Annotated in this window: 75 protein-coding genes and 7 pseudogenes; 39 read left to right on the top strand and 43 right to left on the bottom strand. The window is 67.9% G+C overall.

Features of this window, described 5'->3' with window-relative positions:
* The 3 genes from MPTA5024_RS24015 to MPTA5024_RS24005 all read left to right on the top strand — a co-directional run.
* On the top strand, positions 1-1,977 hold a 1,977-nt coding region (locus MPTA5024_RS24015; RefSeq protein ID WP_051458586.1), incomplete at its 5' end, for a bacterial transcriptional activator domain-containing protein.
* 128 nt (positions 1,978-2,105) lie between these two features.
* Positions 2,106-2,762, top strand: coding sequence for a hypothetical protein (locus MPTA5024_RS24010; RefSeq protein ID WP_036328188.1), 657 nt, complete (start codon positions 2,106-2,108; stop codon positions 2,760-2,762).
* A complete protein-coding gene (locus MPTA5024_RS24005) occupies positions 2,759-3,790 on the top strand; it encodes a hypothetical protein (RefSeq protein ID WP_232326617.1) in 1,032 nt (343 codons plus the stop codon). Before MPTA5024_RS24010 ends, MPTA5024_RS24005 begins: the two co-directional genes overlap by 4 nt.
* A gap of 6 nt (positions 3,791-3,796) precedes the next feature.
* Here MPTA5024_RS24005 and MPTA5024_RS24000 read toward each other — a convergent pair whose 3' ends face one another.
* From MPTA5024_RS24000 to MPTA5024_RS23980, 5 genes are all read right to left on the bottom strand, one after another.
* Positions 3,797-4,276, bottom strand: coding sequence for a methylated-DNA--[protein]-cysteine S-methyltransferase (locus tag MPTA5024_RS24000; RefSeq protein WP_232326616.1), 480 nt, complete (start codon positions 4,274-4,276; stop codon positions 3,797-3,799).
* Positions 4,277-4,350: 74 nt separating this feature from the next.
* Positions 4,351-5,961, bottom strand: coding sequence for a DNA-3-methyladenine glycosylase 2 family protein (locus MPTA5024_RS23995; protein ID WP_036328185.1), 1,611 nt, complete (start codon positions 5,959-5,961; stop codon positions 4,351-4,353).
* 57 nt (positions 5,962-6,018) lie between these two features.
* Complete coding sequence (locus MPTA5024_RS23990; protein ID WP_036328183.1) at positions 6,019-6,957, bottom strand: NYN domain-containing protein; 939 nt, start codon at positions 6,955-6,957, stop codon at positions 6,019-6,021.
* Between the two features lie 142 nt (positions 6,958-7,099).
* Positions 7,100-7,318: an acyl-CoA carboxylase subunit epsilon gene (locus MPTA5024_RS23985; RefSeq protein ID WP_036328182.1), complete on the bottom strand. Its 219-nt coding sequence runs from the start codon at positions 7,316-7,318 to the stop codon at positions 7,100-7,102.
* A complete protein-coding gene (locus tag MPTA5024_RS23980; RefSeq protein ID WP_036328180.1) occupies positions 7,315-8,904 on the bottom strand; it encodes an acyl-CoA carboxylase subunit beta in 1,590 nt (529 codons plus the stop codon). The genes MPTA5024_RS23985 and MPTA5024_RS23980 overlap by 4 nt, the downstream gene beginning before the upstream one ends.
* 237 nt (positions 8,905-9,141) lie before the next feature.
* Here MPTA5024_RS23980 and MPTA5024_RS23975 point away from each other — a divergent pair, with 237 nt between their 5' ends.
* The 3 genes from MPTA5024_RS23975 (at position 9,142) to MPTA5024_RS23965 (ending at position 14,204) form a co-directional block, all read left to right on the top strand.
* A complete protein-coding gene (locus MPTA5024_RS23975) occupies positions 9,142-9,906 on the top strand; it encodes an ABC transporter ATP-binding protein (protein ID WP_084369952.1) in 765 nt (254 codons plus the stop codon).
* A gap of 22 nt (positions 9,907-9,928) precedes the next feature.
* Positions 9,929-11,488 (top strand): hypothetical protein, encoded by a 1,560-nt coding sequence (locus MPTA5024_RS23970; RefSeq protein ID WP_036328176.1) that lies wholly within the window; start codon positions 9,929-9,931, stop codon positions 11,486-11,488.
* Positions 11,489-11,567: 79 nt separating this feature from the next.
* Positions 11,568-14,204 (top strand): phosphoenolpyruvate carboxylase, encoded by a 2,637-nt coding sequence (locus MPTA5024_RS23965; protein ID WP_036328175.1) that lies wholly within the window; start codon positions 11,568-11,570, stop codon positions 14,202-14,204.
* An 87-nt stretch (positions 14,205-14,291) separates the two neighbouring features.
* Here the strand turns inward: MPTA5024_RS23965 and fdhD are convergent, their stop codons facing one another.
* The gene (gene fdhD, locus MPTA5024_RS23960; protein ID WP_051458584.1) at positions 14,292-15,176 is read right to left on the bottom strand and encodes a formate dehydrogenase accessory sulfurtransferase FdhD; all 885 of its coding nucleotides are present in this window, start codon (positions 15,174-15,176) and stop codon (positions 14,292-14,294) included.
* Between the two features lie 208 nt (positions 15,177-15,384).
* Between fdhD and MPTA5024_RS23955 the strand changes: the two genes are divergently transcribed.
* The 8 genes from MPTA5024_RS23955 to MPTA5024_RS23920 all read left to right on the top strand — a co-directional run bounded on the left by MPTA5024_RS23955 (position 15,385) and on the right by MPTA5024_RS23920 (position 21,983).
* The gene (locus MPTA5024_RS23955) at positions 15,385-16,203 is read left to right on the top strand and encodes a biotin--[acetyl-CoA-carboxylase] ligase (protein WP_036328171.1); all 819 of its coding nucleotides are present in this window, start codon (positions 15,385-15,387) and stop codon (positions 16,201-16,203) included.
* Positions 16,204-16,281: 78 nt separating this feature from the next.
* Positions 16,282-16,794, top strand: coding sequence for a PH domain-containing protein (locus MPTA5024_RS23950; RefSeq protein ID WP_036328169.1), 513 nt, complete (start codon positions 16,282-16,284; stop codon positions 16,792-16,794).
* Between the two features lie 39 nt (positions 16,795-16,833).
* The gene (locus MPTA5024_RS23945) at positions 16,834-17,856 is read left to right on the top strand and encodes an adenylate/guanylate cyclase domain-containing protein (protein WP_232326614.1); all 1,023 of its coding nucleotides are present in this window, start codon (positions 16,834-16,836) and stop codon (positions 17,854-17,856) included.
* A gap of 30 nt (positions 17,857-17,886) precedes the next feature.
* Entirely contained in the window at positions 17,887-18,972 is a 1,086-nt protein-coding gene (locus MPTA5024_RS23940; protein ID WP_036329290.1) for an S-(hydroxymethyl)mycothiol dehydrogenase, read from the top strand.
* A gap of 92 nt (positions 18,973-19,064) precedes the next feature.
* On the top strand, positions 19,065-19,244 hold the full coding sequence (locus tag MPTA5024_RS23935; RefSeq protein ID WP_036328167.1) for a (2Fe-2S)-binding protein: 180 nt from the start codon (positions 19,065-19,067) through the stop codon (positions 19,242-19,244).
* 13 nt (positions 19,245-19,257) lie between these two features.
* Positions 19,258-19,740, top strand: a complete 483-nt coding sequence (bfr, locus tag MPTA5024_RS23930) for a bacterioferritin (RefSeq protein WP_036328165.1) — start codon at positions 19,258-19,260, stop codon at positions 19,738-19,740.
* A gap of 266 nt (positions 19,741-20,006) precedes the next feature.
* Positions 20,007-20,675: a response regulator transcription factor gene (locus tag MPTA5024_RS23925; protein WP_030451323.1), complete on the top strand. Its 669-nt coding sequence runs from the start codon at positions 20,007-20,009 to the stop codon at positions 20,673-20,675.
* A gap of 36 nt (positions 20,676-20,711) precedes the next feature.
* Positions 20,712-21,983: an ATP-binding protein gene (locus MPTA5024_RS23920; RefSeq protein ID WP_036328161.1), complete on the top strand. Its 1,272-nt coding sequence runs from the start codon at positions 20,712-20,714 to the stop codon at positions 21,981-21,983.
* Between the two features lie 95 nt (positions 21,984-22,078).
* Here MPTA5024_RS23920 and MPTA5024_RS41250 read toward each other — a convergent pair whose 3' ends face one another.
* The 3 genes from MPTA5024_RS41250 to MPTA5024_RS23905 all read right to left on the bottom strand — a co-directional run bounded on the left by MPTA5024_RS41250 (position 22,079) and on the right by MPTA5024_RS23905 (position 23,930).
* Positions 22,079-22,717, bottom strand: a complete 639-nt coding sequence (locus MPTA5024_RS41250; protein WP_036328159.1) for a hypothetical protein — start codon at positions 22,715-22,717, stop codon at positions 22,079-22,081.
* A complete protein-coding gene (locus tag MPTA5024_RS23910; protein ID WP_198167348.1) occupies positions 22,714-23,226 on the bottom strand; it encodes a SigE family RNA polymerase sigma factor in 513 nt (170 codons plus the stop codon). The genes MPTA5024_RS41250 and MPTA5024_RS23910 overlap by 4 nt, the downstream gene beginning before the upstream one ends.
* 215 nt (positions 23,227-23,441) lie before the next feature.
* Positions 23,442-23,930 carry a GtrA family protein gene (locus tag MPTA5024_RS23905; protein ID WP_051458582.1) on the bottom strand — a complete coding sequence of 163 codons (489 nt, stop codon included), beginning with the start codon at positions 23,928-23,930 and terminating at the stop codon, positions 23,442-23,444.
* 228 nt (positions 23,931-24,158) lie between these two features.
* On the opposite strand from MPTA5024_RS23905, the gene MPTA5024_RS23900 reads away from it, so the two are divergent.
* From MPTA5024_RS23900 to purE, 3 genes are all read left to right on the top strand, one after another.
* Complete coding sequence (locus MPTA5024_RS23900) at positions 24,159-25,118, top strand: hypothetical protein (protein ID WP_157099683.1); 960 nt, start codon at positions 24,159-24,161, stop codon at positions 25,116-25,118.
* Positions 25,119-25,191: 73 nt separating this feature from the next.
* Positions 25,192-26,358 (top strand): 5-(carboxyamino)imidazole ribonucleotide synthase, encoded by a 1,167-nt coding sequence (locus tag MPTA5024_RS23895; protein ID WP_084369949.1) that lies wholly within the window; start codon positions 25,192-25,194, stop codon positions 26,356-26,358.
* Positions 26,351-26,881, top strand: a complete 531-nt coding sequence (purE, locus tag MPTA5024_RS23890) for a 5-(carboxyamino)imidazole ribonucleotide mutase (protein ID WP_036328157.1) — start codon at positions 26,351-26,353, stop codon at positions 26,879-26,881. The genes MPTA5024_RS23895 and purE overlap by 8 nt, the downstream gene beginning before the upstream one ends.
* Here the strand turns inward: purE and MPTA5024_RS23885 are convergent.
* A complete protein-coding gene (locus MPTA5024_RS23885) occupies positions 26,856-28,280 on the bottom strand; it encodes an MDR family MFS transporter (protein ID WP_036328155.1) in 1,425 nt (474 codons plus the stop codon). The genes purE and MPTA5024_RS23885 overlap by 26 nt on opposite strands.
* 95 nt (positions 28,281-28,375) lie before the next feature.
* Here MPTA5024_RS23885 and MPTA5024_RS23880 point away from each other — a divergent pair, with 95 nt between their 5' ends.
* Positions 28,376-28,975, top strand: coding sequence for a TetR/AcrR family transcriptional regulator (locus tag MPTA5024_RS23880; RefSeq protein ID WP_036328153.1), 600 nt, complete (start codon positions 28,376-28,378; stop codon positions 28,973-28,975).
* Between the two features lie 62 nt (positions 28,976-29,037).
* Here MPTA5024_RS23880 and MPTA5024_RS23875 read toward each other — a convergent pair whose 3' ends face one another.
* Complete coding sequence (locus tag MPTA5024_RS23875) at positions 29,038-30,351, bottom strand: UDP-glucose dehydrogenase family protein (protein WP_036328151.1); 1,314 nt, start codon at positions 30,349-30,351, stop codon at positions 29,038-29,040.
* Between the two features lie 233 nt (positions 30,352-30,584).
* Between MPTA5024_RS23875 and MPTA5024_RS23870 the strand changes: the two genes are divergently transcribed.
* Entirely contained in the window at positions 30,585-31,748 is a 1,164-nt protein-coding gene (locus tag MPTA5024_RS23870; protein WP_036328148.1) for an acyl-CoA dehydrogenase family protein, read from the top strand.
* Positions 31,749-31,994: 246 nt separating this feature from the next.
* Here MPTA5024_RS23870 and MPTA5024_RS23865 read toward each other — a convergent pair whose 3' ends face one another.
* From MPTA5024_RS23865 to MPTA5024_RS23835, 8 genes are all read right to left on the bottom strand, one after another.
* Positions 31,995-33,254, bottom strand: a complete 1,260-nt coding sequence (locus tag MPTA5024_RS23865; protein ID WP_036328145.1) for a tyrosine-type recombinase/integrase — start codon at positions 33,252-33,254, stop codon at positions 31,995-31,997.
* A gap of 3 nt (positions 33,255-33,257) precedes the next feature.
* Positions 33,258-33,434 (bottom strand): helix-turn-helix transcriptional regulator, encoded by a 177-nt coding sequence (locus MPTA5024_RS23860; protein WP_036328142.1) that lies wholly within the window; start codon positions 33,432-33,434, stop codon positions 33,258-33,260.
* Complete coding sequence (locus MPTA5024_RS23855) at positions 33,431-34,801, bottom strand: replication initiator (protein ID WP_036328139.1); 1,371 nt, start codon at positions 34,799-34,801, stop codon at positions 33,431-33,433. The genes MPTA5024_RS23860 and MPTA5024_RS23855 overlap by 4 nt, the downstream gene beginning before the upstream one ends.
* Before the next feature lie 97 nt (positions 34,802-34,898).
* The gene (locus MPTA5024_RS41245) at positions 34,899-35,039 is read right to left on the bottom strand and encodes a hypothetical protein (protein ID WP_157099682.1); all 141 of its coding nucleotides are present in this window, start codon (positions 35,037-35,039) and stop codon (positions 34,899-34,901) included.
* Positions 35,040-35,059: 20 nt separating this feature from the next.
* A complete protein-coding gene (locus MPTA5024_RS23850; protein WP_051458580.1) occupies positions 35,060-35,422 on the bottom strand; it encodes a hypothetical protein in 363 nt (120 codons plus the stop codon).
* A gap of 17 nt (positions 35,423-35,439) precedes the next feature.
* Positions 35,440-36,126 (bottom strand): DUF2637 domain-containing protein, encoded by a 687-nt coding sequence (locus MPTA5024_RS23845; protein WP_036328137.1) that lies wholly within the window; start codon positions 36,124-36,126, stop codon positions 35,440-35,442.
* A gap of 18 nt (positions 36,127-36,144) precedes the next feature.
* A complete protein-coding gene (locus MPTA5024_RS23840; RefSeq protein WP_036328135.1) occupies positions 36,145-37,485 on the bottom strand; it encodes an FtsK/SpoIIIE domain-containing protein in 1,341 nt (446 codons plus the stop codon).
* Complete coding sequence (locus MPTA5024_RS23835; RefSeq protein WP_036328132.1) at positions 37,478-37,819, bottom strand: SCO3933 family regulatory protein; 342 nt, start codon at positions 37,817-37,819, stop codon at positions 37,478-37,480. The genes MPTA5024_RS23840 and MPTA5024_RS23835 overlap by 8 nt, the downstream gene beginning before the upstream one ends.
* A gap of 110 nt (positions 37,820-37,929) precedes the next feature.
* Here MPTA5024_RS23835 and MPTA5024_RS23830 point away from each other — a divergent pair, with 110 nt between their 5' ends.
* Positions 37,930-38,286, top strand: coding sequence for a GntR family transcriptional regulator (locus MPTA5024_RS23830; protein WP_036328129.1), 357 nt, complete (start codon positions 37,930-37,932; stop codon positions 38,284-38,286).
* A 177-nt stretch (positions 38,287-38,463) separates the two neighbouring features.
* Here the strand turns inward: MPTA5024_RS23830 and MPTA5024_RS39960 are convergent, their stop codons facing one another.
* The gene (locus tag MPTA5024_RS39960; protein WP_084369946.1) at positions 38,464-38,682 is read right to left on the bottom strand and encodes a hypothetical protein; all 219 of its coding nucleotides are present in this window, start codon (positions 38,680-38,682) and stop codon (positions 38,464-38,466) included.
* Between the two features lie 150 nt (positions 38,683-38,832).
* Between MPTA5024_RS39960 and MPTA5024_RS23825 the strand changes: the two genes are divergently transcribed.
* The 3 genes from MPTA5024_RS23825 (at position 38,833) to MPTA5024_RS23815 (ending at position 40,477) form a co-directional block, all read left to right on the top strand.
* Positions 38,833-39,573, top strand: a complete 741-nt coding sequence (locus MPTA5024_RS23825) for an XRE family transcriptional regulator (protein WP_036328126.1) — start codon at positions 38,833-38,835, stop codon at positions 39,571-39,573.
* 2 nt (positions 39,574-39,575) lie between these two features.
* Positions 39,576-40,052, top strand: a complete 477-nt coding sequence (locus MPTA5024_RS23820; protein WP_036328124.1) for an NUDIX domain-containing protein — start codon at positions 39,576-39,578, stop codon at positions 40,050-40,052.
* Positions 40,053-40,201: 149 nt separating this feature from the next.
* Positions 40,202-40,477, top strand: coding sequence for a hypothetical protein (locus MPTA5024_RS23815; RefSeq protein ID WP_198167347.1), 276 nt, complete (start codon positions 40,202-40,204; stop codon positions 40,475-40,477).
* Positions 40,478-40,682: 205 nt separating this feature from the next.
* On the opposite strand, the gene MPTA5024_RS23810 is transcribed toward MPTA5024_RS23815, so the two are convergent.
* From MPTA5024_RS23810 to MPTA5024_RS23800, 3 genes are read right to left on the bottom strand one after another with little or no spacing between them, the layout of a single operon-like run.
* Entirely contained in the window at positions 40,683-41,237 is a 555-nt protein-coding gene (locus tag MPTA5024_RS23810; RefSeq protein WP_036328120.1) for an HD domain-containing protein, read from the bottom strand.
* A 57-nt stretch (positions 41,238-41,294) separates the two neighbouring features.
* Positions 41,295-41,786, bottom strand: a complete 492-nt coding sequence (locus MPTA5024_RS23805) for a GntR family transcriptional regulator (protein ID WP_232326613.1) — start codon at positions 41,784-41,786, stop codon at positions 41,295-41,297.
* Positions 41,770-42,123, bottom strand: coding sequence for a hypothetical protein (locus tag MPTA5024_RS23800; RefSeq protein WP_036328117.1), 354 nt, complete (start codon positions 42,121-42,123; stop codon positions 41,770-41,772). Before MPTA5024_RS23800 ends, MPTA5024_RS23805 begins: the two co-directional genes overlap by 17 nt.
* A 160-nt stretch (positions 42,124-42,283) precedes the next feature.
* On the opposite strand from MPTA5024_RS23800, the gene MPTA5024_RS23795 reads away from it, so the two are divergent.
* The 3 genes and pseudogenes from MPTA5024_RS23795 to MPTA5024_RS41240 all read left to right on the top strand — a co-directional run bounded on the left by MPTA5024_RS23795 (position 42,284) and on the right by MPTA5024_RS41240 (position 43,869).
* On the top strand, positions 42,284-43,009 hold the full coding sequence (locus MPTA5024_RS23795; protein ID WP_036328115.1) for an XRE family transcriptional regulator: 726 nt from the start codon (positions 42,284-42,286) through the stop codon (positions 43,007-43,009).
* A 153-nt stretch (positions 43,010-43,162) separates the two neighbouring features.
* Positions 43,163-43,423, top strand: a pseudogene (locus tag MPTA5024_RS23790) (transposase family protein); the annotation flags it as partial.
* 185 nt (positions 43,424-43,608) lie between these two features.
* Complete coding sequence (locus tag MPTA5024_RS41240; protein WP_157099680.1) at positions 43,609-43,869, top strand: hypothetical protein; 261 nt, start codon at positions 43,609-43,611, stop codon at positions 43,867-43,869.
* Positions 43,870-44,068: 199 nt separating this feature from the next.
* Here the strand turns inward: MPTA5024_RS41240 and MPTA5024_RS39955 are convergent, their stop codons facing one another.
* On the bottom strand, positions 44,069-44,758 hold the full coding sequence (locus MPTA5024_RS39955) for a DUF2290 domain-containing protein (protein ID WP_198167346.1): 690 nt from the start codon (positions 44,756-44,758) through the stop codon (positions 44,069-44,071).
* Entirely contained in the window at positions 44,742-46,904 is a 2,163-nt protein-coding gene (locus MPTA5024_RS39950; RefSeq protein ID WP_198167345.1) for a DEAD/DEAH box helicase, read from the bottom strand. Before MPTA5024_RS39950 ends, MPTA5024_RS39955 begins: the two co-directional genes overlap by 17 nt.
* Positions 46,905-47,374: 470 nt before the next feature.
* On the opposite strand from MPTA5024_RS39950, the gene MPTA5024_RS43735 reads away from it, so the two are divergent.
* Together MPTA5024_RS43735 and MPTA5024_RS43730 are read left to right on the top strand one after the other, a co-directional pair.
* Complete coding sequence (locus MPTA5024_RS43735; protein ID WP_232326641.1) at positions 47,375-47,782, top strand: HAD family hydrolase; 408 nt, start codon at positions 47,375-47,377, stop codon at positions 47,780-47,782.
* The gene (locus MPTA5024_RS43730) at positions 47,709-48,023 is read left to right on the top strand and encodes an HAD family hydrolase (RefSeq protein ID WP_232326640.1); all 315 of its coding nucleotides are present in this window, start codon (positions 47,709-47,711) and stop codon (positions 48,021-48,023) included. Before MPTA5024_RS43735 ends, MPTA5024_RS43730 begins: the two co-directional genes overlap by 74 nt.
* Before the next feature lie 295 nt (positions 48,024-48,318).
* Here MPTA5024_RS43730 and MPTA5024_RS23780 read toward each other — a convergent pair whose 3' ends face one another.
* The 5 genes and pseudogenes from MPTA5024_RS23780 to MPTA5024_RS23760 all read right to left on the bottom strand — a co-directional run bounded on the left by MPTA5024_RS23780 (position 48,319) and on the right by MPTA5024_RS23760 (position 56,284).
* Entirely contained in the window at positions 48,319-51,447 is a 3,129-nt protein-coding gene (locus MPTA5024_RS23780) for a type I restriction endonuclease subunit R (protein ID WP_198167344.1), read from the bottom strand.
* The gene (locus tag MPTA5024_RS23775) at positions 51,444-52,733 is read right to left on the bottom strand and encodes a restriction endonuclease subunit S (RefSeq protein WP_198167343.1); all 1,290 of its coding nucleotides are present in this window, start codon (positions 52,731-52,733) and stop codon (positions 51,444-51,446) included. The genes MPTA5024_RS23780 and MPTA5024_RS23775 overlap by 4 nt, the downstream gene beginning before the upstream one ends.
* Positions 52,730-54,475 (bottom strand): HsdM family class I SAM-dependent methyltransferase, encoded by a 1,746-nt coding sequence (locus MPTA5024_RS23770; RefSeq protein WP_036328113.1) that lies wholly within the window; start codon positions 54,473-54,475, stop codon positions 52,730-52,732. The genes MPTA5024_RS23775 and MPTA5024_RS23770 overlap by 4 nt, the downstream gene beginning before the upstream one ends.
* Positions 54,476-54,872: 397 nt before the next feature.
* Positions 54,873-55,094: pseudogene (locus tag MPTA5024_RS44685) on the bottom strand (IS982 family transposase); the annotation flags it as partial.
* Positions 55,095-55,501: 407 nt separating this feature from the next.
* A complete protein-coding gene (locus MPTA5024_RS23760) occupies positions 55,502-56,284 on the bottom strand; it encodes an IS5/IS1182 family transposase (RefSeq protein WP_036328108.1) in 783 nt (260 codons plus the stop codon).
* Between the two features lie 320 nt (positions 56,285-56,604).
* On the opposite strand from MPTA5024_RS23760, the gene MPTA5024_RS41235 reads away from it, so the two are divergent.
* Positions 56,605-57,012: a hypothetical protein gene (locus MPTA5024_RS41235; RefSeq protein ID WP_157099679.1), complete on the top strand. Its 408-nt coding sequence runs from the start codon at positions 56,605-56,607 to the stop codon at positions 57,010-57,012.
* A gap of 728 nt (positions 57,013-57,740) precedes the next feature.
* Here the strand turns inward: MPTA5024_RS41235 and MPTA5024_RS23755 are convergent.
* Positions 57,741-59,009 carry an IS110 family transposase gene (locus tag MPTA5024_RS23755; RefSeq protein ID WP_036328106.1) on the bottom strand — a complete coding sequence of 423 codons (1,269 nt, stop codon included), beginning with the start codon at positions 59,007-59,009 and terminating at the stop codon, positions 57,741-57,743.
* 397 nt (positions 59,010-59,406) lie between these two features.
* Between MPTA5024_RS23755 and MPTA5024_RS41230 the strand changes: the two genes are divergently transcribed.
* Positions 59,407-59,757 (top strand): hypothetical protein, encoded by a 351-nt coding sequence (locus tag MPTA5024_RS41230; RefSeq protein WP_157099678.1) that lies wholly within the window; start codon positions 59,407-59,409, stop codon positions 59,755-59,757.
* 1,220 nt (positions 59,758-60,977) lie between these two features.
* Here the strand turns inward: MPTA5024_RS41230 and MPTA5024_RS23745 are convergent.
* From MPTA5024_RS23745 to MPTA5024_RS41225, 5 genes and pseudogenes are all read right to left on the bottom strand, one after another.
* Complete coding sequence (locus MPTA5024_RS23745; RefSeq protein ID WP_157099677.1) at positions 60,978-61,241, bottom strand: hypothetical protein; 264 nt, start codon at positions 61,239-61,241, stop codon at positions 60,978-60,980.
* 410 nt (positions 61,242-61,651) lie between these two features.
* Positions 61,652-61,745, bottom strand: a pseudogene (locus MPTA5024_RS42535) (IS5/IS1182 family transposase); the annotation flags it as partial.
* Positions 61,746-61,790: 45 nt separating this feature from the next.
* Positions 61,791-62,768 carry a hypothetical protein gene (locus tag MPTA5024_RS23740; RefSeq protein ID WP_036328101.1) on the bottom strand — a complete coding sequence of 326 codons (978 nt, stop codon included), beginning with the start codon at positions 62,766-62,768 and terminating at the stop codon, positions 61,791-61,793.
* A gap of 11 nt (positions 62,769-62,779) precedes the next feature.
* Positions 62,780-65,650 (bottom strand): protein kinase domain-containing protein, encoded by a 2,871-nt coding sequence (locus MPTA5024_RS23735; RefSeq protein ID WP_157099676.1) that lies wholly within the window; start codon positions 65,648-65,650, stop codon positions 62,780-62,782.
* Positions 65,651-65,805: 155 nt separating this feature from the next.
* Complete coding sequence (locus MPTA5024_RS41225) at positions 65,806-66,174, bottom strand: hypothetical protein (protein ID WP_157099675.1); 369 nt, start codon at positions 66,172-66,174, stop codon at positions 65,806-65,808.
* A gap of 530 nt (positions 66,175-66,704) precedes the next feature.
* Here MPTA5024_RS41225 and MPTA5024_RS23730 point away from each other — a divergent pair.
* From MPTA5024_RS23730 to MPTA5024_RS23720, 3 genes and pseudogenes are all read left to right on the top strand, one after another.
* Positions 66,705-68,103 (top strand): annotated as a pseudogene (locus tag MPTA5024_RS23730) (IS30 family transposase).
* A 446-nt stretch (positions 68,104-68,549) separates the two neighbouring features.
* Positions 68,550-69,275, top strand: coding sequence for a hypothetical protein (locus MPTA5024_RS23725; RefSeq protein ID WP_051458576.1), 726 nt, complete (start codon positions 68,550-68,552; stop codon positions 69,273-69,275).
* A 299-nt stretch (positions 69,276-69,574) separates the two neighbouring features.
* Positions 69,575-72,475, top strand: a complete 2,901-nt coding sequence (locus tag MPTA5024_RS23720) for an alpha/beta hydrolase (protein ID WP_055725782.1) — start codon at positions 69,575-69,577, stop codon at positions 72,473-72,475.
* Between the two features lie 201 nt (positions 72,476-72,676).
* Here MPTA5024_RS23720 and MPTA5024_RS23715 read toward each other — a convergent pair whose 3' ends face one another.
* Positions 72,677-73,429 carry a type 1 glutamine amidotransferase gene (locus MPTA5024_RS23715; RefSeq protein WP_084369940.1) on the bottom strand — a complete coding sequence of 251 codons (753 nt, stop codon included), beginning with the start codon at positions 73,427-73,429 and terminating at the stop codon, positions 72,677-72,679.
* Positions 73,430-73,821: 392 nt separating this feature from the next.
* On the opposite strand from MPTA5024_RS23715, the gene MPTA5024_RS23710 reads away from it, so the two are divergent.
* The 3 genes and pseudogenes from MPTA5024_RS23710 (at position 73,822) to MPTA5024_RS39935 (ending at position 76,559) form a co-directional block, all read left to right on the top strand.
* Entirely contained in the window at positions 73,822-75,024 is a 1,203-nt protein-coding gene (locus tag MPTA5024_RS23710; protein WP_036329265.1) for an amidohydrolase, read from the top strand.
* A gap of 134 nt (positions 75,025-75,158) precedes the next feature.
* Positions 75,159-75,635 (top strand): RidA family protein, encoded by a 477-nt coding sequence (locus MPTA5024_RS39940; protein ID WP_084369939.1) that lies wholly within the window; start codon positions 75,159-75,161, stop codon positions 75,633-75,635.
* 143 nt (positions 75,636-75,778) lie between these two features.
* Positions 75,779-76,559: pseudogene (locus tag MPTA5024_RS39935) on the top strand (transposase family protein).
* On the opposite strand, the gene MPTA5024_RS23705 reads toward MPTA5024_RS39935, so the two are convergent.
* The 3 genes from MPTA5024_RS23705 to MPTA5024_RS41220 all read right to left on the bottom strand — a co-directional run bounded on the left by MPTA5024_RS23705 (position 76,551) and on the right by MPTA5024_RS41220 (position 81,416).
* On the bottom strand, positions 76,551-80,612 hold the full coding sequence (locus MPTA5024_RS23705; RefSeq protein ID WP_036328096.1) for an AAA family ATPase: 4,062 nt from the start codon (positions 80,610-80,612) through the stop codon (positions 76,551-76,553). The pseudogene MPTA5024_RS39935 and the gene MPTA5024_RS23705 overlap by 9 nt on opposite strands.
* The gene (locus MPTA5024_RS23700) at positions 80,609-80,947 is read right to left on the bottom strand and encodes a CU044_2847 family protein (protein WP_198167342.1); all 339 of its coding nucleotides are present in this window, start codon (positions 80,945-80,947) and stop codon (positions 80,609-80,611) included. Before MPTA5024_RS23700 ends, MPTA5024_RS23705 begins: the two co-directional genes overlap by 4 nt.
* A gap of 292 nt (positions 80,948-81,239) precedes the next feature.
* Positions 81,240-81,416 carry a hypothetical protein gene (locus MPTA5024_RS41220; RefSeq protein WP_157099674.1) on the bottom strand — a complete coding sequence of 59 codons (177 nt, stop codon included), beginning with the start codon at positions 81,414-81,416 and terminating at the stop codon, positions 81,240-81,242.
* A gap of 99 nt (positions 81,417-81,515) precedes the next feature.
* Between MPTA5024_RS41220 and MPTA5024_RS23695 the strand changes: the two genes are divergently transcribed.
* The gene (locus MPTA5024_RS23695; protein WP_036328091.1) at positions 81,516-82,298 is read left to right on the top strand and encodes an IS5/IS1182 family transposase; all 783 of its coding nucleotides are present in this window, start codon (positions 81,516-81,518) and stop codon (positions 82,296-82,298) included.
* Between the two features lie 74 nt (positions 82,299-82,372).
* Here MPTA5024_RS23695 and MPTA5024_RS23690 read toward each other — a convergent pair whose 3' ends face one another.
* The 3 genes and pseudogenes from MPTA5024_RS23690 to MPTA5024_RS43725 all read right to left on the bottom strand — a co-directional run.
* The gene (locus MPTA5024_RS23690; RefSeq protein ID WP_036328089.1) at positions 82,373-83,218 is read right to left on the bottom strand and encodes a PhzF family phenazine biosynthesis protein; all 846 of its coding nucleotides are present in this window, start codon (positions 83,216-83,218) and stop codon (positions 82,373-82,375) included.
* 51 nt (positions 83,219-83,269) lie between these two features.
* Positions 83,270-84,073: a 2OG-Fe(II)-dependent halogenase WelO5 family protein gene (locus tag MPTA5024_RS23685; RefSeq protein WP_036328087.1), complete on the bottom strand. Its 804-nt coding sequence runs from the start codon at positions 84,071-84,073 to the stop codon at positions 83,270-83,272.
* Positions 84,074-84,269: 196 nt separating this feature from the next.
* Positions 84,270-84,478 (bottom strand): annotated as a pseudogene (locus tag MPTA5024_RS43725) (ISKra4 family transposase); the annotation flags it as partial.
* Between the two features lie 52 nt (positions 84,479-84,530).
* Here MPTA5024_RS43725 and MPTA5024_RS23680 point away from each other — a divergent pair.
* Together MPTA5024_RS23680 and MPTA5024_RS23675 are read left to right on the top strand one after the other, a co-directional pair.
* Positions 84,531-84,950, top strand: a pseudogene (locus MPTA5024_RS23680) (IS5 family transposase); the annotation flags it as partial.
* Between the two features lie 119 nt (positions 84,951-85,069).
* Positions 85,070-86,704, top strand: a 1,635-nt coding sequence (locus MPTA5024_RS23675; RefSeq protein WP_198167341.1) for a membrane dipeptidase, incomplete at its 3' end; no start/stop codon positions are given.

Raw genomic sequence — 86,704 nt, 5'->3', positions numbered from 1 at the left:
GCCCACGATCCCGGAGCGCGACCGGCCGAGGGCCCGGCGGCGCACCCGGGCGGACGGACGCCGGGGCGGGAGGTCCAGCGCGCGGACCCCGGCCGGAGCCCCCGGCCGGGGCAGGAGGACGCGGCCGCGGTCGACCTCCTCGACTACCTGGGGGCCGCCACGCTCGCCGCCGCCGGTCTGCTCGCCCTGCTCGGGCGCAGGCGCAGGGAGCAGCTGTGGCGGCGGGCGTTCGGACGGCGGATCGTCCGGCCGCGCGGGGACGCCGCCGACGCCGAGGTGGCCATCCGCCTCGGCGCCGACGCCCCCGGCAGCCGCATGCTCGACCTCGGGCTGCGCCTGCTCGGCCGCCTGGTCGCCGAGCGCGGCGGGCGGCCGCCCACGCTGTACGCCGTGCACCTGTCCAGCCGCGGCCTCGACCTGTGGATCCACCCGGCCGACCAGGACGCCCCCGAGCCGTGGGAGGCGCACGACGGCGGCCAGGTGTGGCGGCTGCCCGCCCACGAGGGCCGCCGGATCGACGAGCACGAGCTGGCCGGGGCCCCCGCGCCGTACCCCGGCCTGGTCTCGTTGGGGACGGGCGAGGGCGGGCGCGTCCTGGTGGACCTGGAGGCCGCGCGGGGCGTGGTCGCGATGACGGGCGCGGACACGGTGGCCGCCCTGTCGGCACTCGCCGTCGAGCTGGCCACCAACCGGTGGTCCGACCACATGCGGATCACGCTGGTCGGGTTCGGGGAGGAGCTCGCGCTGCTCGCGCCCGAGCGGATCAGGACGGCGGGCAGCCTGGCCGAGGCGCTGCCGGAGTTCGAGGAACGCGCCCGACACGACGGCGACGTGCTGACCGGACGGGTGCGCGGACGGGTCGCCGACCCCGCGTACACCCCCCACTACCTGCTGTCGGCGATCCGCCCGGACGAGGAGGAGGCCCGCAGGCTCGCCCTGCTGGGCAAGGGCGGGCGTACGGCCGCCGGATTCGTGGTCGCCGGAGACCTGCCGCACGCCACCTGGAGGTGGCACATCGGTGAGGACGGCCGGGCCCGGGTGGACGCCCTCGGCTTCGACGTCCGGGCCAACCTGCTGCCGAGGCGGCACTACGACGCCGTGGTGCGCCTGTTCCGCACGGCCGGGGAGACCGGGGGCGAGCCGCTGACCCCGCCGGTGGAACGCCTGTCGGACGAACCCCCGTCGATCGAGGTGCGGATCCTCGGGCCGATCGAGATCAGCCCGGTGAACCCGCTGGAGGAGGGCCGGGCCGCGCTCGCGCACGAGCTGGTGGTCTACCTGGCCACTCATCCGGCCGGGGTGCATCCGGCCGTCCTCGCCGGGGTGCTGTGGCCGCGCGGCGTCCAGGCCGCGGTCCGCGACGCCACCGTGGCCCGGGTGGCCGAATGGCTCGGCACCGACTCCGAGGGCCGCCCCCACCTGTTCCTCGACGGCTCGGGCCGGCTGCGACTCGGCCCCGAGATCCGTACGGACTGGCGGCTCTTCCAGGAGCTCGTACGGCGGGCGGGCGAGCAGGCCGACGCCCGGCGGCCCGGCGAGGTGGAGGGGCGGCTCCTGGAGCAGGCGCTCGGGCTGGTCCGGGGGCCGCTGCTCAACGGCAGGCCGGCCAACCGGTACGCCTGGCTGGCGGCCGACCCTCTGGAGTACGACGTCACGGCCTGGGTGGCGGACGCGGCGCAGGCCCTGTGCGAGATCCGGCTCGCGCACGGGGACGCCGACGCGGCCGTCGCGGCGGCGCGGGCGGGCCTGCTGCTCGCGGCCGACGACGAGGGCCTGTGGCGCGACCTGCTCCGGGCGGCGCACGCGACCGGCGACCCCGCCCGGCTGCGCGCGGTCGTGGACGGTCTGCGCCGGCGGGCCGCCTCCCATCCCTACGGCGGCGGCATGGCGCCGGAGACCGAGGCGCTCATCGACGAGCTGATCCCCGACTGGCGCCGGACCGCCGCGCAGGACCTCAGAACGTCCCGACTCGCCTGATCGGAGCTTGCATGCGTGGGATGAGCGCCTCCGAGCCATGCCGATCCGTGCATAACGGTGGATCGCGGTTCGCGACGCTCGCTAGCGTCGTCGCGGCGGGGGATCGCGTCCTCCGGAGGGCATGGTCAATGCGCTCGACAGCCGTCGCCGCCGCGCTCGCGGCCTGCGCGGTCCCGATGGCCGCCTGCTCGGCGCCCGCGCCCGAGCGCGGCTTCACCCCGGCCGGGGTGATCGCGGACGACCCGTCCTCGTCCGGCGACGCGGCCGGGGCAGGACAGACGCCCGCGGTCGAGACGATCGCCGCCGGCCCGGGGCTCCAGGTGCGGATCGAGTGGCCCGCGGCGCTGGAGGCCGACCAGGCCGGCATGGTCAGGGCGTTCGGCGACAGCTACGCCGGCCAGTGGAAGGCGGTCGGCAGCCTCGGGAAGGACCGGTCGTACCTCGACGGCGTCGAGGACCCGGCCAGCCGCGACGCCTACACCTGGGTCGACGGGTTCCTGAGGAGCCGCCGGTCGGCCCGCGGCGTGGCCGAGCTCTACGCCCTGCGCGTCGCCTCGGTCAGCGGACGCGGCGCCGAGATCGACGGCTGCGTGGACGAGTCGGGCATCCGGGTCGTCGACCGTTCGGGGGACGAGATCGCCGAACAGCCGTCCTGGACCAGGGCCCCCGCCTCCGTCTACTTCCAGGCCGCCGCCGTCCGCAAGGGCGACGACGGCGCCTGGCGGGTCAAGCTGTTCCAGCACGCCGACTATCCCGACGAGCGCGCGAAGGAGTGCGTCCGATGAGCACGGAGCCCACCCGGCGCGGTGAGCGCGAGATCCAGGCACGGCGTCCGGGGTCCCGCCACCGGCCGCGCGCCGCCCTGCTGGCGCCCCTGCTGGCGGGCGGCCTGCTGACGGTGGCCGCGGCCCCCGGGCCCGGCGGCCCGCACGGCGAGAGCTTCCAGACCGGCCGGACGGTCGGCGTCCGCCTGCAGAACTCCGGCATCACGCTGTCCGGCAGCGGGCTCGGGGCCAGGAGCGACGGCTACCGGATCAAGCGGCCGTGCTGGTACGAGCCGGGCCAGTCGGCCGAGGACATGCTGAAGACCCAGGAGGACATGCGCGCCTGGTGGTTCCACACCCACCCGGGCGGCACCGAGGAGCAGTACCAGAAGTTCATCAAGCAGTACCAGGACAAGGTCGGCCAGGACGGCCGCTGGTGGACCCCCGCCTACAACGCCGCCGACCCGAACGGCATGTCCTGCTGGACCGGCCTGCAGGGGGCCCTGTGGGTGCCGGCGGGGACCACGCCTCCGGGCGGCATCACGATCCAGGAGCTCATGCAGATCGCCCGGGCGGCCCTCACCGTCCCCAAGCCCACGATCAAGCTGAGCCCGGACGCCAAGAGCTACGTCAACCTGCCCACCTGGGTCTGGCTGGACGGCAACGGGCCGACCACCCGGTCCGTGACCGCCACCCTGCCCGGGGTCATGACGGCCACGGTGACGGCCAGGCTCGACGGCATCAAGATCGACGCTGGGACCTCCTCCGACCGTGCCGAGGTCCGGCAGGAGTGCGGCGCCACCGGCCACCCGTACGTCAAGGGTGGCACGTTCACCTGCGGCGTCCGCTATCTGCGGGCCTCGATCGACCAGCCCCGCAAGGTCTACACGCTCACGGTGACGACCGTGTGGCCCGTCACCGGGCAGGGCGCGAACGCGGGCGGCGGCCCGGTCGCGCCGTTCATCTACGCCCCGGTGTACGAGCCGGTGCAGGTGACCGCCACCCGCGACGTGCCGGTCGGGGAGGTCCAGAGCGTGGTCCGCCCCTGACGGCCCTCAGGCCCGGGACTCGTGGGCCAGCAGCCACTCCTTCACCGGGGTGCCGTAGTAGTAGCCGCCGTATCCGCCGGTCGACGGCAGCACCCGGTGGCACGGCACGAACGGCGCGACGAGGTTCTGCGCACAGGCCGAGCCGGCCGCCCGCGCCGCCGTCCGCGGCAGCCCGGCCTTCTCCGCCAGCTGCGCGTACGACACGGTGGTCCCGGCCGGGACGCTCCGCAGGGCCTCGTAGAGCCGCTGCCGCGTCGGCGTGCCGGCCTGCTCGGCCGGGACGCGGTCGAGGGCGTCGATCCCGCCGTCGAGGTACTCGTTGACGGCCTCGGCGGCGTCCCCCACGTCGCCCGCGCGCAGCGGGAGGTCCCGCAGCGGCCGCGGGAGCCGTACGGCCATCTCCTGGGGGTCGGCGGTGAAGCCGGCGGCCACGAGGACGCCGTCCCGGACGAGCAGGGCGAGCGGGCCCACGGGGGTGGGCAGCACCTGAGTAACGATCATGATGGGCGCGGCGGGTCGCCGCTTCCTCCTTCTGGGAAAGCCGGGAATGGTGACGGGTGTCAGGCGGCGCTCGCGCTCCACAGATGGAGGGCGGCGTACGCGCGCCAGGGGCGCCAGCGCTCGGCCTCTGCGGCCGCGATGCCGAGCCGCGCCATGGTCTTCCTGAGGACGAGGTCGCCGTCGGGCCAGGCGTCGGGGTCGCCCAGCGACCGCAGGGCGATGTAGTTCGCGGTCCACGGCCCGATCCCCGGCAGGCGCAGCAGCCGGGCGGTCGTCTCGGCCGGGTCGTCGGCGCCGTCGAGGTCGATCTCGCCGCCCGCCACCGCCTCGGCCAGCGCGGTGAGCGTGGCGACGCGGCGGGTGGTGAGGCCGAGGCCGCCGAGGTCGGCGCCCACGAGCCGGTCGGGCCCGGGGAAGAGCACGCCCACCACGGGCGCGGCGTCGCCGTCCGGCTCCGCCGCCCCTTCGGCGGCCGGCGTCCCCGCCCGGGCGGCGAGACGGCCGAGGATCGTCCGCGCCCCGGCGACCGAGATCTGCTGGCCGACGACAGCACGTACGGCCATCTCGAAGCCGTCGAACGCCCCCGGGACCCGCAGCCCCGGACGGGCCGCCACCAGCGGTGCGAGCGCGGTCGAGCCGAGGATCGAGGCCACGGCCTCGGGGTCGGCGTCCAGGTCGAGCAGGCGGCGGCACCGCGCCACGATCCGGGCGAGCTGCCGCGTGTCGGCGGTGCGCACGGTGAGCCGGATGTGGTCCCCGGCCGGCTGGAGCGTGATCGAGCCCCCGGGCACCGCCCGCGTGTACCTCGCCACCCCCCCGGAGCCGGCCGCGCCCCCGGAGCCGGTCGCGTCCGTGCCGGTCGCGTCCGTGCCGGTCGCGTCCGTGCCGGCCCACGTGACGTGCTCTACGCCGGGGATCGCGCGGGCGGCGAGGAACCGCAGCACCGACTGGGCGTCGTACGGCCGCCGGAAGGCGAGCCGCAGCCCCAGCCCGGTCGCCGCCGCGGCGGAAGAGGCGGTCGGCGCCCCGTCAGTCCCAGTGGCGGTCCCGGCTCCTTCGATCCCCGGGGTCCTCCCGGCCCGGGAGGCGGCGGCCAGCGGCCCGACCGCCTTGCGCAGCTCGCCGGGGGCGAAGCCGTACGACTCCTTCATGGCGGCGTTGAACTGCCGCACGCTGCCGAACCCCGCCGCGAACGCCACGTCCGTGATCGGCAGGGCCGTCTCGGTGAGCAGCTGCTTGGCGAGCAGGAGCCGTCTCGTCCGGGCGACGGCCAGCGGCCCGGTGCCGAGCTCCGCGGCGAACAGCCGGTGCAGATGCCGTTCGGTCACGTGCAGGCGGTGGGCGAGGCCGGCCACGCCGTGCTCGTCGGCCACGCCGTCGTCGATGAGCCGCAGGGCCCGTCCGACGAGGTCGGCGCGCACGTCCCACCCCGGGTCGCCGGGGCTCAGCTCCGGACGGCAGCGCCGGCACGGCCGGAACCCGGCGGCCTCCGCCGCGGCGGCGTGCCGGTAGAAGCGGACGTTCTTGCGGGCCGGCGTGCGGGCCGGGCAGATCGGGCGGCAGTAGATGCCGGTAGAGGTGACGGCCGTGTAGAAACGCCCGTCGAAGCGGGCGTCGCGTGCGGACACCGCGAGGTAGCACGCGTCGAAGTCAAGCTGTCGTGTCGTCACATCCACGACGTTATGCGCTGGCCGCCTGCGTGGGCTGGCGGAAATCGGACCCCGGCGTCACTTGCTGGAGATGCCGACCCCGAGGTCGAACTCGCGGTAGACGCGGGCCCAGAAGCCGTCGCGCAGCCACACGCGCGCCTCCGGGTACGGCCGGAGCGAGTGGCCGAGCTCCTTCTCGGCCTCGATCAGCAGCTCGGTGTCGATCACGGTCGGCAGCAGGGGGCCGGGAAGCAGATCGCGTATGTTGTCCCGGCCGCGGGTCAGGATCCACTTCTGGGCCACGTGCTCACCCACCTCCTCCACCCGGGGACGGCCCGGGCCGAGCTTGGTGATCTGTCCCACCGGCGCCTTCGGCGGCATCGGCTTGACCGTGCGGGCGGCGAACACCTGCGCGGGCGACGGCGCGGGCGGCACGGGCACCGGGACGGGCGCGCGGGTGAAGAACGGGCGGAGGAAGTCGGCGCTCAGGATCTCCACCGTGTCGGACTCCCACACCAGCCGCTCCGCCTGGTTCGTCCCGAACGGCGGCTCGACCCCCCACAGATGGACCCGCACGCCGTACGCCTGGGCGGCCTCCACCGCGGGCACCATGTCCTCGTCGCCGGCGATCAGCACGGTGTCGCTCACGGCGTGGTGGCGGGCCAGGGCCTCGAGGTCGCTGCGGATCTGGGCGTCGACGCCCTTCTGCTGGCCCCGGGCGTTCAGGTTGCCCAGCCGGACCTTGACCCACGGAAGCTGGGCGATCACCCGCTGGTCCACGGTGGGAACGCGGTCACGGGCGGCGTCATACCAGTAGATGCGCAGCAGTTCGCCGGGAATGCGTTCGAGGGCGTGTTTCTGGAGCGACTGGATCAGCTCGTCGGCCGAGACGCGGTACTCCTTGCGCTCCTTGGCGCCTAAAAGCACTTCGCCGGCCGCCGCGTACAGGTAACCAACGTCCACGAGGACGGCATACTTGGCGGAAATGCCGTGTGCGCTGAAGTCCGGGATGGCCATGGTGTCCTCCAGGACTCGTCACTAGTTGATCGGCTGACTATATTCCCCCACTTTCTAGATAGTCCCAACTCTTGGGCCGGTTGACACCCTGTTCGGCTGATGTAATCGCACCGTGGCCGCCGGCGGGCCGTTCCGCCCCTGGTCAGCGGCCCAGGAAGGCGGTCCGCCAGGCGCCCGGCCCGTGGGCGAGCGGGCGCCGCATTTCGCGCGCCGGATCCCGCCACCGCCCCGCGGCGGCCGTGGGCGCCGGTTGCGGACGGCCCGCCGCCGCCCGGGCGGCGATCGCGGCGACGAGGGCGGCGGTCTCCTCCGGCGTCGCGTCGCCCCGGACGATCGTCAGGTACGGCTCGCGCTCGCTCACAGGGGGATGTTCCCATGCTTCTTCGGCGGAAGCGCGGCCCGCTTGTTCCGGAGCGCGCGCAGCGCGCGGACGACCTGGACCCGGGTGTCGGACGGCCGGATGACGGCGTCCACGTAGCCCCGCTCGGCCGCCAGATAGGGGTTGGCCAGCGTGTCCTCGTACTCGGTGACGAACCGGGCCCGCGCCGCGTCGGGGTCGTCGGCCGCCGCGAGCTCCCTGCGGTAGAGGATGTTGACGGCGCCCTGCGCCCCCATGACCGCGATCTGGGCCGTCGGCCAGGCCAGGTTGACGTCCGCGCCGAGGTGCTTGGACCCCATGACGTCGTAGGCGCCGCCGTACGCCTTGCGGGTGATCACGGTGACCAGCGGAACCGTGGCCTCGGCGTACGCGTAGAGCAGCTTGGCGCCCCTGCGGATGATGCCGTTCCACTCCTGGTCGGTGCCGGGCAGGAAGCCGGGAACGTCGACGAACGTCAGCACCGGGATGTTGAACGCGTCGCAGGTCCGGACGAACCGGGCGGCCTTCTCCGACGCCGCGATGTCGAGCGTCCCGGCGAAGCTCATCGGCTGGTTGGCCACCACGCCGACCGAGCGCCCCTCGACCCGGCCGAAGCCGACGACGATGTTCGGCGCGAAGCCCGCGTGGACCTCCAGGAACTCGCCGTCGTCGAGCACGTGCCGCACGACCGTCTGCATGTCGTACGGCTGGTTGGCCGAGTCGGGGATCAGCGCGTCCAGCTCGCGGTCCTCGTCGGTCGTCTCCAGGACGGCCTCGACGTCGTAGGCCGGCGCCTCGTCCATGTTGTTCGACGGCAGGTACGACAGCAGGGCGCGGGCGAACTCCAGGCAGTCCTCCTCGTCGGCGGCCTCGTAGTGGGCGACGCCCGACCGGGAGTTGTGCGTGTGCGCGCCGCCGAGCTCCTCGAACGTCACCTCCTCGCCCGTGACCGTCTTGATGACGTCGGGCCCGGTGATGAACATGTGCGACTTCTCCTGCACCATCAGGACGAAGTCGGTGAGCGCGGGGGAGTAGACGGCGCCGCCGGCGCACGGGCCCATGATCAGCGAGATCTGCGGGATCACGCCCGAGGAGTGCACGTTGCGCTTGAAGATCTCGGCGTACAGGCCGAGGGAGACCACGCCCTCCTGGATACGGGCGCCGCCCGAGTCGTTGATCCCGACGACGGGGCAGCCGACCTTCAGCGCGTGGTCCATGACCTTGACGATCTTCTCGCCGAAGACCTCGCCGAGCGAGCCGCCGAAGACCGTGAAATCCTGCGCGAACACCGCCACCGGGCGGCCGTCCACCGTGCCGTGGCCGGTCACGACGCCGTCGCCGTACGGGCGCTCCTTCTCCATCCCGAAGCTCGTGGAGCGGTGCCGGGCGAACTCGTCGAACTCGACGAACGACCCCTCGTCCAGGAACGCCCGCAACCGCTCACGGGCCGTCATCTTGCCCTTGGCGTGCTGCTTCTCCACCGCGCGCTGGGATCCCGCGTGCGCGGCCTCGCCGAGCCGGCGCTCCAGGTCGGCGATCTTCCCGGCGGTCGTGTGGATGTCGATCTCGTGGGCCCGTTCGGCACTCATCGGTCGCTCACCGTTCCCCGCTCGCTCCGCGCCCGGAACGCGGCCGACCCGCCTGTCGCGGCCCGCTCCGGCCGCGCCCGCTCCGCTCCGAACTCATGTCGCACAGGGTAGCCATCCGCCCGCCGCCTCCCGCCGGGGGGTGGCCCGCCGCGCCAGGGAAACTCGGCGGCGGCGCCGATCGTTTCGCGGATGTGCGGCGACGGCCGCGGTGGACGGCGTTCTGGCAGAGTGAGGCACATGGCGGATGCGGTACGCACGCAAGGACTGTTCAAGCGGTTCGGCGGGCAGGTCGCGGTCGGCGGCGTCGACCTCGTCGTCCCCAAGGGCAGCTTCGCCGGCCTGGTCGGCCCGAACGGGGCGGGCAAGACCACGACGCTCAGCATGATCACCGGGCTGCTCCGTCCCGACGGCGGGCTCGTCGAGATCGACGGCCACAACGTCTGGGCCGACCCCGTCAGCGTCAAGGCGGACATCGGCGTCCTGCCGGAGGGCCTGCGGCTGTTCGAGCGCCTCTCCGGCCGCGAGCTCCTCCTCTACAACGGGCAGCTGCGCGGCATCCCGCTCGACGAGGTTCGCCGGCGGGCCGACGAGCTGCTGCGGATCATGGATCTCGCCGACTCCCAGGACAAGCTGGTGGTCGACTACTCGACCGGCATGCGGAAGAAGGCCGGCCTCGCGGCGGCGCTGCTGCACAACCCCCGGGTGCTGTTCCTCGACGAGCCGTTCGAGGGGGTGGACCCGGTCTCGGCCAACACGCTCGTCGAGGTCCTGCGCCGGTACACCGCGTCGGGCTCGACCGTCGTCTTCTCCAGCCACGTGATGGACCTGGTCGAGCGCCTGTGCGACTGGGTCTCCGTGATGAACCGCGGGCAGATCGTGGCCCAGGGGCCCATCGACTCCGTACGGCGGGGCAGGACGCTGAACGAGGCGTTCCTCGACCTCGTCGGCGTGCGCGGCACCGGTGAGGAGGGGCTGTCATGGCTCGGCTCGTCCACGTCCTGACCGCGCCCGCCGGGGGACGCCGATGGTGACGCTGTTCGTCCGGCTGAAGCTGCGCCTGGTCCGGGGCGGCCTGCGCGGCGACACGATCAGGCAGATCGGCTTCGGCGTGTCGGTGGTCATGGCCGTCGTGGCCGCCGTCTCCGGCTTCCTGCTGCTCTCCTTGATCCGGCTCGCGCCCGACGACGTCGCCCTGAACCTCGGGATCGCGGCCTTCACGCTTCTCACGGTGGGCTGGATCGTCGTGCCGCTGCTGGCCTTCGGCCTCGACGAGACCCTCGACCCGGCCAGGCTCGCGCTGTTCCCGCTGACCACCCGCCGGCTCGCGACCGGGCTGTTCGCCGCGTCGGCCGCCGGTCCGTGGCCGCTCGCGTCCCTGGCGGCCCTGGCCGGCGGCGTGGCCGGGCTCGCGCGGGGGCCGGGAGGGGTGCTGCTCGGCGTCGTGGCCGTGGCGCTGGAGTTCGCCCTGTGCCTGGTCGCCTCCCGGGCTATCACCACCGCGCTGTCGGGGGCGCTGCGCAGCCGCCGCGGGCGCGACCTGCTCGCGGTGGCGGCCGTCGCCGTGCTGCTGCTGTTCCAGCTGCCCAACCTGCTGCTCAACCGCGGCCTGCCGGGGGACCCCGCCCGGATGCTGGAGGCCGCGGCCGTCGTGCTCCGCTGGACGCCGCCCGGCCTGGCCGCCCACGCGATCGCGGACGGCGGGCTCATCGGGGTGGCCGAGCTGATCGCGCTCGGCATGGTCGTGGTCGTCGTGGCCTGGCTGTGGATCGTCGCGCTGCAGCGGGCGCTGGTGCGTCCCGACTCCTCCACGGCCGCCGGTGCCGGCTCGGTGCGCCGGTCGTGGTCCGGGCGCTTCCTGCCCCGGGGCATGCTCGGCGCCGTCGTGGCCAAGGAGCTCAAGTACGCCCGCAGGGAGCCCCGGGGCCGGATCACCTGGTTCACCGCGATCGTGGTCACCGGGGTCGTCATGTTCTCCACCCGGGGGCCTGACGGGGGCGAGGGCGCCGCGTTCGCCGTGTGGCCGGCCGGCCTGGCCGCCCTGATGGTGGGCCTGCAGGCCGCCAACTCCTTCGGCATCGACGGCCGGTCGCTGTGGATGAACGCCGTCGTCTTCTCCGGCGCCCGCGACCTGCGCACCGACCTCGCCGGCCGGCACCTGGCCATCGCGATCATCGCCGTGCCGCTGCTGACCGTCGTGGCCCTGGTCGCCGGGCTGGTCGCCGGAAGCGCGGTGTGGGCGCTCGCGGCGGCGCCGACGGCCTGGGGCGTGCTCGGCGTGTCCCTGGGGGTCGGCGCCGTGTCCAGCGTGATCCTGCCGTACACCTATCCGGAGCGGCTGAACGCCTTCAGCGGCGCCGCTCCCGGCCAGGGCGGCCAGGCGTTCCTCGCGTCGTTCGGGACCATGTTCGGAACCGGCCTGCTCGCCCTGCCCCTCGTCGTGCCGGTCCTGCTCGGCGCGTACTGGCTCGCCGTCCTGGCCGTGCCGTACGGCCTGCTCGTCGCCTGGGCGGGCCGCCGCCTGGCCTCCTCGATCGGCTTCAACCGCCTGCCCGACCTCCTCGCCGCCGTCTCCCGACCCACCTGAGGCGTCGCGGTGAACTGGTCTAGTCCAATTGGTGAGACCGGTCTCGGGGCACCGAAGGGGATTCGCTAGCCTTCGAACCATGGCCGCCATCGCTCCAGCCGAACGACACAACGCCGTCGCGGAGATGCCGGACGAGCTCCGGGCCGACGTGCGACTCCTGGGAGGACTCCTGGGTCAGGTGATCGCCGAGCACGGCGGTCCCGACCTCCTGGCCGACGTGGAACGGCTGCGCAAAGCCGTGATCGCGGCCCGGCGCCACGAGACGACGGCGGACGAGGTCGCGGCCATGGTGGCCGAGTGGCCCGTCGACCGGGCCGTCCACATCGCGCGCGCGTTCACCTGCTACTTCCACCTCGCCAACCTGGCCGAGGAGCACTACCGCATCCGCATCCTGCGCCAGCGGGACACCGACGACGTGCCGCTGCGTGAGTCGCTGGCGGAGGCCGTCCAGCGGCTCAGGGGCGACGACCGGCTGCGGGAGCTGGTCGAGGGGCTGGAGTTCCGCCCGGTGCTGACGGCCCACCCCACGGAGGCCAGGCGGCGGGCGGTCGTCACCGCCATCCAGCGGATCAGCGCCCAGCTCGACGCGTACAACACGCCCGGACGGGGCGCGGCCGAGCGCGAGGAGGCGCACCGCCGGATGCTCGAGGAGATCGACATCCTGTGGCGGGCGGCGCAGCTGCGGTCGACCAAGCTCGACCCGCTCGACGAGGTCCGCACCGCGATGGCGGCCTTCGACGAGACGCTGTTCCGCACGGTGCCGCTGATCTACCGGTCGTTCGACGCGGCGCTCGCGCCGGGCACCGGCACCCGCGAGCCCCTGGCCAAGGCGTACATCCGGTACGGCAGCTGGATCGGCGGCGACCGCGACGGCAACCCGAACGTCACCGCGAAGGTGACCCGGGAGGCCATGCAGATCCAGGCCGAGCACGTGCTGATCGCGCTGGAGAACGCCACCACCCGGATCGGCCGGTCGCTCACGCTCTCCGCGTCGTTCACGCCGCCGTCGGCGGAGCTGCGGGCCGCGCTCGCGCAGGCGGAGGACGACCACCCCGACCTGGTGTCGGAGATGGCCACCCGGTCGCCGCAGGAGCCGCACCGGCAGTGGCTGCTGTTCGTGGCCGCCCGCGTCGCCGCGACCCGCCGCCGCGACCTCGACCTGGCCTACCGCTCGCCGTCGGAGCTCCTGGCGGACCTGCGGCTCGCGCAGGACTCCCTGCGGGGCGCCGGGGCCGAGCGCCAGGCCTACGGCGAGCTGCAGCACCTGATCTGGCAGGTCGAGACGTTCGGATTCCACCTGGCGGAGCTGGAGGTGCGCCAGCACTCGGCGGTGCACGCGACCGCCCTCAAGGAGATCGCCGAGGGCCGGCCGTCGGAGCGCACCGAGGAGGTCCTGGCCACGATCCGGGTGATCGGCTGGATCCAGGAGCGGTTCGGCGTGACGGCCTGCAAGCGCTACGTCGTCTCGTTCACCCGTTCCGCCGACGACATCGCGGCCGTCTACGCGCTCGCGCGGCACGCCCTGGGCGACCGGGCGCCGGTGCTCGACGTGGTGCCGCTGTTCGAGTCGGGCGAGGACCTGGACAACTCCACGGCCGTCCTCGACGGCATGCTCGCCCAGGAGCCGGTGCGCCGCCGCCTGGCCGACAACGGGCGGCGGCTTGAGGTCATGCTCGGATACTCCGACTCGGCCAAGGAGCTGGGCCCGGCCGCCGCGACGCTGCGGCTGTACGACGCGCAGGCGGCCCTGACGGCCTGGGCCGCGGCCAACGACGTGACGCTGACGATGTTCCACGGCCGGGGCGGCGCGCTCGGCCGGGGCGGCGGCCCCGCCAACCGGGCCGTGCTGGCCCAGGCGCCCGGGTCGGTGGCGGGCCGCTTCAAGGTGACCGAGCAGGGCGAGGTGATCTTCGCACGCTACGGCCACTCCGCCATCGCCAAGCGGCACATCGAGCAGGTCACCAACGCCGTCCTGCTGGCCTCGACGTCCGCGGTCGAGTCGAGCGCGGCCGATACGGCCGCCCGGTTCCGCGGGCTGGCCGACCAGGTGGCGAGCGCGTCCGAGCGGGCCTACCGGGCGCTCACCGAGGCGCCGGGCTTCCCCGAGTGGTTCGCGCTGGTGAGCCCGCTGGGGGAGATCGGCTCGCTGCGTCTCGGCTCCCGGCCCGCCCGCCGCGGCCTCGGCGCGCCGCGCTCCCTCGACGACCTGCGCGCCATCCCGTGGGTGTTCGCCTGGGCGCAGACCCGGGCCAACCTCCCCGGCTGGTACGGCCTGGGCAGCGGCCTGGCCGCCGCGGTCGAAGAGAGCGGCCTCGACGCGCTCCGGTCGGCGTACCGGGAGTGGCCGCTGTTCGCCTCGATGCTCGACAACGCGGAGATGTCGCTGGCCAAGACCGACCGGGCCATCGCCTCCCGCTACCTGGCCCTCGGCGGCCGGGGCGACTTCTCCGGCCAGGTCCTGGACGAGTACGACCTCACCCGCCGCCTGGTGCTGGAGGTGACCGGCCACGGCCGGCTGCTGGAGAACCGCCGGGTGCTGTCGCGCGCCGTCCAGCTCCGCGACCCGTACGTGGACGCCCTCAGCCATCTCCAGCTCCGCGCGCTGTCGGCGCTGCGGGCCGACGCCGACCTCACGGAGGAGGAGCGGGAGCGCCTGTCCACGCTCCTGCTGCTGAGCGTGAACGGCGTGGCCGCCGGCCTGCAGAACACCGGCTGACCCTGCGACCCGCCGGCGCGTCCCGTCGCGCCGGCGGCACCACCGGGCCCCGGCCGGCGCATCTCGGCGCCGGCCTGGACGTGGCGGTCAGCCGTTCCCGGTGCGGACGCGCTCGGCGCCGGCGTAGATGTTGAAACGCTCCTCCCGCAGGAACCCCACGAGCGTCATGCCGAACTCGCGCGCCAGGTCCACGGCGAGCGACGACGGCGCCGAGACGGCGCAGACGATCTGCACCCCGGCCGCCATGGCCTTCTGCATGATCTCGTAGCTGGCCCGGCCGCTGACGAGCAGGACGTGCCGGTCCAGTGGCAGCCGGTCGCCGAGCAGCGCCCAGCCGACGAGCTTGTCGACCGCGTTGTGGCGGCCCACGTCCTCCCGGACGCCCACGGGGGCTCCGCCGGCCGTGAACAGCCCGGCCGCGTGCAGTCCGCCGGTCCTGCCGAACACGCCCTGCGCTTTGCGGAGCAGGTCCGGCAGGCCGTACAGGACCTCGGCGCCGACCTCGACCGGCGGGCGGGCGGCGGGCGGCGCGCAGCGGTCGTGCAGGGCGTCGAGGCTCGCCGCGCCGCAGACCCCGCAGGCGCTCGACGTGAGGAAGTGCCGTTCGAGCGCGCGGATGTCGGGCAGGGCGGGCAGGCGGAGCCGTACGGTGACGGTGTTGTACCGCTCCTCGGGCTTCAGGTCCTCGTCCGTGCAGTAGCCGATCGCGGCGATGTCGCCCGGCCGCACGATTCCCTCGCCGTGCAGGAAGCCGGCGGCCAGCTCGAAGTCGGCCCCCGGCGTGCGCATGGTGATCGCGACGGTACGGCTCTCGCCTCCGGCCGTCAGCCGGATCTCCAGGGGCTCCTCGGTGGCGAGGTCGTCGCGCCGGTCGCGGACGGACCCGCCGGTCACCTGGGTGACCCGGATCCGGGTCACCGGTCCCGGGCGGCGCGCCGCCCCCGTGGCCCCCGGTTCCGCAGCCGTGTCCATGCGCGCCCTCCCGTACGGTCGATCCCCGGCCCGCCATGCGGCCGCGGCGGCCTCAGGGGAGCTCTGCCCCGCCATCGGCCGCCTTCACCGTCTCATGAATCGGCGGCGCCGCCTCCCGGGGGTTGTCCCCGGCAGGCCCGCGGGCGCGCCGGCTCGGGCACACGGGGTTGATCAACGGCTGCCGGGCCGGGACCGATAGCCTGGGCATATGCCCGACTCTCCGTACGCCGACCTCGACCGGCCGCCGCTGTCCGAGACGGCGCTCACCAGAGCGCTGGTCCGGCCTGGAGGCCTGTGGTCGTCGGTCTCCGTGGCCGAGCGGACCGGGTCGACCAACGCCGACCTGGCGAAGGCCGCGAGGGAGGGGGCCCGCGAGGGCGCCGTGCTGGTCGCGGAGGCGCAGTTCGCCGGGCGCGGCAGGCTCGGGCGGACCTGGTCGGCCCCGCCGCGGTCGGGGCTGACGTTCTCGATGCTGCTGCGGCCCGAGGTGCCGCCCGCCCGCCTGGGGTGGCTGTCGCTGCTGATCGGGCTGGCCGCCGCCTCCGCCGTCCGCCGGCTCGCCGAGGTGGACGCGCTGCTGAAGTGGCCGAACGACCTGCTGGTGGGCGAGCGCAAGCTCGCCGGCATCCTGGCCGAGCGGGTCGACGGGGCGATCATCGTGGGGATGGGCCTCAACGTCTCGCTGCGGCCCGAGGAGCTCCCGGTGGACCGGGCGACCTCCCTGGCCATCGAGGGCGCGGCCTGCACCGACCGCGACCCGCTGCTGCGGGCCGTCCTGCGGGAGGTCGAGTCCCACTACCGGGAGTGGACCGCGGCCGACGGCGATCCCGACGCGAGCGGCCTCCGCCCCGCGTACCTGGCCTGGTCGGCCACCGTGGGCCAGGAGGTGCGGGTCGAGCTGCCGGGCGAGCGCGTGCTGAGCGGCCTGGCCACGGGCGTCGACCGGTCCGGCCACCTGCTGGTCCGAGCCGGGGGCGAGGAGCACGCGCTCAGCGCCGGCGACGTGGTGCACGTCCGCCGCCCCTGAGCGCCCCGCGGGCCCGCGACCCCGGGTGTTCGGACGCGGAGCATGCAAACGCAGGGCGAACGTGTCACGATTTGCGCCATGGGTCTCCCGGATCACTACCTGACCGAGGGCGAGCGGGTCGTTCTATCGTTCCATCCGCACTGGAAGCGGCTCATCCTGCCGTTCCTCGCCCTCATCGTCGTCGTGGCCGCCGCCGGCGCCGCGCTCTTCCTCATCCCCGGCGACTACGAGTACGCGGGCTACGCCCGCATCGCGGTCGCGGTCGTCGCGCTGGTCGCGCTGACGCTCTGGACCTTCATCCCCTACCTGCGCTGGACGACCACGTCGTACACGCTGACCTCGCACCGGTTCGCGATCAGCACCGGGATATTGAACAAGTCGGACGACGACATCCCGCTCGCCAAGGTCAACAGCGTGAGCTCCGACCAGCGGTTCGTGGAGCGGCTGCTCGGCTGCGGCACGCTCCGGGTGGAGTCGGCGTCCGAGAAGGGCGAGATCGACTACCGGGACATCCCCAAGATCCAGCTCGTCCGGCAGGAGCTCTTCCGCCTGGTGGAGGACGCCTCGGACGGGAACATCGACGGGAGATGAGCACGCGGCGCGCCTCGCGCCGGCCGGGGGAGGGGGGACGTGGACACCAACGGGCGCCCCGGCGCCGACGAGATGCGGCAGCTCTTCCTTGGGCCGCCGCCGGTCTACACGCGCCGTCAGGTGGCCGAGGCGGCCGGCATCCCGCAGGACCTGGCGGCGCGGATCTGGCGCGCCCTCGGCTTCGCCACGCTCGCCGACGACGCGGTGGCGTTCACCGAGGCCGACCTGGAGGCCCTCCACCGCATCCGCGACCAGATCGAGGCGGGGCGGCTCGACGAGGCGACCGTGATCCGCATGGCCCGGGCCCTCGGCCGTACGACGGCCAGGCTGGCCCAGTGGCAGGCCGAGATCATGATCGGGGCGCTGCTCGATCCCCAGGGGCGGCCGAGCGACGAGGACCTGCGCCGGGTCATCGACACCGTGGGCCGCCTGCTGCCCGACTTCGAGCACTCGCTCGTCCACGTCTGGCGGTCGCAGCTCGCCGCCGCGGCCAGCCGGCTGATCTCGCTCACCGAGATCGGCGAGGAGGTCCTGCCGACCCGGCTCACGCTCGCCGTGGGCTTCGCCGACCTGGTGGCGTTCACCCGGGTGTCCCGGGAGCTCGACGAGCTGGCCCTGGCCGACCTCGTCGAGGGGTTCGAGTCCCGGGCGTCCGACGTGATCGCATCCCACGACGGACGCCTGGTCAAGACCCTCGGCGACGAGGTGCTGTTCACCTCGGGAGACCCCAGCACCGCCGCCCGCATCGCGTTCGACCTCGTCGACGAGCTCAAGCCCGACGAGGAGGGCCCCGACGTGCGGATCGGCCTCGCGTACGGGCCGGTCCTGCCGGCTATGGGGGACGTGTTCGGCACGACCGTCAATCTGGCGGCCCGGCTCACCGCCATCGCCCGCCCGGGCACGATCGTCGCCGACAGCGGCCTGGCCGAGGCCGTGGCCGACGCCCCCGGCGTCGAGTTGCTGAAGCTGCGCCGCCGCCCCGCCCGCGGGCTCGGAGTCGTACAGCCGTACGTTCTCCGCAGGGCGGACCAGACCACTCGCAAGATCCAGAGAAAAGGCTGACCCAGCCGAGCGAAAGATGAGGTGCAGGACATGCCGTACGAAGTCCAGGGCGTGGTGGCACGAGGCAAGGGCGAGGCGGTGACGCTGGAGACCGTCCACGTGCCGGATCCGGGCCCGGGCGAGGCCGTCGTCGACGTCAAGGCCTGCGGGGTCTGCCACACCGACCTCCACTACCGCGAGGGCGGCATCAACGACGACTTCCCGTTCCTGCTCGGCCACGAGGCCGCCGGGATCGTGTCGGCCGTCGGCGAGGGCGTGACCGACGTGGCGCCGGGCGACTACGTGATCCTCAACTGGCGGGCCGTGTGCGGGGCGTGCCGGGCCTGCCTGCGCGGGCGGCCGTGGTACTGCTTCAACACCCACAACGCGACCCAGAAGATGACGCTGGCCGACGGGACCGTCCTGAGCCCGGCGCTCGGCATCGGCGCCTTCGCCGAGAAGACCCTGGTCGCCGCCGGGCAGTGCACGAAGGTGAACCCGGCCGCCAAGCCCGAGGTCGCCGGCCTGCTGGGCTGCGGCGTGATGGCCGGGCTCGGCGCCGCGATCAACACCGGCGGCGTCACCCGCGGCGACTCCGTGGCCGTCATCGGGTGCGGCGGCGTGGGCAACGCCGCGGTCCTGGGGTCCCGGCTGGCCGGGGCGGGGACGATCATCGCGGTGGACGTGGACGACCGCAAGCTCGACTGGGCCCGCGAGTTCGGCGCGACCCACACGGTGAACTCCCGGGAGACCGACCCCGTGGAGGCGATCCGCGAGCTGACCGGCGGCAACGGCGCGGACGTCGTGATCGAGGCCGTCGGCCGCCCGGAGACGTACACGCAGGCGTTCTACGCCCGTGATCTCGCCGGGACCGTCGTGCTCGTCGGCGTGCCCACCCCCGAGATGCGGCTCGAACTGCCCCTGCTCGACGTCTTCGGCCGCGGCGGTGCGCTCAAGTCCTCCTGGTACGGCGACTGCCTGCCGAGCCGCGACTTCCCCATGCTGATCGACCTCTACCTGCAGGGCCGGCTCGACCTCGAGGGCTTCGTCTCCGAGACCATCGCGCTCGACCAGGTCGAGGAGGCCTTCGGCCGGATGCACCGCGGGGAGGTGCTGCGCTCGGTCGTCCTTCTCTAATACAGGTTGTGAGGGGCCTCACGTAGGCAAGGCTTACCGAAGTGAGTTATCTTAGGCATGCCTTACCTTCCTACTGAGAGGCCCCTCCTGCCATGTACGTCTGCATCTGCCGCGCCGTCACCGAGAGCGAGGTGCACGACTGCATCGCGAACGGGGCCAAGAGCGCACGTCAGGTGCGTGACGCGACCGGCGCGGGAGGGGACTGCGCGTCCTGTGTCCGGAAGATCTGTGCGATGCTGAAACGGTCAGAGGACCTCGTCACCAGCGCATAGATCGAGGGGTGCGATGCAGGGGGACAAGGAGATCGTCGCGCTGCTCAACGAGCAGCTCACCTCCGAGCTCACCGCCATCAACCAGTACTTCCTGCACGCCAAGCTGCAGCAGCACTGGGGCTACACGAAGCTCGCCGCCTACACGAGGGCCGAGTCCATGGACGAGATGCGGCACGCCGAGGATCTCACCGACCGCATCATCTTCCTCGAGGGCCTGCCCAACTACCAGAAGCTGAACACGCTGCACATCGGGCAGACGGTCAGGGAGCAGATCCAGGCCGACCTGGACCTAGAACTCGGCGTGGTCCGGCGCCTGCGGCCCGGCATCGCGCTCATGCGTGAGCGGGGCGACATCACCTCCGCGACGCTGTTCGAGCGGATCCTCGCCGACGAGGAGCACCACATCGACTACCTGGAGACGGAGCTCGGCCTCATCGAGAGCCTGGGAGAGCAGCTCTACCTCCAGCGGTACGCCGAGCCTCCTTCGGCATCCTGATCCCGGCCCGCCGGCCGCGCGCCCGCCCGCCGGGAGGGGTCCCCTGCGTGCCAGTGAACCCCGGCGGTTGGTCGATTAAAGCGATATTTCAATGGCTTGTCCATAGCCGTACCGGATAACGGGAGAATGCCCGGAACGCCCGGCCCCTTGCGTGATGACTATCCGGGATTTATCAGTGTTTGCCCAGGTCAATTGATGGGTCAACGACAAGTCAAAGTGCGCGCTGTACCGAGGAAACGATCGCTTAAGGTCCTACGATCGCATCCATGACCTGCGTACTTCTCGCCGAGGATGACACCTCGATTTCCGAGCCACTGGCGCGCGCCTTGCGCCGGGAGGGCTATCAGGTCGAGGTGAGCCCGGATGGCCCGCAGGCCCTCGAAAGGGCCCTGTCGGGGGGCGTCGACCTGATAGTTCTCGACCTCGGCCTTCCAGAGATGGATGGGCTGGAGGTTGCTCGCCGCATCAGAGCTGAGGGACACGGGACCCCGGTCCTGATCCTCACCGCACGTGTCGACGAAGTCGACACCGTCGTCGGCCTCGACGCGGGCGCCGACGACTACGTGACCAAGCCGTTCCGCCTTGCCGAGCTGCTCGCCCGCGTGCGGGCGCTGCTGCGGCGCGGAACCTCCGAGACCCCGGTGGTGCAGGGCGTCCGCATCGACGCCGACTCCCGCCGGGCCTGGATGGGAGACAAGGAGCTGCACCTCACCACCAAGGAGTTCGACCTGCTGCGCGTGCTCGTGCGGGACGCCGGCAAGGTCGTCACCCGCGAGCAGATCATGCGCGAGGTGTGGGACACCAACTGGTGGGGCTCGACCAAGACACTCGACATGCACATCTCGTGGCTGCGCCGCAAGCTGGGGGACGACGCGGCCAAGCCGCGATACATCACGACGGTCCGAGGGGTCGGCTTCCGTTTCGAGCGCGAGTAGGCCGCCGTGGGGCGGTCGTCGGGGAGGAGCTAGCACGTGCGCCGGCGCCTGCTGTCCTCCATGCTGCTCGTCGCGGTCATACCGGTCCTGCTGTTAGGCGTGCCCCTGGGCGTGGTCGTCGTCCGGCTCATCAACGACGAGGCCGCCCAGGAGCTCAGAGCCGAGGCGAACCGCCTGCTGATCGGAGTGGAGTACTCGCTCGGCCAGCAGCAGGGGATCAACGCGGACCAGCTCGCGAAGAACTACCCGGACCGGTACCTCCAGGTCTTCGTCCGGGGGGCCCAGCCGTTCGAGGTCGGCACGCCGCCACCGGGGGGACGGGAGCTGACCGAGGAGGCGCGGTCCGAGAACGGGTACGTCCTCGTGAGCCGCGACGCGGCCCAGATACAACAGGACATCCGCGCGCGGCTGGTGTTCACCGCCGTGCTCGGGATCGTCGCGCTCGGCGCCGCCGTCGGGCTCGCCACCATAACGTCACAGCGCCTCAGCCGGCCGCTCCGGGAACTGACCAAGATCGCGGAGCGGCTCGGCTCGGGTGACGCGCGCCCCAGCAGGCACCGCTCCGGCATCCCGGAGCTGGACCTCGTGGCCGACGTCCTGGACCGCAGCGCCCTGCGCATCAGCGATCTGCTGGCGCGGGAACGGGAGTTCGCCACGGACGCGTCCCACCAGCTGAGGACGCCGCTCACCGGGCTCACCATGCGCCTGGAGGAGATCGTCGCCGCCGCCGACGAGCCCGGCATCGTCCGCGAGGAGGGCGAGGCCGCAATCGTGCAGGTCGAACGGCTCACGGCGGTGATCGACGAGCTCCTCGCGGCGGCCCGCAGGCAGCGGCACGCCCAGGCGGCGCCGATCGACGTCGACGACGTCGTGGAGCAGCAGATCACCGAGTGGGAGCCCGCGTTCCGGCGGGCCCAGCGCTCGCTCATCCTCGCCGGTGACCGCGGGCTGAGCGCGCTCGGCACGACCGGCGGGCTCAGCCAGGTGCTGTCCACCCTCCTGGAGAACTCGCTGAAGCACGGCGACGGGGCGCTGACGATCAACACGTCCAGCACCGAACGGTCGATCGTGATCGAGGTGGCCGACCAGGGCCCCGGAATCCCCGACGCGCTCGGCCAGAAGGTCTTCGAACGCAGCGTCAGCGGCGGAGGCGGAACGGGTCTCGGGCTCACGCTCGCGCGGGCCCTCGTCGCGGCCGACGGAGGCCGGCTGGAGCTGGTCAAGCGCAGTCCCGCGACGTTCGCCATCTTCCTGCGCCACGTCACCGACAGCGAGCGCGACCGCCGGGTGGTGAGCGGCCCGGCCTAGTGGGCTCGGCGCACCCAGGTGGCCGTGAGCCCGCCGGCACCGGGTTCACGGGCTCAGGCCGTCGTGTGGTCGGCCGTCCTGGCTTGCGGCCGTTGCTAGTCGGCGGCTTTGGGCTTTCCGGTGCAGTTCAGCGGGGACCCCTTCTTCTCCAGGCCGAACGCCGCAGCGGGCCCGTCCTCGATCCCGCCGACCCGGAGGGTGCCGATCCCGATCACCAGTTCCGTTCCGGCCGGCATCGCCTCCGGGTCGATGGTGATCGCGAGGCCGCCGTCTCCGGGCAGTTTGTGCACCACATCGGAGACCTGCAGCTTGTCGTCGGGGGATGAGCACACGTGCCCGGACGTCAGTACCACGGGGACTCCGGCGTCGGCCAGGGTCTTGCTCAGCCCCGCTGGGTCCTTCAGCTCGCGGATCGTCACCTCCACCATGCCGTCCGGCGAGGTGTTGACCGACCATGCGGCCAGGTTGACGTGGACCGCCCGGGCGCCGGACGATCCGCTGGGAGCGCCGGGGTGGTCGCCGGACGTCACAGGCGTACCGCCGGACAAGGACAGCGCCAGGCCGATCGCCAGCGCCAGGCCGCCCGTGCCCACCCCCGCGATGCCGCGGAGCCGGCGTCCGCGGGCCCGAGCCATGATCGCTTCGGGCCGCTGGTCCATGCGCACGTGGGTGAGGGCGTCCTTGGTGCTGGTGAGGGAGCTTCGCAGTGTCGCCAGCATGTCGTCGTCGTTCACGAGGTGACCTCCTGGTCCCTGAAGGAATGTGTTTGCGCGCGGAGTGTGGCGAGCGCCCGGTGCAGGTGCGCGCCGACGGTTCCCGAGGAGATGCCGAGCAGCTTCGCCGTGGCATCGGTGTCCAGGTCGAAGAAGACCCTTAGCGTGATCACTTCGCGCTGCCTGAGCGGTAGCAGCCGGAGCGCCGCAACCAGCGCGTCGTCGAGACCCACGTCCGCCGAACGCGCCAGGTGGCTGTCCTCTGTCAACGCTGTCGGATCGTCCACTGTCAGCTCGCGCCGGCGACGCCTCCACCAGGACACGTGGGCGTTCAGCGCGGTCCGCACCACCCAGGCGCGTGGCACAGGGTGCTCGCGCACCTTGCGCCAGGACGTCCAGGCCCGGGTGAACGCCTCCGCCACCAGGTCCTCGGCGAGTTGCCTGTCGCCGACGTTGACCAGCACGATCCGCAGGCAGTCATCCTTGAAGGCGGTGTAGAACGTGCTGAATTCTCGTCCTCTTTGCTCCACACTCCAATTACGCATGAAGCCTCGGATCCCTTTACCTGGGCGGCCACGGCGTCTCGGAAGCACTACACTCAACTTGCGTGCCGAGAACCGGCAGCCCTGCCACCGCGGGCTTCAAGGCGCGGACCAGGCCCGGTGAACATGCGTGATCAGTGCACTGGCGAGCGGTCAGCGCACCGGAAGCGGCCCGGACAGGCGGGTGAGCGCGGTGGGCGCGGTCAGCGCGTCGAGAGCGGGCCGGGTGCGGCCTTCACGTCGTCGATCGGGGGCAGCTCCGGAGCCGCCAGGAACACCCACTTCTTGTACGACCAGAAGCGGAACAGCGTGCCGAGCACGAGGCCGATGCCCTGCGCGATGTTGTAGCTGAGCGGGTCGTGCAGCTTGAGCGAGTAGGAGACGAAGCCGATCACGAGCAGTGAGATCAGCAGCCCGACGCCGTTGAGCAGGAAGAACAGCACGTACTCCCGGGCGAGGCCGGTCTGCTCGCGATGCCGGAAGGTCCAGAACCGGTTGCCCAGGTACGCCAGGGTGGCGGCGACGACCGTGGCCAGCACCTTGGAGGTGAGCGGCCCGAGGCCCACGCCGAAACGCAGCAGGTTGGTGCCGCCGAAGTCGACCACGAAGGCGAGAGCGCCCACGACGCCGAACTTCAGCAGCTCGTGGACGAGCACGGCGAACCGCTCGTAGGCGCGGCGAAGAATCTGCACGTCCCGCAGGTCCTTCCTGGTCGGCGGCGAGGTCTTCCCAGGCTACCGGTAGAGAGGGCGGATGGTGGTGTTACGACCGCCCCCGTGTGATTCTGCCCAGTCCGACAAAGAACATTTCAAGAAATATCCCACTATGAGAGATAACGCGGGGCGACACGGGCTACGCTCTCCGCCGACCGGATCATCCCCATCCGGTGTCTGCGTTGTCCCCGAGAGGTGGCCACCACCGTGCTGCGCAGAATCACCGCCCTCGGGCTCGGCCTCGTCCTTCTGGCGGGATGCGGAAACGAGAGCGCGAGCGAGACGCCGGGCGGCGCCGGCGATTCGCCCTCCACCGCGGCGGCCGCGATCACCCAGGCCGACGCGGAAGCGGCCTTCGACGGCCTGGGCGAGCTCGGCGACGCCTGGAAGCACAAGGACTGCGCGAAGATCGCCTACCTCACCACCTGGGCCGAGGCCGCCCTGGGGGAGTCCCTGTGTGACGCGGCCAGGAACGGCCGGCCGGCCCCTGGGTTCACGGCCTACACCGACCCGGAGTTCTACCTGCCCGACTCGGAGGGCGGCTCCGGCGACGCGCCGTGGTTCGCCGTGCTGGCGCACAAGCCCAAGCCCGCCTACTTCGTGTTCGTCCGCTCGGAGGGCCGGTGGCGGCTGGGCGCCGGGCCGATCCCGGTCGTCGGCGACGCGCCCGCGATCGAGGGCGAGGTGCGGGCGGCCGAGGCCGACGCGGGGATCGCCCTCAGGGCCCGGCTCGTGCCGACCCGCCACGTGGCCTTCCTCACCGACGCGGCCGGGGTGAGCGGGGTCCGGTTCGCCTCCGGCGACCCCATGCGCGACCTGCTGCGCGACCTGGTCCGCGCGCCCTCATCCGCCTCCCCCGACCGGGTCGAGACCGACGTACGGCTGGAGGGGCCGTCCCGGGCCATCGCGCTGCCGGACGGCGCGGCGCTCGTGTTCCACGCCCTGCGGGTCGTCTACACGCAGCGGCCCGGGTCCGGGCGCTCCTCGCTTGTCCATCCCCGCTGGAGCGCCGCCGACCTGCGGGCGTTCACCGGCAGGAGCGCGCCGGGCGCCGTGACGGGCAGCGACCTGGTGGTGCTGGCCACGAGGGTCGCCAAGGACAACGAGCTGACCACGGTCGGCCTGCGCCGGACCCTCGCCGGGATCACCTCCGGCGCCTCCGGCTGAAACCCCGGCTCGGAGCCGCTGGGACGGGCGCCGCGGCGGGCGCACCTGCCGGGAATCGGTAGGCTGACCTGTCGTGAACAGGCCGAATGTACCCCCTGTCCCGGTCGTGACCGCACCGGTCGTCGGCATGGTCGGCGCGGGCCAGCTCGCCCGGATGACCCAGCAGGCCGCGATCGCTCTGGGCGTGGACCTGCGCGTGCTGGCCAACACCCGGGACGAGAGCGCCGCCCGGGTCGTCGTCGACACCCGGCTCGGCGACTACCGCGACCTCGCCGACCTGATGGAGTTCGCCAAGGGCTGCGACGCCATCACGTTCGACCACGAGCACGTGCCGACCGAGCACATCAGGGCGCTGCTCGCGGAGGGCCACGCCGTCCACCCGGGCGCCGACGCGCTCGTCCACGCGCAGGACAAGGCCGTCATGCGCGAGCGGCTCACCGCGATCGGCGCCCCGTGCCCCGCCTGGGCGCGGGTGCCGGCCCTCGCCGACGTCGAGGCGTTCGCCGCGGAGAACGGCTGGCCGGTCGTGCTCAAGGCGGTCCGCGGCGGGTACGACGGCCGGGGCGTCTGGGTCTGCTCCACCCCGGAGGAGGCGCGGGAGGCGCTGGACAGCGGGGTGCCGCTGCTGGCCGAGGCCTTCGTGCCGTTCGAGCGGGAGATCGCCGTGCTGGTGGCCCGCTCGCCGCACGGGCAGGGCGTGAGCTACCCGGTCGTGGAGACCGTCCAGAAGGACGGCATCTGCGTGGAGGTCATCGCGCCGGCGCCGGGCCTGTCCGAGGAGGCCGCGGCCGAGGCCCAGCACGTGGCCCTCACGATCGCCCGCGACCTCGGGGTCACCGGCCTGCTCGCGGTCGAGATGTTCGCCACCGCGTCCGGCCTGGTCGTCAACGAGCTGGCCATGCGGCCGCACAACAGCGGCCACTGGACGATCGAGGGCGCCCGCACGTCCCAGTTCGAGCAGCACCTGCGGGCCGTGCTCAATCTGCCGCTGGGCTCGCCGTCGCTCACCGCGCCCGTCGTGGTCATGGCCAACCTGCTGGGCGGCCCCGACCCCGACGTGTACTCCCGGTACGAGCACGTGATGGCCAACGACCCCGGCATCAAGATCCACTTTTACGGCAAGGACGTGCGGCCGGGACGCAAGATCGGGCACGTGACCGCGCTCGGCACCGACCTCGACGAGGTCAGGGCCCGCGCCCACCACGCCGTGACCTGCCTGAGAGGACCTGTCGATGCCTGACGTCGGGATCGTCATGGGAAGCGACTCGGACTGGCCGGTCATGCGCCAGGCCGCCGAGGCGCTCGCCGAGTTCGGCGTGCCGTTCGAGGCCGACGTGGTCTCGGCCCACCGCATGCCCGCCGAGATGATCGAGTACGGCTCCCGCGCCGCCTCGCGGGGACTCAAGGCGATCATCGCGGGTGCAGGGGGCGCCGCCCACCTGCCCGGGATGCTGGCCTCGGTGACCCCGCTGCCCGTGATCGGCGTGCCGGTGCCGCTGAAGTACCTGGACGGGATGGACTCGCTGCTGTCCATCGTCCAGATGCCGGCCGGGGTGCCGGTGGCGACCGTGGCAGTGGGCGGAGCCCGCAACGCCGGTCTGCTCGCGGTACGGATCCTGGCGGCGGCCGACGAGGGCCTGCGGCGGCGGATGGAGGAGTTCCAGGCCGCGCTCAAGGAGCAGGCGTACGCCAAGGGGGAGCGGCTGCGCGCCGAGGCCGCCGGCATGCCCGGCGCGGTCACCGAGTCGCCGCGCGGCGGGTGAGGCGGGACGGCAGCCACGCCGACACCACCAGCGCGAGCGCGGTGAAGCCGACGGACCACCAGAACGTGTCGCCGAACGCGGCGGCCGCGCCCGCCGGCCCGCCGCCGCGGTGACCGGCTAGTTCGCGTTCGAGTACGACCGCGAGCACGGCGGTTCCGAACGAGCCGCCGATCTGCTGCAACGTCCGGGTGATCACACTCGCGTGCGGGACCTGCTCGTGGGCGAGCCCCTCGTACGCGCTGGTCATGATGGGGATGGTCACGGCGCCGAGGCCGGCGCCGCGGACGACCAGGGCGGCCACCAGCCACCAGGTCCCGGTGGCCGCGCCGGCCAGGGCGAACGGCACCGTCCCGAGCGCCGTCACCGCGAGGCCGGCGACGGCGACCGGCCGGGCACCCAGGCGGTCGGTGAGCAGGCCCGCCGGACTGCGGGTCAGCAGCAGGCCGACGCCCTGCGGGGCGAGCAGGAGGCCCGCCGTGAGCGCGTCCTGGCCCCGGACCTGCTGGAAGTAGAGCGGGACCAGCAGCATGGCGCCGTACAGCACGAAACCGGACAGGAACATCAGCGCGCTCGCGGCCCCGAACGACGGGACGCGAAGCAGCCGCACGTCGACGAGGGGCATGCCGTCCATCGTGATCGCGCGGACGGCGAAGGCCGCCACGAGCGCCCCGCCCGCCACGAGCGGCACGAGCACCTCGGCGTGTCCGAACCCGCCGGCGGCGCCGACCCGGGAGAGCCCGAAGACGACCGCGGCGATGCCGGGGGACAGCAGGGCCAGCCCCACCCCGTCGAGCGACGCCTCGCGGTCGCGGTCGCCGGACGGCATGAACCGCCAGGCCAGGACGAGCCCCGCCACGCAGAACGGCACGTTGACCCAGAAGATCCAGCGCCAGTCGAGGTGCTCCACGATCAGGCCGCCGGCGACGGGGCCGAGGATCGGGCCCAGCAGGGCGGGCAGCGCGACCACCGCCGTCGCCCGGCCGAGGGAGCGCCCGCCCGCCGCCCGGAACAGCAGCGTCTGCATGACGGGCAGCATGAGGCCGCCGCCCGCTCCCTGCACGACCCGGAACGCGATGAGCGCGGGCGCGCCGGGGGCGAGGCTCGCGCCGACCGAACCGGCCAGGAAGAGCGCCAGCGCGTGCATCCACACCCGTTTGCCGCCGAACCGCCCCGTCAGCCAGCTCGTCAACGGCACGGCCATGCCGAGCGCGAGCAGGTAGCCCGTGGTGACCCACTGGACGGTCGAGACGGGCACGCCCAGTTGCCGTCCCAGGGTGTCCAGTGCGATGTTGACGATCGTCGTGTCGAAGACCACGGCGAGCACGCCGGTCAGCATGACGAGCGCGAGCCGGACGAACGCCGGGTCGAGGCGCTCCCGATCGGCGGATGGTTGGGTCACGATGCACTCCGGGGGAGATTGGATACGCTTATGTATCTAATCCGCCGAAAGGTGTGCCGTCAATAAGATACGTATCTGTATCTTCGAGGAGGATCGTGCCAGGGAACACCGGAAGCCGGCGGCGCGGGGCCGAGCTGGAGGAGGCGCTGCTGGACGCCGCCTGGGACGAGCTGGTCAGCGTGGGCTATGGCGGCTTCACGATCGAGGGCGTGGCCGAGCGCGCGAAGACCAGCCGCCCCGTGGTCTACCGCCGGTGGCCCAACCGGGCCGAGCTGGCGGCGGCCGCCATCGCGCACCACGCCGCACGGGACCCGGTCGTGGTGCCGGACACCGGGTCGCTGCGCGACGATCTCGTCGCCCTGCTGCGGGTGGCGTCGTCGCGGCGCGGCGAGATGGCCGCGGTGGTGAGCGTGCAGATGGGCCAGTACTTCGCGGAGACCGACTCGAGCATGGCCGAGCTGCGCGAGCGGTTCCTGGCCGAGCGCGGAAGACCGCACTGGCTGGAGAAGATCCTCCGGCGGGCCGCCGAGCGCGGGGAGATCGACCTCGCCCGCCTCACGCCACGGCTGGCGGACCTGCCGATGGACCTGCTCAGGCACGAGCTGCTGATGACCCTGCGGCCGGTCCCCGACGACGTCATCATCGAGATCGTGGACGACGTCTTCATGCCCCTCGTCCGCCTCAGGGCCGGCTGACCCCGGCTTCGAGGAGGCCCGCTCTCAGAGTTCGAGGGCGGGGGCAGGAGCGGGAGGCCCGGTCAGGGGCGGCCGAGGGCGCGGTAGTGCCAGCCGGCGTCGCGCCAGGCCTCGGCGTCGAGCGCGTTGCGCCCGTCGACGATGTTCCGCACGGCGACGACGTCCCCCAGCTCCTCGGGGTCGAGCCGGACGAACTCCTGCCACTCGGTGAGGAGGAGCACGACGTGGGCCTCGCGGGCGGCCTCGAGGGCGCTGCCGGCGTACCCGAGGTGCGGGTACGCGGCCCGGGCGTTGCCCAGCGCCGCCGGGTCGTAGATCGCGACATCTCCGCCCTGCTCGGCGATCGTGACCGCGACCTCCAGCGCCGGGGAGTCGCGGATGTCGTCGGAGTTCGGCTTGAAGGCGGCGCCGAGAACGGCCACCCGGCGGCCGGTGAACTCGCCCCCGAGCAGCTCGCGGGCCACGTCCACCATGCGGCCGCGGCGCCGCATGTTGATGGCGTCGACCTCGCGCAGGAACGTGAGCGCCTGGTGGGCGCCCAGCTCGTCGGCCCGGGCCATGAACGCCCGGATGTCCTTGGGCAGGCAGCCGCCGCCGAAGCCGAGGCCGGGGTTGAGGTACTTGCCGCCGATCCGCTCGTCGAACGACAGCGCCTGCGACAGCTGCTTGACGTCGGCGTGCGCCGCCTCGGCGAGCTCGGCCATCGCGTTGATGAAGGAGATCTTGGTGGCGAGGAACGCGTTCGCCGCCGACTTGACCAGCTCGGCCGTCGGGAAGTCGGTCACCACGATCGGGACCTCGCCCAGCGGGGCGTACACGTCCCGGAGCACCTTCTCGGCTCGCTCCGAGGCGACGCCGAGCACGATGCGGTCCGGGTGGAGCGTGTCCTGCACGGCGTACCCCTCGCGCAGGAACTCGGGGTTCCAGGCCAGCTCCACCTGCATGCCGGCGGGCGAGAGCCGTACGAGCTTCTCGGCGAGGCGCTCGGCCGTGCCGACGGGGACCGTGGACTTGCCGACCACGAGGCACTCGCGGTCGAGGTGCGGGGCGAGCGACTCGACCACGGCGTCCAGGTAGGAGACGTCCGCGGCGTAACCGTCCTTGACCTGCGGCGTGCCCACACAGATGAAGTGGACGTCGCCGAAGCGGGCCGCCTCCTCGTAGGAGGTGGTGAAGCGGAGCCGTCCCGACTCCAGGTTGCGCCGGAGCATGTCCTCCAGGCCGGGCTCGTGGATCGGCAGGTCGCCGGCCTGAAGCCGGTCGATCTTGGCCTGGTCCACGTCGAGACCGAGCACCTCGAAGCCCAGCTCGGCCATGCACGCCGCGTGCGTAGCACCCAGGTAACCGGTCCCAAGCACGGTGAGGCGGTACGGCACGGCATGCTCCCCTCTTACCGACTCTTTGTGATCTGGCATGGTACCGGGCCAGTCAACTGCCCTGTGAACCACCAGGGCAAACCGGCCACGGCCCAACGGTACGGCCGCCGTTCCGGCTGGTCGAGGTCGCCCTGCCACTTCTGCGGAAGTCACATCGCCTGTCAGGGAGCGAATGGGGCGGAGGCTACCCTACTGACTGGTAACCAACTCATGGGACGTCCTAGTATCGCGCTATGAGCTTCCCTCTCTACGCGCCCACAGAGGAGCACGAGCTGCTCCGCGAGACGGTCCGGGCGCTCGCCGACGAAAAGATCGCCCCCCGTGCCGCCGCGGCCGACGAGAACGAGGAGTTCCCGTGGGAGGTCTACAAGGACCTCGTCGCGGCCGATCTGCACGCCGTGCACGTCCCGGAGGAGTACGGCGGCGCCGGGGCCGACGCGCTCGCCACCGTCATCGTGATCGAGGAGGTCGCGCGGGCCTGCGCCTCGTCCTCGCTCATCCCCGCCGTGAACAAGCTGGGCACGGTGCCGCTGCTGCTGTCGGCGTCGGAGGAGCTCAAGCAGCGCTACCTGGCCCCCGTCGCCCGCGGCGAGGCGATGTTCTCCTACGCGCTGAGCGAGCCCGAGGCCGGCTCCGACGCCGCCTCGATGAAGACGCGGGCCGTCCGGGACGGCGACCACTACGTGCTCAACGGCACCAAGATGTGGATCACCAACGCCGGCGTGTCGGAGTACTACACGGTCATGGCCGTGACCGACCCGGCGGCCGGGGCCCGAGGCATCTCGGCGTTCGTCGTGGAGAAGGACGACGAGGGCGTCACCTTCGGCGCCAAGGAGAAGAAGCTCGGCATCAAGGGCTCGCCGACCCGCCAGGTCATCCTGGAGAACGTCCGCGTCCCCGCCTCCCGCGTGATCGGCGAGCCGGGCACCGGCTTCAAGACCGCGCTGGCCACCCTCGACCACACGCGCATCACGATCGCCGCCCAGGCGCTCGGCATCGCCCAGGGCGCCCTCGACTACGCGATCGGGTACGTCAAGGAGCGCAAGCAGTTCGGCAAGCCGATCGCCGAGTTCCAGGGCCTCCAGTTCATGATCGCCGACATGGCCATGAAGCTCGAGGCCGCCCGCCAGCTCACCTACGCCGCCGCCGCGAAGTCGGAGCTGGCGATGCACGGCACCCGCGTGAAGGACCTCACGTTCTTCTCCAGCGCCGCCAAGTGCGCCGCCTCCGACGCCGCCATGGAGATCACCACCGACGCCGTCCAGCTCCTCGGCGGGTACGGCTACACACGTGACTACCCGGTCGAGCGCATGATGCGCGACGCCAAGATCACCCAGATCTACGAGGGCACCAACCAGATCCAGCGCGTCGTCATGGCCCGCCAACTGCTGAAGTAGCCCCTGACGTGCAGAAACCCCACTTCCTCCATGCGGGGAGTGGGGTTCGTCATGTCCGATTCGGAGCCTCTAAGAGATCTTGTTCCGTGGCTGTTCCGTGAGAGTTGCAGGCCGTGTTTCGCGTTGATCGTCAACGTCCGCCAGCGGGACGCGCCCGCGCTAACCCAGCGTGACGATCGCCCGATCACGAAAAGCGAAGAGCCACCGGGCGGTCATCCTCGCCGGTGGCTCGTTTGCTTTCGAGTGCTACCCCGTGGCGCCCTGATCGTCGGAGACGGCGCGAGGGCGGAACAGGCGGTCATCGATGGCTTTGCGGGCGCGGTCATGGGAGCCCGGCATCATGTGGGCGTACACCCGGAGCGTGAAGCCGGGGTCGGCGTGGCCGAGGTACTCGGCGAGTTCCTTCACGGAGACACCGCCCGCGAGCATGACGCTGGCGTAGTAGTGGCGGAGCTGGTGGAGCCCTTCTCTGCGGGAGGTCGTGAAGCGCTTCCGCGCTCGGGCGTCCTTCTCGGCATCCGGGATGACGCCGGCCGCGACGAGGGCGGGTTTCCAGACGAGTTCGCTGTAGCCGCGCGCTCTGATGAACTTGTCGTCCGTCCAGCGGAAGAGCAGGTTGTGCGTACGGAGGGGGCCGTTGAGCTTCTCCCAGGGCAGCGAGCAGGCGAGCGCGGGATACGCCTTGACGTGCCGTTTGATGGCCTCAGCGGCCCACTGGGGGAGCGGAACCACGCGCTCACGGTCGTTCTTAGGGAGGGCGAAGGCGTGGTCTCTGCCGAGCTTCTTGATCTGCCGCCTGATGCGGACGATTCCCTCGTCGAAGCCGATGTCTTCCAGGGCCAGGCCGAACAGCTCTCCCTGACGCAGACCGCAGGAGGCGGCGATGATCGGGATGAGGCGGAAGAGGTCCGGGTGGGCGTGGATCACCGCATGGACCCGCTCGTCCGACCAGGCGATCAGCTCTTCGCCGGAGCGCTTGGGCACCTGGACGATCGGGGATCGGGCCGGGTTCTTCCGGATCGCCTCGTCGGCGACGGCCAGCTCAAGGACGCCTTGCAGGACGAGGAACGACGTCTCGATCGTGGACGGGCCATAGCGCTCGTTCAGGTCGCTGATCCATCCCTGGATATGCGAGGGGAGGATGCTCTTCACCTGCCGCCGTGCGAAGGCCGGGCCGACGTGCAGGCGGTAGATGTACTCGTATCGGATCTTCGTAGACGGGTCGACGATGCGGGAGCCCAGCCAGCGAGCCGCGACGTCGCCGAAGAGCACTTTGCCGGCGTTGGGGTCGATGTACTCCCCGCGGCTGACGTCGGTGCCCATCGATGCGGCCTTCTTCTCCGCATCGGCCTTCCGGTCGAAGGCGGCGGACACCTCGTTTCCGTCCGGGTCGAGCCACACGGCGAGCCAGCGCTTGCCGCCGCCGTACCGGGAGGTCTTGACCTTCTCCGTCCTGCCGTCCGGGCGGCGGACTGTCTTGGTCCACAGGTCCTTGACGTACGCCACCGGCTACTCCTGTTCCCGGACCCAGGACATGACGTCCTCGGGGACGTAGCGCAGGTGACGGCCGATCTTCCGGCTTGGGGGGCCGGTGCGGTGGTGTCGCCACTGATAGAGCGTGGCGACCGGGACGCCCAGGAACTCCGAGACTTCTTCCGCTGTCCAGAGCCGTTCGAGCGTGATCACAGGCCACCATCCAGGCGTGGATGGGCAGTAAGCGCGGCGACGAGGGCGTCACCGGGGGAGTAGCCCTTTCCGGCGTACTCCCACTCGCTGATCACGAGGACGGTGTCCTCGTCGAGGATGGGCAGGCGCCAGGTGGTGGTCTGCTCGTCGCGGGCGCGGTTTTGTCGTTCGGCGCGGATCTCGCCGAGGGTGGTGGAGTAGCGGCGGGAGCGGGTGGAGAAGTGGCCGCGGAAGCCGAGCATGTGCGCCCACCGACTCAGCCGGAGCTCGTCCAGCCGGTCGAGGGCGCTCAGGCGGAGGCATTCGGCGATGAGGCGCCGGGCGTGGTCGCGGACGGGCAGGGCGTCCAGGTCTTCGGTGGGGACGATGCGCCGGTCGAGGGTGCCGACGCATTCGGCCGCCTTGGTGGCGTACTTGGCCACGTACCCGGCGACGGCCTGGTCGGTCAGTTCGCCGTCCATCCTGATCGGGCGCACGTCGATCTGTTGACCCCAGCGCAGGACCTGGGTGGGCTCCCCGTCGAGGGTGGGAGGTGTGGCGGTGACGACCGAGGCGGCGTGCCGTACGGCGTGCCCGAGCAGGTCGAGCGTCGCCCAGGCAAGAGGCGGGGAGACCGGCCCGGCGGGACCGTCGAGGCGGATCACGGCGTGGAGGTGGACGACGCCGCGCCGCTGGTATTCGGCGACTTTGGCGAAGGAGACGACGAGCTGCTCGCGCATGTCGCGCAGGGTCAGGCCGCCGAGCTTGGCCAGGTGGCGGCGCAGGGCGTCGGTGAAGCGCTTCCACAGCAGCGGCGCGAGGGCGTTGAACAGTACTGAGCCGGTGTAGTCGTAGCAGTCGGGGCACAGCGGTTCGCCGAGGTGGTCATCGTCGGCCCCGTGGCGGGTGGTGCAGGACAGGGCGCGTCCGTGCGGGCATGGTTGGGCGTCGCGGCGGGGGTGGCAGGGCAGGACGCTCCCGTTGTTCTGCCTGCGGGTGTGGACCGTCCCGAAGGACGGCGCGGTGAGGGTGAGGAACAGGCACGGGTGCGCGGTTACCGACTCGGGGACGCCTTTGCCGCCGACGAGGCCGGCGCGGATGAGGTGGTAGGTGTCGGCGCGGTAGGTCTCCGCGCAGGCCGGGCACCGGGAGGCGCGGCGGGTCTTGCACGGGACGCGAAGAACGCCGTCGGGTTCGAGGCGGGTGCTGTAGCGGTGGAGCAGGGTGCCGGTCGCGGTGTCCCAGTGTTCGACCTTGCCGCGCAGGTGGATCGGCTGTCGGCAGCCGCCGGTTCGGCGGATCTGGGAGGCGAAGCGGGAGCAGTTGGTGTCGTTCAGTCGGGTGATGGCGCCGCGGATGGCGTGCGCGTTGGTAGTGGATGCGGGCAAGATGGTGTCCTCCTTTCACTCGATGGGGTGGAGGGATGGCCCCCGACCTGGCGTGTGTCTTGGCGGATGTACGGCCAGGCCGGGGGCGCGGACGGTTTCAGCAGAAGCCGAGCCCATCACAGTGGCGGCAGGTGTCGCCGTAGGAGTCGAGACCGCCCCCGCCGCAGTGGCAGCACTGCCACCGCCGGGGCGTGATGGGTTCAGACTCGGTGGGCAGTGCCTGCTCGGTGTCGGGCATGAGGTACCTCCTTTCGTCGGTCAGGCGGCCTGAGCCGAGGCGTCGACGGGGGTGGGGTCGGGCTGGACGGAGCCCTCGTAGCTCATGTGCGCCTCGTACTGGGCGCGGCGGGCGGCGAGGATGGCCACCGCCCGGTACTCGACGGGGCCGAAGCGGACCGAGGCCGTGTAGTGGCCGTTGCCCCGCTCGTTCGGGTCGATCGATGGGCCGAGCAGGGCTGCGATGCGGTCGACCTCGGCGCACATCTCGGCATCCGTGGCGCGGTGCGGGAAGTGCAGGACGTCGAGCGAGCGTGGGACGGGCACGGCCGGGTTGGCGGCCAGGAAGTCGGCCAGGGCGCGCAGCCCGGCCGTGAACGCGGAGCGGTGGTCGTCGGTGGTCATTTGGTGATCTCCTTTCGTCAGGCGGTTTCGGATGCGGCGCGGAGGGTGCGGAGCAGGTCGGAGGCGAGCTGGTTGGACACGCCCAGGCGGGCGCGCAGCAGGTCGCGGGTGATCGGCCGGCCGTGCTTGGCCTGGTGTTCGTCGGCGACGCGGCGGGCGTAGTCGACCAGGGCCGGAGACGGTCCCGCCGATCCCGCCGGGTCGTCCTGTCCGTCCTCGGGTGCGGGGACGAGCGCCGGGGCCGGGAACGGAACCGTGTTGACCGGGGACGGGACCGGCTCGGCGGTCAGGACGGCCGGGACGGGCGCGGGGGACGGCTGGGGGCCGGTGGCGCGGCGTTCGAGCATGGAGACGGCGATGAGGAATGCCCCGGCGGGTGTGGCGGCGGTGAGCCGGCCCCACATGGTGGGTTCGGCTTGGTGGAGGTTGGCGGCCAGGGACAGGACGATCCCGCCGGCCAGGACGAACGTCGGCCAGGACGCCAGGCCCGTCCGGGGACGACCAGTCTTCTTGTCGCGTTGGCGTTCGCGGGCGGCCATGACGCAGGTGAGGTCGACGCAGACGGCGATCGCCCAGGACATCCAGCCGGTCTGTCCGTGGTCGGTGGCGGTGTCGCGGATGTGGGTGAACGATCCGGCACCCGCGATGGCGGCCAGGACGAGCACCGGCCCGGTGTCGAGCAGCCAGCAGGCGAGGCGTCGCATCGTTACCCCCTTTCTCGGTCAGGCGGACAGCAGGTCGGATAGGGCAGTCCCATCCCGGTCGGGGCAGACGATGTCGGCCCAGTCCGGGGTCAGATGGGACCAGGTGTGGGCGGCGTGTTCGGCGGCCTGTTCGGCGACGTAGAAGGAGCGGGCGCGATACCACTGGCCGTCTTGGGAGGCGACGATCGCGACGCCAGGTGTCTCGGCGGGGATCGCACGGGCGGAGACGAGGGCGGCGGGGTCGAGGTCCCCGAGCGTCATGGTCGCGGTTTCGGGGTCGTTGACCCGGTGGCAGATCCGCCCCGAGCACTGGGCGCGCAGAGCGGTGACGCCGGGGCCGAGGTCGGAGCCGATCCGCTGGCCGGAGCAGAACAGGTAGATACCGAACGCCCTCCCGAGCTGGGCCACCCGCAGCAGCGCGGTGGAGGTGTGGGCGATCTCGTCTTTCTCGGACTTGTCGGCCATCAGGTACAGCTCGGCCAGCTCGTCGACCAGCACCACGATGGGGACCGGGCGCACGCCGGGCGGGAGTTGCCAGATGTTGCGGGCGCCGGCCGCCCGGCACAGGCCCATCCGGTCGACCATCAGCGCCACGAGGTCATCCAGCAGGCTCACACTCTCGGCCCGTGTGGTGGCCAGGGCCGACAGCCGGGGCGCGTACGGGGTGAACTCGACGCCGCCTTTGAGGTCGATGCCGACCAGGGCGACCGGTTGCGGGGCCAGCCCGACCAGCAGGGCGTTGGCGAGATTGGACTTGCCCGACTGGGTGGCGCCCGCGTTGATCCAGTGCGGCACGGTCCGGAAGTCGATCGACCATAGGCCGCCGGTTTCCAGTCGCCCGACGTGGACGCTGAGCAGGTCGCCAGAAGCGGGGAGGTGGTCGAGGCGGACGAGCGGGTCTCTTACGGTGGCGGCCAGGATTACCCGGCCCGGCCGGGGCGAGGAGACTCGGACCGCGTGGACGCCCCAGGAGTGCGCGAGCCGTTCGGCCGCCTGGGAGAAGTCGGCGGGGATCTGCCCTTCCAAGGTGTGAACGGTGACGCGCCACCCGTGACGGGTCGGGCGGGGAAGCCACATGAACGGCTTGGTGTCGACCGCGACCCGCTGGAATCGCCGCCGTACCTTGACGATCCCGGTGGAGGCGATCAGGCGGGGGACGGTGGTGAACCAGAAGCGCTGCCGCTTTTTGGTCAGCCCGCAGCCGAGGGCGACCGTGCGCCAGGTCGCCCGCACGGTGATGGCCATCAGCGGGAAGCCGATGAGCAGCCAGTACGACCGATAGTGGAAGCGCCGCCAGGCCCACAGGCCGGCCGCCGCCGCGGCCAGGCCCACGAGCATCGGCACCAGGGCGTCACGCATGGGCGGCCGCCCCCACCGGGACGATCGAGGTGGCCCGGTAGCTGATGCCCCAGCGGGCCTCGCCGCCCCGGGACATCTCCCAGACGTACCCGACCAGGCCGATCGGGGTGACGTCCTGCCCGGCGGCGATTTGAGGTTCGCCGGAGGTGCCGACCTTGACGAGTTCGATTCGGCCGAACTCGTCTTCCACGGACAGGACGATCTCGTAGACGGTGTTGCCGTTCTTGTCGGTCTTGATCTCGCCGGTGTCCTGGTTCAGGACGCGCGGGCGGGGCGCGCGTACGCAGACGAACTGGAGCTTGGTGACGTCGACCGGGATCGGGATGGTGCGCATGTGTGGACCTCCTTAGACTCGAGCGATGCCAACATAGTTAACTAGGTTGGCTTGGCTGTCAATGTTCTCTCGGTTGGCTTGGTCGTGTTGCTGTGCTGAGATAAGGGGCGATGGTCAAGAAGACGGGACGGCCCGGTTACCTCCAGATCGCCGACGATCTGCGCGAGCAGATCCGCGGCGGATCCCTGCCGCCCGGCGCCCCGTTGCCATCGACCGCCCAACTCGCGACCCAGTACGACGCCTCGCTCAGCGTCGTGAAACTCGCGGTCGGGATCTTGCGGAACGAAGGCCTGGTCATCGGCCAGCAAGGCAAGGGCGTCTTCGTCCGCGAGGACGCCTCCGAAGTCGAACCGAGGCCGGCAGGGGACGTGGCGAGCGAGGTCATCGAACTACGCACCGCCGTACGAGACTTGGCCGAACGCCTGGCACGGGTCGAAGCGACGCTGTCTCAGCGATCCGAGACGTAGGGCCGCCGTTCCGCACGTGTAACCCGGTGACTCGCCGCGCCAGCCGCGCCGAGGGGTCGCCGCAGGCGGCGCCGCGGAACATCGCCTTGTCCTCTCGCTTGATACCGACCAGGACGGCCACGTAGCCGACGGCCACGGCCGCGCTGAGCGCCAGGGCGATGATCAGAGGCAGTGCGCTCATGACCAGATCACCCCGCTCGCGGCAGCGGTGAGCGGGCCTCGCGTTGGACGCCGGGTCAGAGCGCGACGCTTGGCGGCACGGCGCCGGGCCTTGTCGCGCCGGGCCCAGCGGTCCCGGGCCAGGCACTTGCTACAGCGGGTCTGCCCGTCCTTCAGCAGTGCCCCGCAGTCGCAGTCCGGGGCCTCCTCCGGGGGTGTGATCGTGGTGTGTGTCATGGTCCCTTCTCCTTTCGCCGCAGGTCGTGGTGCCTTGTGACACCGAGATTGCGGGAGAAGGGCAGGACGAGATCACTACACGACGGGACATGTTCAAGACGTCCCGTCTACGATTGCCACGTCCCTGGACGTCCCGACGCGGCAGGTGAAATGGCCAACGAGCGACTACGCGCGGCCCTGTTAGAACGGGGAGTGACCATCGCCGACCTGGCGGAGGCCATCGAGGTCGACCCCAAGACGGTCGAGCGGTGGATCACCAAAGGCCGCGCACCGTACCGAAAGCACAGGTACGCCGTCGCCACCCACCTCGGCATGGACGAGACGTACCTGTGGCCCGAGGCGCTGACCCGCGAACAGGTCGCCTCAGCGTCCGAGAGTGAGATCGTAACCGTCTACCCGCACCGCTGGGCCGTCCCCCGGGACGCCTGGGGACGTCTGTTCGCCCAAGCCCAGGACGAGATCGGCATCCTCGTCTACAGCGGCCTGTTCCTCGCCGACGACGCGGGCATCGTGCGCATGCTCGGCGACAAGGCCGCCGCCGGAGTCCGGGTACGGATCCTGCTCGGCGATCCCAACAGCCCCGAGGTCGCCCAGCGCGGCACCGACGAAGGCATCGACGACGGCATGGCCGCCAAAATCCGCAACGTCCTCGTCCTGTACAAGCCCATCCGCGCCTTCGCCGAGGTGGAGATCCGCTTTCACCGAACCGTGCTATACAACTCCATCTACCGCGGCGACGACCAGCTCCTCGTCAACACCCACGTCTACGGCACACCTGCCGGCAACGCCCCCGTCCTGCACCTGCGCAAGGTCGTCGGCGGCGACATGGTTACGACGTATGTCGACAGCTTCGAACGGGTGTGGGAGCAGGCCACGCCGGTAGAGTCCTGATCATGGCCCGCCGGATCGACTTCTACGAGGACCCCGACGCTCCCGCGCCCAACAGCCTCGTCCCGTCCGTCAACGTCTTCGTCACCAACGACGCCGGGGACATTCTCATGATCCGCCGCAGCGACAACGACAACTGGGCCGTCCCCGGCGGCGCGATCGACCTCGGCGAATCCCTCCCCCAGGCCGCGATACGCGAGACCCTCGAAGAGACCGGCATCACGTGTGAGATCACCGGCCTGATCGGCACCTACACCGACCCTCGCCACGTGATCCTCTACACCAGCAACGGCGAGGTCCGGCAGGAGTTCTCCATCGTCCTCACCGCGCGCGCAATCAGCGGCCAGCCGACGCCGAGCAGCGAATCCACCGAGGTCCGCTGGGTGCCACGTGCCGAGGTGGAGATGCTGCCGATGGACCGGTCAATGGCGTTGCGTATCGGCCACTACCTCGCCGGAAACGGGCAGCCGTACATCGGCTGAAGAACCTTTTTTGATGCTCCGGAGCCATGAAAAGCTCACTGGTGGCGCTCATGATCGCGGCTTTATGCGACCCTGATGTCCATGCTGTCTTGGGAGGATTCCATGGTTCGCAGCATCAAGCTCCTGCCCTTCACCTTCAGTTCCGCACTGTGACCAAGGAGAAGGGGCGACACGACCCCGACGACTTCGCGGGGACCAGCCTCGGCGGCGCGGCCTTAATTTTGACCGTCATGGCCCTGAGGCACCCCTGGCAGACGCTCAAGGAACTGCTCACGATGGTCCGTCGGCTGGGCCGCCGGGCGCTCAGGCTCGCCATGGCCCCCGTCGCACTGGTGGCCGTCACCCTGTGGTCGCGCCGAAGAGATCGCCGCCCCACCTTCGAGGACTACCTGCATGGCCTCGATGAGGAAAGAGATCACCCGTGACCGAGATCGCCGAGACGGCGGCCACCCACGGCGGATGACCCGCAGCCACTGGTTCGCAGCATCGTCACTGATCGCTCAGGCCCGGATCCCTCAGGCATGTCTCCTATCCGAAGCGATCAGGCCTGCCAGCCCGGGAGCCGACGCTCCTTCCCCCATCAAGACAGGGCGAACGTTGGCTGCGACGGCACTAACTTCGTTGGCCGGTTCACGTCTGTTGCACTCGCAAGGCGATCTCGACCGCCTGCACCGCGGCCAAAATGCGCGGCGTTGATGCGGTTATCGAGCGGCTCACCAAGTGGTCGGGACCGTATCGGGAATGGATCTCGGCCAGTCGCTCGTGTACGTCGAGGTGCCGGCCGTCTGGGCCGGTGGTCATGTCGCAGTAGGTCAGCGCGTCGGCCAACTCGTGCCGCTCGGGTGGGAACTCGGCGGTCAGCACGTCGTACAGGTCGCGTTCGGTGGCCTCGTTGACCGCGCAGGAGTGGTGGGCGACCAGTCGGCACAACGTCGCGTCGGCGCCCGCCACATCGCGGAGGTAGCGGGCGCCGTCGAGCGGGTGAAACCCGGTGCCGACCAGCTCGGGGGAGTAGCCGATGTCATGCAGGTAGGCGGCGGCCGTCAGCGTGTCCGTCTCGTCGCCGAGGATGGGGGCCAGGGAGGCGGCGCGTGAGGCGACCCCTTGGGTGTGCGCCCACCTCCGAGGAAGCGGCGCCTCCAACAGACGTCGTGCCAGGTCGCGCGCCCACTCAACGTGTCCCACGACACCGACGATAGGGGCACCAGGTACCGGCGCCCCTACTCCCCGCGCGCAGACGTCCTAGGACGTCTCGGGTGTGGTGCGGACGAACCGCCCCTTCCCCTGGATCGATACGACCAGCCCTTCACGTTCCAACTGGGCGAAGGCCAAGCGGACGGTGTTTCGCGACGCCGCGTACAGCCAGCGCAGCTCTGCCTCACTCGGCAGGGCGTCGCCAGGGCCGAACTCCTGGCGTTCGATCCGCTCCCGCAGCGCCCGCGCGATGACCTGATAGCGGTAGGCGACATCCGTGGTCCCGCCGTCGGCGGCCAGCACGACCCGCCCCATCGACGGCACCGTCACGATCAGCCGTTCGTCCTCCAGGATCCGGAAGGCCCGGCGTACGGTGTTGCGCGCGACCCGGAACTCCGCCGCCAGGACCGTCTCCGACGGCAGCGCGGTCCCCGGTGCGTAGGCGCGCGTGGTGATGCGCTCCCGGAGCCGGTCGGCAATCTGCCGGTACACCTGCCCGCCGGTCAGCCAGCCCTCGCGCATCTCACAGACGATCCGCATACAACGCCTTGCTCAGGTCGACGTTGAGCTCACCTTGTTCCCCCTCGTGCCAGCCTGCCTGTGCGGCCCGCTCGATGACATCGGCCGCCGGGCCGATGCGCAGGCACGAGACCCGCTCGTCGTACTGGTCGCCCCAGTAGAACCACAAGAACGCGAGATGGACGTAGACCCGCCGGGCCCTCAGACGGCTGTCGGTCACGTCCAAGGCCGGCTGGTCCTTGTTGTCCACGATGAACACCGCGGTGATCCCGCGCTGCTCCAGCTCGCCGTGCAGCTCTCTTAAGAGCTGTTCCTGGTAGGCCCGCTGCTTTTCCCGAATCGACCTCATCGGCTCCATGGCCACTCCTTCGTCTCGGCTGTTCAGGCGCCCTTGCGGTACGCCCATGCGCAACGAGCTTCCGATGCGAGCCGGTGCCTCTCCACCACGACTAAGGGACGTCTAGGGACGTCTTGTGTTACCGTCGGCCACAGAGCCGACCACCCAGGAGGCCCACCCCGTGAGCGACACCCTGCGCCAAGCCCTCGCCAACGCCCGCCTCCAACCTGTCGACGTCGCCGCCGCACTCGGCGTCGACCCCAAAACCGTCGATCGCTGGCTCAAAGGCCGCATCCCCTACCCCCGCCACCGCTGGGCCGTCGCCGACCTCCTCGAAACCGACGAAGGCGACCTATGGCCCGATCTGGCCGGACCCCGGCGCACCATCTCGCACGAGGTCCAGGCCGTCTACCCCCACCGCTGGGCCGTTCCGCAAACCGTATGGCGCCGCCTCTTCCACAGCGCCAAACGCGAGATCGACATCCTCACCTACAGCAGCCTGTTCCTCGCTGAGGACACCGGCATAATCCGCCTGCTCGCTGGCCAAGCCCGCCAGGGCGTGAAGATCCGAGTCCTCCTCGGCGACCCCGACAGCCCCCAGGTCGCCGCCCGAGGAATCGAGGAAGGCATCGGCGCCGACGTCATGGCCGCCCGCGTCCGCAACGCCCTCACCCTCTACCGACCCCTGACCGAGGTCGACGGCGTGGAGATCCGCCTCCACCGGACCGTGCTCTACAACTCCATCTACCGCGCGGACGACGACCTGCTCGTCAACGTCCACGCCTACGGCACCACCGCGGCCCAAGCCCCGCTCCTCTACCTGGCAGCCACAACCGACGAGGACAGCGCAGCCGTCTACCGCACCAGCCTCGAACGCGTCTGGGCCACCGCCGAACCGGTCCGGTGAGAATCAGCCCCGCGGCCGGAAGCTACTTTTCTTCTCGCTATCAAGGGCGCGCCGCCTACGGCGGCCCGCCTCGCGCGCTGGTCGGCCAGCCGGCCGGGCTGCGGCTCTTCGGCCGGTCCCGGCCGGCGCCGCCCGCGCGCTCCTCACCCCCGATTGACCGACCTGGGATATGAGAACCTCAGTCCGCCCCTGCGCCACCCGGTCAAAAAACCCAAGGGCGGCGAACTCGCCGACGACAACAAGGCGTACAACCAACTCATCCGCGGTATCCACGCCGTCGCCGAACGAGCGAACTCCCTGCTCAAGACCACCTTCAAAGCACTACGCCGCGTCAGCCTCGACCCCTGGCGCATCGGCAGGATCGTCCAAGCCGCCCACGTCCTGCTCCGCCTCGAACACGGCCGCCACACCTGACCGATGATCACCCAGCGTCATGATCCCTTACGTGGAAAGGCTCAATGTGCGGGTAATGTTGCTTACCGGTGGATAACGCCGTGGAGCAAACCTGGCGAAGTGTGGAAATGCTCCGTTATTCTGCCCGTGATTTCCCCACCCGCGGCAGTTCCTGCACGCACTCTTTCCTCTGAAGGAATGTCTTCGTGGTGATCAGGTTGCCCGGCGGGCGCACGGTCAGTGTTCTGACGGTCGGTGCTCTCGCCGGTTCTCTCTTCGCGGTGAGCGGTATCGCCACCGCCTCCTCGGCCTCCGATTCCGGCGTGGTCTACGCCTGCGTGGCCAAGAAGTCGAGTTACGTCCGCATCATCAAGACTACGACCACCTGCAAGTCCACCGAGTACAAGACCTCCTGGAACAGGACAGGGTCGTCGAAGGTAAGGCTAGCGACCGCGCCCAGGACGTAGAGGTCCAAGAAAAGAAGCGCGCGGCCGAAGAGTGGGCGTGCTTTGTCCGAGACCATGGCGATTTCGGCACGTGGCGATATTTGTTCGCAACCGAAACTATTATTAAGAACGCTCGCGGATCTGGGGAGTCGCTGAAACCTTTGGCCAAGCCGGAATGAACCGCCCCGACATGTCCGAGAGCGGCGCGACGAGCGTGCGACTAGGAAAGACTAGATGACTGAGCTCGTATATCCCACAGGATATGGGGTGTCGTCCGCTCACCATCGTAAGCGACTTGATCACCTAAATGGCGCCAAGCAGCTGGACCGAAGAAGTCTTGATGTGCAAGCCATAGAGGGTGATAGAAGTGGCGAAAAATGAAGTCAAGGAATCGGTGAACGTGCATAGGTGCCACGCACCCAATGCGGCAACTAGGGGAGTTGATCGTGAGGTGTGCTGCAGGGTGATACGTCGACGCTGCCGCGGGATCGTAGTCGAAGCGAACGTGAGATCTTAGGGCGACTTCGGTGCCGTCGCTTTCATACATCTCAACAATATCTGCAATAGGCCATCCCTCTTCTAGGAGTGACCTGTCTATGATGTATGGACACGGAATATAGGCGAGCCGGTGGCCGATTACCTTGTCATCCTCCACATCATAAGTAACTTGAATAAGGCTAGCGTCATAGAGAAGAGCCGAGTAGCTCGCATTCGCGACCCAGTCTAAATATTCCTTGACGGTAGCGTAATCTCGTGACCCGACGAATTCAAGGGCAGGGTTATAGGAGTGCCAGGAGACCCGCTTGCCAGTAATGGAAACCTCGTTAATATAGAGGGCGATCTCGGCTAGTGCGAGGTAGTCCAGCGTCTCCTTGACTTCTCGATGAATCGTCCTAAGCGTCGTTGTCACTTGAATCTTCTATCTGCAGGCTCGTAACAAGTCTGGTTCTCAGCGAGGCTGGTAGGTCTCGCCACTCCATGTCGCCACGATCAATGGCTTCGAGGAATGCTGCCAATCCTTCAGTGGCCTTCCTCATTGAGACTTCATCTTCGGGAGAGCGGTCGCGGTGAATATGGCGGAGAGAACGTAGTTCTTCGACGGTCGGAACGTTGAATTCAAGAAGGAAGTTCCTGTCAGCGACAGCCTGAGCCTCGCTGGCTATAAGGTCCATCTTCTCGCCCCAACCAGTGATGCGGACCCAGGCACGGCTGCGAGTGATAGCCGTGAACAGCATGTTGCGCCGCGTTACAAGGTTGGCGCCATATCCGGCGTGTTGGCTATCTATGGCGTACACCATCGGAGCCTCGTTGCCTTTAGCTCTATAGATGTGCGCGATAGCCACTGATCCCGGGACGAAGACTCCATCCAGACTCGTATTAACGCCTACCAGATGACATGAGATTTGGTGACGCCGCAATTCGCGCATCAAACGTGGGGCGCGTGACTGCGCTCGGTACGCGTCAGGTAGGACGATCAGGATATCGTCGGGCTCTAGCTCGTCTTCGGCGAGGTTGATAGCAATTTGCCTAGCTACCCAGGCGTCCTGCTCGTCTTCGCCGGCAAAAGAGTTGATTGATACAGCATCTGGTGCGTTGAGGAGCGAATTGAAGTACTCGGGAGAGCTATCCCGGCTTCGCTCAAGCGCCACATGTTGTCCGCCGGCTAGTGATCCGCGCACCACGTTGTAGCCAATATCCCGCCAAAGACCGGGGTTATCGGGGTGTTGAAGCAATCCCCCGTCCCGATACACACCGATCCCGAGCGCGTGGGCCGTTGCTAGAGCCCACGGGGTGTTTCGGTAGCACACCGGGAGGACAATGTCTCTGCGAGGCGAATTCGGTAGGTTCTCGAGGCTTACGAGACGCTCGCCCGAAGGCCCTACGCCAAAGAGTTCATCCGTACTCGGCATCGCTGATTCGGAGAGTTTCTGTAGCTCATCGAAGCCCCAAACGATTCGCTTCGGGTCTTTCGTAAACTGGTAGACGAGCTGGAAGAATTCTGGCGGCAAGTCCTGTGCTTCATCTATTAAAATTGCATCGAAGATGGGCTTGATCTCTCGTGTCTCGGCGACTTCCAGGAGCTCTCGACAGATTCCTTGAAATGCGCCCTCCTGCCCATATTTGTCTCGCGCATAGTTCCAGTTCTTTGGCATTTCTCCTAGTGCTGAGGCTATAAGGCTGTACACGCCCGGACGCGAAGGCGATCCCCAGGAATGTATGATCTGGAGAAAAGTGGGATCCGGCCGGTCGTTGCTGTGTTCAAAAGAGAACCGCGTTATAAGGTCGGAGAACTGCTGATACAGTGCCCGAGTGTGGAAAGTAACCGCGATCCGCCATTCGGGGTTTTGCGCGTGCCAGTAGGCGGCCTTCAGAGCTAGGACAACAGTCTTTCCGGAACCGGCTAGCCCTCGAATTCGCTGCGGGCCTTCCGGGCTCTCTATAGCTGCAGCCTTCTGCCAGCGGTCAAGATTGGCGATGTTCCGCTCAATCTCCTTGAGCACTGCACCACGAGATGTCGAGGTCTCGACACCTGAGCGCTTCTTAGGTGGCTTCATGGTCGAGACGCGCTGCAAGGCTGCGTGAAGACTGCGTTCAACTTTCGCTGAGATAGGATCAAGTCCTTGCACGAACCCCCGGACTGCGTCCATATCGCCGAAGAAACCTTCAGCTGTCAGGGGTTGCCCCTGTACCGGCGCTGGAAAGATGGTTGCGGTATTAGGAGTCACCGCAAGCCGTCGTCCTTCGCGCAGGCCTTCGTAGCGACGCAGGTGCCCTTCAAGAACGGCATACAGACGGTCCTGCTTTGCGGCAATCTCTTCCCAACTTTCGTCATTTGTCGGGATGTCATCCGCTAGCAAGAATGCGACTAGACCGTGCTCTTGGCTCACAAGTAGGGCGTCGACCTCTACCCTTTCATCGGCAGTAGCTAGAACTGGGTACGCAAGGTAGACAGTTCCGTCCTGAACGACCTTCCTCAGTTCGTCCGCCAACGCCTGTGCAGCACCGCGGTTGCGACTTGCACCATAGACGACGTCTAGAGGCATGTTGGTGTCCACCAGCTTTCTAGAAGCTACTGCCAAGCAGTTGAACAGTCGAGCTCCAATATACTACCAGCCATGGGTGCGTAGTAAATTGCGTTTCGCTTCATCGAGACCAATTCGCTACCCGGCGATTGTCGAAGGGAAGGTGTCGGTGTGTTGCTCTGCCGGCGCGTTGCGGGCAATCCGACGCGAGGGGTGCTGGCGGAACTGGCGACTCGCTTCCCGTGCCGACGGTCCTGAATCGACAGCTGAGATGACTGTCAATAGAACGTTTCGATTGAATCCCTAGGAGCTATTCAAGTTGAGCTGATCCGCCGACATGGGTATTGGAACGTGCTCAGATATGTGAGGAATAATTTGGCCTAGGTGGTGGCGCGCAACTTAGCCAGCCGCGGGTAAGGTATGCCGCTCTGCCAATGCGCTCTTGAGAACCACTAGACGGGGTGGTCTCGCCGATCAACCGTGGTGCTCATAAAATCTCGCGGGTGCAGCGGCTTGCGCTCTTCGATCTGGACAGCACCCTCGTGGACTTGGATCTTGCTTTTCGTGCATGGGCTAGAGAGTTTGCTGGTCAGCTTGGCTTGAGAGGGGAGGCGGTCGACTGGTTGGTCGCGCTGGACCGTGCTGGCTTCCCGCATCGTGAGGCGTTCTTCGCCCAGGTCCGCGAGCATTTCGACCTCTCTTGGCCGGTCGAGGAGCTGTGGAGTCGCTATCGCAAGCGCATGCCGTATCTCGTTCGCTGTCGACCTGAGGTGATGGATGGGCTGTCACACCTCCGAGCCTCGGGCTGGAAGGTGGCAATCGTCACCAACGGGACCGCTGACAACCGGCTCGGGAAGATCCAGCAGACCGGTTTGGCGGAAGCGGTGGATGCCTGCGCTCTCGGGCGTTGAGGGCATCCGTAAGCCGGACCGCGGGCTGTTCGCTATCGCCGCGAAGCGATGCGGGATGAGTCTCGACGCCGGGGGCTGGATGATCGGAGACAACGTGATCGCTGACATCGCCGGCGGACGTGCAGCCGGACTCCGCACGATCTGGATCGACCGAGGGTCCTGGTCAGGCCGTGAGCACGAGGCGGACCGCGTTGTTACTGACGTGCCCCAGGCGATGGAGATCCTCAGCACAGACGGGTGATCCTGCTAACGCAGGTGCTAACAACAACCCTGGACGGTCCTGGACGACCATGGACTGAGGGACGCTGTAGGGCTTGCCCGACCAGGGCCGGAAGACGGACGTGGACGCCCATGGACGATCGTGTTCTAACTCGTAATGAAGTATTCGGAGACCCAGCCCCACAGTCGCTGCCGCGGTGTGGGACCCAGAGTTAGTACCTAGAACGATGGTTCCCCGAACGGTCTGATCTGCAGCGCCCCACGAACACGAGGGAGGAACTGTAAGGGGATACCTCAAGATTCTGAGCAAGGCTGACCTACCCCTTGTCGATCGCGGCCTCGTAGAACGCGTCGGCGAGCGCCACGATGATCCCTTTGATCGCAGGCCCGTCGGTGAAGAAGTAGTCAGCCATGGTGTTGTGCGCCGCCTGGTTGTCGGCGACGGCCTCGATGACTGCGGACTGGAAGTCCTGCGACTCCATGAACTGCTTCTTCGAGTTCACCCGGGTCTGATGGACCAGGTCCGGGTCGGCGAGCAGGCGCTGCACGAGCCCCTGCACGAACTCCCGGATTTGGGACTCAACGAACGACTCGGCACCGAAGAGGTCGTTCATCTTGTCGATGACGACCTGAAGCGCGACGTACTTCGGCTCCTTCTTGGTGCCGGTGCCCGCTGCGCTGATCCCCTTTAGTTCGCCGTCTCCGGTCAGCGAGATGTCGACGGCAATCTTCTTGGTGTGCTTCACTCCAACCAGGACCACGTCCGAAAGGTCGACCTCGGCGCTCCACGAGGACTCGGCGATGACCTTCTCCAGAAGCCGGAGGAAGATCGAGAGCATCTCCATGTACGGGTCGCCGTAGTCGACGATCTGGCTCATGAAGTCATAGAGCCGCACGTAGGTGGAGACGTCCTTGCGGAAGAGGTCGAGCGTGTTGAGCGTGACCTTGTCTTCGGCCTCGATCGCTGCCGCGTAGCGACGCCGGAAGTCATGCTGGGCCGGGCTGATCGCCGCCGAGAGCGCGTTGTTGCCCTTGCGGGTGACCCACAGCTCGGCGACCTGGCGGACCTGCTCCTCGGTGTAGATCCCCGCCTGGGCGAGCTTGTTCGCAAGGTGTACGACGACGTACGGGTCGGTCTCGGTCTCCAGGGTGGCGTTAGTGAAGTACGGCTCGAAGGCGGCCCTGATGTCGTCGGGCTTGTTGACGAAGTCGATGACGAACGTCTTGGTCTTCTGCTCCCCGCCGGCGGTGCGGTGGGTGCGGTTGAGCCGGGAGAGCGTCTGCACGGTGGTGACCCCGGAGAGCTTCTTGTCGACGTACATCGCCGAGAGCAGCGGCTGGTCGAAGCCGGTTTGGAACTTGTTGGCGACCAGCATGATCTTGTATGTCTCGCCCTTGAACGCCGCGGCCACGTCGGCGCCCGCTCCGGGGTTCATCTTGGCCTCGGTGAACTCGTCGTCCTTCGACGGCGTCAGCCCCCAGTCCTGGCTCCACTGCTCGTTCTCGGTCATCGACACCGACCCGGAGAACGCGACCAGGGTCCGGTAGTTGTATGACGCGTCCTCAGCGGCCCGCTTGGCGATGTACGCGTCGATCGCCTTCTTGTACTTCACCGCGGCCTTGCGCGAGTCGGTGACGACCATCGCCTTCGCCTTGCCCTCCAGCAGGTGGGCGACGTTGGCGTGGAAGTGCTCAACGATGATCTGCACCTTCCGGCCGATGTTGGTCGGGTGCAGCTGCACCCACCGCATCAGCCCCTTGCGCGCAGCCGACTCCTCGACCTTGCCACCGTCGCCGCTCTCGGCCTTGCCGGCGATCTTCAACGCGGTGTCGTACGACTGGTAGCCCTTGAGCACGTCGAGGATGTAGCCCTCCTCAATCGCCTGCTTCATTGAGTACAGGTGGAACTCGCGCGGCTCGCCGTCCGGCCCCTTGCGGCCGAACAGCTCCATGGTCTTGTTCTTCGGCGTCGCGGTGAAAGCGAAGTAGGAGATGTTCTCCGACTCGGCCCGCTCGGTCATCTCCGCGGCCAGGATCGCCTCGACGTCGACCGAGCCGCCGTCCTCGATCTCCTTGATCTCCTCGGCCGTCAGGACCTGCTTCAGCTTCGAGGAAATCTTCCCCGACTGCGAGGAGTGCGCCTCGTCCGCGATGACGGCGAACCGCTTGCCCTTCAGGCCGGAGTCGGCCCGGATCTCATCGAGTGCGTACGGGAAGGTCTGCACCGTCACCGCGATGATTAACTCGCCATTCTTCAGCGCCTGGGCCAGCAGGCCGGACTTCGACTTCGCACCGGCCTTGCGCACGTCCTCAGGGCTGATCGTCGCGACGATCTTCCCGCTGCCGTCGATCTGCCGGATCGCGTCCTGAAGCTGCCCGTCGAGCACCGTCCGGTCGACGACCACGATGACTGAGTCGAAGACCTTCTCATCATTGACATGGAGCCGCGCGAGACGGTGCGCCGTCCAGGCGATCGTGTTCGTCTTCCCCGATCCCGCGGAGTGCTCGATCAGGTATCGCCGACCGACACCCTCCTCAGCCACGGCGGCCACGATTTTCGTGACCGCCTCCCACTGGTGGAACCGGGGGAACAGCATGTTCGTACGGCGCACCGACGTGCCGGTCGCGACGTCCCACTCCTCCTTGGTCTCCACGATCATCAACCGGCCGATGATGTTGAGCCAGGCGTGCTTCTCCCAGACCCGCTCCCACAGGTACGCCGTCGCCGACCTCCCGTCCGCGCCAGGTGGGTTACCGGCACCGTCGTCGAAGCCGGTGTCGAACGGCAGGAAGTGCGTCTTCTCACCCTCCAGCCGGGTGGTCATGGCAGCCAGGTCGTTGGAGACCGCGAAGTGGACCAGCGCCCGGTGCCCGAACGACAGCAGCGGCTCGCGCCGACCGTTGGTCAGCGGGTTGCGGTCCTTCTGGTACTGCTGGATCGCCTCGTTCAGCGACTGAGTGAAGTCGGTCTTCAGCTCCACAGTTGCAACCGGGAGCCCGTTGACGAAGAACACCAGGTCGATGCTGCGCTGGTCGGCGGTCGAGAAGTGCACCTGCCGCATGACCCGCACCCGCATCGCCGCATAGTGCGCGTTTGTCGTCTCGTTCAGTGATGTCTCGGGACGAAACTGCGCCATTTTCAACCGGCCACCGCCGATGTACTGCACCCCGCTCCGCAGGATGTTCAGCATCCCACCGCCATGCTCCAGCGGCTTATCCAGCGCCGTGGTCAGCACATCGAGGAACTTCGCCTGCGACCCAGCCGCCTTCAACGCCTTCTCGTACGCCGGCTTCTGGGTCGCCTCCAGCCATGCGAACAGATCCTCGGGAAACAGCGCCCGCTCCCGGTCATAGCCGATGTCGCTGGCCAAGTACAGCCAGCCGTGGGCCGCGAGGTGCTCACAGATCTCGGTCTCAAAGACGACCTCGTTGTGGTCAGCCATCATGCTGCCTCACGCACATCAATTTGCCCCGTCACGGCCGCCGTGATCACCGCTGACCGCCGTTCACGGGCGAGCTCGATGAACTGTCGGGATTCAGTAATGAGCGTGTCGATCTTCGCCGTCTGCTGATCCAGGGTCGCAATGATCTGCCGCTGCTGTTCGAGGGGCGGGACGGGCAGCACGATGTTGACCATCCGAGTCAACCCCAGGTCGTTGTTGGTTGCACCGCGGGTGAAAAGCTGTGACTGTTCGTAGCACGGCGGGCTGTTGAGTGCATAGGCCAAGAAGTGAGGGTCAACGAGGTCCCGCCGAACCTTCAGCACTGCAACGTGGACCCAGACCTGGAAGGGGAAGTCCAAGTCGACTACTCGCGCGATACCCGTCGTTCCGCCCTTTGTGTAGAGCACATCTCCTGGTTCTGGCACAACGCGCTTTGAGAACTCCAGGTAGTCCTCCTCCGACACGAACTTCGCATCATCTAGCGACCATCCGTCGACTCGGATGTTCCTCGCCGATAGGAACATGACCCCCTCATCCACATAGTTGGGCGAGAAATGGGGACCGTCTGCTAAGCCCCGGATCACCCGCCGAAGCCTCAGCGGAGCCCACCCTTCAGGAAGTTTGGGCCACCACGAATCGTTTGTTGGGCGGCAAGCGATGCGGTCAAGACCACCAACAGATCTGTGCACGACTGCTTGTCGCCGCTCGCGGAGCATCTCGATCAGTCGCTGCTGCTCCTCGATGAGCGTGTCGATGCGGGCGGTCTCGCGGTCGAGGTAGTCGGCGATGGCGCGCTGCTCCTCCAGTGGCGGCATTGGGACCGCCATGCGAAGGAAGACTTCTGGGTAAATGCGGAGCCGCGACGACCAGATTCCTCGAGAGACCCGGTTCATCTCCATCACGTACTCGGTCGAGCGATACAGATAGTCGAAGAATCTCGGCTCGAACGGTGCCGAGGGGCGCGGCCGGTAGACACCATAGGCCGGGCTCACGATGCCTGCATGTCGAGCGACGCCGAGAGCGCCCATCCAGGCCCACATCGTGTTGATCACGAGGTCGCCTTGCTCGACAACACGGTAGCCGTCGAGGCTCTCGGCCTTGGTCATCGTGACGTTCTTCTCCGATCGGGGACCGACTCCAGTTAGGTGCGAGACGCTCAGGAGTTCCTCAGAGCCGTCCGTCGACAGCGTTTGCGCCTCGAACAGCAGTTCCTTGTTTCGCATCCAGCACCAGTGGCGTGGAATAGAGGCGGTCCAGGCTGGGTCTAGATCGGTATGGGCGTTGGTCACTGCTCAACCTCGTGCAGCAGGTCGAGGATCTTGGCGACCTGCTTCTCCAGGTCGGCGTCGATCTCGGCGAGGGGGCGGGGCGGGACGTACTTGTAGAAGTGGCGGGGGAAGGGGATCTCGTAGCCGACCTTGATCTTGGCCCAGTCGATCCAAGCGTCGGGCACGTGCGGCTTCACTTCGGTGTCGAAGTATGCCTGGATAACCTCGACCTTGCCCGCAGGACCGGCGGTCGAGTCGCCGTAGGTGAACGGCACGTTCTCGGTGTCGCGCTTCTTGGAGTCAGGCTTCGGCTTCCCCTTGCGGTCGACGACGGGCTTACCGGCCTCGTCCAGCAGTGGCCGCTCGACGGGGATGGTCCAGTAGCCGAACTCGTCGTTGAGCAGCACCTTCGAGAAGTCCGGGTCGGCGTCAGTGAAGTCGGCGTACAAACCGACGACCTTGCCGCGGTCGGCGTCGCTGATCTCGCGGCCCTTGCTGCCGAGGTTCTTGCGCATCTTGGTCCAGAACGACGTGCCGTCGATGAGCTGGACCAAGCCCTTGCGGTCAGGGTGCTTGCTGTTGTCGAGGATCCAGATGTAGGTGGCAATGCCGGTGTTGAAGAACATGTTGGTCGGCAGTGCGACGATCGCCTCGACCAGGTCCTTCTCCAGCAGCCACTTGCGGATGTTGGACGGCCCGGACTCCGCGGCCCCATTGAAGAGCGGCGAGCCGTTCATGACGATCCCGGCTCGGCCACCGCCGTCCTCGGGGGCGCGCATCTTGTGCGCCAGGTGCAGCAGGAAAAGCATCTGCCCGTCCGAGGTAGCAGGCAGGCCCGGCGCGAACCGACCGTACGGGCCGGCCTCGTCACGCTCCTTGATGACGGCCTTGGCATACTGCTTCCAGTCGACGCCGTACGGCGGGTTGGACATGCAGAAGTCGAATTGGCGGCCCTTGAAGGCGTCGTTGGTGAGCGTGTTGCCGAAGGCGATGTTGGACGCGTCGTGGCCCTTGGCGAGCAGGTCGGACTTGCAGATCGCGTACGACTGCGGGTTGTACTCCTGGCCGTACAGGCTCAGCCGGGCGTCCGGGTTCTGTGCGAGCAGGTGCTCCTCGGCCAGAGCAAGCATGCCGCCGGTGCCGGCGGTGGGGTCGTAGAGCGTGCGGACGATGCCTGCCTCGGTCAGGTCGGCGTCCTTCTCGGCGAAGAGTAGGTCGACCAGCAGCCGGATCGCGTCGCGCGGCGTGTAGTGGTCGCCGGAGGTCTCGTTCGCGGCCTCGTTGAACTTGCGGATGATGTACTCGAAAGCGTCCCCCATGTCGGCGTTGGACACGACATCGGGGTGCAGGTCGATGGCCGCGAAGGACTTCACGATCTCGCGCAGGAGACCGGCCCGCTCCAGGGCGATGATCTGCTTCTTGAAGTCGAAGTACTCGAACACGTCGATGTCGGCGGAGAACCGGTCGACGTAGTCGACGAGGTTGTCCTCGAGCCCGTCCGCGTCCTGCAACAGGTTGGCGAAGCTGTACTTAGAGGTGTTGTAGAACGGCCGACCAGTCTTTTTCTTGACCTCGGTCCGGAGCCGGTTCGGGTTCTCGTATGCCGCAGCCAGGTCTCGGACGGTATCGCGGTCCGGCTCCAGGATGCAGTCGAGGCGCCGAAGGATCGTGAACGGGAGGATCACGTTTCCGTACTGGTTGGGGCGGTAGGGACCCCGAAGCTGGTCGGCGATCGACCAGATGAAACTACCGAGCGTGCTCACAAGGCTCCTTACGGGAATCACTCAACGTGCATGGCTGCGCCCGGCCCGCTGGGGTAGTCGCGCCTCGCAAGACAATGCACATCCGCTGACGGGGCGTCATGAAGCCCATCTTCGCGCACCTCGGCTTCATGCGTATGTGGGAAATTAGGTAGAGATTCAGGCCCGCCCGCACCGTAGCGGAGGGGGCTCGACACAAAGCGCGAGCAACGAGAGCTCAGGTAGCCTCGACGACCTCCGCCTCGCATAGGCTGCACGGGATCGGGCCACTCCGGACCACCGCGGCGGATGCCCAGATCCGACGCGGGCGGATATCAGCGGACCCTTCAGCGTCGCGACGCGATCGGCCGTGCCGACCCTGGACCCGCTCTGGCCTAGACGAGTAAGTCCAAAGTCCGGGTCAGTGGTCGTAGGCGATCAGCGACCGAGTGATGGGCTGGCCGGTGGCGCGGTTGTGCCGGATCGCGGCGGCCAACGCCAGGATCCGTTGGGCGACGTAGGCGGCGACGTCCAATGAACTGCGCCCGCCGTGCAGTTCCGGGTCGAGTTGGCCTTTGGGGGCGTCGTTGATCGACTCGATCAGCTGGCGGATGGAGTTGAGGTGCTGCTCGCCGGGCCGGGGCTGCGGTTGCGGCCGGGGTCGCCACCACGATGGTGGGGGGAATCAAGGTCGCGGCGAACGCGTCTACGGCGAGGAGACGACGGAGCATCTGTTCTCCCATCGACCGGAGGGCCTTTGTCCAGGAAAGACGGCCCCGCCGTGCCGCCGGTTTACCCAGCGTGGGCCCTGTGATCCCAACTGCGGTCAAAGGCCGTCAGGTAGCAGTCGGGCGCGGGCGTGTGCCTGGCGTGCGCGAGCGGTCCCGGAGTGCGGACTCCCAGATCTTTCAGGGCCGAAGTGTTGCCGACATCGGCGGTCGCGAGGCGCTCGGCGCCCTCGTGGTCACCGGCCCTCTCCCGCCGCAGGGCCAGGAAGCCCCCGGGCCGAGGTGTCACCGATATCCACGACTCACGTTCCTTGAGCCATTTTCATCCTGACCAGCGGTCGTCTTCGAAGGCTTGTAGGACGAGGATGGCCTGCACGATCGGGGTGGCGCGGTGAGGGCAGCAGCGGAGCTTCGACAGCAGCTTCCACGCTTTCAGGGTCGCGACGGCGCGTTCGCCGAGGGCCCGGATGCGCGCGTGTGCTCGGTTGACGTCCTTCTGCCCACGTGACAGTCGCGGGCGGTGCCGATGGCGCTTGAACGGCGTGCGAACCGTGCCTCCCGCGCCTTGATAGCCCTTATCGGCGAAGGTCGTCACGCTGTTAGCGGTCAGAGCATCGATCAGGCCCACGACGCGAGCCGCCGTCAGGTCGTGCACGGCCCCGGGGAGAGCCGGAGAGGCCCAGACCAGGCGGCCGGCGGGATCGGCGAGGACCTGGACGTTCATCCCGTGGCGCTTGTGCTTGCCGGAGTAGTACGGCCTCTGGTCAGCGATGCGGTCGATCGGGATGAGCGTGCCGTCGAGGATGGCGTAGGCCAGCCGGGCGGCTCGGATCGCGGCATCATGGACGTCGTCGGCCAGGGCGGCGAGCAGGTCGACGGACTCGCGCACGTACCGCCAGGCGGTGGTGGTCCCGATGGCGAAGCCGGCGGCCAGGCGGGCGTAGGTGTCCCCGTTGCGCAGGTGAGCCAGTACCAGCAGCGCCTGCTGCCCGGGGTTCAGGCGCCGCCACCGGCTGCGGCGTTCGGCGCGGTGGGCGCGGATGAGTTCGGACAGGCGGGCAAGGGTGCGGTTCGACAGGGGAATCGCGGCAGGGTAAGACAGCATCGAGGCTTCCGGTTGGGGCATCGGATCTTGGTCGACTGCTGTCTTACCGGGAGCCTCACCTCAGCTCAACTTGTCCGGCTCGCTCGCCTCCTGCGCCCATCCCGACCAGCATGATCAGGATGAAAATGGCTCCTTGATCAAGGCTCTGCCGATAGCGCCTGATCAGCGACTGTACGGACTTGCGACCAAATTTCTGCGACGGACAGTGAGTTAAGGGAGACAGTTTCGGTATACCCGTTATAGGCAAGCCCGTTGTCCAGCACGGGGCGAAGCCCGCGGGCGCGCCAGGACCGGATGACGGTGTCTTCCACTGCTCGAGCGTGAGCACCGAGCCCGAAGCGCATGCTCTCGATGTTCGTCCACCCATTGCGGCTGTGTTCGTAGAGCCGAGAATTCTTCGGGCTGTCCTCACATATGCCGATCTTGGCGGCGGCGAGGTCGAGCCTTGTCACCAGGTAGAGAAGAGCTGGCCGATGGGGCTTGAACCCGTGATCGGGGCAGATTTCACACGGTCCGCTGCTGAAGCGGCTGTTGAGAACCGGCGAGCATGGGTGGCCTTTTGCAATGCAGTGTCCAGGCCATTTGGTCGCGTCATTCGTGTAGGGAATGTCCGCATTTGGTCTGTAGCCCCAATCCATGGCGAGCTGGCGAGCCACCTCATCGGCGAACCGCTTCTTTCCGCCGCAGTGCTCGCAACCGCCTTGTCCGCTATTTCTGATGTTGTCTAGGCGCGGCCCGGGGTCGCAGACCTGCCAACAGCGAAGACACCATGATCGTATTGGAGTTCTCACGTCGACGACTTCCACCATGGGCAGCACGCGTCCTAGCCTGATCATCTCAGCTCGGCGCTTGTTGGCTCGCTCTCTCTTTCGGCAGTGTATGCAGGCCACGTCGCCCTTCTTGGCCAGCATGCGGACCGCACTCAGGTAGGCCGGAAAGGGGTTAGAGTGGCCTTCACACTTTAGTTTTAGACACCGGATGCGGAACGGGATAGAAGTCCTGCCGGGGTACAGGTCAACAGGTTCGGCCCCGGACGAGCGAAGCTCCATGACGACAGCAGCGTGATCGGTGGGGGGACACTTCACGCAGGCAGCGTGCCACGAGGCACCGACAGTTCGCCGCCGGCCTCCGTGGGACGTGGATCGACCGGGGGCGCCTGGCCGAGCGCGAGCAAAACGCCCGATTACGCGGCGGTCGGTGACCTGCTGAAGGATATGGCGTTGCTTCACGAGCGCAGGCAGCAGAACGGCCCCCTACTTCGTCTGAGCGCGTGACCGCGGTATATGTGCGAAATGATCAAGGAGGGGCCGACAGCCTAGACGCCGTAGGTAGAGGTGAGAGGCGTCGACACCCGAGGAGTACACCGCTCTCCTGATCCGAAAATCGGACATTCACTAGGCACGCGGCAGCGCACCTCACGTGGTGATGTGGAGCAGGGGCGCGCAGACCGCGATAGTCACGCGGCCGGTTCGAGGGTGACGCGGTAGCCGAGGGCTTCGAGCTCGCGGATGTGGTTGTGCTTTCTGCGGTCGGGGTTGGTGCGCCGGGTGTAGAAGTGGGCGCCGAGATCGACGAAGTGCGCGTCGGGGTCGGACAGCAGGTGCCAGATGATGACCAGGATGGAGCGGCCGACCGCGACGATGGCCCGCTTCTTTCCCCTGCGTCGGACGATCCTGCGGTAGCGCTCGCCGAGGAAGGTGTCGGTGCGGCCGACGACGACCGCGGCTTCGCCGAGGGTGCGGGCCAGGTAGCGGTTACCGTGTCCGGTGGTGTTCTTCCCTTTTCGCTTGCCGGCGGACTCTTTGACCGTGGGGGCGAACCGCGCCCAGGAGGTCAGGTGCGCAGCGGTGGGGAAGCGGCTCATGTCCAGGCCGATCTCGGCGATGATCGCATGCGCGGCGGTCAGACCAATGCCGGGAACCTCATCCAGACGCTCGACCGCCGCTGTAAACGGGGCGATCTGTTGGGTGATCTTCTGATCGAGGGCGGCGATGTCGGTGTTGATCGCATCGACTCGGGCCAGCATCGTGGCCAGCAGGAACGCGTGGTGGTCGGAGAAGCGGCCGGTGAAGGCCTCCTCCAACGCGGGGATCTTGCCGCGCAGGCTGGAGCGCGCCAGCTGCGCCAGCGTCTTCGGGCTGCGCTCTCCTCTGATAAGGGCGGCCATCATGGCGCGGCCAGAGACACCGAAGATGTCGGAGGCCACTACGCTCAGCTTGATCTGCGCGTCCTCCAGGAGCTTTTCCACCCGCTGCTTCTCGGCGGTTCGGGCCTCCACCAGGTCCACTCGGTAGCGGGTCAGGTCGCGCAGCAGCCGGATCGCCGGCGGCGGCACGAAGCTGGGGCGCAGCATCTGGCGTTCGGCGATCTTGGCCAGCCAGACCGCGTCCAACTTGTCGGTCTTCGGGCGGCCAGGAAGGTGCTTGACGTCGCGGGCGTTGACCAGCCAGACCTCGAACCCTTGGGCCTCAAGCAGGTAGAACACGGGCTTCCAGTAGTCGGAGGTGGCCTCCATCACCACGCGGGTGACGCCCAGGCAGCGCAGCCGATCGCTCATCGACAGCAGCGACCGCGTCATCGTCGCGTACGTCTGCACCTCCTGCAGTCGCCTGCCCGGCTTCTTGTCGTCGGGGACGCGGGCGCAGCACACCAGGGCGGCCTTGCCGACGTCCAGCGCGGCGACCCTTTCGATGATCTCTTCGGTGTCGTGGGTATGGGCGAGCATCGGGCCTCCTTACCACCGGGGAACTGGGGTGGTTGCCCGCGGGAGCCGCAGGGGACGGTAGCGAATCTGATCCGCGTGCTCGAAGCAACAGTGAAAGGCCCACAGGCGCGGCTCCCGGCGTCCGACTAAAGCACGGCCTGAACGACCAAGGAGATACGACGTCAGCGAGCAACCACCCCGATTTTCAGGCCCGAATGGCCTCCTCCACCAGGGGGAGATTGGAGACTAAAGCGGGTGCTCCATGGCCTGCCGGGTGGCTTCCATCCTCGGCCCGGCCCTGTGGTACGCCCTCCGCCAGAAGACGGGCGGGACGACCGGGGTGCTGTGCAGCAACAGAGCGGCGGGGCTTGTCCGTTCCTCCCGCGCCGCGGGGCTCACGTCGGTAACCTTGAGTGACGTGACCATTGCAGATAGTCCTAGAGCGCGCGAGGTGCGCATGGTGCTGGCTATCAATCTTGCCGCCTCGGTCGACTCCGCTCGGCGGATGCCACCGGTGGAGACGCCTCTGCTGAATTGGTGCGAGGGCGATGCCATCGTGCAACTGTTGCACACGCTTGCCGGACTCCTTGGTGATGAGCCGCTGGCCGAACTGTCCGACGAGCTGGCCGAAAAGCTTCGCGCCCGACTTGGGCTCCCACCTGACTATGACCTGAACACCATGCTGGGGGCCGTCGGCAAAGATATTCGACGCCGTCGCCCGACTCCTGTCGCCGACGCACCCCACATCACAGGCGAGCCTCATGCCTGACTTCAGCGCGTTGAGGAACGCTAATCCGGCAATTTGCACCTGTCCAAGGGGGATGCCGAGTGGCCGAGCAGGTGCCAGCCCAATCACCCTCTCGCCCCCGCCAGGGCTGGCAGGGCAACGACGAGGGGAGTCGGGTTGCTCGCCCGTACGTCGGGGGCCTCGCGGCCCCCGAACCCCCGCGAGATACCCGGCGCATCCGCCGGAAGGCATGAATCACGGGAAGCAAGGAGGGATCGAGGCGTGCGGAATCAAGAGGAGGCCCCCCGCGTGGGCGCCCACCCCTACGCCGGATACACCGGCCCCCTCGGGTCTGCTCCCTCCGGGAACGGCTATCCCACTGAGCCCGACGATCTCGACCCGTCCGCGTCGGCGGCAGCACCATCGCTCCCGGTCGGAGGCTCCGGCCACGCTGGCCTGGATAGGCAACCTCCGCCGCGCCCGAAGCTGGGGAACAGGGCGCCGCCGGTGACGCCGTACTACGGTCCGTCACCGGTCCGGGAGTGGCGGCCTGCGGCTATCGTCGGGGGCCTTCTCGCGGTGGCCGTTGTTGTCACTCTGATCACCACACTGCCCACCCGCTCCGGTGACCAGCACACCCCGGTCGTCCCCACGCCTGCCCCTGTGGGGGAGGAAACCGGCCGTGAGGTGGCGCTCCCGGCCGCATCGAACCGCCCCGCTGCGCACGTCCCGGCGACCTCGACCCCCGCCACGATGGCCGCGGCCCCCGAGCCGGCCGGACACGCCACGCACCCGACTTATCGGCCGTCCTCGGCACGTCAGCCCGGCACCGATCGCGAGCAAAGCCCGCACTATCGCCGGGGTCAGGAGGGCGGCCTGATGCCGCGCGGGCGTTCGCCTCGGGTCCGCGTCGATTCCGCCACCAACACACGCTCGTCGGCCATGCCGCGCCGGTCTCGCCCGGGGGTAGAGGGCCGTGACCGCGGTCGGCTGCCCGCGTCGTCTCATCTTCCTGGCCCGTCCTGGCTTCACCGGCCCGATCCGTGCACACACTTTCAGCCGTTCCAGCGACCGAGTTGCCAGGGTCTTCTGCAGCCGCCCCGCCGCTGAAGCGGATGGACGAACCGCGTCTCGCTCAGGTGCCCGCCTGCGGCGGTTCAGTGACCGCGGGGCTGGATCCACACGGGCTGATTGCAGTCCCAGCCTCCGAAGCCGTTGCGGCGATAACAGAGCTTGAATACCGTGATCCAACTGATCAGGGATCAGCCGCTGTCGCCCCCGCCTTGAGGAGCGCGCACCGTGTAGATGCGTGGGTCGATCGGGTTGTGCGTGCCGTAGTCCGCCTTGAACCCCGGGTCGTCCCGGGCATCGAGATCACCCACGGTGATACGGGTGCGATCCGCGCTCACTGTCACCCGGCCAGCATCGCCGTAGTAGTCGCTCCATTCCCCCGGCGCCTCGGCGGGGGAGGCGGCAGCCAGCAGGTGCCCAATGGCCAGCCCTGGCAGCAGGAAACGACGTGGCACCACGACACTCCTCTCATCGGCGAAGGCCCTCTGTTGTCACGCTCAGTAATCAGACGTGAACGAAATGGGATGATAGTTGGTGGGCCAATCGACTCGACTGAGCCGGGCTTCAAGCATCTGGATCAGTTACCAAACGGGATGTCGGCGAAATCGGTTGCGATGCGGGTCGGCGATCCTCATGGTTACGTCAAGTAATCATTCAGCATCGGGAGGTGATTTATGCTGGCCGCGATGGTGCACATGGCCTCGCTGATGGCGCCCTACATGCCCGACCCGCTGTTGTTCGGAGGCTGATCAGCAAGCTTCGCGCCGCGCCCTCGGGCTGATGTCCGGGGGCGCCGGTCGCAGGGATGACGTGGTGGCCACGTACCGATCGCCGCCAGGATCGTTCGATCGTCGACCCGCCGTCATCCGCCACCCTGTGGCCGCGTCGGCGCCGGCGGGACCACCCGCTGGAACAACTCCCAACTCATCAGGCACAAGCCGTCGAAGGAACGCATCCACGAACGAACTAACGATCAGCCCCAAATGAGTCACGCTCTTAGGAACTCAGTCAGGGTCGTCGGTGGTGAAGACCAGGCCTGGGGTCGGGGCGACGGTGCGGCGGCGCAGGGCGGCCTCGCGGAGCAGGTCGAAGTCGCGGCCTAGGAGGGCGGCGAGCTGGCGCTGGGTGTTGGACGGCGTCTCCAGGAAGCCAGCCAGCAGGTGCAGGTCGGTGATCAGGGCCGCGCCCTGGGCCCAGGCGATCCGCTGGGCGTGGCGGACGTCCGGCCGTTCGGTCCACTCGAACGGTTCGTAGTCGCCGAGCGGCGTGGACCGCAGGTAGCGGGCGAGACGGGCGCTCAGTTCTTCGGCGAGGCCGGGGCGTACCGACTGGACGCAGTCGCGTGTGGCGCCCTCAGCCAGCAGGGTCAGGAGCAGGTCGGGGGTGCTGTAGCGGCGGTCGGTCGCAATGCAGGCGGAGCGCCCCCGCTCAAGTGCGGACAGCAGGGTCGGCGCGAGGGGCAGGAGGCGGGCCAGGCCTTCGTCGCCGACGGCTTGGGATAGCGCGGCGATGTTCGCGCCGAGATGGTCCAGCTTGGCCAGCACGACCGGCGGGAATAGGACGCCGTCCTCGGACCGGGCGGCTCGGGCCAGCTCTTCAGGGACGAACCTGAGCAGGGCACTGACGAAAGGGTCGAAGGCGACGGGGAAGGTGCGCGGGTCGAGGCCGCTCGTCACCGCGAGGGCACGCCAGCGGGCGAGGGTCTCCTCGCCGGGCGGCGCGGGATCGAGCAGCGCCGGGATGTCGTCGGGGCCCTGCTCGGCGATGAGCAGGTCGAGCAGGCTCAGCGCGTGGGCCGCGTCCTGTTCGCTCGTCCCGTTCTCGCGTACCTCGGCGAGCGCGCGTCCGGCGGCTTCACGGCATGCGGACTCGACGGCACGCTGGTCGCGCGGGCCGAGCACGAGGGCGGCAGCCTTGCGCCCGGCGGGCTCGGTCAGGCGGCGGGCGAACCCGGCGACGACCGAGGTGAGGATCGGTTCCATGTGATCTCCTGTCAGAGGGCCCACGGGCCGCCGAGAATCGAACTGCGCCGGCGCAGCAGGTCCGCCTCCTCGTCCCGTCCCAGCGCGGTGTAGCACTCCGCCAGCATGATCATGACGATGGGCTGGCGGGGGTCCAGGGTCAGCGCCTCCTCGAAGGCCCGCGCGGCGGCGGTTGGGTCGTCCGCGCGCAGGATCCGACCGAGGAGGACGGCCCAGGACGCCTCGGACGGCCACTGTGCCCTGCCCTGGTGTGCCAGCGCCAGCGCCGAGGCGGAGTCCCCTTCGCGGATCAGCAGTTCGGTCAGCCCGGTGAGGGCGGTCTGGTCGAGGGGGTCCGCGTCGAGGTCCGCGCGGAATCGGGCGATGGCCGCCTCTACAGTGGAGGGCTCCAGGGCGAAATCTGGGGGAAAGTCGCCTGAGACGGAGTTCCGGATCTCGAGGGTCTCCGCGACGGCGATGGTGAACTCCTCGACGTCCAGCGGGGTCTTGTCCACGTACGCGATGGTGCCGGGTGCCGCGGTCTTCGCCAGCGCGACGATCTCACGGCCGAGGGCCGCGATGAGGAACTGGTCGGCGGCGGCGATCCGGACCCGCATGACCAGCTCGGCGTCGTTCGGCACCGGCTCGAAACCGAACTGCGCGCCCAGTTCGCGCAGGGCCCGCGCCTTGTCCGCGTCGTCCACCTCGAAGACCACGACCTGGTTGTAGCCGGATATGTCGTGCGGTTCCAGGCCGAGGCGGGTCAGGATCCCGGCGAGCAGTCCGGGGTCCTCGCGCTGGACGGTGGGGGCGGCGGTCTCGCACCAGCGGCAGGTCAGGCTCTTGCCGTGCGCGCGATTGGTCAGCACCAGACCGGCGCAGCCGGGGCAGCGGGAGAAGTAGAGCGGTGCGGGAGTCATGGACAGGTCCGGCATGGACACCCAGGCCTGGCCGATCGTCCGCTCGTACGCGTCGACGAAACGATCCGCGTAATCAGGCCTGGCCACGTCGTAGAAGAAGTCGATGGAGAAACGATTGGAGGAGGAGTAGGTCCGCACGTTCATGAAGGGCGCCCCCGCGCCGGCCCGTCCGGAGTCTCGAAGTTCGCCCGGCCGAACCTCGGGCGGGGGGACACGTTCGGGGGTGGGTTCCGGTGGCTGGCCGAACCTGTCTATTAGCGCTTGGGCTTCTTCGATCGCCTGGTTCAACAGGTCCGCGCCACCCTCGTCGCCGAGTTCGGCGTACGCCAGGCCGGACAGCTCGGCCGCCAGGGACTCATCCGGCAGAAGCAGGGCGCAAGTGAGGTAACGGCGCAGCCACTCGATCGTGTCCAGGCCCTGCTGGTACGCGGTCTCCAGCGCCCGGGCAGCCATGTCGATCCGGCCCAAGTGATCCATGAGAACGGCGGCCAGCACCATCTGCAGCCCTGGTTCGCGGGGCGCGATGGCGATCGCGCGCTGGTAGGCGTCGACGGCCTCCTCGTAGCGGGCGGTCGCCACTTGGGCCAGGCCCAGGTTGGCCCAGGCCTGCCAGTTGCGCGGATTCTCGCGGAGGAGCCGGTGCAGGAGGGCGCGCGCGTCCTCGGGACGGTCGGCTTGGAGGTAGACCGTGGCCAGGTTCACCGAGAGCTCGGTGCGTAACTCGGCCGGGATCTGCGCCGCGATCCCCGTCATGACGTCGATGGCCTCGTCCAGGCGTCCTAGCCGTTTCAGCGACAGGGCGGCACCGATGACGCAGCGGTAGTGCTCCTCCTCCGTAAGCTCGCCCTCGATCCCGGCGCCGAAGGCGTCCAGGGCTTCCTCGTCCCGGCCGGACAGGGACAGGAAGGTGCCGTGCAGGTAGTGCAGGCGCGGCGTCATCTCGGCGTCGGGCACGGTGGCCAACTCGGCGAGCCCGGAATCGACGGCCCCCAGTTCGAGCAGGCTGTTCATGCGCAGCACGCGCAGATCGGCGGCCACGGTGGCGAGGAACGCGGCCAGGCGGGAGCTGGCCTCCAAGATCATCAGGGCGAGGACCGGGTCGAGTTCCCCGGCGAGCGTTCGCAGCTCGGCGAACACGGCGGCGAAATCCGTCGGCCGGTCGGCGGGGTCGACGTTCAGGCAGGCGAGTGCCACGGTCATGAGCCTGCCGTACATGTCCTGGCCGGGCGGCCCAGCCTCGACGCCGGCGGCGTGGGCGGACGCCCAGGCGGCGCGGTCGGCGGCCTCGTGCGGGCGATGGCCGGTGAGCATCTCGTAGAGGACGGTGCCGAAGGCGTAGATGTCGGCCGCGAGCGTCGGGGACGCGCCGGGGCGCCAGCTCTCCGGGGCCAGGTAGGCCCAGGTGCTCTCCAGTTCGCTGTGGGTTCCGTCGCCGACCACCCGGGCCAGACCGAAGTCGGCGATGAGCAGCCACTCGCGCAGGATCAGCAGGTTCTCGGGTTTGAGGTCGCCGTGCACGATGCCGGGAACCCTGGCCTGGGCGCCGTTGAGGCCGACGCAGATCTGAAAGGCGAACGTCAGGGCCTGCTCGGGGTCGAGCGGACCGTCCCGCAGGAGCAGCCGGAGGGTGGTGCCGCCGTCCGGGACCATCAGCATGGCGATGAACAGGCGGCCATCGTAGTCGCGGGTGCCGAGTACGGGCAGGATGTGCGGAACCCCCGACAGCTGGGACCAGACGGTCGCTTCCCGGATGAAGGCCCTGCGGACGTCCGGGTCGAAGAAGAAGCGCGGCTGGAAGGTCTTCAGCGCCAGGCCCGTGTCCGGCGCGTCCGGTGGGGCGCCGAAGTAGACCTCCCCCATGCCGCCGTGCCGCACGGCGTAGTAGTCGAAGTCGTCGCCGAGTCGGCCGATGGGCGTGGCCGAGGCGCGATCGGCCATGGGCCAGTCGCCGAACAAAGGGTTGCCAGGGGTGCTCTCCGCCATGTGCACCGCCAATCAGAACGGCGGCCGGTTGGCCGCCGTTCTCGTTTCTACGGCTCGCCTCCCAAGCTGTCCAGGTCCGCGGGCCAGCTTGCCGAACTCGCGGCCGCCCGTGGACGGACGATCAGGATCCCGCCGAGGAACCCGCCTGCGGCGGTTCATCGCCCGCGAGGCTTGATCCACACGGGCTTATTGCAGTCCCAGCCCCCGAAACCGTTCTGCCGATAACAGAGCTTGAATACCGTGATCCAACTGATGAAGGACCGCCCGCTGTCACACCCGCCTTGAGGAGCGCGCACCGTGTAGATGCGTGGGTCGATCGGATTGTGCGTGGCGTAGTTCGCCTTGAACTCCACGTCGTCGCGGGCGTTGAGATCACATACGGTGACACGGGTGCGATCGGGGCTTACCGTTACCCGGCCGGCATCGCCGTAGTAGTCGCTCCATCCCGCCGACGCGTCAGCGGGGGAGGCGGGAGCCAGCAGGCACCCAACGACCAGCCCTGACAGCAGAAAACGACGTGGCACCGTAACACCCCTCTCATCAGCTAAGGGCCTTCATGATGTCACGCTGAGTAATCAATCTGTGTCCGGAACCGGATAGTAGCTGGGAGTCCAATCGATTCGGCCTGGGGTGGACCAGCGTCCGGATCGGTTGCCACCTGGGATCCCGGCGAATCGGTGGCACTGTGAGCTGGAGACTGGCATGGTTACGATTAGTAATCGCCGATTATCCAGGAGGTGATTCATGCTGGCCGCGATAGTCCACATGGCCGCGCTAATGGCGCCCTACATGCCCGACCCGAACCTGTTCGGAGGCTGATCGGCAGGCGGCGCACCGCGCCCTCGGGCTTAACGTCCGGGCGTGCCGGGCTCAGGGACGCCAACGGATTGACAAGGCTTTCATTGCCCGCGCGGTCGAGGGATCGCCCTTTTGCAGGTGGCCCATGCTTTGCACTCTGCTTCAGCCTTGCGCACTGGACTTCCAGCATATAGATCGGCCCATGTCGGCGGATTCAACTGATTGTCGCAACACTCCGTCCCTGGAGGTGTTGTGCATGGGCCTGGGCAACAAGCAGCGGGCTGTCCGGTTGTATCGCGGTCAGATTCCGTCACCGGGTCGGCCAACGGTCGCCTGGCGACAGGACCGCATCCGGTTCTGGCAAGCGATCGCTCGCGGGTTGACTCGGAGGACGCCGCAGCGGAGATCGGCGTGTCGCCAGCGGTCGGGACGCGCTGGTTTCGCCAGGCTGGCGGGGTGAATCCACGCCTTGCCCCGACCGTGTCGGGCCGCTACCTGTCGTTCGCCGAACGGGAAGAGATCGCCTTGTGCCGCGCCCGGAAGGCCGGCGTGCGCGAGATCGCCCGGCGCCTGGGACGGTCGCCGTCGACGATCTCCCGCGAACTGCGGCGCAACGCCTCGACGCGGACGTATGACGTGGAATACCGGGCGACGGTCGCGCAATGGCATGCCGAGCGCCGGGCTCGGCGGCAGAAGACCGCCAAACTCGCGGCTCATCAGCAACTGCGCGAGTACGTGCAGGAGCGGTTGGCCGGACAGGTCTACCACCCGGATGGCACGCCGGTCGCGGGGCCACAGACGGCACCCTGGACGGGACGCAACAAACCCCGGCGGCAGGACCGCCGCTGGGCGAGATCATGGAGTCCCGAACAGATCGCGCATCGGCTGAAGGCCGACTTTCCCGAGGATGACACTATGCGGATCTCGCACGAGGCCATCTGCCAGGCCCTGTTCATCCAGGGGCGAGGAGCGCTCGAGCGGGAACTGGTCGCCTGCCTGCGCACCGGGCGGGCCCTGCGGGTCCCGCGCGCACGCACCGGGCGCAAGAACGGCGGCCACGTGACGCCTGAGGTTCTGATCAGCGAGCGGCCCGCCGAGGCCGACGACCGCGCGGTCCCGGGCCACTGGGAAGGTGATCTCATCATCGGCACCGGTCGCTCAGCGATCGGCACCCTGGTGGAACGTACGACCCGGTTCACCCTGCTGTTGCACCTGCCCCCGATGGAGGGTTACGGCGTTCAGGAGCGGGTGAACAACGGTCCGGCCCTGGCCGGCCGCGGCGCCGAGGCCGTGCGGGACGCGATCACCAAGGAGATCACGGGTTGCCCGGACAGCTACTCCGCTCGCTGACCTGGGACCGGGGCACAGAACTGGCCCAGCACGCGCAGCTGCGCATCGACACCGGCGTGCAGGTCTATTTCGCCGACCCGCACAGCCCCTGGCAACGAGGCACCAACGAAAACACGAACGGACTGCTGCGCCAGTACTTCCCCAAAGGCACCGACCTGTCCCGATGGAGCGCCGAGGAGTTGGCGGCCGTGGCGTTCACGCTCAACACCAGGCCCCGAAAGACTCTCGGATGGAAGACACCAGCCGAAGCCCTCAGCGAGCATCTAACCTTGCTGCTGACCAGCAGTGTTGCGACGACCGATTGAGCCCAAGTACGTCACGCCGGCATGAGAACGTGCGCCTCCTCGGCCCGTTGGGAGGGGGACGGGCCGAGGCCTCTCTCCCTTGGCAAGTTCGGCGCCGGGAGTTACGGTCCGCGCATCAACGAGCTCAACGTCGACCAGGCCGCCGCGCACCTGACCAGCCTCGCTGGCGAGGCCCAGACGTGAGGAAAGATCACCTTTATCCTTGACGGCCGCGCGCAGCGGGTTGCCGGCGTCGTACCGGTAGAGATCGCAGAACAGGCCCTGCGCCTGCGCGGCGAAGCGGAGAGCGTCGAGGTCTAAACGGAGGGCGGCACACGCGGCCCCTACTCCCGTTCGCGGGACCTTCGATTTGGACCGATTCAAGTTACCCATCGGTTCTGCGCGACAGCAGGCCGCACGAGGTCTACCGTCAAGGACGCTTTTGTCCCCCCACCGCTGGAGCGACCGTGCTTCGCCGCCTCCTCCTTGCCTGCGCTCTCATCGCGACGTCCCTCATCATCCCCACCGCCGTTCAGGCGCTGCCCGCAGGCGCCGCCGTCCACTCATCGGCAGCCAGCTGCTACGAACAGGTCGGCAACCACTGGGAATGCATCACTCCTGGGGTGTTCTGCCCGGCGACGGCGCACGGCAAGTACGGCTACGCCAAGGTCACACACAAGAAGTACCGCTGCATCAAGGCCTCCGGCGACACCCACTGGCGGTGGAAGCCCGTCATAGGTTCCGCTGGCACCCCGACAAGGAAATGCTCCCGCGCCTTCCTTCCCCTACCCGACCCAAAGTGCCAGCCCGGTGCCCTCAATCCGGCCGTCACGCAGTCCACCATCGACACCACCATCTGCGTGGCCGGCTACTCCAAGACCGTGCGGCCGTCAGTGAGCTACACCAACTCCTTGAAGACCAAGCAGATCGCCGAATACGGCTACAAGGACGCTAACCCCGCCCACTACGAAGAGGACCACCTGATCCCGCTGTCCCTCGCCGGCTCACCCAAGAGCGCGAAAAACCTCTGGCCCGAACCCCGCGATAAGGCGGGCGGCTCAACGGCGCTGGACAAGGACGACGTGGAGTTCAAGCTATACAAGGCCGTATGCGCCGGCACGGTGCAGCTCGCCCCCGCCCAGAAGGCCATCGCCAAGGACTGGCGGACGGCTCTGGACAAAGTCGGCCTGTAAGTGCGCAGGTACACGGTTCACGTCCATCGATCAAAGCAACTGTCCGGGAGGGCTGCACATAAAGGTCGCGGCATCGCCGGCTTCGACGTCGGTAAAGGACTAGCAGATGGGGTTCCCAGACCCCCGTGCCGCGGCCCACCGAGAGAATCGTCGCTTCGGTGATGGTATGTCAGTTGATCCTAGCGACTACAAATTGGCGCACTCTCGTGATTGCAACAAGGTGTGCAAGAACGTGGATCTGTGGCAGTATTGCCCTATCGGGGAGGAAAGCTGACCATCCCGAGCGGCGGAGGCTCCAGGTGCCGGAAACCCCAACCATCAATGTTGTCTTCGTCCACGGCCTGTTTTCCTCACCAAAAGTATGGGACTCTTTCACGGCGCTGTTGGCTGAAGACCCGGACCTGCGGGAGCTGGCTACTGCCAAGTGTCTAAGGTACGATTCCCCACTTTTCAGGCTAAGGCCGGACAGGGGAATCGCCGAGATCGATGACGTAGCCGACCGTCTCCGTACGTTCCTGCGCCAGGAGCTTCCGGGTACCGACCCTGTCGTTCTTGTCACCCATAGCCAGGGCGGGCTCATCGCCCAGCGATGCCTGATCCGGATGCTGCACGCCGGTGAGGGGCGGCAACTCAGGCGGATCGCGAAAATCGTGATGTATGCGTGCCCAAATAGTGGATCCGAGTTCTTCTTGTCCATGCGTAAGCGCCTGCCTTTCTGGCGCCATCCTCAAGAGCGGCAACTTCGTCCTTATAATCGGGCGGTCCTGGAAGCGCAACGGGAGATGCTGAAGCTCGTCATAAGTGCCCCCGAGGCCACTGATAGCCAGTGTCCGATCCCTATCCTCGCCCTCAGTGGAATGGCCGACAAGATCGTGCCACCGCACGTGTCGTCTGGAATCTTCCCCCTGACCGAGATGGTGGATGGGGACCACTTTTCGGTCGTCCGACCGAAAAGCCGTGACGACTCGCAGTATCAAGTGCTCAGGCGGACCCTGTTGGAGATCATCAACGGGCTGAAACCGGAGAGGGCTGAACGGGAGAAAGCTTCAGCCCCAACAGAAAGCTCCCCCGAGACGTACCGCAGGGTGTCCGTCGCACCGCCGTTCGGCCGGATGGATCACCCGCTTGTAGGCCGTGAGACCCTCATGGCCTCGATTAGAGCTGGAGGCGGCGGATCAAGGGTCCGTATCCTGGCCGGTCTCGGCGGCTCCGGCAAGAGCCGGTTGGCGCTTGAGATCGCCCACCAGGCATGGCAATCTGGACAGCGGGTTTGGTGGATCTCGCTGCCTCGCATCAGTTCATGCATGCGGGAGGTCGCCAACCAACTGGGTGTACCGGAAGCCCGAATCGACAGGGCGTGGCGGGGCAATGGCAGCCCCACGGACCTGGTGTGGGAGTTCTTGGACGCGCAACCTGGGCGTTGGCTCCTCGTGATCGACAACGCCGATGACCCTCAGATCCTCGCCCCGCTCAACGGCGTGGTGGCGGACGGCACTGGCTGGCTCCGCAGCCCAGCAGGTCCAAATGGGGCGGTTATCGTCACCAGCCGGGATCGGAACCAGGCGACATGGGGAAATTGGAGCACCGTTCACGTAGTCCCTCCCCTCGGACTCGAGGACGCCACAGCGATGCTGATGAACCAGGCAGGCAAAGCGGGTGGCACGAGCGAGGGCGCCCGCCGGCTGGCCCGTGAACTCGGCGGCCACCCTCTGGCGCTGCGGACCGCAGCTGACTACCTGAAGTCGGTTAACAGCACTAAAGTCTGGCTCGGTAGCACGCCCATCAAAGACTTCGACAGTTACTGTGCGGCAGTGAAGCGGCGATTCGAGTATGCGCCCGGAGCCCGCAGCCGGGCCGATAACGAGATGGATCTTGAATCCCTCGAGAAGGTCTTCCATCTCTCGCTCGAGTTGCTCGTCCAGCGCGGGTTCCCACAGGCGGGTCCACTGCTCAAGCTGTTCGCTTGTCTGAGCATTGCCCCGATTCCCTACGGCACCTTGCTCAACAGCGAGGTCCTGGCCGAGTCATCACTCTTCAGCGGGATGGGTCCAAACCAGATGCTGGCAGTGCTCGAAGCGCTGGCGGATCTCGGTCTGATCGAGCCTTACCTCCTCGACAACTTCAATGATCCGCAGTTATCCCACGTCGTATCGCTGCACCCAGTAGTCCACGGCATCATGCGCGATGATGAGGACGTCCGGCTGCGGCGCGATGACTACTACGGACTAAACGTGAGCATGCTGCTCGCCGCTGTGGAGGAGTTTGATCCGGACCTGCCGGAAAGCTGGACGCGATGGGATCTCATCGTGCCGCATTGCATTGAGGTCGCCCGGACGGCACTTATCGGCGAGCCACAACTCGGGGATCGACGGGTGCTGACGCGCGCTCTCGAGCTCGCCCGGCTCACCAGTCGGTTCCTCATCGTCACAGGCCTCCTCGGACCAGCAGAAGACCTCGTCACGCCAATTGTGACTAGGTGTCAATCCTTCGGATTCGCACTAGACGACCGTGAACTTTTGGCATTGCGCCATGAGTTAGCTCGCATGGCCCTCGAACGTGGCGACCCACAGTCCGCAGAGCGGGACCTACGAGCGATCATCACCGCACGGACACAAGTATTAGGTGAGGACCACCCGGACACACTAGCCAGCGGCCACAAACTCGCCAAAGCAATTCTCGAGCAAGGGCGATGGGACGAGGCAGAGCCATTGCTAAGAGCGATCCTTGAAGCAGAAAATCACGTCCGTGGTCCTGAGCACTCCGACACGATGGTCGTACGCCACAGCCTGGCACGGGCTATCCTTGCCCAAGGTCGTCCCCAAGAAGCGGAGATCATGCTTCGTGACATTCTAAATGTCCGTCATAAGCACTGGACACCCACCAACCCAGAAACCCTGTTTGCACGGCTCAGCCTGTCTTTCAGCCTCCTCGACCAGGAACGTGTCGCCGAAGCGGAAGCCGAACTCCGGGACGCTCTGGCTTTGGTACCTGATCGCCTTGAGGAGCCACGAGTCATGCAGCTCCGCTTCAGCCTCATCCAGGTTAAGCTGCTACAGGGGCATGTCCAGGAGGCCATCGAGGCTCTCGGTGGACTGGCAAAGGACCAGGCTAAGGTGCTGGGTTCCACACACCCACAGACGGAAGAGACATTCAGGCTCTTGGAAAGAGCTAGAGATAAACTTTCAGGTTATCGGGAGTGACAGAGCGACTTATGTATGTTGGATGCGACGCACAGAAGGGGATGTAACGTCACATGAGCACTCAGGAAGAAAATAATGAAAACTATTTGGAAATAGCCCAGCAGCTTGCTCGTGAGGCGCTCGAGGCCCAACGTCTAACGCTGGAGGCCGAGGCCGCACGAGGTAACGACTAATCTCAGCGAACGCCCCGCCGCGGTGGAATTACGGTTGATCGCAAATCGCGGCGGGCTCGTTCAGGAAGTATGCGCCGACGAAGTAGAAGAGCCAGTTCTCCATCAGTTGGAGGCCATTCTCCCTGACCTTTTTCTCCATCTTTTTCAGGTAGCTGATGAACTCTTCGTATTCTTCGTCAGAAGGACCGATGATGCCCTCATTGACTAGTTGCTGGCGCCGCATGTTTGCCAGGGCGATGATGAACTGGGCAGACATCTCTGGGTGTGTCTGCACAGTTCGGGCGGTAGCACCGTAGGCCAGCGCCTCGTACGCGTAGGTATCGCTGTAGGCGAGTTCAATCGGCGGATTCTCGAACGGCAATACAGTTGCTACGTCGGTGTGAGTAGTGAAGAGTTCGAACGAGTTGGGCATACCCGCGAACAGGGCGTCGCGTCGTCCTGCCGGCGTCAAGTGCACCTGCTCAATGCCGAACCGCCGACCACGGGGACCCCGCTCGACCTGGCCGCCGGCCGCGAGCACCTTTGCCTGGTGCGACCAGCAGATATGCAACTCTGGTATGCCCCGCACCTGGGCGGCTCGATAGAAGTCCTTTACTTCCTGTATCCAGGGCATGGTGTCGAAGGCCGCATATGCCGAACCACTGCCGATGATCCCGTGTGCCTCGATCGTGAACGGGAGTTGATCGCCATCTGCGACATCGATGACCTCGATCTGCGCATCAGAAACCTGTACGCCGCTCGCGATCAACTCTGAATAAGGGTGGACGCCCATGTCAATCATGGACTGGACCGGCTGTGTGTTGATAAACAGAATCCGCGCCCTTTCCCTGACATGGAAACCGGCCAGACGCGTAGTAGAGGGTGGAATCACAGTCGTGGACGCCTAACTGAAAAGAGGTGATCTTGAAGTTGGTTCGGGGGAGGTCGCACACCGAGGTGATGTCCGCGGCGACTTGCGCATGCTACCAAAGTTGTCGAAGGAATCTCACGATTGCGATGGGGTCCGATGTCGCAGTTCGGATGCGGCAGCCCAGATGTCCAATTTGCGTGGATATGTACGATTGCTGAAAATCCACATATTAGTGACGGCGAGGGGTATGCTTGCCGCGACCGAGCTTGCCGTGGGCAGTTCGAGTTCGTCAAAAGCCTGAACAGTGAACTGCGGAGGTGGTGATGAAGCGAGAGTTGATCGCCGACTGGATGGGTGAGCTCGACGCGTTCCTTGATCGGGAAGTCACCTCGTTGTACGATTTCCGCCGAGACATCCACATGAACCCTGAGCTTGGCTTTCAGGAGTTCCGCACCACTCGCCAGATCACCAAGCGCCTGGAAGATGCCGGCCTAGTGCCGAAGGTGCTACCCAAGGGCACCGGTGCGATCTGCGACGTTGGCACTGGTGAAGGACCGATCGTCGCCCTTCGCGCGGATATCGATGCGTTGCCCCTCACGGATGAGAAGCCGGTCTCGTATCGGTCGACGGCGCCCGACGCCTGCCATGCCTGCGGCCATGATGTGCACACGACAGTAGTTCTCGGTGCAGGAATGTTCCTAGCCGATCTTGCGGCGCGCAACCGCATTGCTGGCACCATCCGGCTTCTGTTTCAGCCTGCTGAGGAGAGCCTCCTAGGTGCTCTGGAAGTCGTGGCAGCAGGTGGTCTGGCTGATGTCCGCCGAATATTTACGATCCACTGTGATCCCAGCTATGAGGTCGGCCAGCTGGGACTGCGTACGGGGGCGATTATTGCCGCCTGCGACAAGGTGCGCGTCCACATAACGACTCCCGTCGCAGCGAGGAACGGTGGTGAGTCGCCCGAACTGGTGCATGCCCTCGCAAAGATCATCACCGAGTTGCCCGAAGCTCTTTATCGCCGCGGCGGTCCTATGTCGAGCCTTAGCCTCGTCTGGGGCATGATGGATGCGGGTCCGGTCGCCCATCCAGGCAGGCCAGTGGGAATCGTGGAGGGCACAGTCCGCTGCTTGGACACAGAAGTTCGGAAGCAGGCACCCGAACTGATCGCCTCGGTCCTGCTGCCGCTTGCCCGTACCTACGAGGTGGAAGCCAACCTGGAATACGTCTACGGCGTCCCTCCCACCCTAAACGAGAGTAGTTGCGTAAACATCTTCCGTGAGGTTGGCAGCGCCATTTTGGGCAGAGACCGAGTGCTAACTGCTCCCCAGAGCCTGGAGGGCGACGACTTCGGCATCTACCTGCAATCTGTGCCTGGAGCATACGCGCGGCTAGGCGTCCGCTCTCCTGGTCAGTCCGCTTATGGCCTGCATCAGGGGACCTTTGACGTGGATGAGGCATGTATATCTGTAGGAATTCGCCTCCTCGCCCTGACCGCCCTGTCCGCCTTGGCGCGCGAAAGCTCCTGACCACGCTATAAGCTTCCGACCCTAGCACGGAAATTATCCCATCCCTCCCTCCGAAAAGCGCTTGTAAGTGCCGGATATGGTTCTGCAACCAGGTAGACGCGCTGTCTTATGACAATTTGGGTCCGGAGCATACTGTGAATTATGGTCCTCACGCGAAGCTCGCCGAGCTTGGAATTCACCTGCCACTGGCGAGCCCTCCGAAAGGTGCGTATGTTCCCGCTGTACGCAGTGGTGACTTCGTATACGTCTCCGGTCAGGTTCCTATGGAAAACGGAGAACTGGTGGCCAATGGCAAAGTGGGCGCCGACATTTCCTCCGAATATGCGCAAGTGCTCTGCCGGCAGTGTGCTATAGCCGCGCTGGCCGCGATCGATGAGCTCGTCGGCCTAGATAATGTGACCAAAGTGATCAAGGTCACCGGCTTTGTCGCCTCATCTGAGGGTTTTACCGGGCAGGCGGGAGTAATCAACGGAGCTAGCGAGCTCTTTGTGGAGGTATTCGGCGAGGCGGGACGACACGCCCGCAGTTCTGTGGGAGTCGCCGAGCTGCCGCTTGGTTCCCCTGTGGAGATCGAAGTCATTGCCGAAGTGGCTTGCCAAGATCAAGGCTAGCCAAGGTGAACCTTGAGCCTTTTTCATCCTGATCTTGCTGGCGAGGATGGGTGGAGGAGCCGGAGGGACGGAGTTGAGGGAGAAGTGAGGCTCGCGGTAAGACAGCAGTCGACCAAGATCCGATGCCCCAACCAGGAGCCTCGTTGCTGTCTTACCCTGCTGCGATCCCCCTGTCGAACCGCACTTCGATCCGCCTGGCCGACCTCATCCGCACTCGCCGTGCCGAACGCCGCCGCCGTTGGCGACGTCTGTCTCCTAGGCGGCAGGCGCTACTGGTGCTGGCTCACCTGCGCACCGGGGACACCTACACCCGCCTGGCCGGCGGTTTCCCCCTCGGCATCACCACCGCCTGGCGCTATGTCCGCGAGTCCATCGACTTGCTCGCCGCCCCCGCCGACGACGTCCAGGCCGCCGCGGTACGGGCCACACGACTGGCCTACGCCATCCTCGACGGCACCTTGATCCCGATCGACCGCCTCGCCGATCAAAAGCCCTACTACTCCGGCAAGCACAAGCGCCACGGCGTGAACGTCCAGGTGCTCGCCGATCCCGCGGGCCGGCTGGTGTGGGCCTCACCCGCCCTGCCCGGCGCGGTGCACGACCTGACCGCCGCCCGGACGGTCGGCCTCATCGACGCGTTAACCAGCAACAACGTGATGACCTTCGCCGACAAGGGCTACCAAGGCGCAGGCGACACCATGCGCACCCCGTTCAAACGCCACCGGCACCGCCCACGGCAGTCACACGGGCAGAAGGACGTCAACCGCGCTCACGGCCGCCTCCGCGCCCTCGGCGAACGCGCAATCGCGACCATGAAAGCGTGGAAACTCCTGTCGAAGCGCCGCTGCTGCTCCCACCGCGCCCCCGATCTTGCAGGCCATCCTCGTCCTGCAAGCCGTCGAAGACGACCGCTACTCACGATGAAAAAGGCTCAATGGCGATGGTTAAGACGCCTGCCGACAGCCCCAGCAGAAGTCTCTGGCCGTCCCAGGCGATGCCAAAGGCGCCGTGATGGACGGGTATCGAGCGAACGCAGGTGGCCCGCGTCAGGTCCCAGATTCGCACCGTCCGATCGTAGCCGGCGCTGGCGAGGTGGGGGCGGCCGTCGAGGGTGACGGTACACACCCCGGTCACCCCGCCGGTGTGGCCTTCGAGGCGGTGGCGTTGGTGTCCGGTGGTGGCGTCCCAGATCTGCACCGTGCGGTCGTTGCCGGCGCTGGCGAGGTGGGGGCGGCCGTCGAGGGTGAACGCGCACACCCCGTTCACGCCGTCGGTGTGGCCTTCGAGGCGGTGGCGTTGGTGTCCGGTGGTGGCGTCCCAGATCTGCACCGTGCGGTCGTTGCCGGCGGTGGCCAGGTGGGGGCGGCCGTCGAGGGTGAACGCGCACACCCCGTTCACGCCGTTGGTGTGGCCTTTGAGGCGGTGGCGTTGGTGTCCGGTGGTGGCGTCCCAGATCCGCGCCGTGCGGTCGTTGCCGGCGGTGGCCAGGTGGGGGCGGCCGTCGAGGGTGAATGCGCACACCGCACGAAAAGAGACGATGAGGGATAGCGGGAAGGGAACTTTGAGGCTGCGACGTTGGTGCCCGGTGGTGGCGTCCCAGATTCGCGTGCGGTCGTAGCCGGCGGTGGCCAGGTGGGGGCGGCCGTCGAGGGTGAACGCGCACACCCCGTTCACCCAGCCCGTGTGGCCTTCGAGGCGGTGGCGTTGGTGTCCGGTGGTGGCGTCCCAGATCCGCACCGTGCGGTCGTGGCCGGCGGTGGCCAGGTGGGGGCGGCCGTCGAGGGTGAACGCGCACACCCCGTTCACCCAGTCGGTGTGGCCTTCGAGCCGGTGGTGTCGGTGTCCGGCGGTGGCGTCCCAGATCCGCACCGTGCGGTCGTTGCTGGCGGTGGCCAGGTGGGGGCGGCCGTCGAGGGTAAACGCGCACACCCCGTTCACCCCGCCGGTGAGGCCTTCGAGGCTGCGGCGTTGCTCGCCGGTGGTGGCGTCCCAGATCCGCACCGTGCGGTCGATGCTGGCGGTGGCCAGGTGGGGGCGGCCGTCGAGGGTAAACGCGCACACCCCGCGCACCGAGCGGGTGTGGCCTTCGAGGCGGTGGCGTTGCTTGCCGGTGGTGGCGTCCCAGATCCGCACCGTGCGGTCGTCGCTGGCGGTGGCCAGGTGGGGGCGGCCGTCGAGGGTGAACGCGCACACCCCGCGCACCCAGTCGGTGTGGCCTTCGAGGCGGTGGCGTTGCTCGCCGGTGGTGGCGTCCCAGATCCGCACCGTGAAACCGATGCTGGCGGTGGCCAGGTGGGGGCGGCCGTCGAGGGTGAACGCGCACACCCCGTTCACGCCGTCGGTGTGGCCTTCGAGGCTGCGGCGTTGCTCGCCGGTGGTGGCGTCCCAGATCCGCACCGTGCGGTTGCTGGCGGTGGCCAGGTGGGGGCGGCCGTCGAGGGTGAACGTGCACACCCCGTTTACCCCGCCGGTGTGGCCTTCGAGGCTGCGGCGTTGCTCGCCGGTGGTGGCGTCCCAGATCCGCACCGTGCCGTCGTAGCCCGCGCTGGCCAGGTGGGGGCGGCCGTCGAGGATGAACCGGCACACTTCGTACACCTCTCCGGTGTGGCCTTCGAGGCTGCGGCGTTGCTCGCCGGTGGTGGCGTCCCAGATCCGCACCGTGCCGTCGTAGCCCGCGCTGGCGAGGTGGGGGCGGCCGTCGAGGGTGACGGTGCACACCCCGGTCACCCCGCCGGCGTGGCCTTCCAGCATCATTCGTTCTGTTCGTGGCCGGGCCGACGCCCAGGTAGCGCGATACGGGACGGGGTCGGGCCAGCTCTGGTAGACATCGCCGAGTCCTTCCAACGCCTCGGTCACGCTGAACATCGCGGCCCGCGTCTGCGGGTCCGCGCTGCTCGCATGTGGCGTCAGCCGTAGCAGCCTGATTCGGTCCCATCCGGGCTGCGACGAGGCGAGGTCTGACCGGGCGATGATCCTTTGCAGGTCCGCGTACAGCAGATATTCGGTGTCGCCGAGGAGGTCGTCGCCGGCTCCGCCGCGGGCGGCATGGGAAGCCAGCGACCGCAGCAGATATTCCGGAGCCCGCGCCCAGCCGCGCGCTGCCCCATGAGCCAGGAACGCTTCCGTTAGGAGCCGCTCGTCGGCCCGTCGTTCGCTGAATTGGGCCCGGGCGGCGGCCAGCGCGTCGTTGAGGGCCTGGTGGAAGAGCCGGAACGTTGGGACCGTCGCGGTGCTGGTCTCCACAAGGAAGTTCGCCGCTGACGAATGCGCGAATCTGGACAACCGATCTGGCTCGATGTCCACGCCCTCCAACGCGCGAAGCGCCACGGCCCAAAGCTCTGCGGTGAAGCCGGGAGCCTCTGCGAAGGCGAGCACGGAGAGCACGGTCCGCGCCGAGGTCCCCGCTACTGGGGGGAGCCGGCTCAGGTAGGTGTCAAGCGCCCATCGGATATCGGCCGGAAAGTCCACTTGGCCTGGGGCTTTGGCTACGGTGTCGTACCGGCCGTAGGTGCGCGCTATCAGACCGGCGATCAGGAAGTTGCCCTGGGCGAGATCGGCGATCCGAGCGGCCACGGGACGGGCCACGGCCTCCGGCTCGTACGGATTGCCGGGCCGTTCGTCCCCCGCCAGTTGCAAGGTCGCCAGAGCGAAGTCACTCAGGTCCTCGAAACTTGAGTACGCGGAGTCGTCCAGATCGATAGTCGTGCGACCGTGCCCGAAGGCGCCGATGAGGTCGCCGTCGTCGTCGTGCTCACGGGTGCCCACGACGACGCGTACGTTGTCGCAGGTCTGTGCGAGGGGCAGCACGATGTCGGTGACGATGGCGCGCGCCTCGGCGGATGACGTGGCCTCATCGAGGGCATCGATGATCACGTTGAAGGGTCCGCCGCTCTGCTCGGCCATGGCCTGCTGTACGACAGTCGTCAGTTCATCGACGGCAGCGGGGGCTGCGCGGTTGGCCGCGCGGGCGATCTCGGCCGCCACCTCCAGTGCGGTTTTTCCCTTGGCGTGCACGGCGCAGGCCACCGAGCCGACCGTCGCCTTTTCCGCGGTGTCGCCCGCAGGGAGTTCCGCACGGACCGAGGGGTCTGCGGTGGTGATGATCCGGCCCAGCACCGCCGATTTGCCCACCCCTGGCGAGCCGGTAACGACCAGCGCCTTCGGCTCGGTGTGCGCGGAGTCCAACCAGTCCTTGATCGCCCGTAATGCGGCTGTCCGCCCGCGGAAGCGGTAGCCCCGCTCGCTGTCCCGCGCCACTCCCCGTGCCCGGGGCCGCCAGTGTGATCGGGCCTGCGGGTCCCGCGTCAGCTCCCAGCCCCATGCGGCCAGCGCCGCCTCGTCGGCTTGATCGGCCAGGCGTTTGGTCAGCGCCGCGAGTTTCTCGCCCGCCAACCGTTGATCACCCCAGCACAGGGTGATGGCGTGGCCGTCGCCGTTGCGGTGCGCCTGGCAGACTACGCCCACGACCGCACGAAAGTCGTCCGACCAAAGGCCCGCCCCGCTGAAGCCGACCTCGACGTGATAGCGAGACTCCGAATCCAGCCGGACCTTCCCGTAGCCCAGAATTTCCCCCACGGTGCCATCGGCCGTGTTCCCCGCCGAATCTCCCCCGGGGAATCCGTGCGCCCACCACGGCCGAAACTGCATCGCGCTGCCCGGGGGGAAGCGCAAGGGTGCGGGATTCACCCCGGGGGGAATCGGCTCGGCCAGGTGAAGGACGACGAGATCGGTCCGGTTGTCGGGATCGGGGTACGTTCTGTCACGCACCCGGCGCCGAGGTGGCAGACGGTCCTCCACCATGGGGAAAGCCACCCACAGGTCGGGCCGCTCCTCCGGCGGCTTCGGCCGCGCTACATGCGCGCAGGTGAGTACACGCCACTCGTCAATGACCAGAGCAGAACCAATTGGCGCCTCGTCGTCTTCACCCTTGTGAATAGCGGTAACCCACGACCGGTCGCGTGGACCGGTACGACTCATGCTCCGCTCTCACTCAGCGCCGTTCCAGCCAGTGCATTGGCATCACCCTGCTTCCAAGTGAGAGTGACCTCGAAGTTGCCCTCCGTAGCAGCCTTCGCCACCAACCAGTTCATGGTCCCGCTGACCTTGATCCCGAACTTGACCTGGACCTCGTCCGGGCAGGTGTCTTTCACCCGTTCCAGCACCTCCCGGGCGGCCTTGACCGCCGGGTCCAAGCTTTCACGGACCTTACCGACGATCTCACCCGGGCCTGCCGGCTGAAACCCCGGTGGGGGCTCAATCTCGAACTGGACCGTCGTCAACTCATCCACGTAGTAGGTGACGACCTCGGACACCATGCGCTCCCTTCGACATCGGATATCGGGAGTGTATGCGTGCGGACCTTCCATACGGTGTGAAACCAGCGCTGCCATATGTCTTGGGACTCGAGTATTCAGCCTTCTCGGGATACGACGCCCCTCTGTGCCACACTCAGGCGAGACAGATGGGGACAAAAGTCTCTAATTGACATCAAAGTGGCAATAACGGCTACCGACGGCGGTGAGCACGACCAGTCATAACCGGCAGCTCGACGCCGGACTCACGGGAGAGAGAAGCTGTGCGACCGAGACCGACTGGCGGCGCTGCTCAGCTTTGTTCCTTGCGCAGGTCCTCGATGATCCACAGCAGGGCAGAAACCGCGCTGGAGTATCGCAGATAGCGCGGATTCTGGTTGCTTCTCGGTCCGCACTGGTTGCGGAGACGGCGGAGCTCGTCGATCATCTGCTGAACGTTTTTCATCCGCCGGGCGGCTAAGCCGGTCACAGCATGATCGCGATGCTCGGGTTTTCCTCATGATGAGGCGAAGCTCCTGGTAGACGGGTTGATCACCACAACCATCACCGTCATCGCCAGGAGCTTCGGGTGCTGTTCTATCGTGCTGCCGTCGATTTGTCGCGTTCAACGCTGAACTACCTGGCCGGACTGATCCGCAGGCGGCGCAAGGCGATCGGATCGACGTGGCGGCGGCTCAACCCCGGGCAGCAGGCGCTCCTGGTGCTGGTCTATCTGCGCAAGGGCGAGACATTCGCCCAGGTCGGAGCGGGTTTCGGAGTGTCGGCGGCCACCGCGTGGCGGTATGTGGAGGAAACCGTCGCCCTGCTGACGGCTCGATCACCGAAACTGGCGACGGCGCTGCGGAAGGCCACGAAGGACGGCCTGCACTACCTGGTCTTGGACGGCACGCTCATCCGCACCGACCGGGTGAAGGCCGACCGGCCCTACCACTCGGGCAAGCATCGCGTGCATGGGATGAACGTGCAGGTCATCGCGGGACCGGACGGGACCATCGTGTGGACCTCCGGTGCGCTGCCGGGCAAGACCCACGACCTGACCGCCGCCCGGATCTGGGGCATCCTGCGCGCGCTCGACCAAGCCGGGATCATCACCCTGGCCGACAAGGCCTATCAGGGCGCCGGGGCCGAGGTGCTGATCACGCCGTACAAGGGCAGGAACAAGCCCGAGTCTCAAAAGCAGGCCAACCGGTCACACGCCAAGCTCCGCGGGCCTGGTGAGCGCGCGAACGCCCAGCTCAAGAGTTGGCGCATCCTGCGCAAGCTGCGATGCAGCCCGAGCAAGACCGGCCACCTGGTCAAAGCCATCGCGGTTCTTCAGAACCACCGGGTAGCTCACGCCTCCCGAGGATGAAATTGGCTCCTTGTTGGACCACTCGGGAGTATGGGCTGGCGGGTTGATACAGAGGATTGAGTTCCCGTGTTAAATCAGTCGGCCCGCATCTGGATCGCTGTCCCCGTCACACTGATGCCGTTTTCCCGCCCGTCAGGAATCGTCACCTTAATCAAACTCGGGCGGCCCATGTCATGGCCTTGATGAATGGTGATGCTCACGGGGGCAGTAATCAATTCGAGTTCGCGCAGATAGCCGCCAAAGGCCGCGGCGGCCGCGCCAGTGGCGGGATCCTCGACGATTCCACCGGGCGGGAATGGGTTGCGACAGTGGTACACCGTGGGGGACTCCCGCCAGACGAGGTCGATGGTAGCCCAGTCGTTGTGGGTCATGAGGCTCTTTAGCGTGGGCATGTCGTAGTCCAGGTCGGCGAGACGAGCTCGTGTCGCGGCGCCAATCACAGGGTGCCAGGCGCCAGCGTATGCCACACGAGGAGGAAGACAGGGCTCGAGATCATCCGGCGACCATCGCAGAGCGGCGAGCAGTTCGCGGAGGTCGGTGTCCGAGATGGCAATCGAGTGGGGTGTGACGCTCACCAACGTGGCCACTATCGACCCTTCTGCCGTAATGCTGGTTGTAACCGGTACCTCGCCAGCCTTCGTTCGCAGGAGGAGCGTACCCACACCATAACGCTCTGCATAGGCGACGGCCGTGGCGATGGTGGCGTGACCGCAGAACGGCACCTCCATAAGTGGGCTGAAATAGCGGATATTGAGACTTCCGTCGCCGCACGGCACGACGAACGCCGTCTCCGAAAAACCTAGCTCCGCAGCTGTCGCCAACAGACTGGCGTCATCCGCCCCTGTGGCATCAAGAACCACGCCCGCGGGGTTCCCTCCGGAGGAGTGCGTGCTGAACGCCGAATACTGCAAGACCTTCATTGCCGCACGATAACAGACCCACTTACGGTTCGCGCAGTGGTGCACCTTCTGTCAACCCCACGTGTACAGGTCCCCGCGGTCACTGAGGCCAACAGAGAAACCGAGAGCGATCCGTCGTGAGCCCACACTCGGGCGGACCGCGTGGAAGTTTCGGGGATCGAACAGGAGAGCTTCGCCGGCCTTTGGCTTGAGCACGAAGTGCTCGGCGTCTCCGACCACAGCATCGGTATACCCATATGAACCCGGGAACCGGAACTTCTCATCCGCGGGCCGCCAGCGATGCCTCCATACCACAGTCTCCCCACCCTGCTCGGGAACAGATAGGTACAGGTTGAAGGCGAACTGAGCCACAATATGAGCGTCCAGAAGACTGCCGGAGAACTCTCGCTGAGCGTCATCGAAGTGCACCACGAAACCCTGGTTCGGTTCGCGGGCGACGCCTCCGCCGAGTTCCCGCCCCTCGTTACGGCCGATGGCGACTACACCGGGCCAGTGCTTGCCCAGGGTCTCTCGGCACAGTTCGAGCGGATCGAAGTCCAGCCCAATGGTGGACCAGGAGTCCTGATGTCTCCGTAGCGCGTCCCAGTAGTCGGGCATGATCTTGCCGTCCTTGCGGTAGTCGCTAACCCCCACCCCGAACCGCATGACGGGCGGATATACGCGTTCCGTTCCATAGTACTCAAAGTCGGCACACATCAAGGCGTTCAGAATGTCTGAGCATGTCTTAGAGGGGAGAAAGTCAGCGACCCGGATGGCCGCACACCGCCCTGCTGCGAGGTCCGAGATCTGGTCGCGCCGAAACTCGGGAGCGGTGATGGCAACGAAGAATGGATCATGCGTCTCGATCGTGGTCACTGATGTGGCCCCAGCCTGTCGACTCATCGGTATCGCCCAACAGTAACACCCAATATCCAGACCGATAAGGGCGAACTGATACCACTTGGAAGACGCACAGTGGTTCAACTAGGTGCAAATTCAGATGGGTGTAGCTCCTCCGCGGTGAGCTGGTCGATCAGGCGGTGTGGACGTATTGGTCCTGGTGGGGGGCTTGATGGATGCGTTGGTGTTCGCGGTCGAGGTGATAGCGCCAGTAGGCCGGGAAGTCTCTGCAGGAGATCAGAGCGCGGAGTTTCAGGATGGCTTCGGCACCTGGCTGGTAACACCCAGCGGGCGCCGGTGATGCCGATGTGCGGTCGCGATCGAATTGCGGCAGCCTCCTTCGATGACGCCGGTGGCGATCGGCCAGCCGGCCGCCAGAGCGCCGCCCGGGTGTGGGCCAAGCTGTACCGAATCCTGCTGGACGAGCTTGGCTCGAGGGTCGAAGATCCATCTCATCACCGAACGGAGCGGTCTGCTGATCTCTGTCGGGATCAGCGCGGCCAACACCCACGACAGCCAAGCCCGGGAGCTGCTCGTGCAGGGCATCCCGCCGATCCGCTCCCGACGCGGGCCGCGCCGCCGCCGACCCGCAAAGCTCCACGGGGACAAGGGTTATGACTACCAGCATCTGCGGGCCTTCCTGTGCGGCCGCGGAATCATCCCGCGGATCGCCCGCCGTGGCATCGAGTCCAGCCAACGCCTGGGACGGCACCGCTGGATTGTGGAGCGGACCGTCTCCTGGCTGGCTGGCTGCCGCCGCTTACATCGCCGCTACGAACGCCGGGCCAACCAATTCGCTTCCTTCGTCGCCATCGCCGCCGCCCTCATTTGCTACCGCCGACTGGCCAAATGAGACGATGTCTATTTGGTGTTTTAGTCACACCCTGAACGCCATGTCGCACAAGTATTCAGTTTGTAATGCGCGTTGTTGCTGACATTCGGCGCTTTCTGTGCTAATAAGGAATGCAGCACATGCTCTGGCTCATCCAAGGACTACCGGGGATTCAAGCTGAATCGAGGCACCTAATGAGTCGCGGTTTTGCTGATCTGCACAATCATCAGTTCGCGCAACTCGGGTTCGGCGGGATGGCGTTCTGGGGCGGCGCCTACGGTGACATCATCCATGAACTGCGCTGGTGTACTTCGGTACACGGACCGGGTGGAACTGGAGACCTCCTCGGCAACATCCTGCGGTCCGTCGCCTATGGCACCGGTACTGGGTCAGTTCTTGGTCATCGTGTGGGCGGCTATCCGCAGTTCGATGGTTGGCCACGCTGGGACAGCATCACCCACCAGGCAGTTTTTGAGGACTGGTTGAAGCGTGCGGTGGATGGTGGGCTGCGGCTGATGGTGATGCTCGCGGTCAACAATGAGTATCTGTGCAGCCTTGCTAATAAGCTCCCTAACCGCACTTGCGACGACATGGAAGCCGTCAACCTTCAACTGCAGGCCGCCAAGGACATGGAGGCCTACGTCGATGCCAAGAGCGGCGCTCCCGGCGCTGGCTGGTACCGCATCGTGCGAACGCCGGACGAGGCTCACTCGGTCATCGCGCAGGGCAAACTCGCCGTGATCTTGGGCATTGAGGTGGACTACCTGTTCAACTGCCGTGGCGAAGGCGACTTGGATGAGGATCAGTTGAACCGTGAACTTGACCGATACTTTGATCTTGGAGTCCGCTACGTCTTCCCCATCCACTTCAGCAACAATGGGTTTGGAGGAACCGCATTCCAAAACCCTCTGATCCGCTCTACTGGCGGCGGTCCGATATCGGGGCGAAATCCGCTGGGCACCATAGGTGCTTACACTGTCCAGACCGAGAACGCCCAAGCTCTCGGGTACTCCTACCGCACCGGCCGGCGCAATGTGCAGGGCCTCACCGAACTTGGTAAGTTGCTCGTACGCGGCTTGATACGGCGAGGCATGGTCATTGACATCGACCACATGTCTGCTTACGCCAAGGCCGATACGCTCGACATCTGCGAACAACTCGACTGCCCTGCAATCTCCGGGCATTCCGGTTTCATCGACATATCCCTCGGCGATAAGCGTCACGAGGGTCAACTCCTAGAAACCGAGGTTGAACGCATCCGCAACCTGGGCGGCATGGTCAATCCCATCGTCCGCCAAGGCGGCCTCGCCGAGATCAGGAACGCTGGCACCGTGGTCCCCCTACCACACCTGTGCGGGGCAAGCTCGAACAGCTTCGCCCAGGCCTACCTTTACGCCATCAACAAGATGGCAGGACGGCCAACCGGGATTGGCACCGACTTCAATGGATTTGCCGGTCTACCGGGGCCCCGGTTTGGTCCCGACGCGTGTCCCGGCGGTCGTGGGCAGGGCGACGCTGCTCCCGCGGTCAATTACCCATTCACTGCGGCGGCCACTGGAGCAACCATGGATCGCAGCGTTGTCGGGGACAGGGCGTTCGATATCAATACGGATGGTCTCGCCCATGTCGGTATGCTCCCCGATTTCATTGCTGATCTTGAAGCCCAGGGCATCACCGGCAAGCTGCTCGATCCGCTCCTCAACTCCGCTGAGGGCTACGCCACTCTGTGGGACAAGGCATGGAGTCGAGCTGATTTCTCTCTTCCCGCGGGGCCG

The sequence above is a fragment of the Microbispora sp. ATCC PTA-5024 genome (assembly GCF_000511135.2).
Lineage (GTDB): Bacteria > Actinomycetota > Actinomycetes > Streptosporangiales > Streptosporangiaceae > Microbispora > Microbispora corallina.
The sequence above is the reverse complement of the archived record's forward strand: the minus strand, read 5'-3'. Positions and strand labels throughout refer to the sequence as shown.

Bases quoted from the DNA above. Each gene is read 5' to 3' on its own strand.
- MPTA5024_RS23965 (WP_036328175.1), top strand. From the start codon at position 11,568: ATGGCCGCCATCGCTCCAGCCGAACGACACAACGCCGTCGCGGAGATG.
- MPTA5024_RS39960 (WP_084369946.1), bottom strand. From the start codon at position 38,682: ATGACACACACCACGATCACACCCCCGGAGGAGGCCCCGGACTGCGAC.
- MPTA5024_RS23845 (WP_036328137.1), bottom strand. From the start codon at position 36,126: ATGCGACGCCTCGCCTGCTGGCTGCTCGACACCGGGCCGGTGCTCGTC.
- MPTA5024_RS23760 (WP_036328108.1), bottom strand. From the start codon at position 56,284: ATGCTGTCTTACCCTGCCGCGATTCCCCTGTCGAACCGCACCCTTGCC.
- MPTA5024_RS23850 (WP_051458580.1), bottom strand. From the start codon at position 35,422: ATGACCACCGACGACCACCGCTCCGCGTTCACGGCCGGGCTGCGCGCC.
- MPTA5024_RS23715 (WP_084369940.1), bottom strand. From the start codon at position 73,429: ATGATTGACATGGGCGTCCACCCTTATTCAGAGTTGATCGCGAGCGGC.
- MPTA5024_RS23940 (WP_036329290.1), top strand. From the start codon at position 17,887: ATGCCGTACGAAGTCCAGGGCGTGGTGGCACGAGGCAAGGGCGAGGCG.
- MPTA5024_RS23950 (WP_036328169.1), top strand. From the start codon at position 16,282: ATGGGTCTCCCGGATCACTACCTGACCGAGGGCGAGCGGGTCGTTCTA.
- MPTA5024_RS23970 (WP_036328176.1), top strand. From the start codon at position 9,929: ATGGTGACGCTGTTCGTCCGGCTGAAGCTGCGCCTGGTCCGGGGCGGC.
- MPTA5024_RS23755 (WP_036328106.1), bottom strand. From the start codon at position 59,009: ATGCTCGCCCATACCCACGACACCGAAGAGATCATCGAAAGGGTCGCC.
- MPTA5024_RS23990 (WP_036328183.1), bottom strand. From the start codon at position 6,957: ATGGCCATCCCGGACTTCAGCGCACACGGCATTTCCGCCAAGTATGCC.
- MPTA5024_RS23735 (WP_157099676.1), bottom strand. From the start codon at position 65,650: ATGGCGGAGAGCACCCCTGGCAACCCTTTGTTCGGCGACTGGCCCATG.
- MPTA5024_RS24010 (WP_036328188.1), top strand. From the start codon at position 2,106: ATGCGCTCGACAGCCGTCGCCGCCGCGCTCGCGGCCTGCGCGGTCCCG.
- MPTA5024_RS23820 (WP_036328124.1), top strand. From the start codon at position 39,576: ATGGCCCGCCGGATCGACTTCTACGAGGACCCCGACGCTCCCGCGCCC.
- MPTA5024_RS23830 (WP_036328129.1), top strand. From the start codon at position 37,930: ATGGTCAAGAAGACGGGACGGCCCGGTTACCTCCAGATCGCCGACGAT.
- MPTA5024_RS23835 (WP_036328132.1), bottom strand. From the start codon at position 37,819: ATGCGCACCATCCCGATCCCGGTCGACGTCACCAAGCTCCAGTTCGTC.
- MPTA5024_RS23975 (WP_084369952.1), top strand. From the start codon at position 9,142: ATGGCGGATGCGGTACGCACGCAAGGACTGTTCAAGCGGTTCGGCGGG.
- MPTA5024_RS23955 (WP_036328171.1), top strand. From the start codon at position 15,385: ATGCCCGACTCTCCGTACGCCGACCTCGACCGGCCGCCGCTGTCCGAG.
- MPTA5024_RS23740 (WP_036328101.1), bottom strand. From the start codon at position 62,768: ATGGAACCGATCCTCACCTCGGTCGTCGCCGGGTTCGCCCGCCGCCTG.
- MPTA5024_RS24005 (WP_232326617.1), top strand. From the start codon at position 2,759: ATGAGCACGGAGCCCACCCGGCGCGGTGAGCGCGAGATCCAGGCACGG.
- MPTA5024_RS23705 (WP_036328096.1), bottom strand. From the start codon at position 80,612: ATGAGTCGTACCGGTCCACGCGACCGGTCGTGGGTTACCGCTATTCAC.
- MPTA5024_RS23800 (WP_036328117.1), bottom strand. From the start codon at position 42,123: ATGGAGCCGATGAGGTCGATTCGGGAAAAGCAGCGGGCCTACCAGGAA.
- MPTA5024_RS23870 (WP_036328148.1), top strand. From the start codon at position 30,585: ATGAGCTTCCCTCTCTACGCGCCCACAGAGGAGCACGAGCTGCTCCGC.
- purE (WP_036328157.1), top strand. From the start codon at position 26,351: ATGCCTGACGTCGGGATCGTCATGGGAAGCGACTCGGACTGGCCGGTC.
- MPTA5024_RS23935 (WP_036328167.1), top strand. From the start codon at position 19,065: ATGTACGTCTGCATCTGCCGCGCCGTCACCGAGAGCGAGGTGCACGAC.
- MPTA5024_RS23925 (WP_030451323.1), top strand. From the start codon at position 20,007: ATGACCTGCGTACTTCTCGCCGAGGATGACACCTCGATTTCCGAGCCA.
- MPTA5024_RS23710 (WP_036329265.1), top strand. From the start codon at position 73,822: ATGAAGCGAGAGTTGATCGCCGACTGGATGGGTGAGCTCGACGCGTTC.
- MPTA5024_RS23690 (WP_036328089.1), bottom strand. From the start codon at position 83,218: ATGAAGGTCTTGCAGTATTCGGCGTTCAGCACGCACTCCTCCGGAGGG.
- bfr (WP_036328165.1), top strand. From the start codon at position 19,258: ATGCAGGGGGACAAGGAGATCGTCGCGCTGCTCAACGAGCAGCTCACC.
- MPTA5024_RS23825 (WP_036328126.1), top strand. From the start codon at position 38,833: ATGGCCAACGAGCGACTACGCGCGGCCCTGTTAGAACGGGGAGTGACC.
- MPTA5024_RS41245 (WP_157099682.1), bottom strand. From the start codon at position 35,039: ATGCCCGACACCGAGCAGGCACTGCCCACCGAGTCTGAACCCATCACG.
- MPTA5024_RS23980 (WP_036328180.1), bottom strand. From the start codon at position 8,904: ATGAGTGCCGAACGGGCCCACGAGATCGACATCCACACGACCGCCGGG.
- MPTA5024_RS23805 (WP_232326613.1), bottom strand. From the start codon at position 41,786: ATGCGGATCGTCTGTGAGATGCGCGAGGGCTGGCTGACCGGCGGGCAG.
- fdhD (WP_051458584.1), bottom strand. From the start codon at position 15,176: ATGGACACGGCTGCGGAACCGGGGGCCACGGGGGCGGCGCGCCGCCCG.
- MPTA5024_RS23840 (WP_036328135.1), bottom strand. From the start codon at position 37,485: ATGCGTGACGCCCTGGTGCCGATGCTCGTGGGCCTGGCCGCGGCGGCG.
- MPTA5024_RS23780 (WP_198167344.1), bottom strand. From the start codon at position 51,447: ATGATGGCTGACCACAACGAGGTCGTCTTTGAGACCGAGATCTGTGAG.